The following is a 114,014-nucleotide window of genomic DNA, read 5'->3' on the forward strand; positions in this document are numbered from 1 at the left end:
GATCACCGGCCGGATGGGCTACCGCCAGCACCTGCTGCGCTCCATCCTGCCCATCCGCGATGCCGGCGGCTTCACCCTCGAGGACGGCACCCGGGTCCAGGTTGAACCCATCCTGGTGGGCCGCAACGAGGCCAAGATCCGCGAGCTCGCGGAAAAGCACAAGGTTTCCGAATGGACCACCGACCTGGACGCCGTGATCAACGACCCCACTGTCGACGTCGTTTTCGACGCCTCCATGACCAGCCTTCGCGCCGCCACCCTGAAGAAGGCCATGCTGGCCGGCAAGCACATCTTCACCGAAAAGCCCACGGCGGAGACACTGGAAGAGGCCATTGAACTCGCCCGGATCGGCAAGGAAGCCGGCGTCACGGCCGGCGTCGTGCACGACAAGCTGTACCTGCCCGGCCTGGTCAAGCTCCGCCGCCTGGTGGATGAAGGCTTCTTCGGCCGCATTCTCTCCATCCGCGGCGAGTTCGGCTACTGGGTCTTCGAAGGCGACATCCAAGCGGCACAGCGCCCGTCCTGGAACTACCGCAAGGAAGACGGCGGCGGAATGACCACGGACATGTTCTGCCACTGGAACTACGTCCTGGAGGGCATCATCGGCAAGGTCAAGAGCGTCAACGCCAAGACCGCCACCCATATCCCCGCCCGCTGGGACGAATCCGGCAAGGAATACAAGGCCACCGCCGACGACGCCTCCTACGGCATCTTCGAGCTCGAGACCCCCGGCGGTGACGAGGTCATCGGCCAGATCAACTCCTCCTGGGCCGTCCGCGTCTACCGGGACGAACTGGTGGAATTCCAGGTGGACGGCACGCACGGCTCCGCCGTCGCCGGCCTGAACAAGTGCGTCGCCCAGCAGCGTGCCCACACCCCCAAGCCCGTATGGAACCCGGACCTGCCCGTCACCGAGTCCTTCCGGGACCAGTGGCAGGAAGTGCCCGCCAACGCCGAACTGGACAACGGCTTCAAGCTGCAGTGGGAGGAGTTCCTCCGCGACGTGGTAGCCGGCCGCGAACACCGGTTCGGCCTGCTCTCCGCAGCCCGCGGTGTGCAGCTGGCCGAACTGGGCCTGCGGTCCAACGACGAACGCCGCACCCTCGACATCCCGGAGATCACGCTCTGATGACTTCCCTCATCCTTCCCTCCGAAGACGGCGGCACCAGGGAATACCGGCTCCGGGGCGGCACCACCTGGTCCCGCCCCACGTCGCCCTTGACGGCCCGCCGCGCCTACGCCGCAGCTCATGTCATCCCCGAGGTCCTCGCCGACAACACCCCCGGAGCCCCTGCCCGTCTGGACTGGGACGCCACCATGGCCTACCGCCACGAGCTCTGGTCCTACGGCCTGGGCGTCGCGGACGCCATGGACACGGCACAGCGCGGCATGGGCCTGGACTGGGCCGCGACGCAGCAGCTCATCAAGCGCACAGGAGTCGAGGCCGCTTCGGTGGTTTCCGCCGGCAATGCCGCCACCGCCGGGAAGTCCGTCCGCGACCTGGTTTCCTGCGGTGCCGGCACCGACCAGCTGGACCTTGACGCCCTGCCCTCCGGCGAAGCGGGCATCAAGGCCGTCCTGGAGGCATACCGGGAGCAGATCGCCGTGATCAGCGAGGCCGGACCCAAGGTTATCCTCATGGCTTCGCGCGCCCTGGCAAGGGTGGCCAGCGGTCCCGAGGACTACCTGAGGGTGTACTCCACCCTGCTGCAGGAAGTGGACCAGCCCGTGATCCTGCACTGGCTGGGCACCATGTTCGATCCCGCCCTGGCCGGCTACTGGGGCTCTGAGGACGTTCCCGCAGCCACCGAAACCTTCCTGGGCCTCATCAGGGACAACGCGGACAAGGTGGACGGCGTCAAGGTCTCGCTGCTGGACGCCAGCCACGAGGTGGCCCTGCGCGCAGCACTGCCTGAAGGCGTCCGCCTCTACACGGGCGACGATTTCAACTACCCCGAACTCATCGACGGCGACGGCAGCCACCACTCGGACGCCCTGCTGGGCATCTTCGCGGCGATCTACCCGGCCGCCTCTGTGGCCCTGCAGAACTACGACGCCGGAAACGCCGCCAGGGCCCGCGAAATCCTGGACTCCACCAGGGAACTGGGCAAGCACATTTTCAGCGCCCCCACGTTCTACTACAAGACCGGCATCGCCTTCATGTCCTGGCTCAACGGCAAGCAGCCCGGCTTCCAGATGGTGGGCGGCCTGCACTCGGGACGCTCTGTCTGCCATCTCGCCAGGACCTTCGAACTGGCAGACCAGGCAGGACTGCTCAAGGACCCCGCGCTGGCCGCCTTCCGGATGTCGGATTACCTTCGGATCAACGGGGTGGGAGTATGACCACCAATTCAGGGACATCCGCTTTCTCCCGCCTGTCCATCAACAGCGCCACCACCAAGAAATGGACCCTCGCCCAGGTTGTTGAGGGCTGCGTCAACGCCGGCATTCCCTCGATCGGCCCCTGGCGCGACCGCGTTGAGGAAGCCGGCCTGGACAAGGCTGCCCGCCTGATCAAGGACGCCGGACTCAGGGTCTCCTCCTTGTGCCGCGGCGGGTTCCTCACCGCACCGGACGCCGAGGGGCAGGCTGCTGCCCTGGCGGACAACCGGACCGCCATCCTCGAAGCCGTTGCACTGGACACCAGGGAACTGTTCCTGGTGGTCGGCGGCCTGGCCCCGGGGGAGAAGGACGTAGTGGCAGCCCGGCAGCGCGTTGCCGACCGGCTCGCCGACCTGGTCCCCTTCGCCCGGGAAAACGGCGTCCGCCTGGTGCTGGAACCGCTGCACCCGATGTACGCCGCGGACCGCGCGCTCATCTCCACCCTGGGCCAGGCCCTGGACCTTGCGGCGCCCTTCGACGCCGCTGCGGTGGGGGTCGCCGTCGACACCTTCCACGTCTGGTGGGACCCCGAGCTGAAGGCACAGATCGAGCGGGCGGGCCGGGAAAAGCGCATCGCCTCCTACCAGGTTTGTGATTTCAACATGCCTATTGCCGCTGATCCGCTGCTGTCCCGCGGGTACATGGGCGACGGCGTGGTGGACTTCGCCACGATCGGCACCTGGGTGCGCGACGCCGGGTACACCGGGGACATCGAAGTGGAAATTTTCAATCAGGAGATCTGGGACACGGACGGCAACACTGTCCTGGCCACGGTCAAGGAGCGGTACGCGGAGCTTGTCCTGCCGTACGCCTGACCTGATACCAGACCGCGGGCTCCTGCTACGTCACGGCAGGAGCCTGCGCCCCACATGGAAGGACCCGGACCGCCTTTGGCGGTCCGGGTCCTTCTGCCTGTTGCCCTAGGCGTACAGCGAGGCGAACCGGCGGTACCGGGCCAGCACACCGCCGTCGTCCTTTCCCAAAGGAAGGTCGACGGCGTCTGCCGTCCAGGCCGGGAAGCCTCCGGTGAGTGCCGCCGCTGCCTGGCGTGCCGCACCGTCCGCAACGTATTCACCCGGCTGTGGCACCGTAATGCCTGCCCCCAGCAGGCCCGCTGCGACTTCCTGGACGGCGCCCGACTGCGCGCCCCCGCCCACCAGCAGGATCCGGTTGACGGACACGCCCTGGGCCTGCAGTGCGGCCAGGCCATCAGCCAGGGAACAGACCACGCCTTCGACGGCGGCGCGCGCCAGGTTGGCCGGGGTGTAGTTGGCCCGGGTGATGCCGTGCAGCGAACCCGTGGCGTCCGGCAGGTTGGGCGTCCTCTCCCCGTCAAAGTAGGGGACCAGGGTGAGCCCTCCGGCGCCGGGACCAGCTGACAGGGCCAGCCGGTTGAATTCCGAAAGGTCCACGCCCAGCAGCGCGGCTGTGGCATCGAAAACGCGCGTAGCGTTCAACGTGCAGACCAGTGGCAGGTAGTGCCCGGCAGCATCGGCAAACCCCGCCACCAGTCCCGACGCATCTGCCGCCGGCGTTTCCGAGACCGCAAAAACGGTACCGGACGTGCCCAGCGATATGACGACGTCGCCCAAACCCGCCCCCGCACCGAGGGCTGCGGCCGCGTTGTCTCCGGCGCCTGCGGCCAGAAGGCTGCCCGCCGGCGTCCTGCCCGCAGCCTCCAGCGGACCAAGGACACGCGGAAGGACCGGCACATGGCCGAGCGCGGCGGACAGGACCTCCGGGAGGTACTTGCCCTCCGCCGTCGAGTAGTACCCCGTGCCTGACGCGTCGGATCGGTCCGTGGCCAGGGCGGCCAACCCTTCGGCTCCACTGCCCGGGCCGAAGCCGGCGAGCCGCCAGGTCAGCCAGTCGTGCGGGAGGCACACAGCGGCTACCTTTGCTGCGTTCTCCGGTTCATTCTCCGCCAGCCAGCGAAGCTTGGTCACCGTCAGCGAGGCAACGGGGACAGTGCCGGTGGCGCGGGCCCAGTACTGCGCGCCGGCGGCGGGATCGCCGCCGCCGGCACTCTTGATGAGCTCCACGGCTGCCCCGGCGCTGCGGGTGTCATTCCACAGCAGTGCCGGCCGGATCACCGCACCGTCGCCGTCCAGGCAGACCATGCCGTGCTGCTGGCCCCCGACGGCGACGGCGCTGACGTCATCCAGCCCGCCGGCGTCGGCCACCGCCTTTTGGAGGGCGGTCCACCAGTGGTCCGGGTGGACCTCGCTGCCCTCTGGGTGGAGTGCCCGGCCCTGGCGGACCAGTGCCCCGGTGTCCGCGTCGCGGATCACCACCTTGCAGGACTGGGTGGAGCTGTCGATCCCTGCGACGAGAACCATGGCCTAGCGGGCGCCCAGGAGGTGTTCGAGAGCGAGCTGGTTGAGGCGGACGAAGGCAAAGGAGCGCTCGCCGGCCTTGTCGGCGTCGAAATCCTCGAATGCGGCGGCGTCTGCCAGCAGGTCGGCGGTGGTTTCGCCCGCGTTGAGGGTGGGTTCGCCGAGTTCGAAGACGCCGGAGGTCTTGAGGGCTTCCTGCACCTGCGGGTCGGCGCGGAAGGCAAGGGCACGTTCCTTCAGCAGCAAGTACATGGCCATGTTGGCCTTGGCAGACTCCCAGACGCCGTCGTAGCCATCGGTGCGCGACGGCTTGTAGTCGAAGTGCCGGGGGCCGTCATACTTCGGGCCACCGCCCGGGAAGCCGTTTTCGAGGAGATCCACGGTGAAGAAGGCGCTGGTCAGGTCGCCGTGGCCGAAGACGAGGTCCTGGTCGTACTTGATGCCGCGCTGGCCGTTGAGGTCGATGTGGAAGAGCTTGCCGGCCCACAGGGCCTGGGCGATGCCATGGGTGAAGTTCAGCCCGGCCATCTGCTCGTGTCCGGTCTCGGGGTTGAGGCCCACGATGTCGCCGTGCTCCAGCTGGGCGATGAAGGCCAGGCCGTGGCCCACCGTGGGCAGGAAGATGTCGCCGCGGGGCTCGTTGGGCTTGGGCTCGAGCGCAATCCGCAGGTTGTAGCCCTTGTCCTTGATGTAGCCGGCGGCGGTGTCAACGCCTTCCTTCATGCGGTCCAGGGCGGCGGCCAAATCCTTTGAGCCGTCGTATTCGCTGCCTTCACGGCCGCCCCACATGACGAAGGTTTCGGCGCCCAGCTCCGCGGCCAGGTCGATGTTGCGAAGGACCTTGGACAGGGCGAAGCGGCGGATCGAGCGGTCGTTGGAGGTGAAGCCGCCGTCCTTGAAGACCGGGTGGCTGAAGAGGTTGGTGGTCACCATGGGGACTTTCAGCCCGGTCTCCGCCAGGGCTGCCCGGAAGTTCTTCAGGATCAGGTCCCGTTCGGATGCGGAGGCGTCAAACGGGACCAGGTCGTTGTCGTGGAAGGTAAGGCCGTAGGCGCCGAGCTCTGCCAGGCGGTGCACGGCCTCCACGGGGTCAAGCGCGGATCGGGTGGCGACGCCGAACGGGTCGGCGCCGGTCCAGCCAACGGTCCAGAGGCCAAAAGTGAATTTGTCGGCGGGGGTGGGCGAGAGAGTCATGATGCGTCCTTGCGATCGTGCGCCCCGCGGGATTGCGAAGCTTTAGTTCATTGCCTGAACTATATGAGCCGACGTAGGGTGGGGTCAAGGGTCCAGGCTGGGAACAGCCGGAAAATCAGACAGAACATTGAACCGGGAGGCTAGTGATGGTGATGCCGGCGCCTGCAGTGGCGGGGCCCGGAGGGGCTGCCCCCGGAACCGTGGGGGACGTCCGCCGCAGCAACCTGGCGCTGGTCCTGGGCGCAATCGCCGATTTCCCGCCCGGCACCCACCCCAGCCGCGCACAGGTCGCGGGCGCCACCGGCCTGACCAAAGCATCGGTGTCCAGCCTGGTGCTGGACCTCCTGGACGCAGGAATCATCCGCGAGATAGGGCTCAACCCGCAGGGGCGCGGCCGGCCGGGCGTGGGGCTGGAACTCAGCCCCAGCCGGGCGGTCATGGGAATGGAAATCAACGTCGACTACATTTCTGCAGCAGTCGTCGACCTTGCCGGGACTGTACTCATCCGGGAGATACAGGATCGCGACAACCGCGACAGCCTGGACGGGCCGGTGGTGGCCGCGCTCGCAGTCCTTGTTGCCCGGGTGCGCAGTGCGGCGGGGGAGCAGGGCGTCGAGGTCCTGGGCGGCGGCCTGGCGGTGCCCGGACTCGTTGACCCTGCCGCGTCGCGGGTGCTCACCGCTCCCAACCTGGGTTGGGTCAATGTGGACCTTGACCTTGACGCCCTGCTGCCCGAGGCTCCACTGGGAGTGGAATTGTTCAACGAGGCCAATGCCGCAGCCCTGGCGGAACTGCGGCACCGGCCGGACGGGGCGGCAAACTTCCTCTTCGTCTCCGGTGAGGTGGGTGTCGGCGGCGGCATTGTCATCGGATCCGAACTGTTTACCGGCCCAGGAGGCCACGCCGGCGAAGTGGGACACATCGTGGTGGACCCCGACGGCGGGCACTGTTCGTGCGGCGGGACCGGCTGCCTGGAAACGGTGGCCGGCCAGGATGCCATCTTCTTCGCTGCCGGTCTGGCCCCGGACGGGAATTCGCGTTCGGCGCTGATGTCCCTGCTCCTGAAGGCACTGGAGGCAGGGGAGCCCCGGGCGGTTTCCGCCGTCGGGCGCGCGGGCCGCTGCCTTGGCATAGCGCTCGCCTCAACGGCGCGGGTTGTCAATATCGACTCGGTGGTCCTTGGCGGCCACTTCGCACTCCTGGAACCATGGCTTCGTGCCCCGTTACTGGAAAGCCTGGCGAAGTATGCGCCGGGCAAGTATGCGTCCAGCCAGGTGACGGTGTCCGCGGTGGGCGAGTCGGGCGCCCTGTTGGGAGCAGCAGGCAGTGTGATCCGGTCCCTCGTGGAGGCGCCGCACCTGCTGCACGCGTAGCGGCCAACGCAAACGCCCCGGTCCGAAGACCGGGTCGTTTGCCACCAAGGTGCCCCAGGAGGGAATCGAACCCCCGACCGGCGGATTAGAAGGCCGCTGCTCTATCCCCTGAGCTACTGAGGCATTGGCTCCCGGCCTACAGGTCGGCGCCTCAAAAAGTTTACATTGCCCGGATGCCGGCGGTGTCATCCGGCCGCCACTGCTCCTCCACATGCGCTTTCCGCGCGGACGTTGTCCACATAGGAAGACTCAGGCCTCCTGCCGACTGTCATCCGGCGCGATGCTGGTCATGCCTGCTAAAGGCGCCACCATCCAGACAGGACGTAGACATGAGTGAATCGATCACCATCCGGGGCTTCGTGGCCACCGAGATAACGAGTTCCACCACGCCCGGCGGAGTGGCCACGGCCTCCTTCCGCCTCGGTGCCACCACCCGCCGTTTTGACCGGGAATCCAAAACCTGGGGTGACGGCCACACCAACTGGTTCACCGTCCAGGGCTACCGCCAGCTCGCGGGAACCCTGGGCTGCAGCATCAGGAAGGGCCAGCCGGTCATCGTGGTGGGCAAGCTGAAGATCCGCACCTGGGAAAAGGACGGACGCGTGTACCACTCCACCATCATCGACGCCGACGCCGTGGGGCACGACCTCACCTTTGGATCGGCCAACTTCATCCGCACGGCCTCCAGGCCTGCGCTCTCCCTCGTGGAGCAGCCTCCGGGCCCGGATGATGCCCCCGGGATGGACCAGGACCCGGACGAACCGGAGGACCGCGGGGACGAACACCCCGAAGACCACGGCCACGCTGCCGTCGTCATCGAGGACAGTGACGGGGGCCTCGCCTCCCTTGACCTGGAAACGGGGGAACTCGCCGAAGTCTAGGAACACATATCAGTATCAGCGTTCCCCGTCAGTCCCGGGTGGACGGAGCGGCGGCACCCCCGGCCACCCTCCGTCCGCCCGCCAACGCCTACCGATCACAGTGCTGGCCGCTGGTGTCCCTGCGGGTCGAATGCATGTCACCGGCGGGTGAGGCCGTCCCGGTGCCCATGGCAGAATGACACCATGCGTCCCACCCCTAACAGCCGCCGGAACAACCGTGCCCGTGCCGCATTGGCATGCGCCGTCCTGGCCTGCTTTTTGTCGGGGTGTGCCGCCGGTCCGTCCGGGAGCCGGCCGGCAATTGAGGGCAGCGGCAGCCAGGCATCATCGCCAGGCGCGGCTGCCGGCCCCGACACCCAAGGGCAGCCGGTCGAAGCCGCGGACCCAGCCACGCTAGGCACCCACGCCAGCGGTAAAGCGCTCGCCGCCACGGCCGGGGGTGCATCGCCGGCGGCAGATGCCGCCGCCACCGAAGCGGTGAAACGGGCTGTTACGGACACCCTGACCAAATTGGCGGCAGGAACGCCAAAACCGGCCACTGCCCAGGTCAGCGACGCCCTGACCGGGGCGGGCATCGCAACGGCAGTGCTCCAGGTCTCGCAAAGCCGTACACCCACCGGACTGGAGGCCGACGCCATCGAAGCGGCGGTGCTGCAGGGCAAGGACTGCGTCATCGGGCAGGTGCGCGAAGGTGCCGTGACCGTCACGGTCCTGCCGGTGCTGGCCAGCGGCAAATGCTTCGTGGGCTCCTGATCCGGCTGACCGGCTTGCCGCAAATGTGAGATCTGCCCGTCAACCCACTAGATTTGAGACCATGGCGGAATTTATCTACACGATGACCAAGGCCCGCAAGGCCGTTGGCGAAAAACTCATTCTTGATGACGTAAGCATGTCCTTCTTCCCGGGCGCCAAGATTGGTGTTGTGGGCCCAAACGGTGCCGGTAAGTCCACCATCCTCAAGATCATGGCAGGGCTGGACACGCCCTCCAACGGTGAGGCCCGGCTCAGCCCCGGCTACAGCGTGGGCATCCTGCTCCAGGAGCCGCCCCTCAACGAGGAAAAGACCGTCCTGGGCAACGTCCAGGAAGGCGTTGGCGAGATCTACGGCAAGATCCAGCGCTTCAACGAGATCTCCGAGGAAATGGCCAGCCCCGATGCTGACTACGACACCCTCCTCGAGGAGATGGGCAAGCTGCAGGAGGCCATCGACGCCGCCGACGCCTGGGATCTCGACTCCCAGCTGGAACAGGCCATGGACGCCCTACGGTGCCCGCCGGCCGATGCCGACGTCACCAACCTTTCCGGCGGTGAGCGCCGCCGCGTAGCGCTCTGCAAGCTCCTCCTGCAGAAGCCCGACCTCCTGCTCCTTGACGAGCCCACCAACCACCTGGACGCCGAAAGCGTGCTGTGGCTCGAACAGCACCTTTCCAGCTACCCGGGCGCCGTCCTGGCCGTCACCCACGACCGGTACTTCCTGGACCACGTGGCGGAATGGATAGCCGAGGTTGACCGCGGCCACCTGTACCCGTACGAGGGCAACTACTCCACCTACCTGGAGAAGAAGCGCGCCCGCCTGGAGATCCAGGGCAAGAAAGACGCCAAGCAGGCCAAGCGCCTCACCGAGGAACTCGAGTGGGTCCGTTCCAACGCCAAGGGCCGCCAGACCAAGTCGAAGGCCCGCCTGGCCCGCTACGAGGAAATGGCCGCCGAAGCGGACCGCACCCGCAAGCTTGATTTCGAGGAAATCCAGATCCCGCCGGGACCCCGGCTGGGCGGCCTGGTCCTGGAGGCCAAGAACCTGCAGAAGGGCTTCGAGGACAGGACCCTGATCGACGGACTGTCTTTCACCCTGCCCCGCAACGGCATCGTCGGCGTTATCGGTCCCAACGGCGTCGGCAAGACCACTCTCTTCAAGACCATTGTGGGCCTCGAACCACTCGACGGCGGCGACCTGAAGATCGGCGACTCGGTCAAGATCTCCTACGCTGACCAGAGCCGCGGCGGCATTGACCCCAACAAGACCCTCTGGGAGGTCGTCTCCGACGGACTCGACTTCATCCAGGTGGGCAACGTCGAGATGCCGTCCCGCGCCTATGTGGCAGCGTTCGGCTTCAAAGGCCCGGACCAGCAGAAGAAGGCAGGCGTCCTCTCCGGTGGTGAGCGGAACCGGCTGAACCTGGCCCTGACCCTGAAGCAGGGCGGAAACCTGCTCCTCCTTGACGAGCCCACCAACGACCTCGACGTCGAAACCCTCAGCAGCCTGGAAAACGCCCTGCTCGAATTCCCCGGCTGCGCCGTGGTGGTTTCGCACGACCGCTGGTTCCTGGACCGGGTGGCCACGCACATCCTGGCCTACGAAGGTGACGAGGAAAACCCCTCCAAGTGGTACTGGTTCGAGGGCAACTTCGAATCCTACGAGGAGAACAAGGTGGAGCGCCTCGGCCCCGATGCCGCGAAGCCGCACCGCGTTACCCACCGGCGCCTGACCCGCGACTAAGCTGCGGGAGGCCCGGCAGCGGGTGGAGTTGCTCATAGAGAAGGCCGGCACCACGGTGCCGGCCTTCTCTATGTCCGGGAACTTGCGCGCCCGCCGGGGTCAGCCGCCTGCCGCATCGGCGGGGACGCGCACCATGCCCTCCTGGGCCACCGAGGCCACGTGCTGGCCCTCGCGGTTGAAGATCTTGCCCGTGGCCAGGCCGCGTGCGCCCTGGGCGCTGGGGGACTCCTGGACGTAGAGCATCCATTCATCCACCCGCGCCGGACGGTGCCACCACATCGCGTGATCAAGGCTGGCAACGTTCATGCCGGGGGTGATCCAGCTGAGGCCGTGCCGCCGGAGGATCGGTTCGAGCAGGGTGTAGTCGCTGGCGTAGGCCAGGGCGGCGCGGTGCAGGTTGGAGTTGTCCGGCATCGGCCCGAAGGTCTTCATCCAGACGGCGTTGCGTGCCTCCCGCGGCCCCGTAGCCGAAACGTACAACGGGGGGTCGACGTGCCGGATGTCGAAGGGACGTTCATACGCCCAGTGCCGCGCCACCGGATGGTCAAACTTCCCCAGAAGGTCTGCCGTGCTGGGCAAGGATTCAGGGTCCGGGATCCCCGCCGGCATCACCGACGAGTGCTCGATTCCCCCGTCCTCACCCTGGAAAGAGGCAATCATGGACAGGATGGGCACACCGTCCTGGTAGGCGTGGACGCGCCGGGCGGAAAAGGACCGGCCGTCGCGCAGCCGCTGCACCCCGAAGGTAATGGGCTTGTTGGCGTCGCCGGGCCGCAGGAAGTAGCCGTGCATGGAGTGGACGTACCGTTCCGGGTCCACCGTCCTGATCGACGCCACGAGTGACTGCGCCAGCACCTGCCCGCCGAACACCCTTTGGTGCGGCTGCTGCTGGGAGGGGCCCAGGAAGATATCCTCGTCCGTCCGGGCGCCCTCAAGCTCGCCCAGGTCCAGCAGTTCGATCAGCGATGAGGTGGGGTCTCCGCTTGGCGGGGCCAGCAGTCCGGCTTCGGCTTCAGTCATGGTCCGACTCTAGACGGCGCCCGGGGAGCCGCTCAACCGGAGTGGAGCCGGTAGTGTTCTAGGTGTGTCTGAACTTCTCACCTCGTCCTTCCGTTTCGCCGATCCCCGGGATCTCGCCGACCTGAAGACGTTCGCCACCCGGGCGAAGGCCATTGATGACGGCGCCATCCGCCTGCAGGCCGCCGGTTCCGTCCTGGCCGCCTACGTATGTGTCCTGCGGCCCAGGCTCCTGGGTGAATCGACCCCCACCATCCTGGGCCTGCGCACCATGGCGCTTGCGGAACCGTCGGGAACGGACGTCACCGTTGCCCTGTCCGCCGTCCTGGACCGGCTGGCACGGGCGGGGGAGGACGACGTCGAATTGCCGGTTCCGCCCACCACCGTCACCGAATCCTGGACGGGAGTAGGCGCCCCTCGGGGCGGATGGGAGTTGCTGGGGGCCGTCAGCGACGCGCGCCTGCGGGCGGCGGCTGAAACGGGTATCGCGGACGTGGCGGGCATAGTGCCCGACAAGCCGGGCGCCCTGATTGTCAACAACGCCCGGGCGTCCGTATGGGGACGGGCACTGGACGACGCCGGCCTGCCCGCCGGTGCGGCCTTCGCCGCCTACGCGCTGGGCTTCCTGGCGGACGGGGACCAGAAGCTGTACCGCGCCGGCCGGTGGTTCCGGCTGAGCGGCCCGCGCGGCCACGTCCTGGCTCGGACCGGCAGCGGCCTGCTGTAACTGCAGCCTGGAAAGGCGGCGTCCGGGTTTCCGGGGCGGAGTCAGGCCCCGGACGCGCTGTTCACCATGGACAGCGCCGCCCGTTCCATGTATTCCCACAGCGTTGCCTCGTACAGCGGGGGCAGTTCCAGGGCGTCCACGGCCTCACGCATGTGGAACAGCCAGCGGTCCTTGGCCTCCGGTGTGACCTTGAAGGGCATGTGCCGCATGCGCAGGCGGGGGTGGCCGCGCTCCTCGCCATAGGTGGTGGGCCCGCCCCAGTACTGCTCGAGGAACATCAGGAACCGGCGCTTGGCCGGGCCCAGGTCCTCCTCCGGATACATTGGCCGCAGCAGCGGATCGGTGGCCACGCCGTCGTAAAAAACATCGATGAGCTTCACGAAGGTGTCGTGTCCGCCCACCGCATCGTAGAAGCTGTCTGTGTAGCCCGGTTTGCTGAAGGGATCGTTCTGCATCAGCTGCGGGCGCTGGGGTTGGACGGGCCTCGGTTCGATGGGAAGCGACATGCTAGTCCCCGGCTTTCTGGTCTGTCTTCTTGGTCTCAACGTGCGCCGAGCCCTGGTCGGTGGTCCCGTCGTCGGACTCGTGAATTGGAACGTAACGCCCCTGCGAGCGGTTGCCCACGCGCAGGATTTCACCATTGCGCAGGTACCAGATGGCGCCGTCGTCCGAGCGGACGCGGGTGATCCGCAGTCCCATGGATTCCACCACACCCACCACTTCGCTGGTTTCAATGACGTCGCCGATTCCGTACTGGTCTTCAATGGTAATGAAGATCCCGGCCAGGAAGTCGCGGATCAGCTGCTGGGCGCCGAAGCCGATGGCCACACCCAGGATGCCGACGCTGGTCAGCAGTGGCGCGATATTGATGTCCAGGTTCTGCAGGACATACATGCCGGTGATGACCACCACCAGCACTCCCACCACGCTGTTCAGCAGTGAGCCGATGGTTTCCGCACGCTGCACGCGCCGTTCATGGTCCAGGGCGCGAAAGGCCGGCGCCGCCCATTTGAACGTGGGCTTTTTGAAGAAGTTGCTTCCCGCCGCCACCCGCCTGGTGATGCGGGAGATGATGAAGGTGGCCGCGAGCCAGATGGCGACGCCGATGCCGAGGCTGATCACGATGCCCGGGATGCTCACGCCATCCGGCTGGGTTGTGGCGGGGGGAAGGATGGACAACATGGTGACCATAGGTGGAAATAGCTCCTTGGGATATTGCTCTGTTCTCTTTCAACCCTAGCGCCGTAGCGTGGAGCAATGCGCATTCTCATCCTGGGCGGAACAGCCTTCCTCTCGAAGGAAATTGCCAGGCAGGCGGTTGCCGGCGGGCATGACGTCACGTGCCTGGCCCGGGGAGTCTCGGGTGAACCGCCGCAGGGCGCCAGCTGGGTCAGGGCGGACCGTTCAGCGGGGCGGGCCGCATATTCAGGTTTGACCGGCGAATGGGATGCCGTGATTGATGTGGCACGGGATCCCCAACCTGCCCGGAATGCCCTTGCCGTCCTTGCCGGCAGGGCGGGCCACTGGACCTTTGTCTCCAGCTGCTCGGCCTATGCCGACCACTCCGTCCCGGGAGCAGCGGAAGACGCTTCACTCCTGCCGGCGCTGGCACCTGGGACGCCGTCCACCCCGGAAAACTACGGCGAGTCCAAGGTGGCGATCGAAGAGGCCACCCTGGAGGCGGCTGCCGGCAAAGCCCACCTGTGCCGCGCAGGCCTGGTCGCCGGCCCCGGCGACCCTACCGACCGCTACGGCTACTGGCCTGCCCGCATTGCACGGAACTCCAGGCCCGTGCTGGTTCCGGACATCGGCTACCACCCCACGGAGGGCATTGACGTCCGCGACCTGGCGGCCTGGCTCCTGCTCGGAGCAGAACGGGGAATCACCGGAGCCCTGAATGCGAGCGGATACGCGGTGCCCTTTACGGATGTGATCGACGCCAGCCGCGAAGTGTCCGCCTCCAACAGCACCACGGTTACCGCCGCCGAAGAGTGGCTGGTGGATCAGCGGGTCAATTACTGGTCCGGTCCGGAGTCCCTTCCGCTTTGGCTCCCGCCCGGCCACGATGGCTTCATGGCCCGCAGCAACCGGGCCGCCAGGGCCGCAGGTATGGTCCTGCGGCCCTGGCAGGAAACCCTGGCGGACACGTTGCGCGATGAACGCGTCCGCGGGCTGGACCGGCCAAGGAAAGCCGGCCTGTCACCCTCCACCGAACGACGGCTTGTAGAGATGCTCCACCGCGGGGGCGGAACCTAGGTATGGACCTGGCCCGCCACCGTCACCGGCTGGTGCTCCACCGGGAAGTTCACGCTGCGGGCGATGAAGCAGACCCGGTTCGCCTCGTGGTGGAAGCCGGCTGCCACTTCAGCCTGCCCGGCGGCGGCCACCGTCACATGCGGGTGCAGGACCACCCGTTCGAACTGGCCGCTGCCGTCCCGGTTGAGCCGCATCAGCCCGGTCGCCTCGTCCCGGTAGTCCGTAACCACCACCCCGTGCTTCACGGCCACGTGCAGGTAGGACAGCATGTGGCACTGGGCCAGTGCGGCCAGCAGGAGCTGCTCCGGGTTGTAGCGTTCCCGGTCCCCGTGGAATGTGGGGTCCGCCGAGCCTCTAAGGACCGGCAGGCCCGGAATGAGCACGTCGTGGTCCCGGGAGTAGCTCCGGTAGGAGGACGTGCCGTCACCCAGGTTGCCGGTCCACTGGACTGTCAGCGAGTACCGGTGCTCGTCGAGGCTCACTGCGGACTGCCGTCCCGGAGCACGTCGGCGGCACGGGCACGCAGGGCGCGCGCAACGCCGTCGCGGTTCTCCAGCATCATCCGCCGCAGCGCGGCGCTTTCCCCCGGCAACGACGCCAGGAACCCGTCCGTCCGGTCGATGGTGGCCTGAGTGGTCAGCAGCGCCGGGTAGAGGCCGACGACGATCTGCTGGGCGAGTGCGTGCGTCCGGGTTGCCACGATGCCCGGCACCGCCGCGAAATACTTTTCGGAGTACGGCTCCAGCAGTGAACGGTCCAGCACCCGCATGAAACCGGTGACCGCCGATCCCTGCAGTGCGTTGGACAGATTGCCCTTGACCACGATCGATTCCCATGCCGCGGCTTTGGCTTCCGGGGTGGGAATGGCGGCTTTGGCCAGGGCCGCTGCATTTTGGCCGCTGGAGGTGTTGTCCCGCTCCAGTTCGGCGTCGATGCCTTCCTGGCCCATCCGGGCCCCGGCCACCAGGGAGGCCACGAATTCCCAGCGCAGGTCCTGGTCCACCGCCAGCCCATCCAGGACCAGCGACCCGTCCAGAAGTCCCGCCACCCGGTCCAGCTGGGACGCGCTTCGAGCCAGCAGCGCAAAGGACTTGATGAACTGCAGCTGGGCGTCGGAGCCGCCCGGGACGTCCGAGGCCAGGTCCCACAGCCGGTCCACCGCCGCAACCGCCGTGGCTTCACGGTGTTCCTCGGCCACATAGAAATTGAGCGTGGTGGCCAGCTGGCGGAGCTGGACCAGGATCACGGAGGAGTCCGTTTCCGCCGCGACGTTGGACAGGATCAGCTCCACGTACGTCCGGGCCGGGGTCTCGCCGTCCCGGGCAGCGTCCCACGCGGAGTTCCAGACCAGGGTCCGGGGCAGGCTTTGGTCAAAATCCTTGAGGTGGGCAGTAGCGGTAGCCAGTGACTTCGGATCCAGCCGTACTTTGGCGTACGCCAGGTCGTCGTCGTTGATGAGGATCAGGTCCGGCCGGGCCAGGCCGGCAAGTCCGGGCACCTCGGTGCGTTCGCCGTCCACATCCAGCTCCTCGCGGTGCACCCGCTCAAGCTTGCCGGCGCTGTTCAGGTCGTAGAAGCCCACGGCAAGGCGGTGCGGGCGGATGGTGGGCCACTCCGGAACCGCGGACTGCAGGATCGCGAAGGAACGAAGCTTTCCGTCGGGATCCACGTCCAGCTCGGGGCGCAGTGTGTTGACGCCGGCGGTCTCCAGCCACTGCCGGCCCCAGTCGTCCAGGTCGCGGCCGCTGGCCTTCTCCAGTTCCACCAGCAGGTCGCGGAGCTCGGTGTTCTGCCAGGAGTGCTTGGCGAAGTACTCGCGGACACCGGCCATGAACTGTTCCGGGCCAACCCAGGCCACCAGCTGCCGCAGCACGGAGGCGCCCTTGGCGTAGGTGATGCCGTCAAAGTTCACCTCGACGTCCTGCAGGTCGTTGATCTCGGCGAAAATGGGGTGCGTGGTGGGCAGCTGGTCCTGGCGGTAGGCCCAGGACTTCTCCACGGAGGCGAACGTGGTCCAGGCGCTGGTGAAGGACGTGGCTTCCACGGCCGCCAGGTGCGACATGTACTCCGCGAAGGACTCGTTGAGCCACAGGTCGTTCCACCACCGCATGGTCACCAGGTCGCCGAACCACATGTGCGCCAGTTCATGGAGGACCGTGATGGCGCGGCGTTCGATCTGGGCGCCGGTGACCTTGCTGCGGAAGACATAGCCTTCGAGGATGGTCACGGCGCCGGCATTCTCCATGGCACCGGCGTTGAATTCCGGCACGAACAGCTGGTCGTATTTTTCAAACGGGTAGGGGCAGCCGAACTGCGCCTCGAAGAACCCGAAGCCCTGCCGCGTGAGTTCGAAGATGTTGTCCGCGTCCAGGTACTGCATCAGCGACTTCCGGGCGAAGACGCCGAGCGGGATGACGCGGCCATCGGAACTGGTGACCTCACTGCGGACCGACTGGTACGGGCCGGCGATCAGTGCGGTGACGTAGGAGGACAACCGGGGCGTCGGTGCGAACGTCCACACCGACCTGGCCGTGCCGTCTTCGGCGGGCGGCGCCTCCGAAGGTTCGGGGGTGGGGGAGTTGGAGATAACGTCCCAGTGGGACGGCGCCGTGACCGTGAACGCGAAAGTTGCCTTCAGGTCCGGCTGCTCGAAGACGGTGAACATCCGCCGGGAATCAGGCACCTCGAACTGCGTGTACAGGTAGGCCTCGCCGTCCACCGGGTCCACGAACCGGTGCAGGCCCTCGCCGGTGTTCATGTAGGGCATGTCCGCCACGATGGTCAGCTCGTTCTGTTCCGCCAGGCCCGGAAGCTGGATCCGCACGCCGTCGGACACAGTGGCGGGGTCAAGGCTGCGGCCGTTCAGGGTCACGCTGTGCACGGTGCGGGTGACGGCATCGATGAAGCTGGCCGATCCCGGCGATGCCGTGAATTTGACGGTGGTGGTGCTGCCAAAGACCTCTCCGCCGCGGGTCAGGTCCAGGCTGACATCGTAGGACTCGACGTTGATCAGTTCGGCGCGCTCACGGGCTTCGGCGCGCGTCAGGTTCATGCCTGGCAAAGGAGGGCCTCCAGAGAAGTTTCGGGCTGCCGGCCGGTGGTCCCGGTTCCGGCACTGTGATGCATTCTTTCATCCTTGGAGTCCTTGGCAAGTTGCGCAGCTCACAGCACGCCCGGTTGCTGGCGGGCGGTTGGGCGGGCTGCCACAGGGGTAGCGTTAAATGCATGGGAAAGCTGCTGGATTCGGTGGATGCCAAAGCCCTGCGTTTCGCCGTCGGGTTCCCTGTAGTCCTGGCCGCCGCGTTCGTCTACTGCGCGTCGCTGCTGCGCCCCGACCTTCCGGAGCCACTCGCCGTCAGGTGGACGGACGACGGCGGTGCGGCCTTTGCGCCCTTTGGCGCCTACGTGGGCGCGGGCGCGGCAATGATTGTCGTGGCCGGCTGGCTGGTCCTCCTGCAGGCCGTCCCCCTGGGCAGGCCGGTGATGATGCGCAGGATCATGATGGGGGCCGGGCTCTTCCTCAGCCTCTTCCTCACCTCCGCCCTTGCCGCGGGCCTCATCGGCCAGGTAGGACTGGCCGATGCCCGGCAGTCGCGGGTGGACATGACCGTCCTTGCCCTCGGCAGCGGCGCGGCGGTGTCGCTCGGCGTCGCCATGGCCATGGTGTACAAAGCCGACCAGCAATGGTCACCGGATGACGACCGGGAGCTGCAGGCCGCCATCACCCGGGAACTGGACCCTGACCTTGCCCGGGACAGTATCCGGCTCTGGGTCCACGCCAGGAGTTCGGTCTTTGTCATGATCGCCATCGCCTCCCTGTTCCCGGCGGCCCTGATTGCCGTGGTGGTGCCGTGGCTGGGGATCCTGCTGGTGGTCCTGGCCCTCGTCGGCGCCGCGTTCCTCTTCGCCCGCATCCGGGCGGACCGGCGCGGACTGAGGGTCCTGCTGGCCGGGGTGGTGCCGGTCATGACTGTGCCCGCCGGCGCCATTTCGAATGCCAGCGCCGAGGAGGTCCGGGCCGCGGACTATGGCGGGTGGGGCTACCGGCACCACGGCGGGACCGCCGCCATGCTGGTCAGCAGCGGCCCCGCCGTCGTCGTGAGCAAGACTGATGGCCAGCGCCTGGCCGTCAGCGGCGGCAGCCAAGACTCCGCCGCGCGGCTGGCCGAAGTCCTTACGCGGGTAGCCGCAAGGGCCCGGCGCGGCGGAAGCACGCCGCCTGCCACCGGGCGTCCTGAGTCCTGACAAGCGGGCTGTCCTAGTATTCTTATCCGTGTCGTTCCGGCCTCCGTACGGCGGCCCGCCAGCTCCCACAACTGAACGGACTTTGCACGTGACCACTTCCCCTGCCTTCCCGCGGGTCCATATCGCCACCGACCACGCAGGCATGGAGCTCAGCGCCCACCTGGTGTCCCACCTGACCGGCAAGGGATACGAGGTGGTGGACCACGGGCCCAAGGTCTACGACGCCCAGGACGATTACCCTTCCTTTTGCATTAACGCCGCCCTTGCCGTGGTGGCCGACCAGCAGGCGGGCGTCCATGCCCTGGGTATCGTGCTCGGCGGGTCAGGCAACGGTGAGCAGATCGCGGCCAACAAGGTCAAGGGCGTCCGGGCCGCCCTTGCGTGGAACCTCTCCACGGCAACCCTTGCCCGGGAACACAACGACGCCAACGTCGTGGCCGTGGGCGGACGCCAGCACACGGTGGAGGAAGCCACGGAACTGATCGAGGCCTTCCTGGCCGAGCCGTTCAGCAATGATGAGCGCCACGTCCGCCGGATCGGCAAGATCGCTGCCTACGAGGCAACCGGCGAGGTCATCGAGTAGTGCCTGAGGGCCATTCCGTCCGCAGGCTTGCGCGCCAGTTCGGCGACGTCTTCGCGGGCCAGACGCTCGCTGTCTCCAGCCCCCAGGGCCGATTCAGCGGGGGAGCGGCGTTGCTCGACGGGCACACCCTGCTCACTGCCGAGGCACACGGCAAGCACCTGTTCCTGCACTTCGACAACAGGCTGGTGCTGCATGTCCACCTTGGCCTCTACGGCGCCTGGAGCTTCGGCGGTGACAGCACGTTCGCCGGCGCCTCCAGCATTGGTGCGCCCCGGCGCGTAGGGGAGCAGGAGGCCTTTGCTGACGGGGACGACGACGGCGGCGCGCCTTACGCCGGACCGCCGGCGCCCGTCGGGGCCGTTCGGGTCAGGCTCGCCGCGAGCCACGGCTGGGCGGATCTTCGCGGCGCCACCACCTGCGAAACCATCACGGACGCGGAGGCCGGCGCCGTTCTCGCGCGGCTGGGACCGGATCCGCTGCGGAACCTCCGCGGCGACGCCGGCCGTTTCGCTGCCAACGTCCAGGCCCGCAAGGCGCCGCTGGCCGCCCTGCTCATGGACCAGAAGGTGATTGCCGGCGTCGGGAACGTTTACCGTGCGGAAGTCCTGTTCCGCCGTCGCCTTGACCCATACCTGCCCGGCACCGCCCTCCCTGGGAACGATGCCCGGAAGCTGTGGCGCGACATCGTGGCCGTCATGACCGACGGCGTAACGGACGGGCGGATCATCACAACGCCGCCCAAATACTGGACGCTCAATGGCACCACCGCCGCCAAAGCCGCCGCGGCCGGGGCACCGGTGCCACCCAAGAGCGCGCACTTCCCCGACCGGGACGATGCCCACTTCGTCTACAAGCGCCACGGTCTGCCCTGCCGGGTGTGCCGCACTGCCGTGCTCGCGGCGGACCTGGCCGGCCGGAACCTGTACTGGTGCCCGTACTGCCAGCAGTCGCAGGAGTAGGAGCTCTTGGGGCGGGGCGGAAACGGGGCACTTCGACACGGACACGCCGACTGTCGTGGCGCAGTCTGGTTCCCGCGCCGTCAAAACGCCCCGTTACGGCTTGCCGGCACGGCTTAAAACAAAAGGACCCCTCTGCTGAGGGGTCCTTTTCCATGGAGGGGACGACGGGAATCGAACCCGCGTAATCAGTTTGGAAGACTGAGGCTTTACCATTAAGCTACGTCCCCGAAGGAAGATCCGTTTTGCTGCGGAAACTCCGGGCTGGCTGTTCAAGCCGGATACAACTAAACCTAATCCATGGCCTACGTGTCAAATGTGCAATCGCGACGCGTATCACCGTAGACTTGCCTGTGCACTTACGGGGTGTAGCTCAGCTTGGCTAGAGCGCCTGCTTTGGGAGCAGGAAGTCGCAGGTTCAAATCCTGTCACCCCGACTCTGCGGCCAGGACCAGCAGGCCTGGACATTCATTGCGTTTGCAGAAACCCATCCCACAACCCAGGAGTACTTAGACCGTGAAGAGCGCTGTCGAGAACCTCACCCCCACGCGGGTCAAGCTCAATGTTGAGGTCCCCTTTGAGGAACTGAAGCCCAGCATCGACTCGGCCTACAAGACTGTTGCCTCGCAGATCCAGGTTCCCGGGTTCCGCAAGGGCAAGGTTCCCGCAAGGATCATCGACCAGCGCGTCGGCCGCGGCTACGTCCTGGAGACGGCGATCAACGACGGCCTCAACGGCTGGTACCAGGCTGCCGTGCAGGAGTCCGGCATCCGCCCCCTGAGCCGCCCTGAGGTCGAGATCACCGAGGTTCCGGACCCCTCCGCGACCGACGGCGGCCTGAAGTTCGCCGCCGAGGTTGACGTCCGTCCCGAGATCGAACTGCCGGACTACGCCGGCATCGAGGTCCAGGTCGCCGCTGCGGAATCCTCCGAAGCCGACGTGGACAAGGCCCTGGACGAACTGCGCGGCCGCTTCGGCACCCTGAAGTCCGTTGACCGTCCCGCTGCCGATGGTGACTTCCTCACCATCGACATCACCGCCACGATCGACGGCGAAGAGGTTGACTCCGCTGCCGGCCTGTCCTACCAGGTTGGCGCCGGCACCATGCTTGAGGGCATGGACGAAGCCGTGACCGGCCTGAGCGCCGACGAGGACGCCATCTTCGACACCACCCTGGTGGGCGGCGACCACGCCGGCGAAGCCGCCCAGGTCAAGGTTGTCGTGAAGGCCGTCAAGGAACGCGAACTGCCCGAAGCGGACGACGACTTCGCCCAGCTCGCCTCCGAGTTCGACACCCTCGCCGAACTCCGCGAAGACCTGGCCAAGCAGGCAGCAGACTCCAAGATCGTGGAGCAGGGCGTGGAAGCCCGCGACAAGGTCCTGGACAAGCTGGTTGAACTGGTTGAGGTTCCCGTTCCGGATTCCGTCGTAGAGGAGCAGCTCGAAGCCCACTTCCAGGAGGGCAACGGCCACGGAGAAGGCGAGCACGACACCGAAGAGCACCGCGAAGAGGTCCGCGCCAACACGGCCCGCGCCTTCCAGAATGAGATCATCCTGGACGCCATTGCGGAAAAGGAAGAAGTCGACGTCAGCCAGAACGAGCTGATCGACTACATCGTCACCACCGCCAGCCAGTACGGCATGGACCCGAACCAGTTCGCCCAGATCATTGACCAGAGCGGCCAGGTGCCCATGATGGTGTCCGAGGTCCGCCGCCGCAAGGCACTGGCCGTCGTCCTGGGCCAGGCCACGGTGACTGACACCGAGGGCAAGGCCGTCGACCTGAGCGACTTCGTCCGCCCCGCCGGCGAAGAGGAAGCTCCCGCCGCAGAAGCAGCCGATGCTGACGCAACCGAGGCTGCAGAGGCCGAGGTAGTCGAAGCCGAGGACACCACGGCAGACGCCAAGGCCTAGTCCTTATTGACCGCAACAACGGCCCCCGGATCCCTAGGATCCGGGGGCCGTTCGCGTTGGACCCGAAACAACACACCGCTGATTCGACCATCGTGCGCCGTCAGCGAACAGCCGTCGGTGCGCGAACAAAACGCCGTGGAAACCGGTTAGTGTCCAAGTAGTGATTTTCAGTGATGTCACCGTCACCAGCGAGAGGTAAGTAAACATGTCACAGCACTCAGAGGCCCCCCGGATGGCGACCGTCGATCCTGCAGCCCAGGACAACTACATTTACAACCGCCTTCTCAAGGAGCGGATCATCTGGCTGGGCTCGGAGGTGCGTGATGACAACGCCAACGCGATCTGCTCGCAGCTGCTCCTGCTCTCGGCCGAGAACCCGGAAAAGGACATCTACCTCTACATCAACTCGCCCGGCGGCTCCGTCACCGCAGGCATGGCCATCTACGACACCATGCAGTTCATCCCGAACGATGTCGTGACCGTCGCCACCGGACTGGCCGCCTCCATGGGACAGTTCCTGCTCTCCTCGGGCACCAAGGGCAAGCGGTACGCCACGCCCAACGCCCGCGTCCTGATGCACCAGCCCTCGGGCGGCATCGGCGGCACCGCCTCCGATATCAAGATCCAGGCCGAACTCATCCTGCACATGAAGAAGGTCATGGCGGAACTGACTGCCGAGCAGACCGGCCAGACCGTTGAGACCATCCTCAAGGACAATGACCGCGACAAGTGGTTCACTGCCACCGAGGCCCTTCAGTACGGTTTCTTCGACAAGATCGCCGCGCACGCCGGCTCCGTGTCGGGCGGCGGCGGAACCGCCAGCGACTCCTCCGGCGACTCAGCCTCGCAGAACTAACCGGCATCCAGAACCCCTTCGATCAGGAGCAAACACAATGAATTACAACTTCGGGTGGTCAGCCGGCAATCTTCCGTCCAGCCGCTACGTCCTGCCACAGTTCGAGGAGCGCACCCCCTACGGCTTCAAGCGCCAGGACCCGTACACCAAGCTCTTCGAGGACCGCATCATCTTCCTCGGTGTGCAGGTGGACGACGCTTCCGCTGACGACATCATGGCCCAGCTGCTGGTCCTGGAGTCCACGGATCCGGACCGCGACATCACCCTGTACATCAACTCGCCGGGCGGCTCGTTCACGGCCATGACGGCGATTTACGACACCATGCAGTACATCCGCCCCGAGATCCAGACAGTCTGCCTGGGCCAGGCCGCCAGCGCGGCTGCTGTCCTGCTTGCGGCCGGTACTCCCGGCAAGCGGCTGGCACTGCCCAATGCCCGCGTCCTGATCCACCAGCCGGCATTGTCCGGCGGCCAGGGCGGACAGGCCTCGGACCTGGAGATCCAGGCGGCAGAGGTCATGCGGATGCGCGCCTGGCTTGAGGATACGCTGGCCCACCACTCCGGTCGCACGTCCGAACAGGTCAACAACGACATCGAGCGCGACAAGATCCTCACTGCCGCGGAGGCCCAGGCATACGGCCTCATCGACCAGGTGCTTGATTCGCGCAAGATCAAGCCTCAGGCAATCACGAGGTAGCAGTACGGCTAGCCGGTGCGGCCCAGTTCATTTGGCCGCACCGGCCTTTTCTTTCCACCCTTGGGAGCGAATGTGACCTAGAGTGGAAGTTGTCACAATCCGGTCCACGCGGGCCGGGAAGATTTCAGCAATGGTGCAGGGCTGCCTGGCAGCAGGATACTAAGGGGTTCACATATGGCTCGGATTGGCGAGAGCACGGATCTGCTGAAGTGCTCTTTCTGCGGAAAGAGCCAGAAGCAGGTGCGCAAGCTCATTGCCGGGCCCGGTGTCTACATCTGCGATGAGTGCATCGAGTTGTGCAACGAAATCATCGAAGAGGAGCTCGCGGAGGTCGCAGACCTGGGCAGCTTCGAACTGCCCAAGCCGCGTGAAATCTTCGACTTCCTGCAGGAATATGTCATCGGCCAGGAGCCGGCAAAACGTTCCCTCGCCGTCGCCGTTTACAACCACTACAAACGCATCCAGGCAGGCCATGCCCCCAAGTCCGGGAGCCTGGGGGACAGCGGGCATCATGACGACGTCGAGATCGCCAAGTCGAACATCCTCCTCATCGGCCCCACCGGCTGTGGCAAGACCTACCTGGCACAGACCCTCGCCCGGCGCCTGAACGTACCGTTCGCCGTCGCGGACGCCACCGCCCTGACCGAGGCCGGCTACGTGGGCGAAGACGTGGAGAACATCCTCCTCAAACTCATCCAGGCCGCAGACTATGACGTCAAGAAGGCCGAACAGGGCATCATCTACATCGACGAGATCGACAAAATCTCCCGCAAGAGCGAGAACCCCTCCATTACCCGGGACGTGTCCGGCGAGGGCGTGCAGCAGGCCCTCCTGAAGATCCTGGAAGGGACCGTTGCCTCTGTCCCGCCGCAGGGCGGACGGAAGCACCCGCACCAGGAATTCATCCAGATCGACACCACTAACGTCCTGTTCATCGTGGCCGGCGCCTTTGCCGGCCTGGAAGAGATCATCGGCTCCCGGTCCGGCCGCAAGGGCATCGGTTTCGGCGCCCCGCTCAACGATGCCAGCAAGAAGGTGGACTCATACGGCGAGGTCATGCCGGAGGACCTGCTGAAGTTCGGCCTGATCCCGGAATTCATCGGCCGGCTCCCGGTGATCACCACGGTGTCCAACCTGGACCGTGATGCCCTGATCCAGATCCTCTCCACGCCCAAGAATGCCCTGGTGAAGCAGTACCAGAAAATGTTCCAGATCGACGGCGTGGAGCTGGTGTTTGACGACGCCGCCCTGGATGCCATTGCCGACCAGGCCCTGGAACGCGGCACCGGTGCGCGTGGTCTTCGCGCCATCCTGGAGGAGGTCCTGCTCCCCGTGATGTTCGATCTTCCGAGCCGCGAGGATGTTGCCAGCGTGGTGATCACGGAGGACGTGGTCCTGCGGGGGACCGAACCCACCATGATTCCGCATGTGGCCAAGCGCCGTAAATCTGCCTGACCGAGAGGACCCTGTGACTGCACCTGCAACGAACAAAGCTGATTTCTGGTTCGATCCCCTCTGCCCGTTTGCATGGATTACCTCCCGCTGGATCGGTGAGGTGGAAGCCGTTCGCGACATCGAGACGGAGTGGCACGTCATGAGCCTGGCGGTCCTCAATGAGGGCCGCGACCTGGAGCCCGCGTACCGCGAGTCCATGGACAACGCCTGGGGCATGGTCCGCGTGATCATTGCTGCCCGGGAAGAACATGGCCCGCAGGTCATCAAGCCGCTCTACGATGCCATGGGCGCGCTGATCCACAACCAGGGTGAGAAGGACCGCGCCGAAGTTATCACCAAGGCCCTGGCCGAGTGCGGCCTGCCTGCCTCTTTGGCCGAAGCCGCCGCCACCGATGCCTATGACAAGCAGCTGCGGGCGAGCCACCAGGAAGGCATCTCACTCGTGGGCCAGGACGTGGGAACCCCTGTGGTCGCTTTCAACGGAACGGCGTTCTTCGGTCCGGTCCTGACCCGTATTCCCCGCGGCGAGGAAGCCGGCAAGCTATGGGACGCCGCCACCACGATCGCCGCCTACCCGCACTTCTTCGAGCTGAAGCGGAGCCGCTCGGAGCGTCCCGAATTTGACTGAGCGCTTGCCAGCCGGGCAATAACCCGCTCGAAGGGCCCCGGGAGAACTACCGTTGTGTAGTTCTCCCGGGGCCCTTGTGGTTGTCCGGGGGCAGGAGAACAATGGAACTTACCCACTTCGAAAGAAGCGGGACGCAGGAACCAAAGATCCAGTGATATGTATTTGACGCAGCCATCGGCAAAGTCGAATGCAAGCTACCAGTGACGGTGTAGCAAGACCTGGAGGTCAGCGGATCCTGCCAGACCATTGAGATAACGTCACAAGATGGCCGAAAGTCGAAGCCCCACCAACGGCAAAACGCTGATGGGGCTTCCCCTTTGCCTGAAAACAGGAGCCTGGAAACAGGCGTGGCTGGATTCTGCGGCTGTCAGGCCTTGGCGGGTTCGTCGCTTGGAGCAAGGGCAACGTCGGTCACGGCGAGGTCCCCTTCGCCCACTACCAGCGTGATCTCCCGCGCGTTGGACGCGGCCTTCAAGTCGGCCAGTCCTGCCTGCAGTTGCGCTGTCAGTGCCTCCGGAGCGGTGATGGTTGCCGCGAGAACCTCGGTCCGCTGCTTGACCTTCGCCTCGGACTTGGCCTTGCGGACACCGCTGAGGGCCACGCCAACGGTTGCCAGCATGGTGGTGTCCCCGCCGGGCATCTCCAGCGCAGCCGGCCACGCTGCCTGGTGCACGGAGCCGTTGCGCCACCAGCTCCATACTTCCTCTGTGGCGAAGGGCAGGAACGGGGCGAAGAGCCGCAGAAGGGTGTCCAGGGTGGTGGCCAGGGCGGCAAGCACGGAAGCCTGCTCCGCCTCGCCGGCCGCTCCGTAGGCGCGGTCCTTGATCAGTTCCACGTAGTCATCCGTGAACTGCCAGAAGAATGACTCCGTGAGCTGCAGCGCGCGGGCGTAGTCGTAGTTGTCGAACGCCCTGGTGGACTGTGTGACGACGTCGGCCAGCTGGGCCAGCAGCGCCCGGTCCAAGGGGTTGGCCAGAACTGAGAGATCGCCGCCCAGGACCGAATTTTCAGTGGCGCCGAGGTTCAGCACGAACTTGGAGGCATTCAGCAGCTTGATGGCCAGGCGGCGGCCGATCTTCATCTGCGCGATCTCATAGGCGGTGTCGGCGCCGAGCCGCGCCGAAGCAGCCCAGTAGCGGACTGCGTCCGAGCCGTACTCGTTCAGCACGTCGGTGGGGACCACCACGTTGCCCTTGGACTTGGACATCTTCTTGCGGTCCGGGTCCAGGATCCAGCCGGAAATGGCCGCGTGCTTCCACGGGGCGCAGTCCTGGAGTGCATCGGCGCGTACCACCGAGGAGAAGAGCCAGGTCCGGATGATGTCGTGGCCCTGGGGGCGGAGGTCGAACGGGTAGACCTTGGCAAACAGGTCCTCGTCACGGCTCCATCCGCCCACGATCTGCGGGGTCAGTGAGGAGGTGGCCCACGTGTCCAGGACGTCGGCGTCACCCGCGAAGCCGTTGGGCTGGTCGCGCTGTGCCTCGTCGAACCCCGGGGCGGCGTCCGCGGCGGGGTCCACCGGGAGCATCCCGTCGGAGGGCAGGATGGGGTTGTCGTAGTCCGGGTTGCCCTGTGCGTCGAGCGGGTACCAGACGGGGATGGGTACGCCGAAGAAGCGCTGGCGGGAGACCAGCCAGTCACCGTTCAGGCCGGCGATCCAGTTCTCGTAGCGGGAGCGCATGAAGGACGGGTGGAAGTCGATGTCCTTGCCCCGGCCGATCAGGCGTTCGCGGCGGTCCTCGTCGCGGCCGCCGTTGCGGATGTACCACTGGCGGGACGTCACCACTTCCAGGGGCTTGTCGCCCTTCTCGAAGAAGTTCACGGGGTGGGTGATCTTCTTGGGCTCTCCGTCAAGCAGGTCCGCTTCCTTGAGGAGTTCCACCACGGCTTCCTTGGCGGAGAAGGCAGTCTTGCCGGCGATCGCGGCGTACGCTTCCTTGCCGGCCGCGCTGGTGATCCATTCGGGCGTTTCGGCAATGATGCGGCCGTCGCGGCCCATGATGGCGCGCGTGGGCAGCTGCAGTTCGCGCCACCAGGTGACGTCGGTCAGGTCCCCGAAGGTGCAGACCATGGCGATGCCGGAGCCCTTGTCCGCCTTCGCCAGCGGGTGGGCCTTGACCTCGAGTTCAACGTCGAACAGCGGGGATTTCACGGTCTTGCCGAACAGCGGCTGGTACCGCTCGTCGTCGGGGTTGGCCACCAGCGCAGCGCAGGCGGCCAGAAGTTCCGGGCGCGTGGTCTCGATGAAGACCTTGCTGCCGTCTTCCGTGAAGAAGGGGTACCGGTAGTAGGCGCCCGGAACTTCACGGTCCTCAAGCTCGGCCTGGGCAACGGCGGTGCGGAACGTGACGTCCCACAGCGTGGGGGCTTCAGCCATGTAGGCGTCGCCGGCAGCCAGGTTGGCAAGGAAGGCGCGCTGGGACACGGCACGGGAAGTGTCGTCAATGGTGCGGTAGGTCAGGTTCCAGTCGACGGACAGGCCCAGGGTCTGGAAAAGGTTTTCGAAGACCTTCTCGTCCTCAACAGCCAGTTCCTCGCAGAGTTCGATGAAGTTCTGGCGCGAGACGACGTCGAAGTCACGCTGGTTCTTGGCCGGCTGCGCGGGCGGGCGGTAGTCGGCGTTGTAGGGAATGGCGGGATCGCAGCGGACACCGTAGTAGTTCTGGACGCGGCGTTCCGTGGGCAGGCCGTTGTCGTCCCAGCCCATGGGGTAGAAGACGTTCTTGCCGGTCATGCGCATGTAGCGCGCCTGGACGTCGGTCTGGGTGAAGGAAAACATGTGCCCCACATGCAGGGATCCCGATGCGGTGGGCGGGGGAGTATCGATCGAGTAGACCTGCTCCCGGGTGGTGTCGGGATTGAACTTGTAGGTTCCCTCGGCCAGCCAGCGCTGGGTGAGCGCAGCTTCGAGGCCTTCGAGGGCCGGCTTGTCGGGAACGTTGATGGGGGCGGTGGTGGGCGTGTCTGTACCCTGCGTGTCTTCAGCCATTGGGCAATTCTTTCATGCCCGCTTCCATCCCACCCAACCCGTCCCGCCCGGGCCGGCGTGAACGCGGGTAGCATGCCGGGTATGGGCCAACCGCGGGACATCTTCGGCATCAAGCGCATCTACGATCCACCGGCGAGCGACGACGGCTGCCGGGTGCTGGTGGACCGGCTCTGGCCGCGCGGGATGTCCAAGGAGGACGCGGCCATCGATCTCTGGCTCAAGGACGTTGCCCCCTCTGCCGGGCTGCGCAAGGACTTCAACCACCGCCCCGAGCGGTTTGCCGAGTTCAGCGAAGCCTACCGGCTCGAACTGGACGCCAACCCGGCAGTGGGAACGCTGCTTGAATTGGCCGCCGGCCACCCCCGGATCACACTGCTCTATGCTGCCCGCAACACGGAGGCCAACCACGCGCGGGTCCTGCTTGATTACGTCCGTGGACGTCCTGCCGGCTGATCCCGTTAGGGTGGTGCCATGACGAAGGACTTGCACAAAAAGGCAGCACTGGTGACTGGCGCGAGCAGCGGAATCGGGGAGGCGGCAGTGCGCGCGCTGCGCGCCGATGGGTGGACGGTCTTCGCCGTTGCCCGCCGGGCCGATCGCCTGGCCGCGCTGGAAGGCGAGACGGGCGCCGTCGCGATTCCTGCGGACATTGCAGAGGACGACGACGTGTCCCGGCTTCTCGCGGAGGTTACCGGGGCGGGCGGCATTGATACGCTCATCAACATCGCCGGCGGGGCGCGCGGCGCCGACAAGGTGGGCGAAGCCAGCACCGATGACTGGGAATGGATGTACCGCGTCAACGTCCTGGGCACCATGAAGCTGACCCGTGCCTTCCTGCCCATGCTGCGCGCCACGGGTGAAGGAACGGTGCTGAACCTGACTTCGACGGCCGGCCTTGCCGCGTACGAGGGCGGCGGAGGCTACAACGCCGCGAAGTTCGCCCAGCATGCCATGACCAACGCCCTCCGGCTTGAAGAGGTGGAGCACAACGTCCGCGTCATTGAGGTGGCTCCAGGCCTGGTGCAGACGGAGGAGTTCGCACTGAACCGTTTGGGGGACGCGCAGGCTGCTGACAAGGTCTACCAAGGGGTTGAGAAGCCGCTGACGGCAGAGGACGTGGCCGATGTGGTCCGCTACGCCGTCACGGTTCCGCACCACGTCAACCTGGACCAGATCGTCATCCGGCCGGTGGCGCAGGCTGCAAACCACAAGCTGATCAGGAAAGGCTGAATCGATCAGGAAACGCTAGGGAACCTGGATGCGCAGGGTGGCGGCCACTGCGGCATGGTCCGTCCCTCCCACCCGGTGGACCGAATAACCGGAGCCCCTGATGTCCGGGCTGGCTACCAGGTGGTCCAGCGCGATACCCGGCAGCCGGTACCCCCGCATCGGCCACGTGGGCACCAGCCTGCTGCCCAGGGCGGCCGCCACGTCCACCAGGGGCCGGTTGCCGCCCGTTCCGGCCAGCAGCGCCCGGAATTCCCGGTGGTCATAGGTCGCGTTAAAGTCCCCCGCCAGCAGCAGGGGACCGGAACCGTTGTCAGACCTGGCCACGGCAGCGAGGTCGCTGCGCCACTGCTCCAGGCCGTTTCCCACCGGTGCCAGGGTGTGCACGGCCACCACCCGCAGGCTGCTGCCGCTTTCGTCACCAAGGTCAAGGCTGGCCACCGGCATGCTGAACCGGGTACCTGGGATCACCCCGGATCCCTCCAGCTTGTAGGAGGAGTAGATGGCGGAGCCCCCGGCGCTGTCCCTGGCATGGGCAATCCGGTGGGGGAGCAGGCCGTCCAGCCCCGCCGCCGTGAGCCTTCGTTCCAGCGCGGGCGTGTACTCCTCAACGGCCAGCAGGTCCACGTGCAGTTCCCGGACCAGGGCCACGATGCTGCCGGCATCCGCACCGCCCAACTCCGCGTTGATGCTCATGGCCACCAGGGAGACGGACGTGCCGGCAGCCTCGGCGGCAGGTTCGCGGACGTCCAGCGGCAAAAGCCAAAAGGCCTGGCAGCCCACCAGGGATGCGGCCAGGACCTGCTGCCACCGGCTCCGCCCCATGAAGGCCAGGAACAGTGCCGCGGCGGCGGGCGCCGCGAGCCACGGCGTGAACGCCACCAGCTGTACGCCAAGGACGGGCCAGTCGGCAGGTACCGCGCGGACCGCGGATACAGCTGCCACCGGCACGGCAACAGGAATGAACAGCCATCTGCACACGGCGGCCGCACGCCTCCGCCCGGAGGGGCGCCCGGAAGCTGTCATGAGCCGAGTCTAGGCACTGCGCAGGCAGGCGTCAGCCCCGCGGCGATGGGGCGCAGGCGGGAAAGTCAGGGCATGACGCTTAGGGTGGCGACGACGGCCGCGTGGTCCGTCCCTGGGAATCGCACTGTGCTGAAGCCCAGGACGGTGATACCGGGGCTGACAAGGATGTGGTCGATGACAGCAAAGGCGGGCACCGGACCATTGGCCGGCCAGGTGGGTGCCAGGCCCTTTCCGACGGCCTGCGCTGCGTCGGCCAGGCCGGCCGCGAGGAGGCTACGGAACCCGGAGTGGTCGATGCTGGCGTTGAAGTCGCCCAGCAGGACAGACTGCCTGTCAACGGGGAGTTCCCGGTGCAGGCCTGCCAACTGGTTGAGTTCGGTACGCCAGACCGGGGTGTGTCCAGGTCGCGGGGAGTCAATATGGACAGATGTCAGCTGGATGCTTGCGCCAGTGCCCGGAAGAGCAGCTACGGCCCGGGTTTGGTAGAAGGATGTGCCGGGGACGCGGGCCATCGGCTGGAGAGGATAGCGTGAAAAGATGGCGTTGCCGGTGCCCGCACCGTCAACGTCGAGGACCCGGTACGGAAGATCCGCGCCTATTCCTGCCCCGTCAAGTCCTTCCAATCCTGCAGGCGCCAACTCGGGAAGGGCCAGGATATCGACGTTCCATGCCCTGGTCTGGACCAGCAGGGCGGCGGCATCAACGCCGCTGGACCCCACGTTCAGCGCCATCACGGTGAGCCGCTGCCCGACGGCCTGGGTGCTGGCAGCTCCCGCTGTTCGCGGTGCTTCGATGGCTGCGCGCGCTGTTCCGGAGACCGGAATGACACGGGGGGCCACCAGGAGCAACTGGCCAAGCAGGACGCCGACGGCCAGCGCGGCCAGCGTCGTGCGTGCGGGCCGGGGGTTCAGGAAGACGGCGGCCAGAGCAGCAGCCATGGCTGCCATCGATGGGAACAGGCTGGCAGGGAACAGGGACAGCAACTGGACCCAGGGGGTGCCGAAATCTCCCGGGGCGAGACGCAAAACGGTCATTCCAGCTCCAGGCAGCAACAGGACTGCGGCGGCGGACCAGCAGGCCCAGGAGCCGGCACGGCGTAAACCGCCCATCCGCGTGTCCGGCACGGCCGCTTGGACCACCTGCATCTGTCCATTATTGGAGCCCCGGTTCTGGCTGAACAGAGGGCAGGACCCTCAATTACTCCCTTAACCGGCCCCGTAACGTCCTGTTCGCCGGGTGCCTGGACCAATGGTGCCCGCGTTCGGCCAGGGTGGAAGCGTTATGGAGACCGGAAATGGCACAGGACGCTGCAGCGATAGTAGACTTCTAATGGCTATGACCCGGCAATCACCGGTGAGCTTCCGGAAGAACACCCGATCTTCGCCTGCAAGCGTACCGGGTCAGTAGAACCGGACGGGTAAGCCCGTCACAGCAGTAATGAGAGGCCGGGGCAGCGGTGTTCCTTATGGAATACGCGGCGCCGGCAAGTGAGGTGGTACCGCGGTAAGCGTGCAGTCTTTGGGACGGCACGGCAGCCGTCCTCGCATCCTGAACGGAACGTCCGGCCCGTGCCGGGGGTTCACCACGCTCAACCCAGGATGTCGAACATGACGTTTTACCCCAAGGCCTCAGCCTCCAGTACCGCTGCCAACGGCAGCGCCGGCGTTTCCGCCTCTGTGAAGTTTCCGGAGATCGAAGAGCGCATCCTGAAGTACTGGGACCAGGACGGGACCTTCCAGGCCAGCATTGACCAGCGCAGCGCCGACGCTCCCGGCGGTGAGCCGGGCAGCAACGAATTCGTGTTCTACGACGGCCCGCCCTTCGCCAACGGTCTGCCGCACTACGGCCATCTCCTCACGGGTTATGCCAAGGACCTGGTGGGCCGCTACCAGACCCAGCGCGGCAAGCGCGTGGAACGCCGCTTCGGCTGGGACACCCACGGCCTGCCCGCCGAGCTTGAGGCCATGAAGCAGCTGGGGATGACGGACAAGACCCAGATCGAAGCCATGGGCATCGACAAGTTCAACGACGCCTGCCGCGCGTCGGTGATGAAGTACGCCGACGAATGGCGCAGCTACGTCACCCGCCAGGCCCGCTGGGTGGACTTCGACAACGACTACAAGACACTCAACGTCGAGTACATGGAGTCAGTCCTCTGGGCGTTCAAACAGCTGCACGACAAGGGCCTGACCTACAACGGCTACCGGGTCCTGCCGTACTGCTGGAAGGACGAGACGCCGCTGTCCAACCATGAGCTGCGCATGGATGACGACGTCTACAAGAACCGCCAGGACCAGACAGTCACCGTCACGTTCCCCATCCTCGCAGGGGAGTCGGAGCTCTCCAGGGACCTTGCCGGCGTGCAGGCCCTCGCCTGGACCACCACCCCCTGGACCCTGCCCACCAACGCCGCGCTCGCCGTCGGCCCCTCGATCACTTACGCCGTGCTGCCGGCCGGTCCCAATGGCATCAAGGCGGCCACTGCCGACGCCCCGGTCACGGGCAGCTTCCTGCTCGCGGCGGACCTGCTGGGCAGCTACGCCAAGGACCTCGGCTACGACAGCTTTGAAGATGCGGAAGCTGCCGTGCTGTCCACCTACAGCGGCGCGGAGCTGGAAGGGCTTGAATACCAGCGGCTGTGGGACGACTTTGCCGACAACGAAAAGTACGGCATGGAGAACGCCTGGCGCTTCGTGGTTGCAGACTACGTCACCACCACCGACGGAACCGGCATCGTGCACCAGGCGCCGGCCTACGGTGAAGACGACCAGAAAGTGTGCGAGGAGGCAGGCATCCCCGTGGTGCTCTCCGTCGACGAGGGCGCCAGGTTCCTGCCGTTGTTCAAGCACGGCGACCTGCACGACATCGTGGGCCTGCAGGTCTTCGAAGCCAACAAGCCCATCACCCAGGTGCTCCGGGCCCAGGGAAGGCTGGTCCGGCAGGCCAGCTACGAGCACAGCTACCCGCACTGCTGGCGCTGCCGGAACCCGCTGATCTACCGCGCGGTGTCCTCCTGGTACGTGGAGGTCACCAAGTTCAAGGACCGGATGTCCGAACTGAACCAGGAGATCAACTGGATCCCCGGCAACGTCAAGGACGGGCAATTCGGCAAGTGGGTGGAGAACGCCCGCGACTGGTCCATCAGCCGCAACCGGTTCTGGGGCAGCCCCATCCCGGTGTGGCAGTCAACGGATCCCGAATACCCCCGCACCGACGTCTACGGCTCCCTCGCGGAGATCGAGGCTGACTTCGGCCGGCTGCCCCTGAACAAGGACGGCGAAGTGGACCTCCACCGGCCGTTCATCGACGAGCTCACCAGGCCCAACCCGGACGATCCCCGCACCCCCGAAGAGGGCCAGTCCGTGATGCGCCGCGTCGAGGACGTCCTCGACGTCTGGTTCGACTCCGGCTCGATGCCGTACGGCCAGGTGCACTACCCGTTCGAAAACGAAGCCTGGTTCAACACGCACAACCCGGCGGACTTCATCGTTGAGTACATCGGTCAGACCCGCGGCTGGTTCTACATGCTGCACATCCTGTCCACCGCGCTGTTTGACCGGCCCGCGTTCCGCAACGTCATCAGCCATGGCATCGTGCTGGGCTCCGACGGCCAGAAGATGTCAAAGAGCCTGCGCAACTACCCGGACGTGTCAGAGGTCCTGGACCGTGACGGCTCCGACGCCATGCGCTGGTTCCTCATGTCGAGCCCCATCCTCCGGGGCGGCAACCTGATCGTCACCGAGCAGGGCATCCGCGACGGCGTCCGCCAGGTCATCCTGCCGCTCTGGAACGTCTACAGCTTCTTCACCCTGTACACCAACGCGGCGAATGGCGGCTCGGGGTACGAGGCGAAGCTGCGGTACGACGGCTACCAGGACACCCTGGACCAGTACCTGCTGGCCAACACCGGTGACCTGGTGCGCAGCATGGCTGCCCAGCTGGATACCTATGACATCTCCGGCGCCTGCGACTCCCTGCGCAGCTACCTGGACATGCTCACCAACTGGTACGTCCGCCGCAGCCGCCAGCGGTTCTTCGACGAGGACCAGGATGCGTTCGATGCGCTCTACACCGCCCTGGAGACCGTCACGCGCGCCGCGGCTTCCCTGCTGCCGCTGGTATCCGAGGAAATCTGGCGCGGCCTGACCGGCGGCCGGTCCGTGCACCTTGCCGACTGGCCGGACGCGGACCTGTTCCCCGCCAACCCGTCCCTGGTGGAAGCCATGGACCGGGTCCAGCAGATCTGCTCCACCGGTTCCTCACTCCGCAAGGCAGCCAACCTGCGTGTCCGCCTGCCGTTGCAGGAGCTGACCGTCGTGGCACCCGGCGCGGATGCCCTGCAGGGTTTTGCCGCCGTCGTCGCCGACGAACTGAACCTCCGGTCCGTTCGCCTGCTGGACGCCGCCACCGCTTCTCCCGAGGAGTTCGGCATCCAGCAAAAGCTGGTGGTCAACGCCCGTGCCGCCGGCCCGCGCCTGGGCAGGAACGTCCAGGTTGCCATCAAGGGGTCCAAGTCAGGGGACTGGTCGGTTGATGACGGCGTGGTCACCGCCGGCGGGCTGCAGCTGGAGCCGCAGGAATACACGCTGGAGACGGTGGTGGCCGAGTCTGAGGGCACTTCGGCAGCTGTTGCCGTGCTGCCAGGCGGCGGGTTCGTCGTATTGAACACGGAAGTGACCCCCGAGCTTGAAGCCGAAGGAACGGCACGCGACATGGTCCGCGCCATCCAGCAGGCCCGCAAGGATGCCGGGCTCAACGTGAGCGACCGCATCCGGACCACCGTCACCGCACCGCAGAACGTCGTGGATGCCCTGCTGGCCAACGCCGAACTGGTCCAGGGTGAGACGCTGACGGTGGACCTGGCGGCTGAGCCGGCCGATGTGTCCGAACCTGTCGTCGCGGTTGAAAAAGTGGAGGCCTAGACATGACCGACGAATTTTCCGTGGAAAGCGTCTACGCCGAACTGCTGGGACGGGCGCCGGAGAACAAGATGGAGCCCCGGCTGGCGCCGCTGTTCCGTGCCATGGATGTGCTGGGTGAGCCCAACAAGGCGTACCCGATCATCCACGTGACCGGGACCAACGGGAAAACGTCCACGTCCCGGATGATTGAGTCGGTGCTCCGCGCGCACGGCCTGAGCACCGGACGCTACACCAGCCCGCACCTGTCCAAGGTCACCGAGCGGATCAGCATCGACGGCCATCCCGTATCCGACGAGACGTTTGTCAGGATCTGGGACGAAATCCGGCCGTACCTGCAGATTGTGGACGCCGAACTGGAAGCAGAGGGCCAGCCCCGCCTGACGTACTTCGAGTGCCTTACTATCCTGGGCTTCGCCATCTTTGCCGACCAGCCGGTCAACGTTGCGGTCATCGAAGTGGGACTTGGTGGCATCACCGATGCCACCAACGTGGGCGACGGCCAGGTTTCGGTGGTCACGCCTATCTCGCTGGACCACACTGACCTCCTGGGGGACACCACGGAGGATATCGCGCACGAAAAAGCCGGCATCATCAAGCCAGGCGGCTACCTCATTAGTGCGGCGCAGCCACTCGACGCGGCCCAGGTGCTGCTGGAGAAAGCCAAAGAGGTGGGCGTGCCGTTCCGCTTCGAGGGCGTGGAATTCGGCGTCGAATCACGGACAGTGGCTGTTGGCGGGCAGGTGGTGACCATCCAGGGTATTGCCGGCCGTTACCCGGACCTGCTGGTGCCGCTGCACGGCGCCCACCAGGCACAAAACGCCGCCGTGGCGGTGGCCGCCCTGGAGGCGTTCTTCGGCGGTGAAAAGGAACTCGACTTCGAGGTGCTGCAGGAAGGCTTTGCGGCTGTCACATCGCCAGGCCGCCTGGAGGTGGTCCGGACCGCGCCCACCATCATCGTGGACGCCGCCCACAACCCCGACGGCATCAAGGCCTCCGCCGCCGCCCTGCAGGAAGCATTCACCTTCACGAGGCTGGTTCCGGTGGTGGGCGTGCTCAAGGAGAAAGACGCCGAGGAGATCCTGCGCGGGCTCAGGGAAGCCCTGGGGGAAATGGCGGCGGAATATTGCTTCACGCAGTCCAACTCTCCCCGGGCCGTCCCGGCCGCCGAGTTGGCCGAGCTTGCCATCGACCTGGGATTTGGCGAGGACAACGTCCACATTGCCGAAAAACTGGACGACGCGCTGGAATGGGCCGTGGAACGGGCCGAAGCCAATGACGACCTCTCCGGCGGCGTGCTGGTCACAGGCTCCATCACCCTGGTGGCAGAGGCGCGGATCCTGCTCGGAAAGACGGAGGCGTAGGCGTGGCGAGATTGACCAAGGCCCAGCGCGAGTGGCGTCCCGGGATGCCAAAGAAGCGCCGCTCCACCAAGGTGATGTTCGCTTCCACCGTGCTGCTCCTCGAAGCATTCGTCATGTTCTTCGCCACCCTGGTGGTGTTCGGCCTGCGCCGCGGGGAGTTCCCGCCGGCGCTGATCCTCGGCGTGGGAATCGCCCTCAGCGTCGTCATGATCTTCGCCTGCGCAGTCCTCAACAAACCCTGGGGCATCGGTTTGGGATGGATCCTGCAGCTGGTCCTGATCCTCACGGGCATCTTCGAACCGGCCATGTTCCTGGTGGGCGCGCTCTTCGCGGTTGCCTGGTGGTACGGGATCCGCACCGGCATCCGGCTGGACCGCGAGGCCACGCAGCGCGCACGTGAACAGGCCGCATGGGAAGCCGCCCACCCGGACGGGGCCGCAGGTCCCGCCCAGCCGCAATCCCCTTAACCCGTCCCCGTAGACTTATCCCGAAACCCCACCAACGCATTGGAGCAGTTGTGACCACAGAGCGCACCCTCGTCCTGATCAAGCCCGACGGCGTCGCCCGTAACCTGACCGGCGCCATCCTGGCCCGGATCGAAGCCAAGGGCTACAGCCTGGTTGAGCTGAAGAAGGTTGACGCCACCCGCGAGCTACTGGAGCAGCACTACGAGGAGCACGTGGGCAAGCCGTTCTACGAGCCGCTGGTGGAGTTCATGCTCAGCGGACCCGTGGTGGCGGCCATCTTCGAAGGCCACCGCGTCATCGAGGGCTTCCGGTCACTGGCCGGTACCACGGACCCCACGACGGCGGCTCCGGGCACCATCCGCGGCGACTTCGGCCGGGACTGGGGCCTGAAAGTCCAGCAGAACCTGGTGCACGGCTCCGATTCGACCGACTCCGCCGAGCGCGAGATCAAGATCTGGTTCCAGGGCTGACAGTCCCGGCAGCAGCAAAAACGCCCCTGGTTCTTCTTCGGAACCAGGGGTTTTTTGGTTGGCGGGCCTAGAAGCCGGAGGTTCCCGCGAAAACCTGGATGAATGCGAAGAAGATGGTTGCGATGACGGCCACGTACAGCAGGGCCGTGATGATCCAGCCGGAATCACCCACGATGCGGACTGCGCCTGCGGGCATGGGGATGACGCCGGCAGTGATGTTCCTGATGGTGGTCCACACGAACAGCGGGATCATGGCCGCCCAGACAATCATGCACAGCGGGCACAGGATGTGGATTGAGTAGAGGGCCTGGGACCACAGCCACACCACGAACGCGAACCCCAGCGTGACGCCTGCCTGGATGCCCACCCAGTACCAGCGGGCGAACGTTGCGCCGGCGAGCAGTGCCATGCCCACGGTGATGATGATGGCGAACGCCACGATTCCAATGAACATGTTGGGGAAGCCGAACAGCGAGCTTTGCCATGTTTGCATGACCTGTCCGCACGAAATGAAGGGGTTCACATCGCACACCGTGGTGTGGTTGGGGTCCTTCAGAACCTCGAGCTTTTCCAGGACCAGGGTTCCGGAGGCCAGCCAGCCCACGATTCCGGTGACGACCAGCAGCCAGCCGAACGGCCGGTTCCGGGTCATCCGGGGAACGCTTGCGGCAGCACTGGTCGGCTGATCGGCGGCCCGTTCCTGCTTATGGGCGCTGACGGGGGAGATGCTGGGCATGGGTATGTCCTTTTCGTCCGGTGCTCCTGTGCCTGATTGTAACGCCGGATGCTGGAGCCACCACACAGGAATGGGAACAGGAGCGCCTGCCTCCGTGGCGATTCGGCCCGGGTATGAGAGAATAAACGTGGCTGGAAGCCGATCCACATTCGGACTCCGGTCCGGTGGTATGTTCCCAAGACCGCCAATGATGAGCAGGGCAGGCTTCGGATTCTTCCGGTACTCCCGCCACTCCATTGGGCGGCACCTGGTTGTAGCACGCAGAACAACGGGTTTTCAGAACTTCCACCGGCTCCCACGGGCTGCCGCACCCCAACGACGGTGCGAACCTGGGAGTATCCACTTGACTTCTGTCAACGCCTGCGGGTTTTGACAATATGTGCCCCAATGGGTGCCGGATGTGGCGGTACGTCAGGGGCAGGAGTGTTGCCACATATGGACAATGATCAGGAACTGGCCGTTAACGATGATGCATCGGCTGCCGAAGCTGCTGCACCCAAGAAGGCTCCACGCACCCGCCGCAAAGCGGCTCCCAAGACCGACGACGCCCTGACGGCTGGCGCGGTCACGGAACCGGAAGCGGCCGCCCCTGCAGGAGGCGGCGACGCTCCGGTTGAGGATGAAGTGGCAGCGCCCAAGGCCCCGGCCCGGCGCACACGCGCCCGGAAGAAGGCAGACACCGCCGAACCCCTGCCTGCCTTCGCTGATGAAGCAGAGCCAGCTGCCGCCGCTGCCGCCGCCGCCGTTGCGGCCGTTGACGCTCCGGCCGCACCCGCCGCTGAGGCGAGCGACGAAAGCCCCGCCGCGGTACCTGCTGCCGCCGAAACTTCGGACGCCGGAACCAAGCCGGTTCGCCGCCGTCGGGTAGCCACCCGCAAGGCTGCCTCCCCGGCCCTGGCGCCCGAAGCAGACTCCCCGGCCACGGATGCCGTGCCGGCGGGAACAGCGGCGCCAGAAGCCCAGGCCCAGGTTGCGGCCCAGGACCATGGTGCAGCGACGGCGCAGGAGCCGGTCCGGGAATCCGCTGCAGTGCAGGGATCAACCCAGGAGCCGGCCCGGGAGACCCCTGCGGCGGCCAAGGAGGAGCCCGGATCCGTCGCGGCGGCCAGCTCCTTTGGTTCCCTTTTCCTGGAACCTGCATCCCCCACATCCGTGCTCTTCCAGGCGCCGGACCTCACCACCGTGGTCCGTCCTGCGACGCCCGCCGTTGAGGAGCCTGAGGAGGACGAGACCGAAGACGGCGAAGATTCCTCCAGCCGCCGCCGGCGCCGCAGCCGGGGGCGGAGGGGCCGCACCCGCCTCGATGACCGTGCCGACGAGGATACCGAGGGCGGCAGCGCCGAGGCTGACGCCGAGGACGAGGCCGACGAGGACAGCGCTGTGCAGCCGGAGGACGGTGTGACGTCCCGCCGCCGGCGTCGCCGCCGCCGTGGGGACCAGGACCTTGAACTGACGGGTGGCGGGGATGACGATCCGCCCAACACAGTCACCAGGGTCCGTGCGCCGCGTGCCGTTACTGAAGCGCCCGTAAGCAACCGGGTGACCAGCGTGAAGGGCTCCACCCGCCTGGAGGCCAAGAAGCAGCGCCGCCGCGAGTCCCGCGACACGGGCCGCCGCCGCACCGTGATCACCGAAGCCGAGTTCCTGGCACGCCGCGAGTCCGTTGACCGGCAGATGATCGTCCGCCAGCGCGATGACAGGATCCAGATCGCCGTCCTCGAAGACGGCGTCCTGGCCGAACACTTCGTGTCAAAGACCCAGCAGGACTCGCTCATCGGCAACGTGTACCTGGGCAAGGTCCAGAACGTGCTGCCGTCCATGGAAGCGGCATTCGTGGACATCGGACGCGGCCGCAACGCCGTGCTGTACGCCGGCGAAGTGAACTGGGAAGCCGTCAACCTTGAGGGCAAGCAGCGCCGCATCGAGAACGCGCTGAAGTCCGGCGACACCGTCCTGGTCCAGGTGACCAAGGACCCCGTGGGACACAAGGGCGCCCGGCTCACCAGCCAGATCTCCCTTCCCGGCCGCTACCTGGTGTACGTGCCGGGCGGTTCCATGACCGGCATCTCCCGCAAGCTGCCCGACGTCGAACGCAACCGGCTCAAGCGCATCCTCAAGGACCGTCTGCCGGAGCACGCGGGCGTCATTGTCCGCACCGCCGCCGAGGGCGCTTCCGAGGAAGAACTCACGCACGACATCAACCGCCTGCGCGCACAGTGGGACGGCATCGAAAGCCAGTCCGCCTCCACCAAGGTCCTGGCTCCCGAACTGCTCTACGGCGAACCCGACCTGACCATCAAGGTGGTCCGCGACGTCTTCAATGAAGACTTCTCCAAGCTCATCGTTTCCGGTGAGGAAGCCTGGGACACCATCGAGGCCTACGTCACCTACGTGGCGCCGGACCTGGTGGGCCGGCTCGAGAAGTGGACCAAGGACCAGGACATCTTCTCCGCCTGGCGCATCGACGAGCAGATCCACAAGGCCCTTGAGCGGAAGGTCTTCCTGCCTTCCGGCGGCTCCCTGGTGATCGACCGCACCGAAGCCATGACCGTAGTGGACGTCAACACCGGCAAGTTCACCGGCAGCGGCGGCAACCTCGAGGAAACCGTCACCAAGAACAACCTGGAAGCTGCCGAGGAAGTAGTGCGCCAGCTGAGGCTGCGCGACATCGGCGGCATCATCGTGATCGACTTCATCGACATGGTGCTCGAATCCAACCGCGACCTGGTCCTGCGCCGCATGGTGGAATGCCTGGGCCGTGACCGGACGAAGCACCAGGTTGCGGAGGTCACGTCGCTGGGCCTGGTCCAGATGACCCGCAAGCGCATGGGTACCGGCCTGCTGGAGGTCTTCGGCGAGCAGTGCGAGGCCTGCGCCGGCCGTGGCGTAGTGACCCACGACGATCCGGTGGAGCACCGCCGCGCCAACATCGTGGCGGCCGAACACCACGTCCAGCGCACCGACAACCGTCCCGAAGCCCGCGGGGAATCCCACCGCGCCGAAGGGCAGCGGATCGATGCGACCCAGCCGGGGGTGCGTCCCGAGCGCAAACGGCGGCGGGGACGCGGCGGCCAGCAGCCCGAGGGTGCCCCGGCGCCTGCGGTCCAGGTCCACACCGTCCTGCCGGACCCGACAGATGCCGAGCGGCACGCCAAGGCAGAAGCCACCCGGCTTGCCCTTGCTAACATCGCCGCTGCCGCCCACGCGGCCCACCTGCACGACGATGAGGTGGCGGCAACCCGGCAGGCGCCGTTGGCCGAGCCTGCACCGGCTCCTGCTGCTGCTCCTGCTCCTGCAGAGGAGAAGCACGACGCCGATGCCCCCGCACGTCCCGCAGCTGTCCTGACCTTCGGCGGCGAGGAAGTCCCGCTTCCGTTCGTGGAACACGCGGAGGAGCAGCATCCCAGGCCCGCCCTCACCCTGGACCGCCTCGCGGAAGCGTTCGCCCACCTCGGCCAGCCGGCTTCCCCCATGGAGAACGCGCCCGCCAAGGCCGCAGATGCGGTGAAGGCAGCCGAACAGGCAGGGCCCGAACGGCAGGCTGACGGGGGAGTGGCATCCCCCGCCACCGTGGCCGCTCCGGCTGACAAGGACTACTCCGACCACACGCTGGAGCAGTCCCGGCAACGCAGGCCGCGGCGCCACCGCGCTGCCAGCCGTGCCCAGGGTGCCGCCAACGAGACCGCCGTCCAGCACCACGAGAGCGTCCAGGCGGCCAGTACCGGCCATTCGCACGCAGCCAAGGCCCCGGACACCCATAAAGCAGCGCCGGCGGATAAGGGCAGGCAGTCGGAGGAGCCCATCATTCTGGGCGTAGGAGTCCCGGCTTCGGAGCTTTAGCCAGGGCTGGGTCAACACGCCACCCAGGAAGTCCCCGCTGTGTGGACAGTTCCCCCCGCGAAGTGCAGGGGGAAAGGTCAGCGGAGCGGGGACTTTCTGCGTGCCCGGCCCGTCACTTTGCCGCGGCCGGCACCGAAGCAGCTAGGCTGGAAAATCGACACGGGGTGCCGCGCAGAAGGCCGGCTGAGATCCAGACCCGTTGAACCTGTCCGGCTAGTACCGGCGAAGGGATGTCTCTTGTCGTCGACCCTTTCCATGCCCCTGCCAACTGCATCCGGTGATCCTTCGGCGCTGCCCGTGGGCCGCGACGTCCCACGCGTCCTCTCCATCGCCGGCTCCGACCCGTCCGGCGGAGCCGGCATCCAGGCGGACCTCAAAAGCATCGCCGCCCACGGCGGATACGGCATGGCTGCGATTACCGCCCTCACGGCCCAAAACACCCGGGGCGTGCAGGCTGTCCACGTTCCCCCGGCAGCCTTCCTGGCCCAGCAGCTGGATGCCGTCAGTGATGACATCAGCATCGACGCCGTCAAGATCGGCATGCTGGGTGATGAGGCGGTGATCCGCACTGTCCGCCAATGGCTCGGGAAGGTCCGTCCCGCCGTCGTGGTCCTTGACCCCGTGATGGTGGCCACGAGCGGCGACCGGTTGCTCAAGGAGTCCGCCGAAGCTGCCCTGCGGGACCTGTTGCCCCTTGCACACCTCATCACCCCCAACCTGCCCGAGCTCGCCATACTGGTGGGCGCGGACCCGGCGGAAAGCTGGGACGCGGCGCTGGACCAGGGGAGGCGCCTGGCGGATGCCACCGTGGCCACAGTATTGGTCAAGGGTGGCCACCTGGCAGGCCTGGCCTGCCCGGACGCGCTGGTGAACACCGTGGGCCTTCTGGGGCAGGAAGTGGTGGAAGTGCAGGGCAACCGGGTCGCTACCCGCAACAGCCACGGCACCGGCTGTTCTCTGTCCTCGGCAATGGCCACGGTGCAGGCCCGCCTGGGGGACTGGGAAGCATCGCTGCGGACGGTCAAGCCCTGGCTGGCAGGCGCACTTGAGAACTCCGGCCAGCTGGAGGTAGGCCAGGGCAACGGCCCCGTGCACCATTTCCACCATGTGCGGCCGGTCCTGGCGGAAGGCGGCTTCGCGGCCCGGTTGTGGGCGGAAGCACAACAGGACCTCGCGGACATCTACGCGCTGGACTTTATCCACGGCCTGGTCTCAGGCGATCTTGCCGAAACGGATTTTGCCTACTACCTGGCCCAGGATGCCCTCTACCTGAACGGCTACTCCCGGGTGCTGGCGCGGGCCAGCGCCCTGGCACCCTCGGAGGCCGACCAGCTGTTCTGGGCCCGGTCCGCGCAGCAGTGCCTTGAAGTGGAATCCGAACTCCACCGGTCGTGGCTCAGCACCCGCCCGGCCCAGACCGGCTTGGGCCCCGTCACCAAGTCCTACGTTGACCACCTCACCGCGGCGTCGGCGTCGGGCAGTTACGCGGTCCTTGCCGCCGCCGTCCTGCCCTGCTTCTGGCTCTATGCCGAGGTTGGCGAAAAGCTGCATGCCCGGTTCCTTGCCTCGGGTGGGCCGGACGGGCATCCATACGGCGCCTGGCTGCGCACGTACGCCGACGAGGGCTTTGCCGAAGCCACCCGCCAGGCCATCGCCATTGTGGATGCAGCCGGACGGAAGGCCTCGGACCAGGAGCGGACAGCGATGGTGACGGCCTTCAGGCAGTCCTGCCGCCTGGAAGTGGAGTTCTTCGACGCGCCGAGGCTGCATTCCTGACCCTTGCGGGCAGGGGCACCGCTATTATGGAGGGGATGGTTGCGGCGCCGCCTGCCGGGTTGTGGTTACTACCACAGCAGGGCGGCCGGAACCAGCCTCATTTGCGGCCGAAGATGGATTTAGCGTATTCTGGATCTTCGGTGCTTACGCCAACACTTGGGTTATGACCCCACGGCGTTGAGGCACAGCGATAAACCAGGCTTTTGATAGTCGGTTCCGCACGCAAATTTAGTTATAAACGTCGAGAGAAGTGAGTTCCCAAGTGGTGTACGCGATTGTCCGCGCAGGCGGCCGGCAAGAGAAGGTTTCCGTCGGAGACTTCGTTACCCTGAACCGCGTCGCCGGTGGAGCTGGCAGCACCATTCAGCTGCCCGCACTGCTCCTGGTTGACGGTGACAAGGTCACCTCTGCCGCTGCTGACCTGGCCAAGGTAACCGTTACGGCTGAGATCCTGAACGACCTCCGTGGTCCGAAGATTGTCATCCAGAAGTTCAAGAACAAGACCGGTTACAAGAAGCGCCAGGGTCACCGCCAGGAACTGACCAAGGTCAAGATCACCGGTATCCAGTAACCTTCGTTACTGTTCAGGTTTTTCAGCAGATTCCCCAGAATTTAGAGGCAGGCATTTCAGATGGCACATAAAAAGGGCGCGAGCTCCACTCGCAACGGTCGTGATTCCAACGCTCAGTACCTCGGCGTCAAGCGCTTCGGCGGCCAGGTAGTTTCCGCAGGCGAGATCATCGTCCGCCAGCGCGGCACCCACTTCCACCCGGGCGCCGGCGTTGGCCGTGGCGGGGACGACACCCTGTTCGCACTGACCCCGGGAGCCGTTGAATTCGGCACCCGCCGCGGTCGTCGCGTGGTCAACATCGTTGCTGCTGCAGCTGCAGAGTAACAAACAGTTCTGAAGCGGTGGAGCGGGCCTGATGGTCCGCTCCACTGTTCTTTTAACCGCATTACAATCGATGTGGCGTCCCGGGGGCGCCAGGTAAACAGCTTCTGAGGAGATCCACGTGGCCAGCTTTGTAGACCGGGTAGTACTGCACGTATCCGGCGGTAACGGCGGCAACGGGTGCGTCTCCGTCCACCGCGAGAAGTTCAAGCCCCTGGGCGGTCCCGACGGCGGTGACGGCGGCAACGGCGGTGATGTGATCCTGCGCGTGGACCACCAGACCACTACGCTCCTTGACTACCACCATGCACCCCACCGCCACGCCACCAACGGCGGCCCGGGCATGGGCGACTGGCGCGGCGGCAAGAATGGCGAAACCCTCATCCTCCCTGTCCCCGACGGCACCGTGGTCAAGTCCAAGGACGGTACAGTGCTGGCGGACCTCGTCGGCGAGGGCGCGGAGTACGTGGCAGCCGCCGGCGGTATTGGCGGCCTGGGCAACGCTGCGCTCTCCTCCCAGAAGCGCCGGGCTCCCGGCTTCGCCCTGCTCGGTATCGAAGGCGAATCCAGCGATATCGTGCTGGAACTCAAATCAATCGCCGACATCGCCCTGGTAGGCTTCCCGTCGGCCGGCAAATCGAGCCTCATCGCTGCGATGTCCGCCGCCCGGCCCAAGATCGCCGACTATCCGTTCACCACGCTGGTTCCCAACCTGGGCGTCGTCCAGGCGGGGGATGTCCGTTTTACCATCGCAGACGTCCCGGGCCTCATTGAGGGCGCCAGTGAAGGCAAGGGCCTCGGCCACAACTTCCTGCGCCACGTCGAACGCTGTGCCGCGCTGGTCCACGTGCTGGACTGCGGCACGCTGGAGTCGGACCGTGACCCCCTCTCGGACCTTGCCATCATCGAGGGTGAACTGGAGAAGTACGCTGTCGATATGAGCTACGCAGGGCAGGACGGCGACGTGGTTCCGCTGAACCACCGTCCCCGCCTGGTGGCTTTGAACAAGGTGGATCTTCCCGACGGCAAGGACATGGCCGAATTCGTGCGCCCGGAACTCGAATCCCGCGGCTACCGTGTTTTCGAGGTGTCCGCCACCAGCCACGAGGGCCTGCGCCAGCTCGGCTTCGCCATGGCAGAGATCGTTCAAGCCGCCCGGGACGCCGTAGCGGCCGCCCCGCCCAAGGTCCAGCCCGTGGTGCTGCGTCCCCGCGCCGTCAACGAGGCCGGCTTCAAGATCCGTCGTGAGGAAAAGAACCTCGAGCCGCTGTTCCGCGTCCTGGGCGAAAAGCCGGAGCGCTGGGTCAAGCAGACCGACTTCACCAACGAGGAAGCCATCGGCTACCTCGCGGACCGGCTCGCCAAGCTGGGCGTGGAAAACGAGCTGTTCAAGCAGGGCGCCAAGCCGGGGGACACAGTGGTCATCGGCGAGGACGACGGCGTCGTCTTCGACTGGGAGCCCACCATGATGGCAGGTGCTGAACTCCTGGCGTCGCCGCGCGGCACCGACGTGCGGTTCGCCGATATTGGTGACCGCCCCACGCGCGGCCAGAAGCGCGAGGAGCAGCAGGAGCGCCGGGATGCCAGGGCTGCCGCCCGTGCCGAGCTCGAGGCGGAACGGAAAGCCGGTATCTGGACCGAATCCGTCAGCAGCCGCCGGGCCGCCGACCCCCTGAAGGGGAGCGGGCTGGAAGCGGACGATGACCTCTAGGGGCATGGCCGCTGAGCGTGCCGCGGACAGAAGCGCGCTGGCAGGTGCCCGCCGGATTGTCGTGAAGGTGGGGTCCTCCTCGCTGACCAGCATCAAGGGCGGCATTTCGGAGGAATCCCTTACTGCCCTGGCCGACGCGCTGGCGGCCAAGCGTAACGCGGGCGCCGAGATCATCCTGGTGTCCTCCGGCGCCATCGCCGCCGGACTGGCACCGCTGGGGCTGGCCAAGCGTCCCCGCGACCTCGCCACCCAGCAGGCGGCGGCCAGCGTGGGCCAGGGCCTGCTGATGGCCCGGTACACTCAGGCCTTCGGTGCGCACGGCGTCACCGTCAGCCAGGTCCTGCTTACGGCCGAGGACCTCATGCGCCGCAGCCAGCACACCAACGCCCTCCGCGCCATGGACCGGCTGCTGACCCTTGGGGTGGTCCCCGTCGTCAACGAGAACGACACCGTGGCCACCCACGAAATCCGCTTCGGCGACAACGACCGGCTCGCTGCCCTGGTGGCGCACCTGGTGCGCGCCGATGCGCTGGTACTGCTGTCCGACGTCGACGCCCTCTATGACGGGCCGCCCGCGCAGGGTGCCAAGCGCATCCCACTGGTCACCGGCGCGCACGACCTCGACGGCGTTTCCATCGGCAAAGCGGGCAAGGCGGGTGTGGGCACCGGCGGAATGATGACCAAAGTGGAGGCGGCCGGCATGGCGGCAGGGTCCGGGATCCACGCCCTGGTGACCTCCACGTCCAACGCCGCCGCGGCCCTGAACGGCGAGGACGTCGGCACCTGGTTCTCCGTCAACGGCTCCCGCAAGCCCGTCCGGCTGCTGTGGCTGGCCCACGTCGCGTCGGTGCAGGGCCGCCTTGTCCTGGACGAAGGGGCTGTGCGCGCCGTGCGGCACCACCGCACGTCCCTGCTGCCGGCGGGCATTTCCGCTGTGCACGGCGACTTTGAAGCGGGCGACGCCGTGGAGCTGGCCGGTGCCGACGGCACCGTTGTTGCCCGTGGGCTGGTGAACTACTCGTCGGAGGAACTGCCCCGCATGCTCGGGCGGTCAACGCGCGAACTCGGTGAGGAACTGGGCACCGGCTATGACCGTGAAGTTGTTCATGTTGATGACCTCGTGCTGGTCTGAGGCCGGGGCTCGCCTAAACTTGGATCATGACTGAAGCCCTGATCCATACCGCTGAAGATTCCGGAACCCCTGCTGCCCAGGCGCAGCCGGGTGCCTCGGCAGGACAGGTATCAGCCAGGGAGCCTCTTTCCGCTGCAGACGTGGAAGCGGCGGTCCACGCCATCGCCGACCGGTCCCGCCACGCCGCCCGCCGGATGGCCACCGCGAACCGGGCCTGGAAGGACCGCGCACTCCGTGCCGTGGGAACGGCCCTGCAGGAGAATGCGCAGGCCATCCTCACCGCCAATGCCATGGATGTGGACAGGGGCAAGGCCAACGGCACTTCCACGGCCTTGCTGGACCGGCTCACCCTTTCCGAAGCACGCATTGCCGGGCTGGTGGCCGCCCTTGAAAACCTGGCCAACCTCCCTGATCCCGTGGGCAACGTTGTGCGCGGCCAGACTTTGCCCAACGGGCTGCGCCTCCGCCAGGTCAACGTGCCCATGGGTGTGGTGGCAGCCATCTACGAGGCCCGGCCCAACGTCACCGTTGACATCGCGGGACTGGCCCTCAAGAGCGGCAACGCCGTCATCCTGCGCGGCGGCAGTGCTGCCGAGGCCACCAACCAGGTCCTGGTGCGGGTACTGCGTGAGGCCCTGGAATCCGTGGGCCTGCCTGCCGATGCCGTGCAGACCGTGGACGAGTTCGGCCGTGCCGGTGCCAACGTCCTGATGAAGGCCCGCGGCAGGGTGGACGTGCTGATTCCCCGTGGCGGCCGGGACCTGATCCAGACCGTGGTCACCAACTCGGCTGTGCCTGTCATCGAGACGGGGGAGGGGAACGTCCACATCTTCATCGACGAGTCTGCTGACGAAAACATGGCCGTGGAGATCCTGCTCAACGCCAAGACCCAGCGGCCCAGTGTCTGCAACACCGTGGAGACATTGCTGGTCCACTCGGGCTCAACGGTGCTGCCCGCCGTCGCCGCCGCCCTGCGTGCCGCCGGTGTCCGCCTCCACGTCGACGAGCGGATCAGTGCCGCGCTGCCCGCGATCGAGACCCAGCCGGCCACGGACGCGGACTGGGGAACAGAGTACATGGACCTGGACCTGGCGGTGGCCATGGTAGACAGCCTTGACGAGGCCGTCCAGCACATCCGAACCTGGTCCACCGGACACACCGAAGCCATCCTCACCAACAGCCTTGCCAACGCCGAACGGTTCATCGCGGAGGTGGATTCCGCGGCCGTGATCGTCAACGCGTCCACGCGGTTCACCGACGGCGGGGAACTGGGCCTGGGTGCAGAGGTGGGGATCTCCACCCAGAAGCTGCATGCCCGCGGCCCCATGGGCCTGACCGAACTCACCACCACCAAGTGGATTGTCCAGGGCGAAGGCCAGGTCCGCGGGTAGCAACGCGGTAACATAGACCAGAACCCGGAAAGCAGCGGAAGGTTCCGCTGCCCGTAAATCCTTGAACATAGGGGAGAAAATGCTGCTCCAGCAGATTGCCACGTCCGTCGCCGCCGCAGGCGAGTCAGGCCATGAGGAGCTTGCGCCGCTGTGGGCTGAACCGTGGGTCTTTGGCGTATCCATGTTCAGCATCCTGCTGGTGTTGATGTTCATCACCTGGTCCTACACCAACCTGGGCAACCGGCACGCTGCCACGGACGAGCACGCGGATCCGCACCGCCAGCACCCCAATAAGCACGATCGCGGGCAGGGCCACTAAGATTTCCCACAACCTGCGCCGCAATGGTGCCCGGGGGAGGCTGCGGCTGGGCGTGATGGGCGGGACATTCGATCCCATCCACCACGGCCACCTTGTCGCAGCCAGCGAAGTCGCGGCGGAGTTCGACCTCGACGAGGTGGTCTTCGTTCCCACGGGGCAGCCGTGGCAGAAGTCCCATAAACAGGTCAGCGAACCCGAGCACCGCTACCTGATGACCGTCATCGCCACGGCGTCCAATCCGCGCTTCACCGTCAGCCGCGTGGACGTTGACCGTCCGGGTCCCACGTACACCATCGACACCCTGCGCGACCTCCGGGCGCAGCGCCCCGATGCAGACCTCTTCTTCATCACCGGTGCGGACGCCCTGGCGCAGATCCTGTCCTGGAAGGACATCGACGAACTGTGGTCGCTGGCCCATTTCGTGGGGGTTACGCGTCCCGGGCACGTCCTTGACGGCATGGGCCGCGACGACGTCAGCCTCCTGGAGGTTCCTGCCATGGCTATTTCGTCCAGCGACTGCCGTGCGCGCGTGGCAGCGAACCACCCCGTCTGGTACCTGGTCCCGGACGGAGTGGTCCAATACATCGCCAAGTACGGCCTGTATTCGGACCCGCCCGCAAGCGCGGCTGAACCACTTTCCCAAGCACGCGAACCAGCCAGTACTGAATGAGTTCTCAATGAGTCAGGAACAGCCCCCAATCCGCAGCCGCCGGGAACTCCGGAAGGCCAGGGACGCCCAACAGGCCGCCATGCCTGCCGCCGGGCAACGCCCGCGTGCTGCCACCCGGCCGGCTGATGAGGCGCCCGCGCCGGCGGGACAGGCTGCCGGATCCGCCGGCACCGCTTCGGCACCGCGCCCCCAGGCGGCGGCAGACCAGACGCCCACCCAGCGCTCCTCCCAGATCCGGGCCCGCGATCGTGCCGCGCTTCGCACCATCAAGGAGCTTGAGGAGAAGGAAGGCCAGCTTGCTGCCGGCGGACCGCCCACCCGGCGCCAGTTGCGGTTGCAACAACTCAAAGAGCAGGCGCTGACGGCCGCCCATCCCGTTGTTCCTCCCGCCGCCGCTCCACTGGCGAACTCCGGCGCAGCGAAGAGTAATGGCCCAGCCAAGAGTGATGGCCCAGCGCCAACTGACGGTCCTGCCCAGGCTGTTGGCCCAGCACCAACTGACGGCCCTGCGCAAAGTGACGGCCCAGGGAAATCCCGGGCCGGAACGACCACTGCCAGTCCAACACCGGCTCCCGCCAGCGCCCCGGCAGGGATGACGGTGGAACAGGCCCTGGAAGCGCGGACACTCATCGCGGCGCAGGCCAGGAACCAGATCGCCAAGATGGAGCACATCGCCTCCACCGATCCGGAAGCCGTGGATCCGGAGGTCCTGGCTGAGCAGATTGCCCTGGCCGAAAGGGCCGCCGTCCTGAACCGCCGCGCGATGGCCCGGCAGAAGCTTGCCGAACAGGCCGGCACTCCATCCGGCCCCACCAGGGATGCTGACTCCGCCAAGGATGCCGCCTCCGCCAGGGATGCCGCGCCCAAGGACAAACCGGGCCCGTCCACGGCCAACAACCTGGCCATGGTAACGCCGCTCGAGTTCGTCCAGGTGCCGGGCGTCGAACGTCCGGTGATGAAGCCGCCGGCGACCTCGCATGTCCCGGTCACCACCAGGCCCGGCACCAGGGTTCCGGCTCCAGGTAAACGCAAACCTGCCGCCCGTCCCAAGGCGCCTGCGCCTGATTCCGCCGCCGGCCGGTCGCAGGTCATCGCCCGTGCCGAGGCCGCGGCCAAAGCTGCCAGCCGTCCCAAGCCGGTACTGAGCCAGGAGAACCAGCCGGAGGACCTCTTCGAGGACCTTCCCCGTGTTCCCGCCCGGTCCGCTTACGGCCTCGATCCCCTGGACGCCGCCACTGCGGGCCTGACCAGGGCCCGGCGGAACCGTATCCTCCAGTTCTGCATCCTCGCGTTCGGGATCCTGGCCCTCGTTGCCGGCATCATCCTGATCGTCAGCGGCATGTCCCGCTGACCCGCCACCGGCATCAACACTTAACCCAAACAAGGAGTCCCGTGACTGCAACAGAAACATCCATTGCCACAGCCCGAACGGCCGCCAAGGCCGCCGCGGACAAGATTGCCCAGGACATTGTCGCCATGGACGTGAGCGAACGTCTCGCCCTGGCCGATGTTTTCCTCATCGCGTCGGCCCCCAGCGAACGCCAGGTTAACGCCATCGTTGACGGTATCGAGGAAGAACTCGCCAAGCAGGACCTTCGCCCGGTGCGCCGTGAGGGCCGTTCCGGCGGGCGGTGGGTCCTGCTGGATTATGCGGACGTCGTCATCCACGTCCAGCATGAGGAAGACCGGGTGTTCTACGCCCTGGAGCGGCTCTGGAAGGACTGCCCCGTGGTGGACCTGCAGCTCGGCGACGACGCATCCGCCAAAGCCGGAGCAGTATCCGAGAGCGAGTAGCCTGCGCCGCCGGACGGTGAATATTCCCGATTTGGAATTTTCGGAATGGCTGTTCTAAGATATTTGAGTTGCTCGGGGGAGACCCTGAAGAAAGCTCACACGGAGCGGCAACATTCCGGGGCTGTGGCGCAGCTGGTAGCGCACCTGCATGGCATGCAGGGGGTCAGGGGTTCGAGTCCCCTCAGCTCCACCGGTAAGTCCGCCGGAACCTCACGGTTCCGGCGGACTTTTCTGTTTCCGGGTGTTCTGTCCAGGTTCCTCCGCGGCACCCTTTCACGCCATCCCGGCAGGTGGGACCGGGGGCGGAAAAGGGCGCTTCCTGTGCTGTTGACAGCCGATTGGCGTCCGGCGGAAAAGTGCATTACTCTGGTCAGGTTGCTCCGGCGAATCCGGCCGGAAGCGACATGAGTACGGGGCTGTGGCGCAGCTGGTAGCGCACCTGCATGGCATGCAGGGGGTCAGGGGTTCGAGTCCCCTCAGCTCCACCATTACACCGGAAAAGGGAATCATCACAGCCGTGATGGTTCCCTTTTCCATTGCCTGCCGGAACTTTCTTTTCCCGCCACAAGTAAGGACCCCTGCGGGCAAAAAACACTTCCCGCGCAGGTCAAAGCGGGGTACAACTGGAGATTGAGGGCACATCGTCCCGCCGCTCGGCCGCTTTCACTCAAAGCGGGGCCACGGGACAGGTTGACGAGGAGGTCACTGATGTCCCACGCAGATGGTTCCGGTTTTGGCCCGAACGGCGATGCTTTTCCCGGGGAACCGCGCCTGACACGCGATACCGCCATCCGGGGGCCGGCCAGGCCCGCTCCCTATGTCGGCGCCGGCATCCTGCTGGCCGCCGCCATCCTCTTCCCGCTGATGCCGCAGCTCTACTCCTTTGATGCGCCGCGGCTGGGCGGGTTGCCGTTCTTCTACTGGTACCAGTTGCTCTGGGTGCCAATTTCGGCCCTATTGACCGGCTCGGCATATTGGCTGGTGACCAGGGAAGACCGACGACGGCGGGCAGAGGTTCGTGCCGGCGGCCCGCCCCGGGCAGGCGCCGGCTCCGCCGATGCCGGGTTGGAAGGGGATCGGCCATGAACGGACGCGAGATCAACTGGATTGCCCTGGTCATTGTCGTGGTGCTGTTTGTCGTCGTGGCCGTCATGGGCTTCCTGGCCGCCAAGTGGCGGCGGACCGGAGACGAAGGACTGCACAGCCTGGACGAGTGGGGCCTTGGTGGCCGCGGATTCGGTACCTGGATCACGTGGTTCCTGCTGGGCGGGGACCTCTACACGGCATACACGTTCGTGGCGGTGCCGGCGGCGATGTGGGCCACGGGCGCGGTCACCGGCTTCTTCGCCGTGCCGTACACGATCGTCCTTTACCCGATTATCTTCATCATCATGAGCCGGCTGTGGTCGGTGTCCCACCGCCACGGCTACGTCACCTCCGCGGACTTCGTGGGTGGACGCTACGGCAGCCGCTGGCTCTCCCTTGCGGTCGCCGTCACGGGCATCGTTGCCACCATGCCCTACATCGCGCTGCAGCTGGTGGGCATCAAGGCGGTGCTCACTGTCCTTGGCCTGGGGAGCTCCGGCAACGTACTCCTGACCGACCTGCCGCTGATCCTGGCCTTCGTGGTCCTCGCCGCCTACACGTACACGTCGGGGCTTCGTGCGCCGGCGATGATCGCCGTCGTCAAGGACCTGTTGATCTACCTTGCCGTGATCGTTGCCGTCATTTACCTGCCCATCAAGTTCGGCGGCTGGGACACTATCTTCGGTGCGGCACAGACCAAGCTGGGGACGGTGAACCAGGCCACGGGAAAGCCGGCCGGGGTCTTCATCCCGGGGGCTGCCAACTACTCCGCGTACTGGTCGCTGGCTTTGGGTTCGGCCATGGCGTTGTTCATGTACCCGCACTCCGTGACGGCAGTCCTGGCATCAAAGGCCCGCAATACCATCCGCCGCAACGCCGCCATCCTGCCGCTGTACTCGCTGATGCTGGGCTTCCTGGCGTTGCTGGGCTTCGTGGCCATCAAGGCGGGCACCAAGCCAATCGACCTGGACGGATCGGTCAATCCGCAGCTGGTGGTTCCGCAACTGTTCCTTGACCACTTCCCGGCCTGGTTCGCCGGGGTCGCGCTGGCTGCCATCGCCATTGGCGCCCTGGTACCGGCAGCCATCATGTCCATCGCGGCCGCGAACATGTTCACCCGCAACATCTACCGCGACTTCATCCGGCCTGACGTCGATGCCAGGACAGAAGCAAAGGTCTCCAAGATCGTCTCGCTGGTGGTCAAGGTGGGCGCCCTGGTCTTCGTCATCGCCATGGACCAGTCAGCGGCCATCAACATGCAGCTGCTGGGCGGCATCTGGATCCTGCAGACCTTCCCGGCCGTGGTGGCAGGCCTCTACACCCGGTGGTTCGACCGCTGGGCCCTCCTGGTTGGCTGGGCGGTGGGCATCATCTTCGGAACCGTCTCCGCCTACAACGTGGTCAACCCGGTAACCAAGGCCCACTTCGGCGGCTCAGTGGCCCCCATTCCCGGGACGGACTTCAGCGTCTACATTGCGGTCTCGGCGTTCGTGCTGAACCTGGTTGTCGCCGTCGTCCTGACCCTGGTGTTGCGGGCGCTGAAGGTCCGGACAGGGGAGGACCTCACCAGGCCCACGGACTACGCTGCCGACGAAACGGACCCGAAAGTGGTGCAGATCGAGAAGACCCAGCATTTCACCCAGCCGGGCGGTCCTTCACCGGTGGCGTAAGCCCCACCGGGTTGATGGAGCGCCCGCCTGCCAAGTTAGGTCCCGGCAGGAGGGCGCTTTCCATCAGAGCCAGCCGGTGCGGCGCAGCGGCGGTTCCTCCCCGCCCGGCCGGCGTACCAGGACCTGGTTGACGCCGGTAAGGCCGTTCTCGAAGCCGATGGCGCTGGCTGCCATGTACAGCCGCCACACCCGCGCGCGTCCCTCGCCGGCCAGTTGCACCGCCTCCGCCCAGTTCCGTTCAAGGCGGCCTACCCACGCCCGGAGAGTCAGGGCGTAGTGGCGGCGCAGGGCCTCCACGTCAAGGACTTCGAACCCTGCGCTTTCCACGGCGGTCACCATCTCGCCGAGGCTGATCATTTCGCCATCCGGGAAGACATACCGGGGGATGAATGAGTCCGGGTCCGAGCTTGTGGGGCCCGCGTTCCAGGAGATGGCATGGTTCAGCAGCCGTCCGCCGGGCCGGAGCAGCCCGAAGAGTGCGGCAGCGTACGCAGGGGTCTGCTCCCGCCCCACATGCTCGGACATGCCAATGGAACTGATGGCATCGAACGGCCCGTCCCGCACGTCCCGGTAATCCTGGACCCGGATGTCCACGCTGCCCGTCAGGCCGGCGTCCGCTGCACGCTTGCGGGCCAGGCCGGCCTGTTCCGTGGAGAGCGTCACTCCCACCACGGTGACGCCGTACCTGGCTGCAGCGTGGAGGGCGAAGCTGCCCCACCCGCACCCCACATCCAGCACCCGCATCCCGGGCTGAAGGCCCAGCTTGCGGCAGACCAGGTCCAGCTTGGCCTCCTGCGCGGCGTCCAGGCCACTTTCCGGCCCCGCATCCGGACCACCGACAGGATCCGTCTCCGGACCCCTGCCCGGAGCAGCCTCCGGCCACACTGCGCATGAGTAGACCATGGATGGTCCCAGCACCAGGGCGTAAAAGTCGTTGCCGACGTCGTAATGATGTGAGATGGCGGCTGAGTCCCGGCCCCGGGAGTGCATCCGGCCTTTCTTCTCGACCCGTGCCTCCTCCGGCGGCGGGGCCGGGTTGGCTCCGATGGCTCCGAGCCGGACGGCGGTGCGCAGCAGCAACCAGAGCTCGCTTGCGGACGGCGGGCGGAACGGACCGGGTTCGGCGAACTTGCCGGCCGAGCTCAACGCCGTGAATGCCGCGAAGATGTCACCCGGGGCGTCGATTTCACCGGCAACGTACGCCCGGCTCAGCCCCAGCTGCCCCGGCGACCAAAGAATGCGCCGCAAGGCCTTTCGGGACCTGAAGTCCAGGACCGGCGCGTCCGCGGGTCCCGCTTCCGAGCCATCCCACGCCCGCAGCCGCAAGGGTATTTGCCCGGTCCCCAGCACCACCCCCAAGGCCTTTTCCAGCCGGGCTGCGTGCCCGGTGCCTCCGGCTCCCGTTCCTGCGTCCACTCCAGTGTTCATGGGCCCACCCTAAGGCCAGGCCGCCTCCCACGACTATCATGGGGACGTGATTCCTGATCCAACCGATGTGGTGGTCATCGGGGCGGGCCAGGCCGGCCTGTCGGCCGCGTACCACCTGCAGCGCCGGGGACTTGACTATGCCGTGCTTGACGCCGAGGAAGGCCCGGGCGGTGCGTGGCGGCACCGCTGGAAGAGCCTGCGCATGGCCACGGTCAACGGGATCAGCGACCTGCCCGGCATCGCCAAACCGGAGGTGGATCCGGCGGAACCCAGCTCCGAGTTCCTGAGCCGCTACTTCCGAAGTTATGAGGCTGAGCTGGGCCTGTCCGTACACCGGCCCGTCAAAGTACAGGCCGTCAGGCGGGAAGACGGTGACCCGGCGGGTCGCCTGCGGGTGGAAACGACCCAGGGCGACTGGAGCGCCAGGGCGGTCATTAACGCCACGGGAACGTGGACCCGCCCGTTCTGGCCAATCTATCCGGGCCAGTCCTCGTTCCGGGGCCGGCAACTGCACGTAGCGGACTACATCTCCGCGGAGGAGTTCCGGGGCAAGCACGTGATCGTGGTGGGCGGCGGCATTTCCGCCGTCGGCCTGCTGGCGGAAATTTCCCTGATCACCGCTACCAGCTGGTTCACCCGCCGGGAACCCGTCTGGCGCGACGCTCCCTTCGATGAACAAGCCGGCCACGATGCCGTGGCGCTGGTGGAGGACCGTGTCCGCCAGGGACTTCCGCCGCAAAGCGTCGTGTCGGTAACGGGCCTTATCTGGACCCCTGCCCTGCGCGCGGCCAAGGCGAGGGGTGCACTGGACCGGCAGCCGATGTTCACATCCATCGAAGCGGACGGGGTCCGCCGCGCCGACGGGAGCCTCCTGAAGGCTGACGTCATCCTTTGGGCCACGGGTTTCCGGGCGGAACTTGAGCACCTCGCACCGCTCCACCTGAGGGGACCCGGCGGCGGGATCGCCATGGACGGAACCCAGGTGGCAGCTGAGCCGCGCGTCCACCTGGTGGGTTACGGCCCGTCGTCGTCCACTATCGGTGCCAACCGTGCAGGACGCGCAGCAGTCGCCGCGATCCTGAAACTGCCCGGAATGGCGACGGCGGCGGAAACGGTAACGTGGGGGTGATTCCCCGGGACGCGGGGCAGGCAGGGGCAACAGAAGGCGGCACGACACCGGTGGCAGCAAACACCTTGGCGGAGATTTTCCACGTCCTGCGCCGGAGGCCCGACGTGGAGGCCCCCAACCTGCAGGCCTGGGACGCCACGGACCTGCTGCTGCTGGAAACTGCAGTCCAGCTTGGCAGGGCAGGCAGTACGGTGGCGGTGATCGGAGACCGCTACGGAGCCCTGACGCTCGGCGCTTCGGCGGTACTTGCCCCGGCCTCGCTGCGTGTGCACCAGGACCTGATCACGGGTGAACGGGCGCTGCGGCTCAATGCGGCGGAACTGGCCGGACCGGAGGCGGCCGATGCCGGCCCCGGATTTGTCCAGCTGCCCCTGGGTCCCGAACTGCTGGCGGGAGCAGACACCGTCCTGCTGCAGCTCCCCAAGACCCTCGCGGAACTGGAGGAAATTGCTGCCGCCGTGGCCCTTCATGCCGCGCCGGGCGTCCGCCTGCTGGCAGGGGGCCGGGTGAAACACATGTCACTGGGCATGAATGCGGTCCTTGAACGCTGCTTCGTCTCCGTTCAGCCGCAGCTCGCACGGCAAAAATCGCGGGTTCTCCTTGCCGGCGGCCCCAAACCCGCTACGGCTTCCCAACGCTTCCCGGTGGTGGAGCACCTTTCCGAACTGGACCTGGACGTAGCCGCGCACGGCGCTGTTTTTGCCGGCCCCAGGCTGGACATCGGCACACGTTTCCTGTTGACGTTCCTGGCCGCAATGAAACCGGCGCGGCACGCCGTCGACCTGGGCTGCGGCACCGGAATCCTCGCCGCAATGTACGCCCGGCAATTTCCTGCCGCCGCCGTGACCGCCACCGACCAGTCGGCCGCCGCCGTGCGGTCCGCCCTCGCCACCGCCCGTGCCAACGGGCTGGCGGACCGGATCAGCGTCCTGCAGGACGACGCCCTGGGCACCTTCCCGGATGGTGCCGTGGACGCCGTGCTGCTCAACCCGCCCTTCCATGTCGGTGCCGGCGTCCATGCCGGTGCAGGCCTGAAGATGATCGAGGCGGCGGGGCGGGTGCTGGCACCGGGAGGTGAGCTGTGGACCGTCTTCAACCGGCACCTGGCCTACCTGCCGGCCCTGGAACGGCACGTCGGACCCACCGTGGTGGAGGGGCGGAACCCGAAGTTCACCGTCACCCGCAGCACGCGCAACCCCCGCTGACCGGAACACAACCTGCCGCGCCGCCGCCCGCACACGTGGGCGGGGCCGCACCCTTGACGTACGATTCAAAGCATCAGCTTCACCAGGTAGCCGAAGACGTTTAGGGGACACCGTGTCTGAGATCCGCCAATCCTCTCCAAGGCGCGGAACCAACTTGCCAAAGATGGGGGACTTCAACCTCACCGTCATCCTTGATGCAATCCGCAGGACCTCCGGTGGCCTGAGCCGGGTGGAGCTCGCCCAGATCGTAGGCCTGTCCCCGCAGACCATCTCGAATATCTCCCGCCGCCTGCTGGACCAGAACCTGATCGTCGAGGCCGGCAAGGAGGGTACGGGCCCAGGCAAGCCGCGGACCATCCTGCGCCTCAATCCCGGGGGCATGTACGCCCTGGGGGTCCACCTGGACCCGGCAGTAACCACGTTTGTGGTCCTGGACCTGGTTGGATCGGTGGTACGGCACTCCCGGATCAAGACCCCCGGCGGGAATGACCCCTCCGCCGTCATCACCACCATTGCAGCGGAAATCGACCAGCTCGTTGCGGAGTCGGGCGTGGACCGCAGCCGGATCGCCGGCCTGGGCGTGGCTGCCCCCGGACCGATTGATCTGGACAACGGCACCGTGGTGGACCCGCCATTGCTGCCCGGCTGGGACCGGGTGGAACTGCGGGACGCGCTGGCCAGGGCCACCGGCTACTCGGTACTCGTTGACAAGGACGTCACCAGCGCCGCCGTGGCGGAAACATGGGCGGGCGGCCCCAGCGGCGCCGGCAGCTTCGTCTTCATGTACATGGGCACAGGCATCGGCTGCGGCATCGTCCTGAACGACGAGGTGGTCCGTGGCACCTCCGGCAACGCCGGGGAGATCGGCCACATCATTGTTGACCCGGACGGGCCGCCCTGCGACTGCGGCCTGCGCGGCTGCGTGAAATCCTCCTGCATCCCGCAGGTGCTGGTGGCGGAGGCGGAAGCCGCCGGGATCCTCGATGGCGCACACGCGGGAAACAGCGGCGCCGAAGTCCAGCAACGCTTCTCCCAACTGTGCGAACTCGCCGACGGCGGCGACGAACGTGCCGCCGCCATCCTGGACAGGTCCGCCGTCCTCGTGGCCCGGGCGGTCTCCGTGGTAACCAACACCCTCGATGTTGAACGCGTGGTTTTCGGCGGTCCCTTCTGGAGCGGACTGGCCGAGCGCTACCTGGAGCGGATTCCGCCGCTCCTGGATGCCAACAGCGACGTCCGGCTGATCCACCCCATCGAGGTTGTTGGCACCGGCGTGGGGGAGGACGTGGGAGCGATCGGCGCCGCCTCGCTGGTCCTGGAACATACCCTCGCGCCCCGCGCCCAGCGGCTCCTGCTGGAAAGCTGACCGCGGCATGCTTCGCCGGGCATCCAAGACAGTGTCCCTGGTGGCCGCCGCGGTCCTTGCCCTCGCGGCCTGCACCCCCGGGAATCCGGCCGACGGAAACAGGACCATCAAGGTGGCCTACCAGAAGACAGATTCGTTCACAGCCCTGGACACCATGTTCCAGGACGCGAAGAAGGAGTTTGAAACCGCGAACCAGGGCGTCACGATCGAACTGCAGCCCATCCAGGCCAACGACGACGACTACGGTACCAAGCTGGCCCTGGCCCTGCGGTCGCCGTCCACTGCTCCGGACGTCTTCTACGAGGACACCTTCAAGGTCCGCTCCGACGTGGACGCCGGGTACCTCCTCAACCTGGACAGCCGCCTGAAGGGGTGGGGGGACTGGGAGAAGTTCGACGACGGCGCCAAGGAAGCAGGAAAAGCGGACGACGGCGGCACGTACGCGGTGCCGCTGGGCACCGACACGAGGGCCATCTGGTACAACAAGAAAGTCTTTGAGGCCGCCGGCGTTGGACTGCCATGGCAGCCGTCCAGCTGGCAGGACATCCTGGACACCGCCAGGAAGATCAAAGCCTCCAGCCCGGACGTGATCCCCTTCAACATGTATGCCGGCAAGGGCACCGGTGAAGGAACCGTCATGCAGGGCTTTTACGAACTCCTGTACGGAACCGGATCAGGCCTCTATGACCCGGAATCCAAAAAGTGGGTTGTTGGCTCGGCCGGCTTCAAGGACTCGCTGGCCTTCCTCCAAACGCTCTACAAGGAAAAACTCGCAGTGGCACCCGCCGAGGCGCTGGACCCGAACATCTGGAAGAAGGTGTTCGGCGAATGGTTCCCGAAAGCAAAACTCGGGGCAACCGTGGAAGGCTCCTACGCGCCGTCGTTCTGGCAGGACGGCGGAAGCTACGCATGGCCCGGCTACGGGCAGGAGATGGGCGTGGCCCCGTTCCCCACGCAGAACGGCGGGGCCCCGGGCGCCGTCAGCATGTCCGGCGGGTGGACCCTGGCCGTCGGCGCGGAAACCAAGCAGCCCGACCTTGCCTTCAATTTCCTCACCACCGCGCTCAACGCGAAGAACTCGCTGGCATTCACAGTGGCCAGCTCACAGATCGCCGTCCGTGCCGACGTCGCCGCGGACCCCGGCTACCAGTCCGCCAACCCGTTTATGAAGGACGTGTCCGGCCTGGTCGCCGTCACCAAATTCCGGCCCGCCACCTCCGACTATCCGCGGATCTCCGCAGCCGTCCAGGAGGCCACCGAGGCCGTGATCACCGGCAGCCGGACGCCTGAGCAGGCCGCGGCCGACTATGACACGGCCGTGGCCGGCATTGTGGGCGGCGACAAAACCATCCGGAAGTAAGCTGTGCCCGCCCACCACCGCAGGCGGCAGGTGTTCCGCTACCTGCCGGTCCTGCCCGCCGTCCTGCTGCTGCTCGTGTTCCTTGCCGGCCCCGTGCTGTGGGCCTTCCACGCCTCGCTCACCAACGCCGGTTTGACCGGCCGCCATGCGAGGAATCCCGAGTGGGTGGGGCTGGAAAACTACCAGCGGCTGCTGCAGGACCCCGTCTTCCCGCTCTCGCTGGCCCTGACGGTCCTGTTCGTGGCAGGCTCTGCCGTCCTGGGCCAGAACGTGCTGGGACTGGCCCTGGCGGTACTCATGCGCCGGGCACGTCCGGTGGTCTCGGCAACTGTTGGCACCGCCGTCGTGGCCGCGTGGGTCCTGCCGGAAATCGTGGCCGCCTTCGCCGCCTACGCCTTTTTCAGCCGCGACGGCACGCTCAACCAGCTGCTGGGCCGGTTCGGGGCGGCGGAAACCGACTGGCTCTATGCCGTGCCCATGGCGGCCGTGATCCTGGCGAACGTGTGGCGGGGGACCGCCTTTTCCATGCTGGTGTACCGGGCCGCGCTGAACGGCGTCCCGGCAGAGCTGACCGAGGCTGCGCACGTGGACGGTGCCGGTGCCTGGCAGCGGCTGGCGTTCATCACGCTGCCGGTGATCCGGGGCAGCATCGCCACCAACCTGATGCTGGTCACGCTGCAGACACTGGCTGTGTTCACCCTGATCTGGGTCATGACCGCCGGGGGACCCGCCAACGGCAGCACCACGTTGCCTGTCCTGGCCTATCAGGAAGCCTTTAAGTTCGGCGACATCGGCTATGGCACCGCCGTCGCCTCGGTCCTCATCCTGATCGGCGCCCTTTTCGGGGCAGCCTATCTCCGCCTCCTCAGGGAGCAGAAGCCGTGACCGTCCCGAAACAGGCCGGACGGCCCCGCCGCCGCGACCCGCGCACCACCCGCACACCGGGCGGCACGTGGGCGGACCTGGTCCTGTTGCTGATAGGTGCCTGCTTCCTGCTGCCACTGCTGTGGCTGGTCCTGGCTTCCCTGGATCCGGCCGCCGGACACGCTGCCAAGGTTCCGCAACAGCCGGGCCTGGACAACTTTGCTGCCGTCCTCACCCCGGAACTGCTGTTTCGCCCCCTCTGGAACAGCCTGCTGCTGTCCGCCGGGACCGGCATGGTGACACTGGCGGCGGCCGTGCTTGCCGCGTACCCGCTCTCCCGCTACCGGTCCCGCTTCAACACCCCGTTCATGTACGGCATCCTGTTCGGTACCTGCCTTCCCGTCACCGCCATCATGGTGCCGGTCTACGGACTGTTCGTGCAGCTCCAGCTGCTGGACTCCCTGCCCGCCACGGTTCTTTTTCTGGCCGCCACCAGCCTGCCCATGGCCATCTGGATGACCAGGAACTTCATGGACGACGTGCCGGTGGCCGTAGAGGAGGCGGCCTGGGTGGACGGCGCCTCCAGGCTGGCCGCCCTGAGTTCCATCGTGCTTCCGCTCATGCGTCCGGGCCTGGGGGTGGTGTTCATCTTTGTGTTCATCCAGGCCTGGGGGAACTTCTTCGTTCCGTTCGTGCTCCTGCTGTCTGAGGGCAAACAGCCGGCAGCGGTATCGATCTTCAGCTTTTTCGGCCAGCACGGGGCAGTGGCGTACGGACAGCTGGCCGCCTTCTCGATCCTTTATTCGATCCCGGTCCTGGCCCTTTACGTCATCGTGGCACGGGGCTCCGGGAACTCGCTGGCCCTCGCCGGCGCAGTCAGGGGTTAATCGATATCCTCAAGCACTACGCCGAAGGGCAGGGTGTCGTCGAGGTGGGCCTGGTGACCGGTGGAACCGGGGTTGTAGACGACCCGGACGCCGTGCAGCTTCTCCGCCGCAGACTGCATCAGGATCGGTCTGACCGTATCGATGAACATCTGGCTCTTGTCGGCGAGATATTCCTTGTAACTGGCTGGAAGCTCGATCATGGCAAAAGGATAGACCTGCAGGCCGCGCATGGGGAGGGGTGCCCATTGCCGGGCTCCGGGCGGCGGGCTTGGATAGGATGGCGGGCGGGACACGGCCGGCCCGGTCCGCGCGCCCATCACCGTCATCAGGGGGAAGATCAGTGCTTTCGACCAGCATGCCCGCAAGAATCCAGCCTGCGGAGCTGGCCAGGGCGCAGCAGGTGGCCGCCAACATCTCACGCAGTTTCGACTCCAAGGTGGTGGGGCAGTCACGGCTGCGCGAATCGTTGCTGGTGGGGCTGCTGACCGGCGGGCACATCCTGCTGGAGAGCGTCCCGGGACTTGCCAAAACCACTGCCGCGCAAACGCTGGCGGAAGCGGTCAGCGCCGAGTTCCGCCGGATCCAGTGCACCCCTGACCTGTTGCCCAGCGACATTGTGGGCACCCAGATCTACGATGCCGCCAAGGGAACTTTCCGCACCCAGCTTGGCCCCGTGCACGCCAACATCGTGCTGCTGGATGAAATCAACCGCTCCAGCGCCAAGACCCAGAGTGCCATGCTTGAAGCCATGCAGGAACGCCAGACGTCCATTGGCGGCCAGGACTACCGCCTGCCCTCGCCGTTCCTGGTCCTGGCCACCCAGAACCCCATCGAGCAGGAGGGCACCTACCTGCTGCCCGAAGCCCAAATGGACCGCTTCATGCTCAAGGACGTACTGGACTACCCCAGCCCCGCTGAAGAGGCCCAGATCATCGCCCGGATCGACGCCGGCGTCTTTACCCCGGAACAGAAGCCGGCGGCGGCCGCCTCGTTGGATGCCATCAGGGAAATCCAGGAACTGACCAGGCGCATCTATATCGACCCTGCGCTGATCAACTACATCGTGGGGCTGGTTTACGTCACCCGCCACGCCTCCCAGTACATTGACGCCCGGCTCGCCGGGTTCATCGAGTTCGGCGCCAGCCCCCGCGCAAGCATCGCCTTCAGCCAGGCCGCCCGCGCCGTGGCATTGTTGAGCGGCCGGGACCATGTCATCCCGGAGGACATCAGATCGCTGGCCCACCGGGTGCTGCGGCACCGGCTGATCCTGAACTTTGACGCGGTGGCCGAGCAGGTCCCGGTGGAATCGGTGATCGACGCCGTCGTCGCCGCCGTCCAGACTCCCTGAACCCCATGGCCGGCCTCCTCCAGCGTGTGAAGTCGAAGATGGCCATCTTCGCGCACCGCAAAGCCCGCGGCATGCTCGACGGCGAATACGGCTCCGTGTTCAGGGGCCGAAGCCTGGACTTCGACGACCTGCGCGCCTACGTGCCCGGTGACGAGGTCCGTGACATCGACTGGAAGGCATCCGCACGCCACGGCTCACCCCTGATCAAACGCTACGTCGCCGTCCGCCGGCAGACTGTCCTCCTCGTCACCGACACCGGACGCAACATGGCGGCGGAGGCGCGGTCGGGGGAAGTCAAGAAGGACATCGCGGTGCTTGCCCTGGGGGTCCTGGGCTACCTGGCCCACCGGCACGGCGACCTGGTGGGGCTGGTGTGCGGCGATTCGGCGGCGACGCGTTCCCTGCCGGCAAAGGGCGGCGAGGCCCACCTGGAACGGCTGCTGAAGCACGTGGACTCCCATGCGAACCTTGAAGCGGCAGCCAGCAGGATCCAGGACCAGCTCCACCATGTGGCGCGCAACGTGAAGGGACGCCACCTGCTTTTCGTCGTCGCGGACGAAATTGCCGCGGACGCTGCCACCGGCCAGCTGCTGCGCAGGCTCCGCGCCCAGCACGAGATCCTCTGGCTGACCGTCAGGGACGCAGAACTGGCACCATCCCGCCAGGCCGGGACGGATCCCATCGCCCGCGGTGATTCTTTCAGCGTGGCCGACTCCACCTTCCTTGCCTGGCAGCCGGCAACGTCCGCCGCGGTGCAAGCCGCCTACACGAAAGCCACCGCTGAGCGCGACGCGGCCCGCAAGGCCATGCTCCGCGGGGCCGGGATCACGGAAGGGGAAGTGGCGGGCAGCGCGGACGTCATCACGGGTCTCTTCGCCCTCCTGGAGAGGCACCGGCGTGCAGGCTGATCCCGGATTCTACGGCCCGCTGCAGTACAGCCCCGTCTGGATGTGGTCCGGCGCAGCGCTGCTGGTCCTGGTGGCAGGATGGTACGCGGTCGTGCTTGCCACCACCCGCGCGTCCAACCGGCCCGGACCTGACAGGTCCGGTCCGGGCCGGTCCGCCCTGACCGATCTGCCGGCGCTCAAGGCCGCCTACCTGCAGCGCATCAACGACGTGGACCGGGCAGCGGCGGACGGCAATCTCGAGGCACGGGTGGCACACCAGCAAATCAGCCTCCTGCTGCGCCAGTTCGTCCGCGACGCAACGGGCGTGGATGCCACCAGGATGACCCACCAGGACCTGGTGCGGCACCCGCTCCCGGCTGCGGCCGGCGTCGTGAAAGCCCTCTACCCTGCTGAGTTCGGCCCCGGCCCGTTGCCCTCCGTGTCTGCATCCGCAGCGAAAGCCTCGGCGGCGGTGCGCGCGTGGAGCTGATGTTCGGGTGGCTGCTGGTGCTGGCGGCGGCCGCAGCGGCACTTGCGGCGTGGGTTGGGCTGCGCAGCAACGGGCGGGACCACGGACGACGACGGCACGTGGCCCATGGGGACAGGCTCACTGCGCTGCCGGAATACCAGGCAGCAGTCCGCCGGCACCGGCGGCGGCTGGTCCTGGCCGGAACCGCCTGTGCCGTGCTGCTGGCTTCCACGGCTGTTGCCGCAGCACGCCCCGTTGACGTGTCCACCATCCGTCCTGAGCAGCACAACCGCGACATCATGCTCTGCCTGGACGCGTCCGGATCCATGAGCAGCGCCGATGCGGCAGTGGTGGACGTCTTTGCCGGCCTGGCCCGGAAGTTTGACGGTGAGCGGATCGGCCTGACCATCTTCGACAGCAGCGCCGTCCAGGTCTTTCCGCTGACCGACGACTACGCCTACGCCCAGGAGCAGCTCCAACTCGCGAAAGACGCGTTTGACGGCAAACCTGGCAGCTCCGGATTCCTCGACGGCACGTGGAGCGGCAGGGGCTCGTCGCTGATCGGGGATGGGCTGGCGTCCTGCCTCAACAGCTTCCCCAACCAAGCCGGCAAGGCCACAGGCAGGGAAAGCAGCGAAACCGGCAAGGGCAGCGCAGCCCAGCGCTCGCGGTCGGTGGTGCTGGCCACGGACAACTTCCTTTCCGGCGAGCCGATCATGACCCTGGACCAGGCCGCGCGGCTTGCCACGGAGCGGTCCGTCCACGTCCACGCCCTGAACCCGGGCGATCTGGATTACGGTTCCGGTCCTGACCAGCCCGGCGCCCAATTGCGTGCTGCCGCGGAGTCCACGGGGGGCAAGTACTACGCCCTGGACAACCCTGATGCGGTGGCCGGCATTGTCACGGCCGTTGAGCGGACCGAGACGGCTGCCATGCAGGGGGCGCCCCGGGCTGTGTTCTCGGAGGTCCCTGGCCTGCCGCTGGGTGTCGCGGTGCTTTCTGCGCTGGTGCTGTGCGCCGTGCTTTGGCGGCTGCAGCCCACCGGCGTCCGCAGCAGGGCATGGTTGCGGCGCGGGGCCGTTGTCCTGCTGGTCCTCGTGGCGGCCTTGCGGCCCGGCCTGCCCGGCGGATCGGTCCGGGCTGCCACCACGGACCTCAACGTGTTCTTCGTGGTGGATACCACTACCAGCATGGTGGCCGAGGACTACGGCAGCGGCACCCCACGGCTGGAGGGCGTCCGGAAAGACATCATGGCCATCGCCGAACAGTTGCCCGGCGCACGCTTTTCGCTCATCACGTTCGACACAACCGCGCATGTCCGCATGCCGCTCAGCACGGATACCCTGGCCCTGGAAACCATTACGGATGTCCTCGAACCACAGGTGACGGCCTACGCCAAAGGCAGCAGCATCACCGCGGCCAGGCGGGTGCTCTCCGAGCGGCTGGCCGCTGCCCGCGACAGCCAGCCCGGCAGGCCCCGCCTGGTGTACTACCTGGGGGACGGCGAGCAGACCAGTGGCAGGGAGCCGGAGGCCATGAACCTCGACGGCGGCCTGGTGGGCGGGGGAGCGGTCCTTGGCTACGGCACGCCCGGGGGCGGCCGGATGAAGGAAAACACGGGCCAGGAAGACACCGTCCAGGAAGACACCGGCCAAGGGAACAACGGTGGCACCTATGTACAGGACAACCGGTCCGGCAGCAGCGGGGACGCCCTGTCCGTCATCGACGAGGGGCAGCTGCGGAACATCGCCGGCCAGCTTGGTGTGCCCTACGTCCACCGCGCCGCCGGCGATCCGGTGGCGGATATGATGCAGCAGACGCACCCCGCCAAAGTGGAACGGGCGGATGAAGACGCTTCGCTGGCGGCCGGAACCGAGCTGTACTGGATCTTCGCGGCCGGCGCTTTCCTGCTGGCCCTGCCGGAAGCGGCGCGCATCATCCGGCAGCTTCACGGACTGCCGCCCACCCGCCGAAAGGAAGGGGCCCGGTGAACGCCAGGACCCAAAGGCGCCGCCTGCTGCTGTGGTCGGCCGTGCCGGTACTCCTGGCGCTGTGCCTTGCCGCCAAACTCCTGAGCCTCGGCGTCCTTGCCGACCATGCCGCCGCCGGCTTCGCGGCTGGAAACGCGGCCGCTGTGGACGCCGCGGCCGGGGGACTCGGCGCAGTCAACGTGCTGGAACCGCACAAGGCACTATTCGCCGCCGGTGACGCGGCGGTGCTTGCAGGTGATTACGGAACTGCCCGGACCCTGTTCGAACAGGCATTGGGCATGGTCCCTGCCGGCTCCGCAGACGAATGCCTGGTCCGGGTGAACCTTGTCCTGGTGCTGGAACGCCTGGGTGACCAGCGGCTCCAGGCCGGGGACGCGGCGTCGGCCATTCCCCTCTTCAAGGACGCCCTGGCAACCGCCGGGCAGGCACCGGAAGGATGCCTGTCCCCGGATGCGGAAGCCGGAGCCGGCGGCCGGCTGGCGGAGGCCCGGGAACGGCTGGACGGCAAACTTGGCGCCGCCGGTCAGCCTGCAGCCCCCACCCCTGCGCCGGGGGAGCAATCACCCCAGGACGACGGGCAAGGCGATCCGCAGCAGGGCCAACTGGACCAGCTCCAGGATAATTCGCGGCAGGCGCAGCGGGAGCGGAACAGCGGGCGGGAGCGGGGAGAATACCTGGACAGCAGCAATGGGACGGCGCCGGACCGGCCCTGGTAGAAAGCCGCCACGGGCGAAGAAAATTCTGCTGCGGAAAGAAACAGCCCGTAAAAGTGCGTCTTAATTCGGCGCGGACTTGTACCGGCACCGCGGCGCCCCTAGAGTCTTAAACAAGTTACCGCGGTAACGTGTCAGCGATCCTCCGTTCCGGAGGGTGTGGGTGCCCCCATGTGGGCCTGACATTTGCTCACGGACTACTTCATTCAAGGCGTAACAGTCGCGGCTGCGTCCGGCGTGAAGTCCCTCCGTGTTCCCAAACTCAAATTCATTGCCGGCTTTCCTGCCCTGTTTCAGCGACGGGAGACCCCAATGGCCCAAAGCCAAGGACGCAAATGTCACCACCAAGCCTCATTGACGCACATCCAAACCTTTCCGACACCGCACCGGTGGCACTTTCCTACGAGCTGTTTCCGCCGCGTTCACCCGCGGCAGCGGAGACACTCTGGACCACCATCCGGGAGTTGGAAGCCACTGAACCGGACTACGTCTCCGTCACGTACGGCGCCAGCGGATCCAACCGGGACACCGCCGTCGAACTCATCAACCGGCTCCTGCTCGAGACCACGCTGCGGCCGCTGGCCCACCTCACCTGCGTGGGCAACACCCCGCAGGAACTTGCCGCCATCGTCGGCGAACTCCTGGACACGGGGGTGCGGGGCATCCTTGCCCTGCGCGGGGACCTCCCCAAGGAAGCCAGCGCTCCGGCTACGGGCTCACTCCGGTACGCCCAGGACCTGATCGAACTCATCCGCCGGGTGGAGCAGCGCCGGTCGGCGTTGCTTTGCGCCGGAAAGATCGCAGTGGGCGTGGCGGCGTACCCAACCCGGCATCCCGAGTCACCCAGCGAGGAGCACGACGTCGAGGTGCTGCTGGCGAAGCAGCGTTCCGGCGCCGACTTTGCCATCACCCAGGTGTTCTTCGAAACCAGGCAGTATGCGGACCTGCTCACCCGGGCCCGCCGCGCCGGCGTGACCATCCCGATCATTCCCGGCGTCATGCCCCTGACCAGCCTCCGCCGGCTCAACCGGCTGGGCGAGCTGACGGGAGTTGAACCGGCCCCGCAACTGATGGCACGCCTGGCCGCGGCCGACTCTGACGCCGAACGGCTCCGCATTGGGGTCGACGCCACCGTTGACCTGGCCAATGCCGCCCTTGATGCGGGTGCTCCCGGCATCCATATCTACACCTTCAACGAGCACCAGAGCGCGTTGGAAGTGCTGGACAAGCTGGCCCTTCCCCGGCGCAGCCGTCCCGGCATGCGCAGGGACTCCATTGCCCGCAGCCAGCTCGCCAGCTGACCGGCACGCGGCAACCGCACAGCTTCGCCCGCGGCTGTAAATCCGGGCCCCTCAACACAGCTTCAACCAAAGGAACTTTGCCATGCCTGAAAACACCACCCCCTTTCCCTCCGCCTCCCTCCTCGGCTACCCCCGCATCGGCCGCCGCCGCGAGCTCAAGAAGGCCGTTGAGGCGTACTGGGCCGGCAGGATCGACGCTGCCGCCCTGGACGCCGCAGCCAAGGAGATCCAGCTGGCCACGGCCAGGCGGCTGCAGGAACTCGGGCTGACCGAGGCCGCCGCAGTGCCGGGCACCTTCTCCTACTACGACCAGGTCCTGGACGCCACCGCCCACCTGGGCGCCGTGCCCACCAGATTCGGCAACCTCCTCAACGCCAAGGGACAGCTGGACATCGACGGCTACTTCACCCTGGCCCGCGGCAACAAGGAACAGCAGCCGCTGGAAATGACCAAGTGGTTCGACACCAACTACCACTACCTGGTACCGGAAATCGGCCCGGAAACAAAGTTCACCCTGGCTTCCACCGCCAAGGTTGACGAGTTCGCCTTCGCCCTGGACAACGGCATCGAGACCCGCCCCTACATCGTCGGTCCGGTCACGTACCTGCTCCTGTCCAAGGCCTCCGACGACGCACCGGCCGGGTTCTCCCCGCTGTCCCGCCTCGAGGACATCCTGCCCGTTTACGTGGAGCTGCTCGGGAAACTTGCGGCCGCCGGCGCCAGTTGGGTCCAGCTTGACGAGCCCGCCCTGGTGGTTGACCAGGACATCCCGGCGGCCCAAATCGAAGCGGCCGTGGCCCGCGCCTACGAGGTCCTTACCGCTGCGGCCAACCGCCCGCAGATCCTCGTCTCCACCCCGTACGGTTCACTCGACGGCCAGCTGGGCACTCTCGCCGCCACCAGCATCGACGCCCTCCACATTGACGTTTTCAAGGGCGCCGTTCCCTCCGCCGCCGCACTGGCGGGCCTGGGCGAAAAGACCCTTGTGGCAGGCGTCGTTGACGGCCACAACATCTGGCGCAACGACCTCGCTGCCTCCGCCGCCAAGCTGGACGCCCTGAAGGCAGCGGCCGGCAAGGTTGCCGTCTCCACATCCACCTCCACCCAGCACGTCCCGCATGACGTCAGGGAGGAAACCCAGCTGTCCGCGGAGCTCCGCAGCTGGCTGGCGTTCTCGGACCAGAAGGCCGTCGAGGTCAGGACGCTTGCGTCCTACTTGGCTGATCCCGCATCCGCAGAGGCAGCCATCGGCGAAGCCACCGCAGTGATCGCTTCGCGGGCCACCGCAGAGGGCGTCCGCCGGGAAGACGTCCGCGCCCGCACCGGAGTACTGACGGCCGCCGACTTCAGCCGTTCCGAATACGCGGTCCGTGAAGCCGCCCAGAAAGAGGCCCTGCACCTTCCGCCGCTGCCCACCACCACCATCGGTTCCTTCCCGCAGACGTCCGAAATCCGTTCTGCCCGCGCACGCAACAACAAGGGTGAGCTGACCGACGAGCAGTACGGGCAGCTCATGAGGGATGAGATCAAGCGCGTCGTGGACCTGCAGGAAGAGCTGGGCTACGACGTCCTGGTGCACGGCGAGCCGGAGCGCAACGACATGGTGCAGTACTTCGCCGAGAACCTGGAAGGCTTCGACGTCACGGTGCACGGCTGGGTCCAGTCCTACGGCTCCCGCTGCACGCGACCGTCCATCCTGTGGGGGGACGTCACCCGCAGCGCACCCATCACGGTCCAGTGGGCAGAGTATGCACAGTCGCTGACCAGCAAGCCGATGAAGGGCATGCTCACCGGTCCGGTCACCATCCTCGCCTGGTCCTTCGTCCGCGATGACCAGCCGCTGGGCGAGACCGCCAACCAGGTGGGCCTGGCCCTGCGCGACGAGATCGCCGACCTCGAAGCCGCCGGCATCAAGGTCATCCAGGTGGACGAGCCCGCCCTGCGCGAACTGCTCCCGCTGCGCAAGGCAGACCAGGCGGATTACCTGAAGTGGTCCGTTGACTCCTTCCGCCTGGCCACCGCCGGTGCCGCCGACGCCACGCAGATCCACACCCACCTCTGCTACTCGGAGTTCGGCGTGATTATCGACGCGATCGACGGCCTGGACGCTGACGTCACTTCCATCGAGGCCGCCCGCTCCCGCATGGAGGTTGTCCACGACCTCGAGTCCCACGGCTTCGGCCGCGGCGTAGGCCCGGGCGTCTACGACATCCACTCACCGCGCGTTCCCGGCGAGCAGGAAGTCACCGAGCTGCTCTCCACCGCCGTCAAGCACGTCCCGTCCCGCCAGCTCTGGGTCAACCCGGACTGCGGGCTGAAGACCCGCGGTTACGCCGAGACCGAGGAGTCGCTGCGCAACCTGGTCAAGGCCACCCAGGCGGTCCGCGCGAATCTGCTGGCCGCTGCCAACTAAAGCGAAATACGACCAAGAGAGCCCGCAGAGAGCCCAGGGTCCGGTGCGCTCAGCGCGCCGGGCCCTGGGAAGCGGGCGAACGCGGTCACATAACGTGACCGGCCGGAATCGCCTTCTTCATCCGCCACGCGCTGACAGCCAGCCAAACGGACGAGACGGTGATTGCCACGATGCCCACCAGCGTGGGCACGGAATTGGCTTGCGAAAAGCCGGATTCCCCGATGATCCAGCCCTGCACCACGTAGGCCAGCCCGGAGAGCGCCATGAGGTAGCCGACAGCCCGGGAGACGCGGTGCGTTGCGGCTATAACAACTCCCAAAAGCACCAACGCGGCACCCAGCAGGATGCTTTGGTAGCTGCGCATGCCCCACTCCAGCCAGCGGATGCCTTCTGCTGTGGCAAAACGGGCCGCCCTTTCCGGCTCGGGGGCAGCTGCCCAAGCGTTCGCCGCCTGTTTCAGCGCCACCCCGTCCACTGCCTGCAGGGCCGCATAAAGCGCAACTGCCGCAGCGGCGGAAAGAGCACCAAACCGTGCGGTCCACGCCATCGCCTGGCGCTGCACCCCGAATGCGGTGCCCAGGGAAACCAGTCCGGCGCCCACCAACGCCATGCCAACGAACTGGCCCAGGTGCACTGCTGTCCAGATCCCGCTGTTGGCGTAGGCGGTGAACGACGCCACGTGGTCGTTCGCATCGTGGGACTCCGCATGCAGCAGGCCGGCGAGGATCGAGACCACTATGCCGGCAAGGAGCAGGGATGAGCCCAGCCGCCAGGTTCCAGGCCTGTCATCAACCGTTTCCATGGCCGCCACCATCTCTAGTACCCGATCCTGAACACCTGATCCTTAGCGCCGGGCCTTACTGAAGCCCCGGCTTCAGGACTCCCAGACGATTTCGTCGTCAACCACGCCGTCCTCGTCCGCGGAGGCCACCAGGACTTCGTCCGTGAAGTGCTCGCCCAGCGTGAAGTCCAGGACGAAGTAGCGCTCCGGCTGGCCGGGGTAGATGCCTACGTGGCCAAGCTTCAGGGCTTTGAGGAAGACCTCGTTGGTGAGCTGGCTTCGGTGCTCGACGCCGAACACCTTGCGCAGGTGCTCGTCCTTAAGGGCGTTGCAGTGGAAGTGCAGGTATTCCTGCGGACTGGTGCCTTCCTGCTCGAGCTCCTCGGCGATCATGTCGCGGACTTCATCCACCAGTTCGGGGAGGAAGCGAAGCCGGTACTCGACTTTGCGGAGCGCGGCTTCATCGAAGTGGTCGTGGGCGTTGATGTTCAGGTCGAGCTCCAGCGGGTGGCCGCGCAGCTCATGCTTGGCGGCGAAGAGATGATCCATGCCGTGGTTGAGCTCGATCTCCCCAAAGTGCTGGCTCGCTACCTTGTTCATAATCTCAACATAGACCCGAAGGGCAGACCATTCCAGCGTTCTGCGCTAATTCACCGCGGTGCGCATCCCGGCGAGGGTTTCGGCCAGCAGGTCAACGAAAAGCTGGACCCGTGCCGTTTTCCGGTCATTGATCAGCAGCGCAAAGACGTTCCGGGCCAGCCGGATCTCCGGGACGTCCAGCACCACCACACCCGCCGGTTTGTTCCGCAGCGCGAGCTCCGGAACCAGGGCCGCGCCCAGCCCTGCGGCGGCCATCTCCAGGCTGGCATGGAAATCATCACTGTGCGCCACCACCCGTGGATGCAGGTTGCAGCCGGCGAACAACCGCTCGATGACCATTGCGTCACTGGTGCCGGGATGGTGCATGATCCAGGGCATCTCCGAGAGATGGTCCGCTGCCACCTTCGCGTCTGCCCGGAAACCCCAGCCGGCAGGCAGCACCACCCGGAAGTCGTCGTCGCCGATCCATTGCCGGTTGATGGTGTTGGGCCAGGCGAACCCGGTCTGGCCCACCTGGAAAACCACGGCCAGGTCCAGGTCCCCGCCGGTACGCAGCCCCTGGATGGTCTGGCCGGGTTCAGCCACGGACACCCGCAGGTCGATCCCGAGTTTCTTCCACGCCGGGTTCTTCAGGATCCGCGGCAGAACATAGGTAGCCAGGCTGGGGAAGATCCCCAGCCGCAGTTCCTGGCTTTCCGTGTCCTGCGTTCTGGAGGCGGCGGCCATGAGTGCCTCGATGTCCGTGAGCACCTTGGCGGCGTGCCGGGTCATCACGACGGCGGCTTCCGTAGGAATCACGGCGCGCGCCGACCGCTGGAAGAGGGTTACGCCCGTTTCCCGCTCCAGAGCGGACATCTGCTGGGACACGGCGGAGGCTGTGTAGCCGAGTGTTGCGGCCGCCGCAGCGAACGAGCCCAGCCGCGTGACCTCCAGGAGGGTCTTCAGGTGCACCGGATTTACCACCAGCCCACAGTACTGCACCCATCCGCGGCCGGCACCGCACCGAACCATCCTCTGCATACCCATCCCAGCGGCAAATGTTCAGCAGAGGAGCATGAATTGTCACTTGACCCAGCAGGAAGTGCAGGCCGGCGGCGCGTCGCCGTGATCGGCAGTGGCGTGGCCGGCTTGACGGCCGCCTATGTGCTGAACAGGCAGGACGACGTCACCCTGTTCGAGGCCGACTCGCGGCTGGGCGGCCATGCCCACACCCACGACATGCCGCAGCCTGACGGAAGCGTCATCGGGGTGGACACGGGATTCATCGTGCACAACGAGAGGACCTATCCCACCCTGCTGCGGCTGTTCGCCGAGCTTGGCGTCGAAACCCAGGACTCCGAGATGAGCATGTCCGTCCGGTGCGACGGCTGCGGGCTGGAGTATGCAGGGGCGCGGGACGGTGCCCGCGGAATCATCGCCAAACCGTCCAGCCTGCTGCGCGGCCGCTACCTGCTGATGCTGCTGGAGGTCACCCGTTTTTACCGGAAGGCGAGGGAACTGCTCAGGACCGCGCCGCCGTCGGCTGTCAGCGGCGAAGCCGGGGTGCCGGAACTGACACTTGGCGCGTTCCTGGAGCGCGAGAAGTTCAGCCCGTACTTCATCTCGCATTTCATGACGCCCGTGGTCAGCGCAGTCTGGTCCTGTGATCCCACCACTGCGCTGGCCTATCCGGCACGGTACCTCTTCACGTTCCTGGGACACCACGGCATGCTGGGGATCAAGGGCTCGCCGCAGTGGCGCACCGTTACCGGCGGCTCAGCCCGCTACGTCGAAAAACTCGCCGCGTCGCTGGCCGATGTCCGGCTCAACACCCCCGTCACCGCCATCCGGCGCCTGCCCGATGGCGTGGAGCTCGCAACGGCCGGTGGGCTGGAAGGCTTTGACGCCGTCGTGATTGCCACCCATCCTGCGCAGGCACTCGGGTTCCTGGCCGACGCCACGCCCGAGGAGAAGAAGGCGCTGGGCGGGATGCCGTACTCGGTTAACCACACCGTGTTCCACCAGGACCCCGCAGTCCTGCCCGCAGCGGACAACGCCAGGGCGTCCTGGAACTACCGGCTTCCGGCCTGCGACGCGCGCCCGGACAAGGTCCTGGTGAGCTACGACCTGACCCGGCTGCAGCGGCTGAGTCCCCTGGACGGCAAGCGGTACCTGGTGAGCCTGGGGGAGTCGGAGCTGATCTCCGGCACCGCCGTGCTGGAGCGCATGGTGTACGAACACCCGCAGTACACGCCGGAATCCCTTCAGGCCCAGCAGGCCATCGCCGCGCTGGGCAACAGCCGGATCGCCTATGCCGGGGCGTACCTTGGCTGGGGCTTCCACGAGGACGGCGCCCTCTCCGGGGTCCGGGCCGCCGAGAAGCTGGGCCGCAGCTGGCCGGTGCCGCGGGCCGCGGATCCTGAAGACTCCGCCGGCGAGGGGGAGCGGGACATGCTGGCCACGGAACCTGCATGAGCATGGACGCCTCGATCTACCGCACCTCCATTTCCCACGTGCGGCGCACCCCATTGAAAAATGCGTTCACCTACCGGAGCTACAGCTGGTTTGTCGACGTTGACGCGCTTCCGCGCCTGCCGTTCCTCCTCCGGCCGCTGGCGGTGTTCCGTGCCGGGGACCACCTGGGCGATCCCGACGCCGGCATCCGGTCCAACGTGGAGCGGTACCTGCGGACGCAGGGGGTGGAACCCGACGGCGGTCCCATCCGCATGCTGACCAGTGCCAGGGTCTGTGGCTACGTCTTCAATCCGCTCACCCTGTTCTGGTGCTACCGCTCCAGCGGAGAACTGCAGTGCGTGGTGGCCGAGGTCCACAACACCTACGGGGAGCGGCACTGCTACCTGCTTCGGACCGACTCCTCGGGGCGGGCTTCGGTGCCGAAGGCCTTTTACGTTTCACCCTTCAACGACGTCGACGGCGAGTACCGGATGAAGCTCCCGGCGCCGGCGGACCGGCTTGCGGTATCCATCATCCTGGAGCGGGAGGGGCACCGGCCCTTCGTGGCCACGATGGACGGCCGGCGCCAACCTGCCACCATCCCGAACATCCTTGCGGCGGCATTCGCGGCACCTGCCGCGCCACTGCTGGTATCAGCCCTGATCCGGGTACAGGGCATCAAACTCTGGGCAAGGCGCCTGCCCGTCGTCGCCAGACCACACCACACCTCACAGGAGGCAGTTCAATGACAATGACTGACGACAATGGCACTGCTGCAGGCCATGTTGAAGACAAGGCCGCCGGGCACGCGCCCGCAGCCTGGAGCGCAACCGGAGTCCCGGCGTCGCCCGCCGTTATTGATCCTGACCTGTGGCCCGGTGTTGCCCAACCGCCGTCGGGCCTTAAGGCCGAAGTGGCCGGAAAGGCCGCCGGCCTCCTGTTCAGGGGGGCCGTCAAGAGGCTCCCGCTGCGTGTTGAATACCCGGACGGCCAGGTCCTGGGAAAGGGCGGCCCGGACGCTCCCGTGATGACCATGGTGCGGCCCGAAGCCTTTGAGACGCGGATCGGCGACAACGGCCTGATCGGTCTGGGCGAATCGTTTATGGCCGGCGACTGGGAAGCTTCGGACCTGGCCGCGGTGCTGGAGGTCTTCGCTGCCTCCGTGGACACGCTCATCCCGGTGCCGTTGCAGAAACTGCGCTCGCTGTACTTACCCCGGACCCCCCGCCAGGAACGCAACGCCGAACAAAACACCCGGAGCAACATTTCCAGGCACTACGACCTGTCCAATGACCTGTTTACCAACTTCCTGGACTCCACTATGAGCTACTCGTCGGCGCTGTTCCCTGAGAAGGCCGGACCGCTCTCCTCGGTGGCCTGGGATTTCCTGGGCGAGGCCCAGCGGGCAAAGATCGACCGGTTGCTGGACAAAGCCGGTGTGGGGGAAGGGACGCGGTTGCTGGAAATCGGCACCGGCTGGGGCGAGCTTGCCCTGCGGGCCGCTGCCCGCGGTGCCACGGTTTACAGCGTCACGCTGTCCAGCGAGCAGCAGGCGCTGGCGCAGGAACGCATTGCCGATGCCGGGTTCGCGGACCAGGTGACGGTGGCCCTGCAGGACTACCGCGCGGTGGAAGGCGAGTACGACGCCGTGGTGTCGGTGGAGATGATCGAGGCCGTGGGTTATGAGTACTGGCCCATCTACTTCCAGACCATCGACCGCGTCCTGGCCCCGGGCGGGAAGGTGGCCATCCAGGCCATCACCATGCCGCACGGGCGCATGCTGGCCACCCGCGACGCCTACACGTGGGTGCACAAATACATTTTCCCCGGCGGGTTCCTGCCGTCCGTGCGGGCCATCGAGAGCGTGACCCAGCAGCACACCACCTTGCGGGTGCGGGAACGCATGGGGATGGGCGACCACTACGCCGCCACCCTGCGGCTGTGGGAGGAGCGGTTCCTGGCCCGGTCCCGGGATGTGGCGGAATTGGGCTTCGACGCCGTCTTCCAACGGATGTGGCTGTTCTACCTTTGCTACTCGCGCGCCGGCTTCCAGTCCGGTTATCTGGACGTGCAGCAGATTGTGCTGGACCGGCGGGAGGCGCAGCTTTAATTGCTGCCGGGAGCAAGAGGAAGCGGAGGATCAGGCGTGAAACTGAAAACACTGGCTTGGACGACGGCGGCTACGGTGGCCACAGCGGCTGCAGGGGGAGTTGCCACGGACCCGGGCAGCAGCTGGTACCTGAGATTGCGCAAGCCGGACTGGCAGCCGCCGGCCATCGCCTTCCCCGTGGTGTGGACAGCCCTTTACGCGGACCTGGCGGTGACGTCGGCCGTCGCCCTGGACCGTGCAGCTGAGCTCGACAGGGCCGCCGAGGCCTCCGCCCCGGCTCCAGGTGGGAAGGGCTCCTGCCGGGAGCTCCGCGCGTACCGCGGTGCCTTGGCGGCCAACCTGGTCCTCAACGCATCGTGGAGCTGGTTCTTCTGGCGCTCACGCAGGCCCTGGCTGGCAGCAGCCGAGGCCGCCCTGCTCGCAGCCAGCAGCGCCGATCTTGTGCGCCGCACCTATCGCCTTAACCGTGCTGCAGGGGTATCGCTCGCCCCGTATGCGGCGTGGTGCGGCTTCGCCACCGCGTTGTCCACTGCAATCGCCAACCGCAATCCCGCCAAGCCGTAGGAGGATGTAGATTTCCCGGCGGCGGGGCACAGAGTCCAAGGGTCCGTGACCACTACATGTAGTGGTCACGGACCCTTTGCCATGGGGGCGAAGGGGGGCGCGACACGCCGCCGAAGCACGACACGCGGAGGCCTTAAATGTGGCTAAGTACTCCACAGGGTGTGGACCCAGACCGCAAAAAACCCGGGATTTCGGGTATTTTGAGGCGCCCTGCCTGTGGATTAACGGTGCATTAAATGACATACTTGTAATACATCATCTTGGGGTTCCAAAGAGGCGTCTGCACTAGATGTAGTATCTACATACAGCTTGGGCGGGAACACCGGACGAGCAAGTTTTCCAGAAAAGGGGACAGGAACAATGACCGTAACGGTTTACACGAAGCCTGCTTGTGTTCAGTGCAACGCCACCTACCGCGCGCTCGACAAGAAGGGCATCACCTACCAGAGCGTTGACATCTCCCAGGACGCCGAGGCACTCGAGCGCCTGAAGGCACTGGGCTACATGCAGGCTCCCGTTGTCGTCACCGACCAGGACCACTGGTCCGGCTTCCGCCCGGACAAGATCGAGGAACTCGCGCTTTCCGCCGTTTCCTCCGTGGCCTAGGAGTTCCGCTTTTCCTGCCGGCAACCATCAACCAGCTGAGGTGACTCCCGTGGCAGCACCAACAGCAGAGCATCGTCACATGGCTTCACCAATTCACCAGGTTGTTCCGATGCACGCGGCTCAGCGCGTGAAGGTGTCCCCGCCGGCCAGTCCACGGAATGAAGCTGAACCGGTCCACACCGGCAGCCAGCTCATCTATTTTTCCTCCACATCCGAGAACACCAGCCGCTTCGTCGCGAAGCTTGGCCGCGAGGTGGCCCGGATCCCGCTCTTTGCAAAGGACGCACCCCTCCTCGCCACCCGGCCGTTCGTGCTGGTGGTGCCCACTTACGGTGGCACCGGGGGAGAGGGGTCGGTTCCCAAGCAGGTCATCCGGTTCCTCAACAACCCGCAGAACAGGAAACTGCTCCGCGGCGTGATTGGCGCCGGCAATACAAACTTCGGGGACAACTACTGCATGGCGGCGGACATCATCGCCGCCAAATGCAAGGTACCCCACCTCTATCGATTTGAACTTATGGGAACGCCGGAAGACGTCACCCGGGTCAACCAAGGATTGGACACGTTTTGGACGCGACTGTCGCAGACACAGAAGTAACCAGGGCCGAGAAGCCTGAGATGCCCGCCGCCTACAAGGGGCTGGGCTATCACGAGCTGAACGCCATGTTGAACCTCTACGGTCCCAACGGTGAAATCCAGTTCGGCGCCGACCGCGAGGCCGCTCACCAGTACTTCCTGCAGCACGTGAACAACAACACGGTGTTCTTCCATGACCTGGAGGAGAAGCTCGACTACCTGGTGAAGAACCAGTACTACGAGCGCGAGACCCTGGACCAGTACACGATGAACTTCATCCGTGAGCTGTACAACCGTGCGTACAAGAAGAAGTTCCGCTTCGAGACCTTCCTGGGCGCCTTCAAGTTCTACACCTCGTACACGCTGAAGACGTTCGACGGCAAGCGCTTCCTGGAGCGCTACGAGGACCGGGTCTGCATGGTGGCCCTGCACCTTGCCCGCGGCAACGAGCAGCTGGCCCTGCAGATGGTGGATGAGATCATCGACGGTCGCTTCCAGCCGGCCACGCCCACGTTCCTGAACGCCGGCAAGAAGCAGCGCGGTGAACTGGTCTCCTGCTTCCTGCTCCGCATCGAAGACAACATGGAGTCGATCGGCCGCTCCATCAACTCTGCCCTGCAGCTGTCCAAGCGCGGCGGCGGCGTGGCGTTCGCGCTGACCAACATCCGCGAGGTGGGTGCGCCCATCAAGCAGATCGAGAACCAGTCCTCCGGCGTCATCCCCGTGATGAAGCTCCTCGAAGACAGCTTCTCCTACGCCAACCAGCTCGGCGCCCGCCAGGGTGCGGGTGCCGTGTACCTGCACGCGCACCACCCGGACATCTACCGGTTCCTGGACACCAAGCGGGAGAACGCGGACGAGAAGATCCGCATCAAGACCCTCTCGCTGGGCGTCGTCATCCCGGACATCACGTTCGAGCTGGCCAAAAAGGACGAGGACATGTACCTGTTCTCGCCGTACGACGTCGAGCGCGTCTACGGCATGCCGTTCTCCGACGTCTCGGTCACCGAGAAGTACTACGAGATGGTGGACGATTCCCGGATCAAGAAGACCAAGATCAAGGCGCGCGAGTTCTTCCAGACCCTCGCCGAGATCCAGTTCGAATCCGGCTACCCGTACATCATGTTCGAGGACACCGTAAACCGGGCCAACCCGATCGACGGCAAGATCATCATGTCCAACCTGTGCTCGGAGATCCTCCAGGTTTCCCAGCCCACCACGTACAACGATGACCTCTCCTACGCCGACACCGGCAAGGACATCTCCTGCAACCTGGGCTCGCTGAACATCGCCAAGACCATGGACAGCCCGGACTTCGGCCTGACCATCGAGACGGCCATCCGCTCGCTCTCGGCTGTGTCCGACATGTCCAACATCACCTCGGTGCCGTCCATCGCCAAGGGCAACGACCAGAGCCACGCGATCGGCCTGGGCCAGATGAACCTGCACGGCTACCTGGCGCGTGAGCGGGTCCACTACGGTTCCGAAGAGGGCCTGGACTTTACCAACATCTACTTCTACTCGGTGGTGTACCACGCTGTCCGTGCCTCCAACCTGCTGGCCATCGAGACAGGCCAGACCTTCGGCGGTTTCGAGAAGTCCAAGTACGCTTCCGGCGAGTTCTTCGACAAGTACACGGAGCAGGAGTGGGTGCCGCAGACCGAGAAGGTCCGCGAGCTGTTCAAGAACGTGCACATCCCCACGCAGGCTGATTGGCTGGCGCTGAAGGCATCCGTCATGGAGCACGGCATCTACAACCAGAACCTGCAGGCCGTGCCGCCCACCGGTTCGATCTCCTACATCAACAACTCCACCTCCTCCATCCACCCGGTGGCGTCCAAGATTGAGATCCGCAAGGAAGGCAAGCTGGGGCGTGTGTACTACCCGGCGCCGTACCTCACCAACGACAACCTGGAGTACTACCAGGACGCGTACGAGATCGGCTACGAGAAGGTCATTGACACCTATGCGGCCGCCACGCAGCACGTGGACCAGGGCTTGTCGCTGACGCTGTTCTTCAAGGACACCGCCACCACCCGCGACATCAACAAGGCCCAGATCTACGCCTGGAAGAAGGGCATCAAGACCATCTACTACATCCGTCTCCGCCAGCTCGCGCTGGAAGGGACCGAGGTTGAGGGCTGCGTCAGCTGCATGCTTTAATCTTCAACTAAACGTGCCTGTACGACGGCGGGTGCCCGCCCGCCGTCGTACGCTTTAACTTAGAGAAAACCACCCAACTTTTAGGGGATGTCATGACCGAGAAGGTCAAGCTGCTCAGCCACGTCGAGGCCATCAACTGGAACCGGATCCAGGACGACAAGGACGTGGACGTCTGGAACCGCCTGGTCAACAACTTCTGGCTGCCGGAGAAGGTGCCGCTGTCCAACGACGTCCAGTCGTGGAACACGCTGACGCCGGCCGAGCAGCAGCTCACCATGCGCGTTTTCACCGGGTTGACCCTGCTGGACACGGTGCAGGCAACGGTTGGCGCCGTCAGCCTCATCCCTGATGCCCTGACTCCTCACGAGGAAGCCGTCTACACGAACATCGCGTTCATGGAGTCGGTGCACGCCAAGAGCTACTCCTCCATCTTCTCCACGCTGGCCTCCACCAAGGAGATCGACGAGGCGTTCCGCTGGTCCACCGAGAACGAGAACCTTCAGAAGAAGGCCCAGATCGTCATGGACTACTACCAGGGCGATGACCCGCTGAAGCGCAAGGTGGCCTCCACGCTGCTGGAGAGCTTCCTGTTCTACTCGGGCTTCTACCTGCCCATGTACTGGTCCTCGCGCGCCAAGCTGACGAACACGGCCGACCTGATCCGCCTGATCATCCGCGACGAGGCCGTGCACGGCTACTACATCGGCTACAAGTTCCAGCGTGGCCTGGAGGCCGTTTCCCCGGAGCGCCGCCAGGAGATCAAGGACTACACGTTCGAGCTGCTCTTCGAACTGTACGAAAACGAGGTCCAGTACACCCACGATCTGTACGACGGCGTGGGCCTGGCCGAGGACGTCAAGAAGTTCCTGCACTACAACGCCAACAAGGCGCTGATGAACCTGGGCTACGAGGCCATGTTCCCGGCCTCCGTCACCGACGTGAACCCGGCAATCCTCTCGGCACTGTCCCCGAACGCGGATGAGAACCACGACTTCTTTAGCGGGTCAGGCTCTTCGTACGTGATCGGCAAGGCGGTCAACACCGAAGATGAGGACTGGGACTTCTAGCCGCAGCCTTTTGCTCAGGGAGGACCCCGCATACGACGTGTGCGGGGTCCTCCTTTTTCAGCGACATACCGGCAGGAATCAGGGCAACGCCGCCCACGCTGTGCGGCATGGCACCGGTGCCCCGGCCAGCAGCGCGAGCCCTAAGCTGTGGGGATGAAACTGCAGGCTGAGGTTGTCCTTGTACATGGGTTGTGGCACCAGCCGGCGCACTTCGAGAAGTTGGTGAACGCTCTTCTAGCGCGGCGGGCTGACGTTCGTGTCCCGCTTCTTCACCGGGGCTCCCTTGCGGCCGACACAGCGGCAGTGCAGGACGCAGTCGATGCCTGCCGGACCCAACCTCTGGTGCTCGGGCATTCCTATGGAGGATCTGTCATTACCGGCCTTGAGCGGATCCGGCAACTTGTCTACCTTGCAGCGTTCGTGCCTGGCGCAGAGGAAAGCGCAGCCCGGCTGGGCGGGCCCGGCGCACCAATAAACCACTCCATGCAGTACAACGAGGACGGCACGACCAGCATTCAACCAGGGAGGGCCCGCCAGGCCCTGTATGCAGACTGCACCCAGGCGGACAGTGCGTGGGCGACGGCGCTGCTCGTGCCGCAGCAGTCCCGTACCGCAGCAGCGTATGGCTGCCAGGTGCACCAGCGCTATTGATCTTGACTCGGGCCACTCGCCTTTCATCAGCAGGCCGGGTGAGCTCGCAGAGTTGATCGTGAAGGTATGGGCTGCGACGCCTCGGCCCGCCGTCCGGGGCACAGCATCATGAGCTTCCCTGATTCCGCGTTGATAGGCTTCGCAGCATGGAGAGATGGGACCGGGGCTGCCTGTCTGCGCAGCAGGCGGAGTTGGTGGCAGGGTGGCTTGGGGCGCCGGAACTCGTGGCGGACTTGTCCTGGGGACTGACCGACACGATGGTCCTCAAGGTCCACGCCGGTGGCCACACGAAAATAGTCAAGGCAGCTGGTCCGGATAACCATCACCTTCACCGGGAGATCACCGCTCATGCCTCGTACACGCGCCCCCTCACAGCTGCTGGCCGTGCCCCGGGGATGTTGCACTCGAGCCGGGCCGCCAACGTGCTGGTCCTCGGGTATCTTGACGGGAACCTGGTGGACGGCACCGCAGATGAACTGAGCATGGAAGTGCATCATCAGGCCGGTCAGCTGTTGAGCATGCTCCACGGACAGGAACACCGCGTGGACGATCAGTATGAAGCCCACGCTACGCAGAAGGCTCTTAGCTGGTTGGACCGCCGCCACAGGTTCGACGCCAGGCTGGAACAGGAAGCCCGGCGCCGCCTGCTGGCTTACCGCCCTTCGCCGGTCCGGGTGGTTCCGACTCATGGCGACTGGCACCCGCGCAACTGGGTCAGTCATAAGGGCCAGCTCAAAGCCATCGATTTCGGCCGGTTCGACTTCAGGCCGGCCGCGAGTGATTTCTGCCGGCTTTCAGCGCAGCAGTGGCAGAAGGACCCCGGCCTCGAATCGGTGTTCCTGGATGGTTACGGCGAGGATCCACGGGCACCGGATCTCTGGCGGATCGGTCTGCTGAGGGAAGCGGTGGGCACAGCCGTGTGGGCTTTTCTTGTGGGCGATACGGCTTTCGAATCCCGGGGTCACCGCATGCTCGTCCAGGCCCTTCAGAGCTTCTAGCTGGCAAACTGCGGCGCGTATGAACTCACCGCACCATCCCGGGCACCTTCAGTGGCGCGAACCCCTGGATGACCTCGCGGAGCCGCCGCTGCGGACAGCATTGCGGTAACTCCCAGTACCGTCCAGGACGCGCGAGGGCCATCATTAAATTGCCAGAGCGGCACACTGCACCGATCGGAGAAGGCCATGTTTGGGGCCCTGTTGTGCAAGCTGAATATCAGCCATAAGTGGCACGCCGAACACGCCGAGGACGGCAGCCTGTATAAGCGCTGTCTCCGCTGCGGAAAGGACGACGATGAGCGCCAGAGGGGAAGAGGAAATTTCAGTGGCTGGGTAGGACCCGTCGGAGGAGGCGGGGGTTAGACCGCCGGCCCTTCGTCGAGCGGCCATCAGGCCTCGATGCCAGCGCTGCCCACGTCCACGTCAACCGGAGACGGCAGGTGCTTTATCAGTTGGCCGGGCTGCAGATGCGGTCCAGGGCCTCGTTAAGGGTGGACTCGATCCGGCCGTTCAGGTAGTCCCGCTTGTCCTGGGTGGAGGGGTCCTCGAGTTCCGTGGGCATCGGTGGTGTTGTGACCGTCATCGCGGCTTGGTACAGCCCGTCTCCGCTGCTGACCGCTACGGTCTGGTATTCCCAGAACGAGCCCCGGCCCTCATGCCGGGAGTCTTTCGAGCATCCATCCCCGTGCTCCCACACGCCGAGCCCGTACGGGCGAAAGCCGGGACTGGTCTTCATTTCCCGCAGGGATGACGCCGAAACCGCCCGCCCCTGGAAGATTCCGGCCATGAGGAGGTTCAGGTCTTCCATCGTCGATACCGCTCCGCCTGCCGGGTTGCCGACCGCGAAGGTGTTGTCTGTGGTGTCTACCCGTTCACCGCGCAGGGTCACGTAGCCGTGTAATAGACCCGTCTCGTGCGGATCAACGCGGTCCAGGCTGGTGTTCTTCAGACCGAGGGGTTCAAAGACCTCCTCCTGCATGATTTGGATGAAGGGTTTGTGCCGCAGCGTCTGGAGCAGGAGGCCGAGCGCGAGGTAATTGGTGTTCGAGTACTTGAAAGACCCGACATCGGCAGGGGTCCAGGGGAGGGTTCCCGCCAGTTGAAACCCCGCTCCATGGTGAGTGTCTGGGAGAGCACGGGGTGGAAGTCAATATCACGAGGCAGGGCATCGTTGACCTCTGGCATCCCGGATGTGTGGCTGAGCAGTTGCCTCACGGTGATCGAACCTGGTGGTTTGAGTACGGATGTGAATCCGGGGATGACGTCGTTGACGGGATCGTCGAGGCCGATCAGGTGGTCGTCCACGAGTTTCAGCACGGCCACGGCCGTCATGGTCTTAGTGACACTGGCGACCTCAGCACGGTCCGTGGGCTGCGCCGGGGTCTTGGTCTCAAGATCGCGGACGCCGTAAGCCTTGGACCACTCTCCCTCGGGCCAGCGGATTTGTACGACGGCGGCCACCGCGCCCTCATCCAGGAATAGCTCGATCTGATTCTCCAGGGAAGCGAAGGGGGTCGGTGAGCTTGACGACGGTGCGGGCTCATCGGTGGAATAGGTACAGCCAGACACAAGAAGGACGACTGCGAGGGCCGCCCGCCTCCAAACGCGATTCTTCGTGCTCATTGCCCGCATCCGCTTGGGACGAGATGACTGGTTTTGGCCGCCTGCGGCACCACATCCGGCCAGACCTGTGGCGGCGCCGCCGTCCCAGCACCTCAATCTTACGGCTGGCCCTCGTGGCGGGGAAGCGTTCGCCCAGTAGCCTGCCTTCTTGGCGGATCCTTGGCACCCAGTCCCAGTCAGGGACTTCCCTGCCCGGTGGTCGATGCGCTGGTGTGCAGCCAGACGCCCGGGTCCGCTCTTCCTCCTCGGTCTTATTGTGCCGGGGGCTCCGCGGCTACAGCAGACTACATCGACTCCAGCGCACCGCCCCGCCGGCAGCAGGCGGTCCCCGGCTATGTCTGAACTGCCCTTTCATCGGAGCTTTGGATCTCCACACTCTCGGCTGCGCGTCTGACTTCAGCTGGCGGCTGGCGCCGGGCTTTGAGGAAGGCCACCAGCAAGGTCAGGACGGTGCCAGTCCAAGCGATCGCGGCGAGGAACACCAGACCGATTGCCGCTAAGGGGTGCATGCCGAAAGTCTAGGACCGTACTGCTGGGTGGCCCGGGTGAAACTCCGCACCATCAGAGCCGAAGTTTGCACGAGCTGGGACCATCGGCGTGCGGAGATGCCTCAGGGGCCAGCGACGGGGCGCGCCTGCGCCCTATTCGATTCCCCCAACAGCGGGTCGGGCGCCGGCATCAGACTTCGGGCAGGGTGCAGACGTGCCCGTCGGCGTCCACGGGGTAACCGCAGAGCGGGCATGCGGGACGCCCGGCACCCACAACCTCGCGGGTGCGCTTGGCGAACGCGCGGGCGGTGCCAACCGGCATCCGGACCAGCAGCATTTCGGGCACTTCAGCGCCGTTCTCATCAAGCGATTCGTCGTTGACGTCAGCGTCGGCATCGGCAATCGGATATGCCTCTATGACCACCTGCGCCGTCGCCGGGTCCCAGCCTAAGGTCATGGCTCCGGTTCGAAACTGCTCCTCGACCGCCTCGAGCTGGTCATTGTCGATGAGTTCGATAGGAGTACTCGTGGGAACGCTGAAGGGGTTGCCCTCGAGGGTGATGAGCTGATCGAGGATTTCGTCAATCTTCTCGGCGAGCTGGGCCGACTGCTGCTTCTCCAGTGCGATACTCACAATTTGCTTACCTGCGCGAACCTGCAGGTAGAACGTGCGCGCCCCGGGAACGCCGGTGGTGCCGATGACGACCCGGTCAGGCCAGGCAAACTCGTGAACAAGTGTGGGCATGTCAGTATTTTAGGCACATGAGGCTTACTGCCCGTTTGCCCTGCGCCGCCGGCACCGGCGCATCGCCAAAGTTGATGCTGCGACGGCCCTGCCACTGGCCCGGATCCGGGGCTACCGGTGCAGGTGTTCCCGCCAGTCTGCCGGTACCTTGTCCTCCGGGGCGGGTGACGGCTGCTCGGGTGGCCTGGACTGAGGATCCGGAAGCCGCGGACCGCGGAAGAATTTCTTTGTTGTGTGCTCGTAGAACCAGTTCTCGCCGGGTTCAAAAGACCTCAGGACGGGGTGGCCGGCGGCGCGCGCATGTGCACTGGCATGCTGTGAGGGTGATGAATCGCAACATCCGATGTGGCCGCATTGTGCGCAGCGGCGAAGATGTAACCACCAACCCGGGCCGTCTCCGCTGAGGCACTCCAGGCACCCTGTTCCGCTGGGTATGGCGGCGAGGTTGATTCCCGGAATAGGGCGATCCTCCATAGGGTCCTTCAATTCCATCGCTCCGGTTCTGCTTAGGTCATCCCGCTGTGCGCCCCCCGTGTCGGGAGCTATTCTGACAGACTCTCCGTGCGGTTGGAATGACGGAATCGAGGTGCGACAACCGGTGCCCGGAACAACTCCGGACCCGGTGGCGAAGGACCTTGCCGCAGGCAACGAGGACCCCTTGTCGCCAATATCCAGCGCGAGTATCGTGAGCGCCACCGAACCATTGAACCGGAAAGACGGCGGCCATGGATCACTCGGTCCCCATAATGCTGATTGCCACCACAGACCCGGACTCCCGGCGCGTTCTTGAAGATGAATTACGCCGACGCTACGGTGCCGATTACGAGGTGGTGGCCTGCGCCGGCCACGCGCACGGGCGGGCAGTGCTTGAGGGCCTCCGGCGCTGGAATCGCCCGGTCGCCCTCATCCTCGGGTGCTACGGACCGGCTGACCGCGGAGGCCTCGATTTCCTGCGCCGTGCCTATGGCTTTCACCCGGCCGCCAAGCGTGCTGTTGTGGTGACATGGGGTGACTTCGCCAGCGCCCCCACAGTATTCCGGGCGATCGCGCAGGGGTACGCCGAATTGCTGATCATACGTCCCGAACGATCGCGCGACGAAGAATTCCATGGGGCGATTACCGACGCCCTCGACGACTGGCATCTTGCCCAGGGGGTCGGGTTCGAGGCGGTCCGGCTGATCGGGGATGTAGGCGACGAAAGGACTCATGCCTTGCGTGACTCCTTGAGCCGAAACCACATCCCGGTAGGATTCCACCCTGCCGGGTCCGAAGCGGCGAAACAGGCGCTCCAGAGGTTGGGCCTGCGGGACCCCGCGTTGCCGGTCCTGGTGCTTGAGTTCACCGCTTCACCAACTGTCCTCGAGAACCCCAGTGACCTGGAGATTGCCGAAGCAATGGGGGTGACGCGACCACCACCGGCGGACAAGGTCTTCGATGTGGTGGTTGTAGGAGCCGGTCCCTCCGGTCTCGCGACCGCAGTGTATGCCTCCTCAGAGGGCCTCTCCACCATGGTGGTGGAGGGAGAAGCCGTGGGAGGCCAGGCCGGCACCAGCTCATTGATCCGCAACTACCCTGGCTTTTCCCGCGGTGTGAGCGGCGCCCACCTGGCCTTCCGCTCATTTCACCAGGCCTGGACTTTGGGCACGGACTTCCTGTTCCTGCGGAAAGTGGAGGGGCTCGGCCTGGATGGAGCACTATACGCTGTGTCGATTTCCGACGGCAGCGTGGTGCGGTGCCGCACCGTAGTGGTGGCCACCGGCGTGGACTACCGTCGCCTTGGCACCCCCCAGCTCGAGGATCTGGTGGGTAGAGGGGTGTTCTACGGGGCCACAGTCTCGGAGGCGCCGTCGATGGCCGGAAAGCAGGTCTGCGTTGTAGGTGGCGGCAATTCGGCCGGACAGGCGGTTCTGCACCTTGCGAAGTTCGCGAAGAAGGTGACGCTGCTGGTGCGCGGACCGACTCTGTCCGTCAGCATGTCGGATTACCTCATCTCCCAACTTGAGGCCACCCGGAACGTTGCGATCCGCTATGGCACCGTGATCGTGGGGGCCCGCGATCGGGACGGATTCCTTGCCGCCGTCAAGGTCGCGGCAGCCGGAACCCCCGACGCAACCCCGGGCGAGGAGATCGAAGCGGGCGGTTTGTTCGTGCTGATCGGTTCGGTGCCGCGGACCTCCTGGCTGCCCGACACCGTGGAGCGCGACCCAGCTGGTTTTCTTCGCACTGGGGTCAACCGGGATATCGGTGACACCGGGCCCATGAGGCCGGACAGGCATCCAATGGCGCTGGAAACCAGCATGCCCGGCTTGTTCGCGATCGGGGACGTGCGGGCCGGTTCGATCAAAAGAGTGGCTACCGCAGTCGGGGACGGCGCCACGGTAGTCTCCATGCTTCACGCCTACCTGGCCGAAAACCCACTGCCTGCCTCGTCCACTGCCCCTGGTGAGGCAGCCGCCCCCGGGGAGCTGCCCGGTGATGTCCGCTTCAACTGAGAACACACCGTTGATTCCGGCGATGCGGCGGCTGCTCTACGTCGCCGCATTCCTCGTGTTTCTTGCGGGGCTGGTGCTGTTCGTGTTTCCGCTCCGGACTGCGGAATGGTTCGCGTGGACAGTCAATCCGCCAATGACCGCGGTCTTCCTCGGGGCGGCATATTGGTCGGCCGCCGGCCTGGAGGTGGCGGGCGCCCGCTCAGCGAGTTGGGGTTCGGCGAGGCTGGCAGTCTGGCCGGTGTTCGTTTTCACGGCACTAACCTTTGGAGTTACCCTGCTTCATCTCGATCGCTTCCACCTGTCGCCAGACAGTGGCCCCCTTGCCCAAGCAGCCACCTGGGCGTGGCTGGCAATCTATGCCATCGTGCCCGTGGCGATGCTCGTGGTCAGTTGGATGCAGATCCGGTCCCTGCGTACGGCCCCAGGTCCCGTACCGGCGCGACGGCCAGTGCTGCCCCCTGCGCTCCGGCTGCTCATGCTGGCAATTGCCGGGGTACTGCTGTTATATGGCGTCGCGCTCCTGGCAGTACCCGCTTATGCCGCGACATGGTGGCCGTGGACACTGTCCGAACTTACAGCGAGGGCGATCGGAGCGTGGCTGGTCGGCCTTGGATGGTCGGCCGCGCAGGGCCAGTTCAGCGCTGACCTCGGCACCGTCCGCCCCGTAGCACTGACCTCCGTTGCCTTCGTCATTCTCCAGGTGCTTGCCCTGCTGCGGTACGGCGACGTCCTGAGATGGCCGAGCGCACAGGCAATCGGCTTCGTAACCGTACTACTCGCCATTGGAGTGGCCGGCGCATGGGCACTCGCACTGTCCCGTTCGTCGGTAGCCCGGGCCGAAATTACCTGAGTCACCTTCCCGCATAGGCCTGATCCTCCGGGCTGGCAGGGCCAGACCCCCACACCCGGTATTCAGCACGATCCCTGCGCATCAGCCGCCGGCACCGCCACGGAATGTTCTAGATAAGGGTGACACCACCTTCACCACCCACAACGCAGCACACCGTGTTCAGGAACTACACCTCGCGGCTGTAGGAGGAACCCGAGGGCGTCCGCTGCAGCAGTCCGAAGTCGACCAGATAGCGGCGCAGCAGCACAACGTCGTCTGTATAGGCGAGGAGTCGTTCGTTGACCTGCCACTCGGTGAGCTTTTCCTCCGGCGCAAAGACCTCGCGCGCGATCCTGGCGAGGAGTTCATGCCGTTCCGCCACGTTCGCCGGATATCTCTCGATCCGCCCCAGCCGCATGAACCTGTCCAGTCCGGTCCGCGGCTGCCGGCGCGGCTGCTGCGCGAGCAGATCGCGGAATATCGAATCCGCCGCCACCAATTCACCCGACCCGTACTTTTCCACGAGCCCGGACTCGAGCAGGGCGGTGATGGCCTTGTTCCGCCGCTGCTCCTTCACCTCAGGCAGGATCTCGGCAAGCGCCGCTCCAAGCACTATCTGGGCGTAGGCAGTACGGGCATCGACGTTGCCAAGCGTCGCGAGCACGCGCCGCCAGTGCGGGCCGCTCATTCTCCTGCCTCCGGCCACGTTGGTTTTCTCCTCTGCCCATAACTCACACCCCTGTGTCGAGGTGTGCTGAGAGATCGTAGCCCTGATGCTCCGGTTCCCGAAAGCGGGCGCCATGGACATGTAACCGCGCCCCGCCGGCGTCGTCACCGTCTACGGGCGCCCTCGTTCTCCAGCGTGGGTGCCCCGGCCGTTTGCGGAGCGCGGACTGTCGTTGTGATCAGGGTGGACATGATGTCGACGGCGTCATCATTGGAGAGCCCATTGTCATGGCAAAGTGATCGCCATGTCCAGAAGGAAATCCCGTGGCTGAGGGTGGCATATAACCGGGGGTTCCTGTCCGTCGGGGGGAACGGCTCGAGCAGGATGTTCCGGAAGTGGGCGTTCCTGGATTCAAGACCTGTGCGGTGTGTCTTCGGGAGCGCATCCCAGTCCCCATAGATCCGGGTAAGCATGGCCTCGCCGTCTCGATAGAACCGGTACAGATCGGTCAGGCCAACTGCCAGGCGCTCGAGGGGGTCGGCGTGCCGGGACCATTCCCCGGGATCGGGGAGTTGCTGTTGCGAGAGCCAGTGCGAGGAACAGGCCGAGAAGAGGGCCTCGTCGTCGGCAAAGTGCCGGTAGACGGTCAACCTGGTAACGCCGGCCTTTTCGGCGACACCCGCGACCGTGGTGCGGGCCGGCCCGATGGAACCGTGCAGGATCACAGCCGCGTCGATAATGCGCTGGTGAGTGCCACTGATCTTTTCGGTTCTTTTGCCCATTTCGTAGCGGCGGCTTTTGGATGAACGAGTATGTTCACTCAATGTATTGACTCTCCTCCTTCCCGGGCGGACAATTTCGGTATACACCATTGTATATTGAAATTGGAAGGGCGGTCCGCTATGGACCTTGAGAGAGCTCCGCGGCTGACAATCGTGCAGCCGGGCCAGGGGCGCGAGAGCAGTCTCGGGACGATTGGCGTTGTCTTCAAGCTCTTCGGTGAGCACACGAATGAAAAGATCTCGATTGTGGAGCACCCGTTCCCTGTCGGGGCCCTGGTTCCCCCGCACACGCATACGCGGGAGGACGAGTATTCGATCGTCATTGAAGGCGAGATAGGGTTCCGGTCCGGCGAGCGTGAGGCGGTGCTCGGGGCCGGGGGCTACATCACGAAACCGCGGGGGGAGCTCCACACGATGTGGAACGCGGGCAAAGTCCCCGCACGGATGATCGAGATCATCAGCCCGGCCGGGTTCGAGCATTTCTTCTGGGGACTGGCCGATCACTTTGAAGCAGGTCCGCCAGATCCCGAGGTCATCGGCAAACTGGCCGCGGAATACGGGCTTCAGTTCGGCGAGCCGCCCTGGCTGCCGGACATCATCGCCCGGTACGGGCTGACACCACCGATGGGCTGACAGGAGTCATGGGCCTCCCGGTTTCGCTGGAGTCATCCAGGCGCAGCAGTGGCATCACGAACCGGAAGCCGGTATCTCCCATCGCCGGCATGGCCGGGACCATCATCGGATTGCATATGCTGGGCTGGGGTGTCCTGCTGTTCGGCGTTGTTCCGCAGAACCTGCAGATCAGCTCGACGCAGGTCTTCGGCACGGGGATCGGAGTGGGCGCGTACCTGCTGGGAATGAGGCACGCCTTCGACGTCGACCATATCGCGGCCATTGACTGCACGACCCGCAAGCTCATCGGCGAAGGCCGCCGCCCCCTATCGGTCGGCTTCTGGTTTTCGCTTGGCCATTCCAGCCTTGTCTTTGTGCTTTGCGCTCTTCTGGCCTCCGGAGCGCAGTATCTGGGCGGCCTGGTGGGGGAGGGTGCGTCGCCCTTACGTGAAGTCTTGGGATTCGTAGGCGCCGCGATCTCAGGAGTTTTCCTCTATATCCTGGCGGCCCTCAACGTGCTCATCCTGCTGCGCGCCGTGACGGACTTCCGCGGTCTCCGGGACGGCCACCCGATGGATCCTGCGGCCGGTTCCCCCACCGGTCTGATGGCCCGTATCCTGCGACCAGTCCTCCAGAGCATCAGCAAGCCCTGGCAGATGTATCTCGTGGGGCTGCTTTTCGGCCTGGGCTTCGACACGGCCACTGAAGTCGCTTTGCTCGTCGTCGCGGTGGGCGCGGCGACGACGGGGCTTCCCTGGTATGCCATCCTCATCCTGCCGACGCTCTTCGCCGCGGGCATGTGTCTGCTGGATACCCTGGACGCATGGTTCATGAATGCGGCCTACTGCAGGGCATTCTCCAGCCCGGTCCGAAGGATGAAGTACAACGTCGTACTCACTGGGCTCTCTGCCGCCGTCGCCCTGGGCATCGGGACAGCGGAACTGTTGTCACTGACGCCTGTGAGCCTCGATCTGACCGGACTGGGTTATGTGGTGGCTGGCCTGTTCCTACTCTTCTGGCTTGCGGCGGTCTGCGTCGGTCGATTCGATGCCGGCAGGCGGTCCCGTACCTTCGAGCCGGAACAGTCAGGCCACAAGATTCCCTGAGACAGATCTGGTACCCGGTATCCCGTGCGCTGCCCGGCGACGGCCTCGTCTGCAAACCCACCTTCAACGCCGCCCGGCCATCACCATCGCCGCGCCGCCGGAGCGGATCCGGCCATGGCTGGTTCAGGCCGGACTTGCCCGCGGGGGCTGGTACAGCTACGACAACTCGACCCGGTGGCACAGGACTCGACCCGGCTTATCAGCCGCGTCCGCTCCCGCTACTGGTGGTTCTCGCCCACAATCGCCTTCCCAGCGCTTCTGGAGTTTGGCGACATCTGGATGATGCGCAAGATGCTGCTCAATACTCGCGAGCGTGTCGAAACAGTGCCGGTCTGAGCGATTTCCGCCAGGATCAAAGCGTCAGGGAAACTGCTCGAAGGAACCCCGCTACGTCTCCTCCGCTTTCGAGTAAAGCGCCAGGAGGTCGCGGCTGAACTCGTGCGGGGACGTTTCGCACGGACTGTGCCCGCCCCTGTAGACCCCGATCCGGGCACGGATGGCCTGGGCGAACAGCCGGTGCAGCTGGAGCGGCCAGAGGTCATGCTCGCCGACGGCCACGAAGATGGGAATTGGGGCTTCCGCCAGCTTCTGCCGAAGGTCCGGAATGTTCTGCATGAGGGTGTAGATATCCCGGACGGAGGCGCGGCGGGTGAAGCGGAAACGGTAATTCACGAACCGCTGCCGTCCCGGCGGCACATGCGCCACCCTGCCGCTGCGGATCCCCCAGATCAGCAGGGCCGCACCCGTCCGGCCATTCACCCACGTGCTGAACCGGCCAATTCGGCTGACGCCCCTGAAACCCTGGCCGGGCTCCGGCGGGCAACCCAACAGGGTGAGGGACTTGAAGAGCTCCGGCCGCTCCACATAGGCAAGCTGGGCGATGATCCCCGCGAAGGAATACCCCACAACGTGGACGGGAGTGGCTGTGGTTTCCATGACCGCCAGGAAGTCATCCATGAAAAGCCGGTAGTCGTAGTGCTTCCCGGGCGGCACAAGGTTCTCGGGGCCCGCATCTGCCGACTGGTACTGGCCCGCCAGGTCGTAGGTCAGCGCGTAGTAGCCGGCATCGGCAAGGTCGGGCATCATGAGCGAGAAATCCTCTTTCGAGCCCGTGGCGCCGGGTACCAACACGACGCAGGGATGGTTCGGATCACCCAGCGCCATGGCGGCAAGCCTGCCGCTGGGAACGTTGATGCTGAAACGCACCGCGCCCGGCGGCGGAACCGACCAGTCGACGTCCCCCAACCCGGCATCCAGCAGGGCGGCCGCGTCCACCCGGGCAGAACCGAACTCCTCAGGGTCAACCCCTTGCTCTTTCCGGCCCGGCTCCGCCATGGTCCCAAGATAGCCCAGGAATCCTTACGTCTGGCCGCCTCCGAGGATCCGCCGCGCATCCTCCTGCGCCCGGAGGGCCAGATCACTGACCACCTCACCCTTGATGTGCCCGGCGGCGGCGAGGATGCTCCGGAGTTCGGAAAGCGTCCGCGGCGGGTAGGCGCCGTGCGCCATGGCGTGGCAGTTGTGGCAGAGCGGAATGAGGTCGGCTATGGGGTCAAGCTGGTATCCGCTGTCAAGCATCACCGGCGGCACAACGTGGTGCACGGCTGTCGCTCCTGTGCCGGCCCCGCCGTAGGTGGACTCGAACGAGAAGCCGCAGGCGGCGCACGACGTGCCATGGAAGGCCAGGCAGGCCCGCCGCGCGTCAGGGTCCCGCTCAAAGCGGTTCACCTGGATATTGCTGACGGCGCCCGGTGGGGAGGTTCCGGCGACCACCTCGGTGGGATCCGGCGTCGTGGGTCCGTAGTCCCGCCACAAGCGTTGCAGAACAGGCTCGGACGACGGCGGCAGGGTCACCAGTGAGGGGCCGTTCGCCTTATCCCAAAGGTCACCGGGGAGGGCGTCGCGAAGGGTGCCGGGACGTATCTGTTCACCCAGCGGGAGCAGTGAGTCGAAAGCCACCGCGATGTACCAGTCAGTGCCGCCGGGCTCCCTGGTGGCGACACCCTGGTACGGCTCAGACATCACGCATCCGTGCCCGATCAGGCCGCTGCCTGCGTCATTGTTGCCGTGCAGCAGGAGCCAGGCTTCAGTCCCCGGGAGGATGTCCGGGCAGGAACCGGCATGCCAGCGGGCCAGGAACCTGCCGGATTCCGCCACCTGCTCGACCACGGCCCGGTAATCCCAGCGGTGCAGTCGCTTGGTGTCGCAGTTGAGAATTACGGCCGCCACTGCCCACCGAACCCAGCCATGCGTCGTCCATCACCAAGCCCGTGAAGCGGGACTTAGATCGGTTCCTTGGCCAGTGCCTTGGTCTTGGGGGGCGTTTCGCGTCCCAACCGTTCATCGAGCGTGACGCGCAGCCTGGCCGCAGCAACCTGGACACGATGCTCGGCAGGGGTGGCCTTTTTCCTGGCCGGCTTGGCAGTGCTGGTACGGGGAGTGTGGACAAAACGGTGTTCAGGCGACGTTGCGCTCATGGTCCAACCTCCTTGGTACTGTCTTCATCCGTCGTTCCATTCTCGCCTAAGTCGTCGCCGTCGTCCACGAAGGTCATCTCCTGTCCGGAGCCGGCTTCGGGTTCAGCGTCGTCCCCGTTCTCATCGCCGGAAACACTCTTCCAGGCAATGTCGAACAACTCGAGCTCCTCGTTGCGGGCCAGTTCGCTCCTGGCCAGGACTTCCAGCGTCGCCAGGCCCAGCGCCTTTGTCCCTTCATCCGAGTCCAAAGCCCGGTCCAGCGCCCACTGCGTCCGGCGCCACCATTCCGCCCGGCTGTCAGCCGCGGTCTTTTGCTGCAGGGCATTGGCGTCCGCCTCGCGCTTTTGGTCCAGCGCGGTCCTGTCGGCCGCGGTGCGTTGCTTGAGGGTCCGCCAGTTAATGTAGAAGGCCAGCAGGGCTGCGATGAGAACAGCCAGGGGACCCAGCCCGGCGAGGATGACCCACCAGTCCGCGGGCCCGGAATGGACGACGACGTCCAGTGGGCCGGGGGAGGGAACAGGGGTCACGGAAACAGCTTAGGCCGAAGTGCCGCCGCGGCCCGGGCGACACTCCTGCCACCGCCCTGCATCAGTTGGCGTGCCGGGAAATGAGGACCGGTCCCCGGGCGTGGTGCAGTACTGCGTGGGCGGTTGAACCGATGGTCTCCCTGAGAATGCCTTGACCTTGGGAACCCACCACCACTATCCGGGCTTCCCTGGCGGCTGTCAGGATGGCGTGGGGGACGGAACTGTCCGTGAGTATCCTGCCGTCAACGGAAACCTCGGGGGCTTTGGTTCGAGCATGTTTCAGGGCGGACCCAAGAACTTCCCGGGCATCAGCAGCGGCGGCCTGCCCGTCCCGCCGCGAAAAGCCGGCGGGCACGTGGCGGACATGGACCACCGTCAGGGGTGCGTTCCAGGCGGAAGCCACGGCGCAGGCGTCTTCCAGCGCCGCGGGAGAACCTGATGCGTCGACGGCGGCGACGACGGGTCCGGCAGGATGGCTGTCATCCCGGATCACCGCTACCGGGCAGGCAGCAGTGGCCGCCAGTTCCAGGCTCACGGATCCCACGAGGAGGCCCAGGAAGCCGCCCAGCCCGCGGCTGCCGACAACCAGCAACCTTTCACCGGCAGAGAATTCGGCCAGAAGCTGTGCGGGCAGTCCGTGAAGCAGGGTGCTGCGGATTTCAAGCCCTGGTACTTCCGCCGCCGCGTGCGAGACGCCTTCCTCCAGGACGGACTGGGCGGACTGTTCCAGGCCGCTGCCTGACACGCCTGGGACAGGACCGAGGTGCCTTGTCAGCAGCGGCCACATTGAACAATGCACCACATGGAGCGGGCAATTGGTGGCCCGGGCGTGGCGGGACGCCCAACGGACGGCTGCCGCTGCCTCGTCCGAGCCGTCATAGCCGGCCACAATGGCCCCCGCATCATCCGTCACGTAACTGCGCTCCTCATCAGACTGGTCTTCGCCAGTGGGACCTTAGGCCCTTTGGCGGGCCTGCCCCTTGGTTCCATGCTGATTCTAGGAAACGGGGAGGGACATGGGCAGCATGATGCGACGGATAGCTGTGAACCTATTTGTCCTGGTGGCGTTCCTGCTGGGCGCCGCAGGCCCTGGCACCGCTGCGCCGCCCGCGGCCGTGGTTGTGGAGGACACAGCAGGGGTGCTGGACCTCAACACCCTGGTACCCGCCGTCGAACGCATCCAGTTCTACGAGCCCACCCGGGTTGCCGTCTTCACGTACAACGGAAAGGCCGAGGACAACCTCAATGAAGAGGTCCTGAAGTTTGCACGCGTAAGGCACCCGGAGTGGATCAGTGCGGACGGGCAGAAATGGGCCGACGGCCTGTTCATTTTCGCGCTCGACCCGGCGGGCCGCCATGTGGGCACGTACATGGGCGAGGACCGGAAAGTGTCCCTTGAGCAGCGCAGCGACATTCAGGACGCTTCGAAGGAACTGTTCCGCGACGCACAGTGGACCGACGGCACGGTGGCCGGCATTCGCCGTGCCGCCGAACTCATCAACCAGCCCTGGTACAGGTCCGCCGCGTTCCTGATCACAGCGTGGGTCACCGGTGGACTTGCTGCCCTGGGCGCTGCGGCATGGTTGATTGTGCGGGCCGTGACCAGGGCTGCCTGCCGTAAGCAGGTTGAACGCGGTGACCGGAGCTACTCCAACGTCAGCATGGACCTGGACGTAACGGAACTGAACGCCGGCACCATCCCCGAATCATCACGCTACGGGAGCCAGGTCCTGGAGAAGCACCGCACGTTCCTGAGCCGCTATGCAGCCGCCACGGAGCTGTCCAACCAGGTGCACGCGCTGGGCAAACGGTCGTTAAGCAGCCGGAAGAACCTCAAACTTGCCCGGCAGTTTGCCGACAGTGCCGCCGAGCTGGATGCGCTGGATGATGTCATCGCCGACAGCAACGCCTTACTGAACCGTGCGGACACCTGGCCGACTGCCTGGGACCGGCAGCTCGCCCCGTTCCGCAAGGATCTGGCCGGAATCGAGCAACTGCTGGCCAAACGCCATGGGCAGGGGGACTCCGCCACCGCCACGGCACTTCGTTCCTTCCGCGACGAAAGCCTGCGGGATATCGAACGGTGGACAGCAGAACTGGCTGACGGGCGCATCACACCCGAAGAGGCGCTGGACCGGCTTTATGGGGCGCGCTCCCGGCTCTCGGAGCTGCTGGAGAACCATGCAGAAACAGTCATCCAGGGGTTCGCCAGGAATGAGCGCGAGGCGCGCCTGATGCGCGAGCAGATGGACACCGCCCACGGGGGCCTTGACCACCGCAGGCAGCGGGTCTATGAACCAAGCATCCTGGGCACGGTGTACCCGTCGTACCAGTTCTTCTCCGTAGCCACGTTCAACTCCGGCATCAATACCGGGGTCAGCAGCGTCAATTCGGCCAGGGGCGGCGGCAGCACCACCGGCTATGGCAGCAGCGGCGGAAGCTTCTCCGGCTCCGGCAGTTCCTCGGGGTTCTAACTCAAAGCCGTTGTCAGGGCACCGGGCCGTTGTCAGGGCACCGGCTTAGGCGGCGCCCACGGAGCTAAGCCTGCGCATCCCACGCTGGACGGCGTAACGCGGATGCTGCGTGGTGGCATGGACCATGCCCGGAGCTGGCGGCGTAACGTCCCGGATCAGGCCGGTTCCGGCGCATTCCCGGACCTCTTCAATTGCCGCGGCAGCCGCCTGCTTGTCGGTGAACTGTCCGGAAACTGCCAGTACGTGTCCGTCCGGCATCACAAGCCGGAACCGGATCTGCGAATCGTCATCGACAAACAGTTCGAACGTTCCTGCCATAAGCCTTGCTCTCCTCTTTCGTCCTGCCTCCGTGGATGAGGCTGCATGCCCGCCGGCCTTCGGCTCCAGCAAACCCGGATGCACAACCCCAGCGTCGTGCTTCCGGCCTGGACCACCATCTCAAGAGACCAGCCCGTCTTTTAGGGACCAAAGTCCTTGAAGCCGGGCCCCGCATGCTGGTCATGCAGGCGGGACAGGCGGATCAGTGCGATTCCGGCCGCGATGAACCACACCCACAGCAGGATGCCGTAGCCCCAATAAAACTCAGGGAACGCGTGGCGAAGGACCTCGCTGACCGTCCCCAAGGCTCCTGTGCCAACACCAAGCCATCCCAGGTACCGCGGGAAAAGTGTTGTACTTCCCCTGATCATCGCCAGTCCCATCAGGAGGATTCCGAGTGCAGAGAGGGCGCCGGCGATTGCAGGCGTGTTGTTCTCGGCAATGATCGCCTCGGCGGCGGTGGCGTAGGCCTTGCGTTCCTCATCTGACCCGGCAGCCATGAAGCGGTCACTGAGGTAGATGAGGTTAAGGGAGCCCCGGCTGCTGACCGGTACGGCAAGCAGGAGTGCCCATGGGAGGGCACCGAAGATCAGCGCTATCAGGGGAAGGCTCTTCTGGAAGGCGGTGAGAGCCACGAAAAGGGCCGCAAATACAAGGACCGGGAGGACGTTGGGGAGGATCCACAGGACCTGTTCTGCCACGTAGTTCGGCTTATTGCCGGCAATGAATTCCAGGGTGGCAGTTCCGCCGTGGACCGGTGGCGGAGCCAGGAAGTCCAGCACCAGGGCAGCTATGAGCAGGAGCACAAACAGGATCGACGACGCCCCGGCGGCGAGATAGAGGAGCCTCCAGCCGTGCTGGTCCCGGGTGTTCACCGCAAACCCCACGGCCCTGGTTCTCCGCATCCTGTGACCAACGGCCCTGTTCCGCTGCGCCAGTCGTTGGAAGACTGCCGTCCTGAGTCCTGATGATATTGCCCGGAGGAAGACATGACCGCAAAGCGCCCGCCATCCGGGCAACCAGAACTACCGGCGGCAGACCCCGGAGCTCCGGGAGCGGATGAGTGGCTCCGGATAGAGCTGGAGGATGCTGCTTCCAGCAAATGGTGGGCGCGCATTTTCTACACCTTTGGGTCGCAGTATGGACGGACGCAGTTGAGGTTCGTGGGCAGGACCGAGGACGGCCGCCGGCTCTACACCAGCGATACATTCCCTGGTCCGCCGCTGAACCCGACACCGCCGGAAGAGGCCTGGGCCCCAGGCCTGGAGGCCAGCCTCAACCAACTGCGCCGGGAAATTTCCCGCGACGGATGGACTGAGACCGGCCGGGGCGTGCAACCCTGGGAACTTACGTTCAGCCGCCGCACGGTCTCTTAGCCCGGAACCTCACGGCTCAGGCGACCGGCCAGACCACCCGGGTCTGCCACGTTGCCGGGTCCGGCTGCTTTTGCGGGTCAGTCAGGTAGTACTCCCACATGACCTCACCCGGGGCCGCCCCTTGGGCCTCCATGTGTTCCCTGATGGCGTTGTAGGTGGTGCCGAGGGTGCCATACGGGCCGGTGTGGATGGCTTCGAAAGCATCAGTATCAGGAAGCGCTCCGCTGGCCACTTCGCCGGTTCCGTGGAAGTTGCCGGCTACGGGGAATCCTGCTTCGACATCCACCGTGTCGCCCGGCATCCCGTGGTAAAGCGCGAACGGTGGGCCGGCGGGGCTGGCGCCCTGCCTCTGGACGGCGGCCATAACGGTACCGAAGGCGCGGTCAAAAAAGCTTGTCAGCGAGTCCATGGGGACGCGTTCGCGGACCACGGCGACGGGTTGTTCAGCGAGGTGGATCTTCCGGGCCTGCTGGCTGTTTTCATTCATGGCACCAGCCTCGCCACGCCGCCATCGGCTGGACAGGGCCATAGGACACTAAACGGGCATCGATGGTCAGCTTGCGGCCTCATACGCTTCCCGCATCCAGCCGCAGACCTCGGCATCGAGTTGGGAGCCGTCCGTGAGCTCCAGGTGGTGCATCCAGGTTCCGGCCGCCGGATGGACGATTTGCTTGAACCGCGGCGACTCCAGTTTCCGCGGAAGCGCGAGGGACAGGACCAGCGGAACAGCTGATTTCAGGTAGACCCCGGGCCGCCAGAGGTAGGCGTAGCCGCGGCGCCGGCGGAAAGAGATCTGGCTCTTGCTGACCCGCACCTCATGCGGACCCAGCTCCGCCGCCATGCGCTCTGCCGCCCGGTAAAGCCTTAAAGCGGACGGTGCATCGTCGAAGAACCGCTCCACAGTCCACGGCTGCGAGGACAACGTTCCTGCCTACGCCGTCCCGTTGGCCATCGAGGCCAGAAGTTCGGTGGCCCACGCTGCAGCCCTCTCTGTCTCACCATCGACCAGCGGGCCTTCGCTGCCTTTGACGTAGAAGGCCATGGGCCCGCCAACGATGCTCGCACCTGCCTCCGTGAGGGCCGTCGTTATCTTCCTGGCAGCGTCACCATGGATGAACAGCTTCACCCTCGTGTCGAATGCGGCCGCGTTCACCCCGGTCAGTCCGCGGCGCCCGAGATCTGCCAGCGTTTCTGCAATGCTGGGCGTTGGCTTCCAGCCGTTGATGGGGCTGCCGACGACGAGCAGGTCGCCGGGGTGCAGGGCGCCGGCATCGAAACGACCAACCGGGACGGCAGCCGCACCCCGCCCCAGCTTCGATGCTATGGATTCGGCTATGGACTTGGTGTTCCCATGCGCGGTGTCGTAGAGGACGACGGCTTTCATGTGGAACTCCCGGTCTGCGTCGGCGGCTGTTTGCCCCTCAACCATGCCCCTGCACACGGCGCCGGGGCAGGGCCAAAGGTCATGCTGGTCCGGCTTTCCCGGCACTGGGACGGGGCCCAAATGCCCTAGCCCGGCTGCCGGCATCCGGGTAGGTTCGGCTACATGTGCGATGACCGCCAGAGTGCCAGGCTGAAGCGTCCTGAATGAGGAAGCAGGCCGCCCCGCCTTCGGTAACCGGCGCTAGCCCCGGCAGCCTTGACACGGAGGGACCCGCCAAGTCGCCCGTGCAAAAGGCGTGGGGCTTCCTCAGGCGGTATCCCGTCGTCGTGCTGACCTGTGTGGTGCTGCTGGGCACTTTGGTGCTGCTGCAATTCGGCCTGGACCTGCAGGTCCGGGTCCTCGCCTCCGCTTACGCCGCCGTCATCGTGGTGGTGCGCGCAGCCGGCATGGTGCGGTCCCTGCGGGCGGGCCGGTGGGGGATCGACCTCCTGGCGTTGATGGCGATCGCCAGTACCGTGGCGGTGGGCGAGTATCTCGCAGCACTGGTGGTAATCCTGATGCTCACTGGCGGGGAGGCCCTGGAAGACTTCGCCCAGGGACGCGCTGCACATGAACTGCGGTCCCTGCTGGACCGGGCTCCCCGCTTTGCCCACAGGGAAGGCGCGGCCGCTGTACTCGAGGAGATTCCGATCGGCGGCGTGGTGTTGGGCGACGTGCTGGTGGTCCGGCCTTCTGAACTGGTGCCGGTCGACGGCGAACTCCTGTCCGACTCAGCGGTTCTGGACGAATCATCGCTCACGGGGGAAAGCCTGCCGGTGGAGCGGAGCAGGGGGCAACTGCTGCTCAGCGGCTCGGTGAACGGCGAGGCCGCAATCCGGGTCCGGGCAACGGCCACGGCAGCCGATTCCCAGTACAGCCGCATCATCGCCCTGGTTGAAGAGGCATCCAACAGCAGGGCTCCGGTGGTCCGGCTCGCCGACCGCTACGCTGTTCCCTTTACCCTCCTGGCCTTGGTGATGGCAGGGATGGGGTGGTTCCTCTCAGGTGAGCCGCTCCGCTTCGCCCAGGTCCTGGTGGTAGCCACTCCGTGCCCGCTGCTGATCGCCGCGCCGGTGGCATTCCTGGCCGGTACCAGCCAGGCCGCCCACAAGGGCATCATCATCAAGAACACCAGGACCCTCGAGCAGCTTGCGAAGGCAAAGACAGCGGTCTTTGATAAGACCGGAACCCTGACGTCCGGCCGGCCCCTCCTGGATGGTATCCAGGTGGCCGCAGGGGCGGGCGAAGCCCTGGGTGCCCAAAGGATCCTGCAGCTGGCTGCGTCCGCGGAGCAGTATTCCTCGCATGTGCTGGCTGCTTCCGTGATCGAAGCCGCCAGGGCTGCCAACCTTGGACTCCTTCCGGTGCAGCAGGCCACGGAGAGCGCCACCCACGGGGTGGAAGCTGTCTGCGACGGACAGCGCGTTGTTGTGGGTAAAGCCGGCCTGGTCCGCAGCTCATCAACCGGATTCCGGGAGGCTGTTTTGCGCAGTGGCCAACTCGCGGTCTATGTGGCGGTGAACGGCAATTATGCCGGTGCCCTGGTCATGAAGGACCCGTTGCGCCATGACGCGGTGGACACACTCGCCCGGTTGCACCGCCTCGGGGTCCGGAACACCATGCTGTTGACAGGCGACGCCCAGGCTACGGCCGCCCACATTGCCGATGAAGCGGGGATCGGCCGCGTCCACGCTGAGTGCCTTCCGGGGGACAAGGTCACCACGGTGGCCGCCATCCTGGAACGGCCGGTCCTGATGGTAGGCGACGGCGTCAACGACGCCCCCGTCCTTGCGGCCGCTGACGTGGGGATCGCGATGGGGGCCAGGGGGGCCACGGCGGCAAGCGAATCCGCGGACGTAGTGGTCATGCTTGATGACCTGTCCAAAGTGGCCCTGGCCGTTGCCATTGGCAGGCGGACCGTGGCTGTGGCCCTGGTGAGTATCTGGAGCGGCATAGGACTCAGCATCGTCCTGATGGCCATAGCCATGACGGGATACATTCCTGCCGTTACCGGCGCCCTCCTGCAGGAGCTGGTGGACCTTGCGACCATCCTGAACGGCCTGCGGGCACTCCACGGCGCCGACCGGATACGCGGGGACTGACCGGGCACGCGGGGCTGGTCCGGGCAGGCCGCGCAGTTGAGCGGCGTGCCGGCATGACTTTTGGCCCTTCCCACGCGTGCACCCAACCGGAAACGTAGTGTCCATGAATGCAGAAACAGGGGCCAAGCCCGTCATCGTGGGTGTCGACGGTTCTGAATACTCCTCCGCGGCCCTCCGCTACGCGGGAAAGCTGGCATCCCGCCTGGGCACCCGGCTGGAAGTCATCTCATGCGTTGGGATGCCGGACTACCTGGTGATGTCGCGGCTTGAAGGAGCCGACCGACAGTTCACCGCCAGGCTCGAGGACGCGGCCGAACGCCTTGTGGAGGACGCCCTTGGCCGGGCCTTCTCCGGGGAACGGCCGGAGAACATTGATGTGAGCATCAAGTTCGGGCCGCCGGCGAAGGTGCTGGTGGACGAGAGCCGCCGTGCGCAGATGCTGGTGGTGGGAAGGCATGGAGAGGGCGGTCTGCTGAAGTCGTCCATGGGCTCCGTCACCAAGGCCTGTGCGGCCCACTCCAACTGTCCGGTGCTCCTGGTGGGGCAGGAGGCGGACGCCGTGTGAGGAACGCGGAGGGCCTGAGCTCTGAACGGGCGGCGCAGCTCCTGAAGCAGTCAGGTCCCAACCAGCTTCCCACAGAAAAACCCGTACCCCAGTGGCGGAAGCTCTGGGGGGAGATGACGCATTTTTTCGCCCTCATGCTGTGGTGCGCCGCCGGCCTGGCCTTTATCGCGGACCTGCCGCAACTGGCGGTGGCGATCATCGTCGTCGTCATTGTCAACGGGGTGTTCGCCCACATCCAGCAGGAACGCGCCCAGCATGCCGCCGCCCGGCTGCGTGGGCTGCTGCCCGCCGACGTGATGGTGCGGCGGGACGGGAAGGTGGGCACGGTCCACGCAAGTGAGTTGGTGGTTGACGACCTGGTGCTGCTTGCTTCCGGCGACCGCGTGCCTGCAGACATGGTCCTGCTTTCGGCGTCGGCCTGCGCGGTGGACGAGTCGATGCTGACGGGCGAAAGCGACCCCGTGCCCAAAGCTGCGGGAGACGCGGCATGGGGCGGGACCTTCCTGGTCAACGGCTACGGGGAAGCGGCTGTTACCGCCACAGGCGCCAGGACCAGGCTGGCGGGGATCGCTGACCTTACCAGCGGAGCGGTTCCTCCCCCCACGCCGCTGTCCCTGGAACTGCGGCGGATTGTCCGCGTTACGGCGGGCATGGCGCTGGGCATCGCAGCGGTCTTCTTCCTGGCATCCCTGCTGGTGGGGTTTCAATGGCGGGATTCATTCCTGTTTTCGATCGGCGTTGCCGTAGCCCTTGTTCCGGAAGGCCTCCTGCCCACCGTCACATTGTCCCTGGCCATGGGTGCCCAGCGTATGGCGTCCCGCAACGGACTGGTCCGCAACCTCGAAGCAGTGGAAACCCTGGGCTCAACCACCTTTATCTGCACCGACAAAACCGGGACCCTCACGCAGAACCGGATGAACGCCGTCGAGGTCTTCACCACGGAAGGTTCCCTCCAGGTGACGGGCCAGGGGTACGCCCCGGACGCGCACATCGAGGGCCGGGGAGTGGAAAGGGCTGCCCGGGCGGCGCTCGCAGCCCGTACCGCTTCACGGGGCCGGGCTGAGCTGCACGACGGACAGTGGCGGGCCCAGGGCGACCCGATGGAAGCGGCCATGGACGTGCTCGCCCGCAGGTTGACGGGCACCGGGCCCGGGCCCGCCCCGTCGCGCCGGCTGCCCTTCGACCCGGTGCGGCGCAGGGAGTCCGCCATGGTGGGGCCGGACCTGTTCTGCAAAGGTGCCCCCGAAACCGTGCTCCCGGTCTGTGAATCCGTGTCCGGACTGGTCAAGGAGCAGGTAGAGGCCATGGCAACACGCGGCCTGCGCGTCATTGCGGTGGCACGGCGGCGCCTCGAGGGGGAACCTGAAGCCTGGCACACCAGCCCTGCAGCGGAACTCGAGACGGGCATGGAATTCCTGGGCCTGATCGGACTGCAGGACCCACCGCGGCCCGACGTGGGTGAGGTGATCGGCAAGGCCAGGATGGCGGGTGTGAAGGTGGCCATGATCACAGGCGACCACCCCGCCACGGCCGCGGCCATTGCCCGGCAGATCGGGCTGATCGGATCCCCGGAATGCGTGCTGGAAGGCACCGACCTCCCGGAGGACGAACAGATGCTCGGGGCGCTCCTGGACCGCGACGGCGTGGTGGTCAGCCGGGTGTCACCGGAGCAGAAGCTCCGGGTGGCCAAGGCGCTGCAGTCCCGCGGGCATGTGGTGGCGATGACCGGAGACGGCGTCAATGACGGGCCGGCCCTTCGCGAGGCAGACATCGGTGTGGCAATGGGCCTCAGCGGAACCGACGTGGCGCGGGAAGCGGCGGACCTGGTTCTCCTGGACGACCATTTCGGCACCATCGTGGCGGCCATCGAACAAGGCAGGGCAACCTACGCGAACATCCACCGGTTCCTCACCTACCACCTCACCGACAACGTGGCGGAACTGACCCCCTTTGTCATCTGGGCGCTGTCCGGCGGCCGCTTCCCGCTGGCCCTGGGTGTCCTTCAAATCCTTGCCCTGGACATCGGCACCGATCTGCTGCCGGCGCTGGCCCTCGGCGCGGAACCGCCGGGCCGGCACGTGCTGGTCCGGCCGCCCGAACGCCGGCACCTCATGGACAGGCGGCTGATCATCCGGGTCTTCTGCATTCTGGGCCCCGTGGAGGCCGTCATGGAAATGGCGGTCTTCTCCGCGGTGCTGGCGGATGGCGGCTGGACCCGGGGACAGGTTCCGCAGGCAGGGCTGCTGATGGCCGCCTCCGGTGCCGCCTTTGCCGCCGTCGTCCTGGGACAGCTTGCCAACGCCTTTGCCTGCAGGAGTGCCACCCTGCCGCCCTGGAAGCTGGGCTGGGGCACGAACAGGCTTCTGTTGTGGGCGGTGCTGGCTGAACTGGGCGTCCTGGCTGTCTGCCTGTACGTGCCCTATCTGGCAACGCTGCTGGGCCAGGCGCCGCCGCCGCCGATGGGGTACCTGCTTGCACTCCTCGCGGCCCCTGCAGTCCTGATTGCTGACTGGATCCACAAAGCAGTCCGGGGCCGGCTGCGGCGGAGCTACAGCTAGGACCAAAGACTCTGACAGCCCCGCCGGACCGAGGCAAGAATCGAGCCATGAGTGCCGCCGTGGAAACCTCCCTTGCCAACGCCAACGTCACGTGGATTGAAGACACCGGGCTCGCGGACATCCCCTCGGTAGGCGGCAAGAACGCTTCGCTGGGGGAGTTGAGCCGTGCCCTTCAAGCCTCGGGGGTCAAGGTACCTGAAGGGTTTGCCACCACGGCCGCCGCCTACCGCGCGTTCCTTGCTTCGAACAACCTGGAGCCCCGGATCAGGAAGTTCATGGAGGAGCAGCGCTCCGGACGTTCAACGCTCCGGCAGGCGGGGGCAGCGGTCCGCGAACTTTTCCTTGAGGCCACCTTCCCGGAAGACATCACGGCGGACATCAAGGAGTACTACCGCGACCTGTGCAGCCGCGCCGGTCAAGCCCAGCTGGCAGTTGCGGTCCGGAGCAGCGCCACGGCCGAGGACCTCCCGGATGCCAGCTTCGCCGGCCAGCAGGAAACCTTCCTTAACGTTGCGGGCGAGCGCGCGGTCCTGGAGGCGTGCCGTCGCTGCTACGCCTCCCTGTTCACGGACCGGGCCATCAGCTACCGCGAAATGAAGGGGTACGACCACCTGGACGTTGCCCTGTCAGTGGGGGTGCAACGGATGGTCCGTTCGGACGTTGGCGCGTCAGGAGTCATGTTTTCGATCGACACCGAGTCCGGCTTTCCGGACGTGGTGGTTATCAGCGCTGCCTGGGGGCTGGGGGAGACGGTGGTCCAGGGGACCGTCAACCCGGACAAGTACCAGGTGTTCAAGCCGCTCCTTGCAGATCAACGCTTCGTCCCCGTGATTGAGCGGGAGGTTGGCGCCAAGGAACGAAAAATGGTCTACAGCCATGGCGGGGATGCAAGGACCCGGACCGTGGAGACCACAGAGCGGGAGCAGCGCTCGCTGGTGCTGGGTGACCGGGAGGTTGTCCTGCTGGCCCGCTGGGCCGTGGCCGTGGAGGAACATTACGGGCGGCCGATGGACATGGAGTGGGCCAAGGACGGGGTAACCGGCGAACTGTTCATGGTGCAGGCACGGCCGGAGACGGTACAGGCGCGCCGGAGCACGTCAACGTTCCGCACCTATCATCTTGCGCAGCCCGGACGGGTCCTGGTCACCGGCGCCGCCATCGGTGACTCCATTGCCCAGGGCCGGGCGTGCGTGGTCCGCGATGCCAAAGACATCGAATCCTTCGTTGACGGCTCCGTGCTGGTCACCCGGATGACGGACCCGGACTGGGTGCCCATCATGAAACGGGCCGCGGGCATCATCACCGACCACGGCGGCCCAACCAGCCACGCGGCGATTGTCAGCCGCGAACTGGGCGTGCCCGCCGTCGTGGGGACGCACAACGCCACCGGGATCCTGTCCGACGGCGAACAGGTCACCTTGTCCTGCGCGGACGGCGAAGAAGGCCGCATCTATGCGGGACTGCTGGAATTTTCCGTGGAGGAGGTGGACATGAAGGCCCTCCCTGCCACGCGCACGGACGTGATGATCAACATCGCCAGCCCGGCGGCCGCGTTCAAGTGGTGGCGGCTCCCGGCTGCCGGCGTGGGGCTGGCGCGGATGGAGTTCATCATCAACAACCTGGTCCGGATCCACCCCATGGCCCTGGTCCATCCGGAAAGGGTAACGGACCAGGAGGAGGCGGCACTGATCCGGCAGCTCACCAGTGGCTACCAGGACACACAGGAGTACTTCATCGACGTGCTGGCTACGGGGATCGCCAAGATTGCCGCCCCCTTCCATCCCAAGCCGGTGATCGTCCGGCTCAGCGACTTCAAGAGCAACGAGTACAGCCACCTAATCGGCGGCAGCGCCTTCGAGCGCCCCGAGGAGAATCCGATGCTCGGGTTCCGCGGTGCCTCCCGCTACTACAGCAGCCACTACCGGGAAGGGTTCGCCCTGGAGTGCAAGGCCCTCAAGCGCGTGCGGGAACAGGCGGGATTCGGGAACGTCATTGTCATGGTTCCCTTCTGCCGCACGGTGCGGGAGGCGGACCAGGTCATCCAGGCCATGGAAGAGCACGGGCTGGTCCGCGGCGCCGACGGGCTGCAGCTGTACATGATGTGCGAAATCCCGTCCAATGTGGTCCTTGCAGAGGAGTTCGCGAAGCGCTTTGATGGGTTCTCGATCGGCTCCAACGACCTCACGCAGCTGGTCCTGGGGGTGGACCGCGACTCGGAGGAGCTTGCCGGTTTGTTCGATGAGCGGGATCCGGCTGTGATGTCCATGATTGCCCAGGCAATCAGCAAGGCCCACGCCGCCGGCATCAAGATTGGCATCTGCGGGCAGGGGCCAAGTAACCATCCGGACCTTGCGGAGTTCCTGGTCAGCCAGGGGATCGATTCAGTGTCCCTGAACCCGGACACTTACGTGCGGACGCTCCCGGTTATCGCGGCAGCGGAGGCCGCGCTGGCCAGGCGGAAATAAGAGTGCCTGGCACCTCAGGGGAGAGTCCCCAGGGAGCCAGGCACCGGCGTCGTACCCTGACTGGTCTCACCCCCTGGTGATAGGGATCTTGGACGCCGTGGCCTCCTGTCCCTGCTCCGGCATGGGCGCGCGCACTTCAAGGACGCCGTCCTTGTAGGACGCCGTGACGTCATCCTGCTGCACATCGCTGGGGAGGGGGACCCGACGGACAAAGGAACCATAGCGGAACTCGGAACGGTAGCTGTTCTTGTCCTTGTGCTCCTTCTTTTCCTGCCGTTCGCCCTTGATTGTCAGGACGCCGTCCGCGACCGTCACGTCCACGTCCTTCTCCGGATCGATGCCGGGCAGTTCGGCCCGCACCACGAGCGTGTTGCCATCCACCATCTCCTCGACCCGGATGGCCGCGGTACCCATATCGCCTTCGAAAAGCCTTTCGATGACATCCATGGGGGAGCGGCGGGTATCGAACCATTTCATCAGGTCAGTCATTCTTTCCTCCTGCTCATGTGGAAGCCGGACCATGGCGTTGCCCGGCAGTTCCACCATCCGCTTCCCGTGAAGCCGGTTCCAGAGTCAAAGGTCCCAGCCCCGTTGTGTCGGCGCCGGCAGGGGGCCGGCGGGTGCAGCGGCCAATCACTTCGATGGCCATGCATCCTGCCGCGGCAACTGCAACCGAGAGGATCAGCAGGCCGTCCGCCGGCACCTCCACCCGGAAGAATTCCTGCGTCAATGGGACGGTGAACACCAGGACCAGTCCACCGTACATGCCGGCAAGGATCGAGGCCTTGGTCCAGTTGAGGGGGCGTGATGCCATCACGAGGATCCACGCCGCCACCAGGCCCAGGGTCAGGGTGGCGGCGGACTGCGCGGACTCAACGCTGTGTCCGCCCCCTGACTGCGCATATGCGCTGACCGCCAGGACGCACAGGGCGGCGCAGATGCCTGCCGGCACAGCGAACGCGAGGGAACGGCGGAGGAATCCGGGAGCATAACGCTGCCCGCCGGGCTGCAGGGCCAGGAAGAAGGCCGGCAGGCCAATCGTTAGTCCGTCCAAAGCGGACAGCTGCCGGGGCAGGAACGGAAAGGCCAGCAACAGGATGCCGGTGACCACGGAGATGACGGTGGCGTATACGGTCTTGCTGAGGAAGACCAGTGACACGCGCTCGATGTTGCTGATTGCCCTGCGCCCCTCGTCCACAACAGCCGGCAGCCGTTCGAACCGGCCGTCCAGGAGCACCAGGCGGGCTACGGCCTTGGTGGCCTGCGAGGCCGAGTCCATGGCAATGCCCAGGTCCGCCTCCTTGAGCGCCAGGACATCGTTCACTCCGTCCCCGGTCATTGCCACGGTATGCCCCCGCCGTTTCAGGGCCTGGATCAGGTCCCGCTTTTGGGATGGCGTCACACTGCCAAAGAGACTTTGGGATTCCACCGTTTCCTCCAGCAGGATCGGATCATCGGGCAGCGCCCGTGCATCAAAGGCCACGCCGGTTCCAAAGCCCACCCGGCGGGCCAGCGCTCCCACCGTCCGGGGATCGTCGCCGGAGATGATCTTGACGGTAACCCCTTGCCGGCGGAAGTAGTCGAGCGTTGACGCGGCGTCCCTGCGGATGCTCTCGCGGAAGGTCAGCAGCAGGACAGGCACCAGCCCCGGCGGCAGAGCCGCCTCTGATGCATCCGGCGGCAGCGGCGCCGGAAGGTGTGCCAGCGCCAGTGTGCGGAGACCGGTGGAGGCGAGGGCGGCGGCTTTGCCGTGCGCAGGGGCAGAGCCAGGGGCGCCGAGCACGGCATCGGGGGCTCCCAGGATCCAGGTGCCGGAAGCGGCGGATTCCGGCGCGAACGTCACCGAACTCCACTTCCGGGCGGAGGAAAAGGGGACGGAATCCTGTTCCGGTAGCGGAACCTGCACAGGAAAGGCTGCCCCTATCGCAGCGGCGGTGCTGCTGGCGTCCGCGTTGCTCCCAAACGATTCCAGCGCCTGCCGCCAGCCGGCCACGCGGGTGGTCCCGGCGTCGTGGACGGCATCGAACACCAGGGCGCCGGAGGACAACGTGCCGGTCTTATCCAGGCAGAGGACGTCCACGCGTGCCAGTACTTCCACGGCGGCAAGTTCCTGGATCAGGACCTTTTGGCCGGCGAGCCGGAGTCCGCCCACGGCAAATGCCACGCTGGTCATCAGCAGCAGCCCCAGGGGAATCATGGCCATGATGCCCGCAACAGCCCCCACGGTGGCCGGTATCCACCGTTCAGATCCCAGGGCTCCGGCCCACCCGCCCTGGTCCTGCATCTGGGCATTCGTGAGCAGCAGGGCAATGGGCAGGAGAAGCCAGGTGATGACGGTGAAGACTTTCTCCAGGCTCCTGCGGATCTCAGACTTCACCAAGGAGAACCGGCGTGCCTCGGCTGCCAGCCGGTACGCGAACGTGTCGGCTCCCACCCGGGTCACGGTGGCCCGGCCGCTGCCTGCCATGATGAGTGATCCGGACAGCAGCACGGCGCCGCCCTTTTTGGCGACGGGCTCGGATTCACCTGTCAGCAGGGACTCGTCCACCTCAAGCGGGCTTTCGCCGAGAAGCACCAGGTCCGCCGTGACCTGGTCTCCGGCGGTGAGCACGACGATGTCGTCGGGAACCAGCTCTTCCGAGGAGATGACTTCCCTGGCACCGTTCCTGATGACCGTGTTCCTGGCGGTTTCCAGAATGGCCAACTGGTCAAGTGAACGCTTGGCCCGGTACTCCTGGATGATGCCGATCAGCGAATTGCTGATGGCGGACAGGCCGAAAAGCGCATCGCGCCACTGGCCCAGGACCAGCAGTAGGATGAAGCACCCTCCCACGACGCCGTTGAAGAGGGTGAACACGTTCGCCTGGACGATTGCGCCCACGCTCCGGCTGGTTGCCGTTGGCACGCTGTTGATGTGGCCGGCAACGGTGCGTTCGCGCACTTCGGCGGTAGACAGCCCGTCCCGGGCACGGCGGATGTCCAGGTCGGGGGCGGATGCC

Annotated in this window: 104 protein-coding genes, 5 tRNA genes and 1 riboswitch (2 of these 110 running past the window's edge); of the genes, 73 read left to right on the plus strand and 36 right to left on the minus strand. The window is 66.0% G+C overall.

Annotation, left to right across the window (positions count from 1 at the left end):
- The 3 genes in view from QFZ57_RS13475 to QFZ57_RS13485 are tightly spaced (each overlapping or abutting the next) and all read left to right on the plus strand, a layout consistent with a single transcriptional unit that may run on beyond the window.
- A protein-coding gene (locus QFZ57_RS13475) for a Gfo/Idh/MocA family protein (RefSeq protein WP_306900591.1) crosses the window boundary here: on the plus strand, nt 1-1,129 show its 3' portion. 41 nt of this gene lie to the left of the window's left edge; the window shows 1,129 of its 1,170 coding nt (coding positions 42-1,170); its start codon lies beyond the left edge, outside the window; the stop codon is at nt 1,127-1,129.
- Complete coding sequence (locus QFZ57_RS13480; RefSeq protein ID WP_306630885.1) at nt 1,129-2,343, plus strand: dihydrodipicolinate synthase family protein; 1,215 nt, start codon at nt 1,129-1,131, stop codon at nt 2,341-2,343. The genes QFZ57_RS13475 and QFZ57_RS13480 overlap by 1 nt, the downstream gene beginning before the upstream one ends.
- Complete coding sequence (locus QFZ57_RS13485; RefSeq protein ID WP_306900592.1) at nt 2,340-3,197, plus strand: sugar phosphate isomerase/epimerase family protein; 858 nt, start codon at nt 2,340-2,342, stop codon at nt 3,195-3,197. Before QFZ57_RS13480 ends, QFZ57_RS13485 begins: the two co-directional genes overlap by 4 nt.
- Before the next feature lie 105 nt (nt 3,198-3,302).
- On the opposite strand, the gene QFZ57_RS13490 is transcribed toward QFZ57_RS13485, so the two are convergent.
- Both QFZ57_RS13490 and xylA read right to left on the minus strand, forming a co-directional pair.
- Entirely contained in the window at nt 3,303-4,721 is a 1,419-nt protein-coding gene (locus tag QFZ57_RS13490; RefSeq protein ID WP_306900593.1) for a xylulokinase, read from the minus strand.
- A gap of 3 nt (nt 4,722-4,724) precedes the next feature.
- Nucleotides 4,725-5,912, minus strand: coding sequence for a xylose isomerase (gene xylA / locus QFZ57_RS13495; protein WP_306630888.1), 1,188 nt, complete (start codon nt 5,910-5,912; stop codon nt 4,725-4,727).
- Nucleotides 5,913-6,058: 146 nt separating this feature from the next.
- Here xylA and QFZ57_RS13500 point away from each other — a divergent pair, with 146 nt between their 5' ends.
- On the plus strand, nt 6,059-7,285 hold the full coding sequence (locus tag QFZ57_RS13500; protein WP_306900595.1) for an ROK family protein: 1,227 nt from the start codon (nt 6,059-6,061) through the stop codon (nt 7,283-7,285).
- A gap of 50 nt (nt 7,286-7,335) precedes the next feature.
- Here the strand turns inward: QFZ57_RS13500 and QFZ57_RS13505 are convergent.
- Nucleotides 7,336-7,408 (minus strand) — tRNA-Arg (locus QFZ57_RS13505).
- Between the two features lie 206 nt (nt 7,409-7,614).
- Between QFZ57_RS13505 and QFZ57_RS13510 the strand changes: the two genes are divergently transcribed.
- The 3 genes from QFZ57_RS13510 (at nt 7,615) to ettA (ending at nt 10,663) form a co-directional block, all read left to right on the plus strand.
- Nucleotides 7,615-8,166 carry a single-stranded DNA-binding protein gene (locus QFZ57_RS13510; RefSeq protein ID WP_306630890.1) on the plus strand — a complete coding sequence of 184 codons (552 nt, stop codon included), beginning with the start codon at nt 7,615-7,617 and terminating at the stop codon, nt 8,164-8,166.
- Between the two features lie 183 nt (nt 8,167-8,349).
- Nucleotides 8,350-8,919, plus strand: coding sequence for a DUF6993 domain-containing protein (locus QFZ57_RS13515; protein ID WP_306630891.1), 570 nt, complete (start codon nt 8,350-8,352; stop codon nt 8,917-8,919).
- 61 nt (nt 8,920-8,980) lie between these two features.
- Nucleotides 8,981-10,663: an energy-dependent translational throttle protein EttA gene (gene ettA / locus QFZ57_RS13520; protein ID WP_306630892.1), complete on the plus strand. Its 1,683-nt coding sequence runs from the start codon at nt 8,981-8,983 to the stop codon at nt 10,661-10,663.
- Between the two features lie 99 nt (nt 10,664-10,762).
- On the opposite strand, the gene QFZ57_RS13525 is transcribed toward ettA, so the two are convergent.
- The gene (locus QFZ57_RS13525; protein ID WP_306900596.1) at nt 10,763-11,683 is read right to left on the minus strand and encodes an acyl-CoA thioesterase; all 921 of its coding nucleotides are present in this window, start codon (nt 11,681-11,683) and stop codon (nt 10,763-10,765) included.
- Nucleotides 11,684-11,747: 64 nt separating this feature from the next.
- Here QFZ57_RS13525 and QFZ57_RS13530 point away from each other — a divergent pair, with 64 nt between their 5' ends.
- Nucleotides 11,748-12,407: a hypothetical protein gene (locus tag QFZ57_RS13530; RefSeq protein WP_306900597.1), complete on the plus strand. Its 660-nt coding sequence runs from the start codon at nt 11,748-11,750 to the stop codon at nt 12,405-12,407.
- A gap of 41 nt (nt 12,408-12,448) precedes the next feature.
- Here QFZ57_RS13530 and QFZ57_RS13535 read toward each other — a convergent pair whose 3' ends face one another.
- Nucleotides 12,449-12,913 (minus strand): globin, encoded by a 465-nt coding sequence (locus QFZ57_RS13535; protein WP_306900598.1) that lies wholly within the window; start codon nt 12,911-12,913, stop codon nt 12,449-12,451.
- A gap of 1 nt (nt 12,914) precedes the next feature.
- Nucleotides 12,915-13,598, minus strand: coding sequence for a mechanosensitive ion channel family protein (locus tag QFZ57_RS13540; protein WP_306900599.1), 684 nt, complete (start codon nt 13,596-13,598; stop codon nt 12,915-12,917).
- 66 nt (nt 13,599-13,664) lie between these two features.
- Here QFZ57_RS13540 and QFZ57_RS13545 point away from each other — a divergent pair, with 66 nt between their 5' ends.
- Nucleotides 13,665-14,663, plus strand: coding sequence for an epimerase (locus QFZ57_RS13545; RefSeq protein WP_306900600.1), 999 nt, complete (start codon nt 13,665-13,667; stop codon nt 14,661-14,663).
- On the opposite strand, the gene QFZ57_RS13550 is transcribed toward QFZ57_RS13545, so the two are convergent.
- Together QFZ57_RS13550 and pepN are read right to left on the minus strand one after the other, a co-directional pair.
- Entirely contained in the window at nt 14,660-15,145 is a 486-nt protein-coding gene (locus QFZ57_RS13550; protein ID WP_306900601.1) for an OsmC family protein, read from the minus strand. The two genes, QFZ57_RS13545 and QFZ57_RS13550, sit on opposite strands and share 4 nt — an antisense overlap.
- Nucleotides 15,142-17,715, minus strand: a complete 2,574-nt coding sequence (pepN, locus tag QFZ57_RS13555) for an aminopeptidase N (RefSeq protein WP_306900602.1) — start codon at nt 17,713-17,715, stop codon at nt 15,142-15,144. The genes QFZ57_RS13550 and pepN overlap by 4 nt, the downstream gene beginning before the upstream one ends.
- A 173-nt stretch (nt 17,716-17,888) precedes the next feature.
- Here pepN and QFZ57_RS13560 point away from each other — a divergent pair, with 173 nt between their 5' ends.
- The 3 genes from QFZ57_RS13560 to QFZ57_RS13570 all read left to right on the plus strand — a co-directional run bounded on the left by QFZ57_RS13560 (nt 17,889) and on the right by QFZ57_RS13570 (nt 20,450).
- Nucleotides 17,889-18,908, plus strand: coding sequence for a hypothetical protein (locus QFZ57_RS13560; protein WP_306900603.1), 1,020 nt, complete (start codon nt 17,889-17,891; stop codon nt 18,906-18,908).
- Nucleotides 18,909-18,996: 88 nt separating this feature from the next.
- Nucleotides 18,997-19,491, plus strand: a complete 495-nt coding sequence (locus QFZ57_RS13565) for a ribose-5-phosphate isomerase (protein ID WP_306900604.1) — start codon at nt 18,997-18,999, stop codon at nt 19,489-19,491.
- Nucleotides 19,491-20,450, plus strand: coding sequence for an Fpg/Nei family DNA glycosylase (locus QFZ57_RS13570; RefSeq protein ID WP_306900605.1), 960 nt, complete (start codon nt 19,491-19,493; stop codon nt 20,448-20,450). Before QFZ57_RS13565 ends, QFZ57_RS13570 begins: the two co-directional genes overlap by 1 nt.
- Before the next feature lie 153 nt (nt 20,451-20,603).
- On the opposite strand, the gene QFZ57_RS13575 is transcribed toward QFZ57_RS13570, so the two are convergent.
- Nucleotides 20,604-20,677: transfer RNA gene (locus QFZ57_RS13575), tRNA-Gly, on the minus strand.
- Between the two features lie 132 nt (nt 20,678-20,809).
- On the opposite strand from QFZ57_RS13575, the gene QFZ57_RS13580 reads away from it, so the two are divergent.
- The 6 genes from QFZ57_RS13580 (at nt 20,810) to QFZ57_RS13605 (ending at nt 25,997) form a co-directional block, all read left to right on the plus strand.
- A tRNA-Pro gene (locus tag QFZ57_RS13580) sits at nt 20,810-20,884 on the plus strand.
- Nucleotides 20,885-20,963: 79 nt separating this feature from the next.
- Nucleotides 20,964-22,361, plus strand: a complete 1,398-nt coding sequence (tig, locus tag QFZ57_RS13585; protein ID WP_306900606.1) for a trigger factor — start codon at nt 20,964-20,966, stop codon at nt 22,359-22,361.
- 232 nt (nt 22,362-22,593) lie between these two features.
- Complete coding sequence (locus QFZ57_RS13590; RefSeq protein ID WP_306632512.1) at nt 22,594-23,217, plus strand: ATP-dependent Clp protease proteolytic subunit; 624 nt, start codon at nt 22,594-22,596, stop codon at nt 23,215-23,217.
- Nucleotides 23,218-23,254: 37 nt separating this feature from the next.
- Nucleotides 23,255-23,914: an ATP-dependent Clp protease proteolytic subunit gene (locus tag QFZ57_RS13595; protein WP_306630904.1), complete on the plus strand. Its 660-nt coding sequence runs from the start codon at nt 23,255-23,257 to the stop codon at nt 23,912-23,914.
- Nucleotides 23,915-24,088: 174 nt separating this feature from the next.
- Complete coding sequence (gene clpX / locus QFZ57_RS13600; protein ID WP_306630905.1) at nt 24,089-25,369, plus strand: ATP-dependent Clp protease ATP-binding subunit ClpX; 1,281 nt, start codon at nt 24,089-24,091, stop codon at nt 25,367-25,369.
- Nucleotides 25,341-25,997, plus strand: coding sequence for a mycothiol-dependent nitroreductase Rv2466c family protein (locus QFZ57_RS13605; RefSeq protein WP_373461247.1), 657 nt, complete (start codon nt 25,341-25,343; stop codon nt 25,995-25,997). Before clpX ends, QFZ57_RS13605 begins: the two co-directional genes overlap by 29 nt.
- Nucleotides 25,998-26,364: 367 nt before the next feature.
- On the opposite strand, the gene valS is transcribed toward QFZ57_RS13605, so the two are convergent.
- Entirely contained in the window at nt 26,365-28,986 is a 2,622-nt protein-coding gene (gene valS / locus QFZ57_RS13610; protein ID WP_306900608.1) for a valine--tRNA ligase, read from the minus strand.
- Nucleotides 28,987-29,058: 72 nt separating this feature from the next.
- On the opposite strand from valS, the gene QFZ57_RS13615 reads away from it, so the two are divergent.
- Entirely contained in the window at nt 29,059-29,439 is a 381-nt protein-coding gene (locus QFZ57_RS13615; protein ID WP_373461248.1) for a DUF488 domain-containing protein, read from the plus strand.
- An 18-nt stretch (nt 29,440-29,457) separates the two neighbouring features.
- The gene (locus QFZ57_RS13620; protein WP_306900610.1) at nt 29,458-30,216 is read left to right on the plus strand and encodes an SDR family oxidoreductase; all 759 of its coding nucleotides are present in this window, start codon (nt 29,458-29,460) and stop codon (nt 30,214-30,216) included.
- Nucleotides 30,217-30,231: 15 nt separating this feature from the next.
- Here QFZ57_RS13620 and QFZ57_RS13625 read toward each other — a convergent pair whose 3' ends face one another.
- On the minus strand, nt 30,232-31,239 hold the full coding sequence (locus tag QFZ57_RS13625; RefSeq protein ID WP_306900611.1) for an endonuclease/exonuclease/phosphatase family protein: 1,008 nt from the start codon (nt 31,237-31,239) through the stop codon (nt 30,232-30,234).
- Nucleotides 31,240-31,304: 65 nt separating this feature from the next.
- On the minus strand, nt 31,305-32,273 hold the full coding sequence (locus QFZ57_RS13630; RefSeq protein WP_306630912.1) for an endonuclease/exonuclease/phosphatase family protein: 969 nt from the start codon (nt 32,271-32,273) through the stop codon (nt 31,305-31,307).
- Between the two features lie 573 nt (nt 32,274-32,846).
- Here QFZ57_RS13630 and ileS point away from each other — a divergent pair.
- Genes ileS through ndk form a run of 4 tightly spaced genes read left to right on the plus strand, consistent with a single transcriptional unit; the run spans nt 32,847 to nt 38,459 of the window.
- A complete protein-coding gene (gene ileS, locus QFZ57_RS13635) occupies nt 32,847-36,161 on the plus strand; it encodes an isoleucine--tRNA ligase (RefSeq protein ID WP_306900612.1) in 3,315 nt (1,104 codons plus the stop codon).
- A 2-nt stretch (nt 36,162-36,163) separates the two neighbouring features.
- Nucleotides 36,164-37,522 (plus strand): bifunctional folylpolyglutamate synthase/dihydrofolate synthase, encoded by a 1,359-nt coding sequence (locus QFZ57_RS13640; protein WP_306630914.1) that lies wholly within the window; start codon nt 36,164-36,166, stop codon nt 37,520-37,522.
- A gap of 2 nt (nt 37,523-37,524) precedes the next feature.
- Nucleotides 37,525-37,989, plus strand: coding sequence for a DUF4233 domain-containing protein (locus tag QFZ57_RS13645; protein WP_306630915.1), 465 nt, complete (start codon nt 37,525-37,527; stop codon nt 37,987-37,989).
- Nucleotides 37,990-38,039: 50 nt separating this feature from the next.
- Complete coding sequence (gene ndk / locus QFZ57_RS13650) at nt 38,040-38,459, plus strand: nucleoside-diphosphate kinase (RefSeq protein ID WP_018769466.1); 420 nt, start codon at nt 38,040-38,042, stop codon at nt 38,457-38,459.
- Nucleotides 38,460-38,526: 67 nt separating this feature from the next.
- Here the strand turns inward: ndk and QFZ57_RS13655 are convergent, their stop codons facing one another.
- Entirely contained in the window at nt 38,527-39,195 is a 669-nt protein-coding gene (locus tag QFZ57_RS13655; RefSeq protein WP_306630916.1) for a vitamin K epoxide reductase family protein, read from the minus strand.
- 435 nt (nt 39,196-39,630) lie between these two features.
- On the opposite strand from QFZ57_RS13655, the gene QFZ57_RS13660 reads away from it, so the two are divergent.
- From QFZ57_RS13660 to mctP, 15 genes are all read left to right on the plus strand, one after another.
- Nucleotides 39,631-43,035, plus strand: a complete 3,405-nt coding sequence (locus QFZ57_RS13660; RefSeq protein ID WP_306630917.1) for an Rne/Rng family ribonuclease — start codon at nt 39,631-39,633, stop codon at nt 43,033-43,035.
- 150 nt (nt 43,036-43,185) lie between these two features.
- A riboswitch (TPP riboswitch) is annotated at nt 43,186-43,283 on the plus strand.
- 7 nt (nt 43,284-43,290) lie between these two features.
- Nucleotides 43,291-44,811, plus strand: coding sequence for a bifunctional hydroxymethylpyrimidine kinase/phosphomethylpyrimidine kinase (gene thiD, locus QFZ57_RS13665; protein WP_306632513.1), 1,521 nt, complete (start codon nt 43,291-43,293; stop codon nt 44,809-44,811).
- A gap of 262 nt (nt 44,812-45,073) precedes the next feature.
- Nucleotides 45,074-45,382 (plus strand): 50S ribosomal protein L21, encoded by a 309-nt coding sequence (rplU, locus tag QFZ57_RS13670; RefSeq protein WP_142045052.1) that lies wholly within the window; start codon nt 45,074-45,076, stop codon nt 45,380-45,382.
- Between the two features lie 60 nt (nt 45,383-45,442).
- Complete coding sequence (rpmA, locus tag QFZ57_RS13675; RefSeq protein ID WP_009372867.1) at nt 45,443-45,706, plus strand: 50S ribosomal protein L27; 264 nt, start codon at nt 45,443-45,445, stop codon at nt 45,704-45,706.
- A 118-nt stretch (nt 45,707-45,824) separates the two neighbouring features.
- The gene (gene obgE / locus QFZ57_RS13680; RefSeq protein WP_306630918.1) at nt 45,825-47,414 is read left to right on the plus strand and encodes a GTPase ObgE; all 1,590 of its coding nucleotides are present in this window, start codon (nt 45,825-45,827) and stop codon (nt 47,412-47,414) included.
- Nucleotides 47,404-48,546, plus strand: a complete 1,143-nt coding sequence (proB, locus tag QFZ57_RS13685) for a glutamate 5-kinase (protein ID WP_306630919.1) — start codon at nt 47,404-47,406, stop codon at nt 48,544-48,546. The genes obgE and proB overlap by 11 nt, the downstream gene beginning before the upstream one ends.
- Nucleotides 48,547-48,572: 26 nt before the next feature.
- A complete protein-coding gene (locus tag QFZ57_RS13690; RefSeq protein ID WP_306630920.1) occupies nt 48,573-49,937 on the plus strand; it encodes a glutamate-5-semialdehyde dehydrogenase in 1,365 nt (454 codons plus the stop codon).
- A gap of 79 nt (nt 49,938-50,016) precedes the next feature.
- Nucleotides 50,017-50,256 (plus strand): hypothetical protein, encoded by a 240-nt coding sequence (locus QFZ57_RS13695; RefSeq protein WP_306630921.1) that lies wholly within the window; start codon nt 50,017-50,019, stop codon nt 50,254-50,256.
- Between the two features lies 1 nt (nt 50,257).
- Nucleotides 50,258-50,926, plus strand: coding sequence for a nicotinate-nucleotide adenylyltransferase (gene nadD / locus QFZ57_RS13700; protein WP_373461310.1), 669 nt, complete (start codon nt 50,258-50,260; stop codon nt 50,924-50,926).
- A gap of 7 nt (nt 50,927-50,933) precedes the next feature.
- A complete protein-coding gene (locus tag QFZ57_RS13705; protein WP_306900621.1) occupies nt 50,934-52,277 on the plus strand; it encodes a hypothetical protein in 1,344 nt (447 codons plus the stop codon).
- A gap of 41 nt (nt 52,278-52,318) precedes the next feature.
- A complete protein-coding gene (gene rsfS, locus QFZ57_RS13710; protein WP_306630923.1) occupies nt 52,319-52,720 on the plus strand; it encodes a ribosome silencing factor in 402 nt (133 codons plus the stop codon).
- A gap of 117 nt (nt 52,721-52,837) precedes the next feature.
- A tRNA-Ala gene (locus QFZ57_RS13715) sits at nt 52,838-52,910 on the plus strand.
- A 222-nt stretch (nt 52,911-53,132) separates the two neighbouring features.
- A tRNA-Ala gene (locus QFZ57_RS13720) sits at nt 53,133-53,208 on the plus strand.
- Between the two features lie 220 nt (nt 53,209-53,428).
- Nucleotides 53,429-53,806: a DUF3311 domain-containing protein gene (locus QFZ57_RS13725; protein WP_306630924.1), complete on the plus strand. Its 378-nt coding sequence runs from the start codon at nt 53,429-53,431 to the stop codon at nt 53,804-53,806.
- Complete coding sequence (gene mctP / locus QFZ57_RS13730) at nt 53,803-55,476, plus strand: monocarboxylate uptake permease MctP (protein WP_306630925.1); 1,674 nt, start codon at nt 53,803-53,805, stop codon at nt 55,474-55,476. The genes QFZ57_RS13725 and mctP overlap by 4 nt, the downstream gene beginning before the upstream one ends.
- A 63-nt stretch (nt 55,477-55,539) precedes the next feature.
- Here the strand turns inward: mctP and QFZ57_RS13735 are convergent, their stop codons facing one another.
- A complete protein-coding gene (locus QFZ57_RS13735; RefSeq protein ID WP_306900622.1) occupies nt 55,540-56,904 on the minus strand; it encodes an SAM-dependent methyltransferase in 1,365 nt (454 codons plus the stop codon).
- A 46-nt stretch (nt 56,905-56,950) separates the two neighbouring features.
- Between QFZ57_RS13735 and QFZ57_RS13740 the strand changes: the two genes are divergently transcribed.
- The 6 genes from QFZ57_RS13740 (at nt 56,951) to QFZ57_RS13765 (ending at nt 63,715) form a co-directional block, all read left to right on the plus strand.
- On the plus strand, nt 56,951-58,033 hold the full coding sequence (locus QFZ57_RS13740) for an FAD-dependent oxidoreductase (protein ID WP_306630927.1): 1,083 nt from the start codon (nt 56,951-56,953) through the stop codon (nt 58,031-58,033).
- Nucleotides 58,034-58,083: 50 nt separating this feature from the next.
- A complete protein-coding gene (locus QFZ57_RS13745) occupies nt 58,084-59,238 on the plus strand; it encodes a class I SAM-dependent methyltransferase (RefSeq protein ID WP_306630928.1) in 1,155 nt (384 codons plus the stop codon).
- Nucleotides 59,239-59,401: 163 nt separating this feature from the next.
- A complete protein-coding gene (locus QFZ57_RS13750; protein WP_306632515.1) occupies nt 59,402-60,604 on the plus strand; it encodes an ROK family transcriptional regulator in 1,203 nt (400 codons plus the stop codon).
- Between the two features lie 7 nt (nt 60,605-60,611).
- Nucleotides 60,612-61,964: an extracellular solute-binding protein gene (locus tag QFZ57_RS13755; RefSeq protein ID WP_306900623.1), complete on the plus strand. Its 1,353-nt coding sequence runs from the start codon at nt 60,612-60,614 to the stop codon at nt 61,962-61,964.
- Nucleotides 61,965-61,967: 3 nt separating this feature from the next.
- Entirely contained in the window at nt 61,968-62,849 is an 882-nt protein-coding gene (locus tag QFZ57_RS13760; protein WP_306900624.1) for a carbohydrate ABC transporter permease, read from the plus strand.
- On the plus strand, nt 62,846-63,715 hold the full coding sequence (locus QFZ57_RS13765; RefSeq protein WP_373461249.1) for a carbohydrate ABC transporter permease: 870 nt from the start codon (nt 62,846-62,848) through the stop codon (nt 63,713-63,715). Before QFZ57_RS13760 ends, QFZ57_RS13765 begins: the two co-directional genes overlap by 4 nt.
- Here the strand turns inward: QFZ57_RS13765 and QFZ57_RS13770 are convergent.
- Complete coding sequence (locus QFZ57_RS13770; RefSeq protein ID WP_306632517.1) at nt 63,712-63,945, minus strand: hypothetical protein; 234 nt, start codon at nt 63,943-63,945, stop codon at nt 63,712-63,714. The genes QFZ57_RS13765 and QFZ57_RS13770 overlap by 4 nt on opposite strands.
- 110 nt (nt 63,946-64,055) lie before the next feature.
- On the opposite strand from QFZ57_RS13770, the gene QFZ57_RS13775 reads away from it, so the two are divergent.
- The 7 genes from QFZ57_RS13775 to metE all read left to right on the plus strand — a co-directional run bounded on the left by QFZ57_RS13775 (nt 64,056) and on the right by metE (nt 72,837).
- The gene (locus QFZ57_RS13775) at nt 64,056-65,063 is read left to right on the plus strand and encodes an AAA family ATPase (RefSeq protein WP_306900625.1); all 1,008 of its coding nucleotides are present in this window, start codon (nt 64,056-64,058) and stop codon (nt 65,061-65,063) included.
- Between the two features lie 5 nt (nt 65,064-65,068).
- On the plus strand, nt 65,069-65,971 hold the full coding sequence (locus tag QFZ57_RS13780; protein WP_306900627.1) for a DUF58 domain-containing protein: 903 nt from the start codon (nt 65,069-65,071) through the stop codon (nt 65,969-65,971).
- Complete coding sequence (locus tag QFZ57_RS13785; RefSeq protein WP_306900628.1) at nt 65,961-66,440, plus strand: hypothetical protein; 480 nt, start codon at nt 65,961-65,963, stop codon at nt 66,438-66,440. The genes QFZ57_RS13780 and QFZ57_RS13785 overlap by 11 nt, the downstream gene beginning before the upstream one ends.
- Nucleotides 66,440-68,410, plus strand: coding sequence for a vWA domain-containing protein (locus QFZ57_RS13790; RefSeq protein ID WP_306901582.1), 1,971 nt, complete (start codon nt 66,440-66,442; stop codon nt 68,408-68,410). The genes QFZ57_RS13785 and QFZ57_RS13790 overlap by 1 nt, the downstream gene beginning before the upstream one ends.
- Nucleotides 68,407-69,126, plus strand: a complete 720-nt coding sequence (locus tag QFZ57_RS13795) for a hypothetical protein (protein ID WP_306900630.1) — start codon at nt 68,407-68,409, stop codon at nt 69,124-69,126. Before QFZ57_RS13790 ends, QFZ57_RS13795 begins: the two co-directional genes overlap by 4 nt.
- Before the next feature lie 332 nt (nt 69,127-69,458).
- Nucleotides 69,459-70,424, plus strand: a complete 966-nt coding sequence (locus QFZ57_RS13800) for a methylenetetrahydrofolate reductase (protein WP_306630935.1) — start codon at nt 69,459-69,461, stop codon at nt 70,422-70,424.
- Nucleotides 70,425-70,506: 82 nt separating this feature from the next.
- Entirely contained in the window at nt 70,507-72,837 is a 2,331-nt protein-coding gene (gene metE / locus QFZ57_RS13805) for a 5-methyltetrahydropteroyltriglutamate--homocysteine S-methyltransferase (protein WP_306900632.1), read from the plus strand.
- Between the two features lie 85 nt (nt 72,838-72,922).
- On the opposite strand, the gene QFZ57_RS13810 is transcribed toward metE, so the two are convergent.
- The 3 genes from QFZ57_RS13810 to QFZ57_RS13820 form a co-directional block, all read right to left on the minus strand.
- Nucleotides 72,923-73,639 (minus strand): DUF4386 family protein, encoded by a 717-nt coding sequence (locus QFZ57_RS13810; protein WP_306900634.1) that lies wholly within the window; start codon nt 73,637-73,639, stop codon nt 72,923-72,925.
- 72 nt (nt 73,640-73,711) lie between these two features.
- Nucleotides 73,712-74,218 carry a DUF2004 domain-containing protein gene (locus tag QFZ57_RS13815; protein WP_306630938.1) on the minus strand — a complete coding sequence of 169 codons (507 nt, stop codon included), beginning with the start codon at nt 74,216-74,218 and terminating at the stop codon, nt 73,712-73,714.
- Between the two features lie 45 nt (nt 74,219-74,263).
- Nucleotides 74,264-75,181: a LysR family transcriptional regulator gene (locus QFZ57_RS13820; RefSeq protein WP_188573030.1), complete on the minus strand. Its 918-nt coding sequence runs from the start codon at nt 75,179-75,181 to the stop codon at nt 74,264-74,266.
- Between the two features lie 96 nt (nt 75,182-75,277).
- On the opposite strand from QFZ57_RS13820, the gene QFZ57_RS13825 reads away from it, so the two are divergent.
- The 10 genes from QFZ57_RS13825 to QFZ57_RS13870 all read left to right on the plus strand — a co-directional run bounded on the left by QFZ57_RS13825 (nt 75,278) and on the right by QFZ57_RS13870 (nt 85,386).
- On the plus strand, nt 75,278-76,672 hold the full coding sequence (locus tag QFZ57_RS13825; protein ID WP_306900635.1) for an NAD(P)/FAD-dependent oxidoreductase: 1,395 nt from the start codon (nt 75,278-75,280) through the stop codon (nt 76,670-76,672).
- Entirely contained in the window at nt 76,669-77,400 is a 732-nt protein-coding gene (locus tag QFZ57_RS13830; RefSeq protein ID WP_306900636.1) for a DUF1365 domain-containing protein, read from the plus strand. The genes QFZ57_RS13825 and QFZ57_RS13830 overlap by 4 nt, the downstream gene beginning before the upstream one ends.
- Nucleotides 77,397-78,761: a class I SAM-dependent methyltransferase gene (locus QFZ57_RS13835; RefSeq protein ID WP_306900637.1), complete on the plus strand. Its 1,365-nt coding sequence runs from the start codon at nt 77,397-77,399 to the stop codon at nt 78,759-78,761. Before QFZ57_RS13830 ends, QFZ57_RS13835 begins: the two co-directional genes overlap by 4 nt.
- A 36-nt stretch (nt 78,762-78,797) precedes the next feature.
- Nucleotides 78,798-79,325, plus strand: a complete 528-nt coding sequence (locus QFZ57_RS13840; protein WP_306900638.1) for a TspO/MBR family protein — start codon at nt 78,798-78,800, stop codon at nt 79,323-79,325.
- Between the two features lie 360 nt (nt 79,326-79,685).
- Nucleotides 79,686-79,931: a glutaredoxin-like protein NrdH gene (gene nrdH / locus QFZ57_RS13845; protein WP_013601222.1), complete on the plus strand. Its 246-nt coding sequence runs from the start codon at nt 79,686-79,688 to the stop codon at nt 79,929-79,931.
- Between the two features lie 109 nt (nt 79,932-80,040).
- Nucleotides 80,041-80,529: a class Ib ribonucleoside-diphosphate reductase assembly flavoprotein NrdI gene (gene nrdI, locus QFZ57_RS13850; protein WP_306901583.1), complete on the plus strand. Its 489-nt coding sequence runs from the start codon at nt 80,041-80,043 to the stop codon at nt 80,527-80,529.
- Nucleotides 80,530-80,549: 20 nt separating this feature from the next.
- Nucleotides 80,550-82,670: a class 1b ribonucleoside-diphosphate reductase subunit alpha gene (gene nrdE / locus QFZ57_RS13855; protein WP_306632520.1), complete on the plus strand. Its 2,121-nt coding sequence runs from the start codon at nt 80,550-80,552 to the stop codon at nt 82,668-82,670.
- Between the two features lie 92 nt (nt 82,671-82,762).
- Nucleotides 82,763-83,737 carry a class 1b ribonucleoside-diphosphate reductase subunit beta gene (gene nrdF, locus QFZ57_RS13860; protein WP_066276547.1) on the plus strand — a complete coding sequence of 325 codons (975 nt, stop codon included), beginning with the start codon at nt 82,763-82,765 and terminating at the stop codon, nt 83,735-83,737.
- 153 nt (nt 83,738-83,890) lie between these two features.
- Nucleotides 83,891-84,388, plus strand: coding sequence for an alpha/beta fold hydrolase (locus QFZ57_RS13865; RefSeq protein ID WP_306900639.1), 498 nt, complete (start codon nt 83,891-83,893; stop codon nt 84,386-84,388).
- Between the two features lie 146 nt (nt 84,389-84,534).
- Entirely contained in the window at nt 84,535-85,386 is an 852-nt protein-coding gene (locus QFZ57_RS13870; RefSeq protein ID WP_306900640.1) for a phosphotransferase, read from the plus strand.
- 448 nt (nt 85,387-85,834) lie between these two features.
- On the opposite strand, the gene QFZ57_RS13875 is transcribed toward QFZ57_RS13870, so the two are convergent.
- The 4 genes from QFZ57_RS13875 to QFZ57_RS13890 form a co-directional block, all read right to left on the minus strand.
- On the minus strand, nt 85,835-86,404 hold the full coding sequence (locus QFZ57_RS13875; protein WP_306901584.1) for a serine hydrolase: 570 nt from the start codon (nt 86,402-86,404) through the stop codon (nt 85,835-85,837).
- The gene (locus QFZ57_RS13880) at nt 86,332-87,009 is read right to left on the minus strand and encodes a serine hydrolase domain-containing protein (protein ID WP_306900641.1); all 678 of its coding nucleotides are present in this window, start codon (nt 87,007-87,009) and stop codon (nt 86,332-86,334) included. The genes QFZ57_RS13875 and QFZ57_RS13880 overlap by 73 nt, the downstream gene beginning before the upstream one ends.
- Before the next feature lie 678 nt (nt 87,010-87,687).
- Nucleotides 87,688-88,242, minus strand: a complete 555-nt coding sequence (locus tag QFZ57_RS13885) for a DUF3090 domain-containing protein (protein WP_306900642.1) — start codon at nt 88,240-88,242, stop codon at nt 87,688-87,690.
- Between the two features lie 111 nt (nt 88,243-88,353).
- Entirely contained in the window at nt 88,354-88,716 is a 363-nt protein-coding gene (locus QFZ57_RS13890; RefSeq protein WP_306632521.1) for a UBP-type zinc finger domain-containing protein, read from the minus strand.
- 251 nt (nt 88,717-88,967) lie between these two features.
- Here QFZ57_RS13890 and QFZ57_RS13895 point away from each other — a divergent pair, with 251 nt between their 5' ends.
- Together QFZ57_RS13895 and QFZ57_RS13900 are read left to right on the plus strand one after the other, a co-directional pair.
- A complete protein-coding gene (locus QFZ57_RS13895; RefSeq protein ID WP_306900643.1) occupies nt 88,968-90,734 on the plus strand; it encodes an FAD-dependent oxidoreductase in 1,767 nt (588 codons plus the stop codon).
- The gene (locus tag QFZ57_RS13900) at nt 90,718-91,584 is read left to right on the plus strand and encodes a hypothetical protein (RefSeq protein WP_306900644.1); all 867 of its coding nucleotides are present in this window, start codon (nt 90,718-90,720) and stop codon (nt 91,582-91,584) included. The genes QFZ57_RS13895 and QFZ57_RS13900 overlap by 17 nt, the downstream gene beginning before the upstream one ends.
- A 166-nt stretch (nt 91,585-91,750) precedes the next feature.
- Here the strand turns inward: QFZ57_RS13900 and QFZ57_RS13905 are convergent, their stop codons facing one another.
- Both QFZ57_RS13905 and QFZ57_RS13910 read right to left on the minus strand, forming a co-directional pair.
- Nucleotides 91,751-92,251, minus strand: coding sequence for a DUF2087 domain-containing protein (locus QFZ57_RS13905; RefSeq protein ID WP_306900645.1), 501 nt, complete (start codon nt 92,249-92,251; stop codon nt 91,751-91,753).
- Between the two features lie 143 nt (nt 92,252-92,394).
- The gene (locus tag QFZ57_RS13910; protein ID WP_306900646.1) at nt 92,395-93,012 is read right to left on the minus strand and encodes a TetR/AcrR family transcriptional regulator; all 618 of its coding nucleotides are present in this window, start codon (nt 93,010-93,012) and stop codon (nt 92,395-92,397) included.
- A 120-nt stretch (nt 93,013-93,132) separates the two neighbouring features.
- On the opposite strand from QFZ57_RS13910, the gene QFZ57_RS13915 reads away from it, so the two are divergent.
- The 3 genes from QFZ57_RS13915 to QFZ57_RS13925 all read left to right on the plus strand — a co-directional run bounded on the left by QFZ57_RS13915 (nt 93,133) and on the right by QFZ57_RS13925 (nt 95,066).
- Entirely contained in the window at nt 93,133-93,645 is a 513-nt protein-coding gene (locus QFZ57_RS13915; protein WP_306630955.1) for a cupin domain-containing protein, read from the plus strand.
- Between the two features lie 89 nt (nt 93,646-93,734).
- Nucleotides 93,735-94,730 carry a HoxN/HupN/NixA family nickel/cobalt transporter gene (locus tag QFZ57_RS13920; protein ID WP_306900647.1) on the plus strand — a complete coding sequence of 332 codons (996 nt, stop codon included), beginning with the start codon at nt 93,735-93,737 and terminating at the stop codon, nt 94,728-94,730.
- 174 nt (nt 94,731-94,904) lie between these two features.
- Nucleotides 94,905-95,066, plus strand: a complete 162-nt coding sequence (locus tag QFZ57_RS13925; RefSeq protein WP_306900648.1) for a hypothetical protein — start codon at nt 94,905-94,907, stop codon at nt 95,064-95,066.
- Between the two features lie 51 nt (nt 95,067-95,117).
- Here QFZ57_RS13925 and QFZ57_RS13930 read toward each other — a convergent pair whose 3' ends face one another.
- The 5 genes from QFZ57_RS13930 to QFZ57_RS13950 all read right to left on the minus strand — a co-directional run bounded on the left by QFZ57_RS13930 (nt 95,118) and on the right by QFZ57_RS13950 (nt 98,647).
- Nucleotides 95,118-96,065: an alpha/beta fold hydrolase gene (locus tag QFZ57_RS13930; RefSeq protein WP_306900649.1), complete on the minus strand. Its 948-nt coding sequence runs from the start codon at nt 96,063-96,065 to the stop codon at nt 95,118-95,120.
- 24 nt (nt 96,066-96,089) lie between these two features.
- A complete protein-coding gene (locus tag QFZ57_RS13935) occupies nt 96,090-96,959 on the minus strand; it encodes an HNH endonuclease (protein ID WP_306900650.1) in 870 nt (289 codons plus the stop codon).
- Between the two features lie 53 nt (nt 96,960-97,012).
- Nucleotides 97,013-97,207 carry a hypothetical protein gene (locus QFZ57_RS13940; RefSeq protein ID WP_306630960.1) on the minus strand — a complete coding sequence of 65 codons (195 nt, stop codon included), beginning with the start codon at nt 97,205-97,207 and terminating at the stop codon, nt 97,013-97,015.
- Nucleotides 97,204-97,734: a hypothetical protein gene (locus QFZ57_RS13945; protein ID WP_306900651.1), complete on the minus strand. Its 531-nt coding sequence runs from the start codon at nt 97,732-97,734 to the stop codon at nt 97,204-97,206. The genes QFZ57_RS13940 and QFZ57_RS13945 overlap by 4 nt, the downstream gene beginning before the upstream one ends.
- A 61-nt stretch (nt 97,735-97,795) precedes the next feature.
- Nucleotides 97,796-98,647 (minus strand): universal stress protein, encoded by an 852-nt coding sequence (locus QFZ57_RS13950; protein ID WP_306630962.1) that lies wholly within the window; start codon nt 98,645-98,647, stop codon nt 97,796-97,798.
- Nucleotides 98,648-98,750: 103 nt separating this feature from the next.
- Between QFZ57_RS13950 and QFZ57_RS13955 the strand changes: the two genes are divergently transcribed.
- Nucleotides 98,751-100,208: a DUF5129 domain-containing protein gene (locus tag QFZ57_RS13955; RefSeq protein ID WP_306630963.1), complete on the plus strand. Its 1,458-nt coding sequence runs from the start codon at nt 98,751-98,753 to the stop codon at nt 100,206-100,208.
- A gap of 45 nt (nt 100,209-100,253) precedes the next feature.
- Here QFZ57_RS13955 and QFZ57_RS13960 read toward each other — a convergent pair whose 3' ends face one another.
- Together QFZ57_RS13960 and QFZ57_RS13965 are read right to left on the minus strand one after the other, a co-directional pair.
- Nucleotides 100,254-100,526 (minus strand): YegP family protein, encoded by a 273-nt coding sequence (locus QFZ57_RS13960; protein ID WP_306900652.1) that lies wholly within the window; start codon nt 100,524-100,526, stop codon nt 100,254-100,256.
- A 140-nt stretch (nt 100,527-100,666) separates the two neighbouring features.
- A complete protein-coding gene (locus QFZ57_RS13965) occupies nt 100,667-101,431 on the minus strand; it encodes a DUF4386 family protein (RefSeq protein WP_306900653.1) in 765 nt (254 codons plus the stop codon).
- 84 nt (nt 101,432-101,515) lie between these two features.
- Here QFZ57_RS13965 and QFZ57_RS13970 point away from each other — a divergent pair, with 84 nt between their 5' ends.
- Nucleotides 101,516-101,902 carry a hypothetical protein gene (locus QFZ57_RS13970; RefSeq protein ID WP_306900654.1) on the plus strand — a complete coding sequence of 129 codons (387 nt, stop codon included), beginning with the start codon at nt 101,516-101,518 and terminating at the stop codon, nt 101,900-101,902.
- A 16-nt stretch (nt 101,903-101,918) separates the two neighbouring features.
- Here QFZ57_RS13970 and QFZ57_RS13975 read toward each other — a convergent pair whose 3' ends face one another.
- From QFZ57_RS13975 to QFZ57_RS13985, 3 genes are all read right to left on the minus strand, one after another.
- Nucleotides 101,919-102,389 (minus strand): GyrI-like domain-containing protein, encoded by a 471-nt coding sequence (locus tag QFZ57_RS13975; RefSeq protein ID WP_306900655.1) that lies wholly within the window; start codon nt 102,387-102,389, stop codon nt 101,919-101,921.
- A 66-nt stretch (nt 102,390-102,455) separates the two neighbouring features.
- Nucleotides 102,456-102,824, minus strand: a complete 369-nt coding sequence (locus QFZ57_RS13980; protein ID WP_306630968.1) for a DUF5655 domain-containing protein — start codon at nt 102,822-102,824, stop codon at nt 102,456-102,458.
- A gap of 9 nt (nt 102,825-102,833) precedes the next feature.
- Entirely contained in the window at nt 102,834-103,286 is a 453-nt protein-coding gene (locus tag QFZ57_RS13985) for a flavodoxin family protein (protein ID WP_306630969.1), read from the minus strand.
- A gap of 203 nt (nt 103,287-103,489) precedes the next feature.
- Between QFZ57_RS13985 and QFZ57_RS13990 the strand changes: the two genes are divergently transcribed.
- From QFZ57_RS13990 to ppsA, 4 genes are all read left to right on the plus strand, one after another.
- Nucleotides 103,490-105,427 carry a heavy metal translocating P-type ATPase gene (locus QFZ57_RS13990; protein ID WP_306900657.1) on the plus strand — a complete coding sequence of 646 codons (1,938 nt, stop codon included), beginning with the start codon at nt 103,490-103,492 and terminating at the stop codon, nt 105,425-105,427.
- A 103-nt stretch (nt 105,428-105,530) separates the two neighbouring features.
- Nucleotides 105,531-105,992: a universal stress protein gene (locus tag QFZ57_RS13995; protein ID WP_306630971.1), complete on the plus strand. Its 462-nt coding sequence runs from the start codon at nt 105,531-105,533 to the stop codon at nt 105,990-105,992.
- Nucleotides 105,989-108,550: a cation-translocating P-type ATPase gene (locus QFZ57_RS14000; RefSeq protein ID WP_306900659.1), complete on the plus strand. Its 2,562-nt coding sequence runs from the start codon at nt 105,989-105,991 to the stop codon at nt 108,548-108,550. Before QFZ57_RS13995 ends, QFZ57_RS14000 begins: the two co-directional genes overlap by 4 nt.
- A 47-nt stretch (nt 108,551-108,597) precedes the next feature.
- The gene (ppsA, locus tag QFZ57_RS14005; protein ID WP_306900660.1) at nt 108,598-111,015 is read left to right on the plus strand and encodes a phosphoenolpyruvate synthase; all 2,418 of its coding nucleotides are present in this window, start codon (nt 108,598-108,600) and stop codon (nt 111,013-111,015) included.
- A gap of 66 nt (nt 111,016-111,081) precedes the next feature.
- Here the strand turns inward: ppsA and QFZ57_RS14010 are convergent, their stop codons facing one another.
- Both QFZ57_RS14010 and QFZ57_RS14015 read right to left on the minus strand, forming a co-directional pair.
- Nucleotides 111,082-111,504 carry an Hsp20/alpha crystallin family protein gene (locus QFZ57_RS14010; protein WP_306630974.1) on the minus strand — a complete coding sequence of 141 codons (423 nt, stop codon included), beginning with the start codon at nt 111,502-111,504 and terminating at the stop codon, nt 111,082-111,084.
- Between the two features lie 13 nt (nt 111,505-111,517).
- Nucleotides 111,518-114,014, minus strand: partial view of an HAD-IC family P-type ATPase gene (locus QFZ57_RS14015; RefSeq protein WP_373461311.1) — the 3' portion only. 23 nt of this gene lie beyond the right edge of the window; only the last 2,497 of its 2,520 coding nucleotides appear in the window; its start codon lies beyond the right edge, outside the window — the gene reads right to left on this strand; it ends in the stop codon at nt 111,518-111,520.

Origin of the sequence: Arthrobacter sp. B1I2 (assembly GCF_030816485.1) — a bacterium.
Taxonomy (GTDB): domain Bacteria; phylum Actinomycetota; class Actinomycetes; order Actinomycetales; family Micrococcaceae; genus Arthrobacter.

Coding starts and splice junctions, on each gene's coding strand:
- QFZ57_RS13515 (WP_306630891.1), top strand. CDS start 8,350: ATGCGTCCCACCCCTAACAGCCGCCGGAACAACCGTGCCCGTGCCGCA.
- QFZ57_RS13910 (WP_306900646.1), bottom strand. CDS start 93,012: ATGGGCAAAAGAACCGAAAAGATCAGTGGCACTCACCAGCGCATTATC.
- QFZ57_RS13880 (WP_306900641.1), bottom strand. CDS start 87,009: ATGAGCACGAAGAATCGCGTTTGGAGGCGGGCGGCCCTCGCAGTCGTC.
- QFZ57_RS13750 (WP_306632515.1), top strand. CDS start 59,402: ATGGGGGACTTCAACCTCACCGTCATCCTTGATGCAATCCGCAGGACC.
- QFZ57_RS13640 (WP_306630914.1), top strand. CDS start 36,164: ATGACCGACGAATTTTCCGTGGAAAGCGTCTACGCCGAACTGCTGGGA.
- QFZ57_RS13815 (WP_306630938.1), bottom strand. CDS start 74,218: ATGAACAAGGTAGCGAGCCAGCACTTTGGGGAGATCGAGCTCAACCAC.
- thiD (WP_306632513.1), top strand. CDS start 43,291: ATGCCCCTGCCAACTGCATCCGGTGATCCTTCGGCGCTGCCCGTGGGC.
- QFZ57_RS13865 (WP_306900639.1), top strand. CDS start 83,891: ATGAAACTGCAGGCTGAGGTTGTCCTTGTACATGGGTTGTGGCACCAG.
- ettA (WP_306630892.1), top strand. CDS start 8,981: ATGGCGGAATTTATCTACACGATGACCAAGGCCCGCAAGGCCGTTGGC.
- QFZ57_RS13790 (WP_306901582.1), top strand. CDS start 66,440: ATGTTCGGGTGGCTGCTGGTGCTGGCGGCGGCCGCAGCGGCACTTGCG.
- QFZ57_RS13780 (WP_306900627.1), top strand. CDS start 65,069: ATGGCCGGCCTCCTCCAGCGTGTGAAGTCGAAGATGGCCATCTTCGCG.
- QFZ57_RS13490 (WP_306900593.1), bottom strand. CDS start 4,721: ATGGTTCTCGTCGCAGGGATCGACAGCTCCACCCAGTCCTGCAAGGTG.
- metE (WP_306900632.1), top strand. CDS start 70,507: ATGCCTGAAAACACCACCCCCTTTCCCTCCGCCTCCCTCCTCGGCTAC.
- QFZ57_RS13695 (WP_306630921.1), top strand. CDS start 50,017: ATGCTGCTCCAGCAGATTGCCACGTCCGTCGCCGCCGCAGGCGAGTCA.
- QFZ57_RS13960 (WP_306900652.1), bottom strand. CDS start 100,526: ATGGCAGGAACGTTCGAACTGTTTGTCGATGACGATTCGCAGATCCGG.
- nrdH (WP_013601222.1), top strand. CDS start 79,686: ATGACCGTAACGGTTTACACGAAGCCTGCTTGTGTTCAGTGCAACGCC.
- QFZ57_RS13940 (WP_306630960.1), bottom strand. CDS start 97,207: ATGAGCGCAACGTCGCCTGAACACCGTTTTGTCCACACTCCCCGTACC.
- QFZ57_RS13965 (WP_306900653.1), bottom strand. CDS start 101,431: ATGCGGAGAACCAGGGCCGTGGGGTTTGCGGTGAACACCCGGGACCAG.
- QFZ57_RS13915 (WP_306630955.1), top strand. CDS start 93,133: ATGGACCTTGAGAGAGCTCCGCGGCTGACAATCGTGCAGCCGGGCCAG.
- QFZ57_RS13535 (WP_306900598.1), bottom strand. CDS start 12,913: ATGTCGCTTCCCATCGAACCGAGGCCCGTCCAACCCCAGCGCCCGCAG.
- QFZ57_RS13895 (WP_306900643.1), top strand. CDS start 88,968: ATGGATCACTCGGTCCCCATAATGCTGATTGCCACCACAGACCCGGAC.
- QFZ57_RS13830 (WP_306900636.1), top strand. CDS start 76,669: ATGAGCATGGACGCCTCGATCTACCGCACCTCCATTTCCCACGTGCGG.
- QFZ57_RS13655 (WP_306630916.1), bottom strand. CDS start 39,195: ATGCCCAGCATCTCCCCCGTCAGCGCCCATAAGCAGGAACGGGCCGCC.
- QFZ57_RS13970 (WP_306900654.1), top strand. CDS start 101,516: ATGACCGCAAAGCGCCCGCCATCCGGGCAACCAGAACTACCGGCGGCA.
- nrdE (WP_306632520.1), top strand. CDS start 80,550: ATGCCCGCCGCCTACAAGGGGCTGGGCTATCACGAGCTGAACGCCATG.
- QFZ57_RS13890 (WP_306632521.1), bottom strand. CDS start 88,716: ATGGAGGATCGCCCTATTCCGGGAATCAACCTCGCCGCCATACCCAGC.
- QFZ57_RS13620 (WP_306900610.1), top strand. CDS start 29,458: ATGACGAAGGACTTGCACAAAAAGGCAGCACTGGTGACTGGCGCGAGC.
- QFZ57_RS13545 (WP_306900600.1), top strand. CDS start 13,665: ATGCGCATTCTCATCCTGGGCGGAACAGCCTTCCTCTCGAAGGAAATT.
- QFZ57_RS13770 (WP_306632517.1), bottom strand. CDS start 63,945: ATGCGCGGCCTGCAGGTCTATCCTTTTGCCATGATCGAGCTTCCAGCC.
- QFZ57_RS13905 (WP_306900645.1), bottom strand. CDS start 92,251: ATGAGCGGCCCGCACTGGCGGCGCGTGCTCGCGACGCTTGGCAACGTC.
- QFZ57_RS13995 (WP_306630971.1), top strand. CDS start 105,531: ATGAATGCAGAAACAGGGGCCAAGCCCGTCATCGTGGGTGTCGACGGT.
- QFZ57_RS13810 (WP_306900634.1), bottom strand. CDS start 73,639: ATGGAAACGGTTGATGACAGGCCTGGAACCTGGCGGCTGGGCTCATCC.
- QFZ57_RS13500 (WP_306900595.1), top strand. CDS start 6,059: ATGGTGATGCCGGCGCCTGCAGTGGCGGGGCCCGGAGGGGCTGCCCCC.
- QFZ57_RS13900 (WP_306900644.1), top strand. CDS start 90,718: ATGTCCGCTTCAACTGAGAACACACCGTTGATTCCGGCGATGCGGCGG.
- QFZ57_RS13605 (WP_373461247.1), top strand. CDS start 25,341: ATGTGGCCAAGCGCCGTAAATCTGCCTGACCGAGAGGACCCTGTGACT.
- QFZ57_RS13725 (WP_306630924.1), top strand. CDS start 53,429: ATGTCCCACGCAGATGGTTCCGGTTTTGGCCCGAACGGCGATGCTTTT.
- ppsA (WP_306900660.1), top strand. CDS start 108,598: ATGAGTGCCGCCGTGGAAACCTCCCTTGCCAACGCCAACGTCACGTGG.
- xylA (WP_306630888.1), bottom strand. CDS start 5,912: ATGACTCTCTCGCCCACCCCCGCCGACAAATTCACTTTTGGCCTCTGG.
- nrdF (WP_066276547.1), top strand. CDS start 82,763: ATGACCGAGAAGGTCAAGCTGCTCAGCCACGTCGAGGCCATCAACTGG.
- QFZ57_RS13525 (WP_306900596.1), bottom strand. CDS start 11,683: ATGACTGAAGCCGAAGCCGGACTGCTGGCCCCGCCAAGCGGAGACCCC.
- QFZ57_RS13480 (WP_306630885.1), top strand. CDS start 1,129: ATGACTTCCCTCATCCTTCCCTCCGAAGACGGCGGCACCAGGGAATAC.
- rpmA (WP_009372867.1), top strand. CDS start 45,443: ATGGCACATAAAAAGGGCGCGAGCTCCACTCGCAACGGTCGTGATTCC.
- mctP (WP_306630925.1), top strand. CDS start 53,803: ATGAACGGACGCGAGATCAACTGGATTGCCCTGGTCATTGTCGTGGTG.
- QFZ57_RS13690 (WP_306630920.1), top strand. CDS start 48,573: ATGACTGAAGCCCTGATCCATACCGCTGAAGATTCCGGAACCCCTGCT.
- QFZ57_RS13595 (WP_306630904.1), top strand. CDS start 23,255: ATGAATTACAACTTCGGGTGGTCAGCCGGCAATCTTCCGTCCAGCCGC.
- QFZ57_RS13800 (WP_306630935.1), top strand. CDS start 69,459: ATGTCACCACCAAGCCTCATTGACGCACATCCAAACCTTTCCGACACC.
- clpX (WP_306630905.1), top strand. CDS start 24,089: ATGGCTCGGATTGGCGAGAGCACGGATCTGCTGAAGTGCTCTTTCTGC.
- ileS (WP_306900612.1), top strand. CDS start 32,847: ATGACGTTTTACCCCAAGGCCTCAGCCTCCAGTACCGCTGCCAACGGC.
- proB (WP_306630919.1), top strand. CDS start 47,404: ATGACCTCTAGGGGCATGGCCGCTGAGCGTGCCGCGGACAGAAGCGCG.
- QFZ57_RS13885 (WP_306900642.1), bottom strand. CDS start 88,242: ATGCCCACACTTGTTCACGAGTTTGCCTGGCCTGACCGGGTCGTCATC.
- QFZ57_RS13540 (WP_306900599.1), bottom strand. CDS start 13,598: ATGGTCACCATGTTGTCCATCCTTCCCCCCGCCACAACCCAGCCGGAT.
- QFZ57_RS13870 (WP_306900640.1), top strand. CDS start 84,535: ATGGAGAGATGGGACCGGGGCTGCCTGTCTGCGCAGCAGGCGGAGTTG.
- QFZ57_RS13930 (WP_306900649.1), bottom strand. CDS start 96,065: ATGGCGGAGCCGGGCCGGAAAGAGCAAGGGGTTGACCCTGAGGAGTTC.
- QFZ57_RS13985 (WP_306630969.1), bottom strand. CDS start 103,286: ATGAAAGCCGTCGTCCTCTACGACACCGCGCATGGGAACACCAAGTCC.
- QFZ57_RS13590 (WP_306632512.1), top strand. CDS start 22,594: ATGGCGACCGTCGATCCTGCAGCCCAGGACAACTACATTTACAACCGC.
- QFZ57_RS13755 (WP_306900623.1), top strand. CDS start 60,612: ATGCTTCGCCGGGCATCCAAGACAGTGTCCCTGGTGGCCGCCGCGGTC.
- QFZ57_RS13955 (WP_306630963.1), top strand. CDS start 98,751: ATGGGCAGCATGATGCGACGGATAGCTGTGAACCTATTTGTCCTGGTG.
- QFZ57_RS13835 (WP_306900637.1), top strand. CDS start 77,397: ATGACAATGACTGACGACAATGGCACTGCTGCAGGCCATGTTGAAGAC.
- QFZ57_RS13975 (WP_306900655.1), bottom strand. CDS start 102,389: ATGAATGAAAACAGCCAGCAGGCCCGGAAGATCCACCTCGCTGAACAA.
- valS (WP_306900608.1), bottom strand. CDS start 28,986: ATGGCTGAAGACACGCAGGGTACAGACACGCCCACCACCGCCCCCATC.
- QFZ57_RS13920 (WP_306900647.1), top strand. CDS start 93,735: ATGGCCGGGACCATCATCGGATTGCATATGCTGGGCTGGGGTGTCCTG.
- QFZ57_RS13705 (WP_306900621.1), top strand. CDS start 50,934: ATGAGTCAGGAACAGCCCCCAATCCGCAGCCGCCGGGAACTCCGGAAG.
- QFZ57_RS13630 (WP_306630912.1), bottom strand. CDS start 32,273: ATGACCGTTTTGCGTCTCGCCCCGGGAGATTTCGGCACCCCCTGGGTC.
- QFZ57_RS13990 (WP_306900657.1), top strand. CDS start 103,490: ATGAGGAAGCAGGCCGCCCCGCCTTCGGTAACCGGCGCTAGCCCCGGC.
- nrdI (WP_306901583.1), top strand. CDS start 80,041: ATGCACGCGGCTCAGCGCGTGAAGGTGTCCCCGCCGGCCAGTCCACGG.
- QFZ57_RS13625 (WP_306900611.1), bottom strand. CDS start 31,239: ATGACAGCTTCCGGGCGCCCCTCCGGGCGGAGGCGTGCGGCCGCCGTG.
- QFZ57_RS13510 (WP_306630890.1), top strand. CDS start 7,615: ATGAGTGAATCGATCACCATCCGGGGCTTCGTGGCCACCGAGATAACG.
- QFZ57_RS13660 (WP_306630917.1), top strand. CDS start 39,631: ATGGACAATGATCAGGAACTGGCCGTTAACGATGATGCATCGGCTGCC.
- pepN (WP_306900602.1), bottom strand. CDS start 17,715: ATGAACCTGACGCGCGCCGAAGCCCGTGAGCGCGCCGAACTGATCAAC.
- QFZ57_RS13560 (WP_306900603.1), top strand. CDS start 17,889: ATGGGAAAGCTGCTGGATTCGGTGGATGCCAAAGCCCTGCGTTTCGCC.
- QFZ57_RS13735 (WP_306900622.1), bottom strand. CDS start 56,904: ATGAACACTGGAGTGGACGCAGGAACGGGAGCCGGAGGCACCGGGCAC.
- QFZ57_RS13615 (WP_373461248.1), top strand. CDS start 29,059: ATGCCGGGTATGGGCCAACCGCGGGACATCTTCGGCATCAAGCGCATC.
- QFZ57_RS13485 (WP_306900592.1), top strand. CDS start 2,340: ATGACCACCAATTCAGGGACATCCGCTTTCTCCCGCCTGTCCATCAAC.
- QFZ57_RS14010 (WP_306630974.1), bottom strand. CDS start 111,504: ATGACTGACCTGATGAAATGGTTCGATACCCGCCGCTCCCCCATGGAT.